The sequence below is a fragment of the Pantoea sp. C1E2 genome, assembly GCF_056491465.1.
The window spans coordinates 4,073,826-4,182,969 of the sequence record NZ_JBSZHT010000002.1 but is presented as its reverse complement, the minus strand read 5'-3'; the positions used below and the strand labels follow the sequence as shown (position 1 = coordinate 4,182,969).

123 protein-coding genes, 5 tRNA genes, 4 rRNA genes and 1 pseudogene (2 of these 133 only partly in view) are annotated in these 109,144 nt (G+C 52.5%); 95 read left to right on the top strand and 38 right to left on the bottom strand.

Annotation, left to right across the window (positions count from 1 at the left end; genetic code table 11):
• Together ACXI0A_RS19965 and crp are read right to left on the bottom strand one after the other, a co-directional pair.
• Window positions 1-1,993 carry the 5' portion of a YccS/YhfK family putative transporter gene (locus ACXI0A_RS19965; protein ID WP_476150799.1) on the bottom strand. Its footprint begins 83 nt before the window's first position, so only the first 1,993 of its 2,076 coding nucleotides appear in the window; it begins with the start codon at window positions 1,991-1,993; its stop codon lies off the left edge, out of view.
• Window positions 1,994-2,051: 58 nt separating this feature from the next.
• Window positions 2,052-2,684: a cAMP-activated global transcriptional regulator CRP gene (crp, locus tag ACXI0A_RS19960; RefSeq protein ID WP_003852956.1), complete on the bottom strand. Its 633-nt coding sequence runs from the start codon at window positions 2,682-2,684 to the stop codon at window positions 2,052-2,054.
• A gap of 303 nt (window positions 2,685-2,987) precedes the next feature.
• On the opposite strand from crp, the gene ACXI0A_RS19955 reads away from it, so the two are divergent.
• On the top strand, window positions 2,988-3,392 hold the full coding sequence (locus ACXI0A_RS19955) for an OsmC family protein (RefSeq protein ID WP_224934404.1): 405 nt from the start codon (window positions 2,988-2,990) through the stop codon (window positions 3,390-3,392).
• Between the two features lie 43 nt (window positions 3,393-3,435).
• Here ACXI0A_RS19955 and ACXI0A_RS19950 read toward each other — a convergent pair whose 3' ends face one another.
• The 3 genes from ACXI0A_RS19950 to ACXI0A_RS19940 all read right to left on the bottom strand — a co-directional run bounded on the left by ACXI0A_RS19950 (window position 3,436) and on the right by ACXI0A_RS19940 (window position 5,604).
• A complete protein-coding gene (locus ACXI0A_RS19950) occupies window positions 3,436-4,305 on the bottom strand; it encodes a phosphoribulokinase (RefSeq protein ID WP_100701775.1) in 870 nt (289 codons plus the stop codon).
• A gap of 61 nt (window positions 4,306-4,366) precedes the next feature.
• On the bottom strand, window positions 4,367-4,585 hold the full coding sequence (locus ACXI0A_RS19945) for a YheU family protein (protein WP_034820041.1): 219 nt from the start codon (window positions 4,583-4,585) through the stop codon (window positions 4,367-4,369).
• Between the two features lie 2 nt (window positions 4,586-4,587).
• Window positions 4,588-5,604 carry a hydrolase gene (locus tag ACXI0A_RS19940; protein WP_224934406.1) on the bottom strand — a complete coding sequence of 339 codons (1,017 nt, stop codon included), beginning with the start codon at window positions 5,602-5,604 and terminating at the stop codon, window positions 4,588-4,590.
• A gap of 60 nt (window positions 5,605-5,664) precedes the next feature.
• On the opposite strand from ACXI0A_RS19940, the gene ACXI0A_RS19935 reads away from it, so the two are divergent.
• A complete protein-coding gene (locus tag ACXI0A_RS19935) occupies window positions 5,665-6,267 on the top strand; it encodes a LysE family translocator (RefSeq protein ID WP_224934408.1) in 603 nt (200 codons plus the stop codon).
• A 1-nt stretch (window position 6,268) separates the two neighbouring features.
• Here ACXI0A_RS19935 and ACXI0A_RS19930 read toward each other — a convergent pair whose 3' ends face one another.
• Window positions 6,269-7,249 (bottom strand): substrate-binding domain-containing protein, encoded by a 981-nt coding sequence (locus ACXI0A_RS19930; RefSeq protein WP_476150800.1) that lies wholly within the window; start codon window positions 7,247-7,249, stop codon window positions 6,269-6,271.
• 233 nt (window positions 7,250-7,482) lie between these two features.
• Between ACXI0A_RS19930 and tauA the strand changes: the two genes are divergently transcribed.
• The 4 genes from tauA to tauD are packed head-to-tail and all read left to right on the top strand — an operon-like array spanning window position 7,483 to window position 10,901.
• Window positions 7,483-8,463: a taurine ABC transporter substrate-binding protein gene (gene tauA / locus ACXI0A_RS19925; RefSeq protein ID WP_476151204.1), complete on the top strand. Its 981-nt coding sequence runs from the start codon at window positions 7,483-7,485 to the stop codon at window positions 8,461-8,463.
• Window positions 8,464-8,473: 10 nt separating this feature from the next.
• The gene (gene tauB, locus ACXI0A_RS19920; RefSeq protein ID WP_476150801.1) at window positions 8,474-9,241 is read left to right on the top strand and encodes a taurine ABC transporter ATP-binding subunit; all 768 of its coding nucleotides are present in this window, start codon (window positions 8,474-8,476) and stop codon (window positions 9,239-9,241) included.
• The gene (tauC, locus tag ACXI0A_RS19915) at window positions 9,238-10,065 is read left to right on the top strand and encodes a taurine ABC transporter permease TauC (RefSeq protein ID WP_476150802.1); all 828 of its coding nucleotides are present in this window, start codon (window positions 9,238-9,240) and stop codon (window positions 10,063-10,065) included. Before tauB ends, tauC begins: the two co-directional genes overlap by 4 nt.
• Window positions 10,062-10,901 carry a taurine dioxygenase gene (gene tauD / locus ACXI0A_RS19910; protein ID WP_100701767.1) on the top strand — a complete coding sequence of 280 codons (840 nt, stop codon included), beginning with the start codon at window positions 10,062-10,064 and terminating at the stop codon, window positions 10,899-10,901. The genes tauC and tauD overlap by 4 nt, the downstream gene beginning before the upstream one ends.
• A gap of 115 nt (window positions 10,902-11,016) precedes the next feature.
• On the opposite strand, the gene ACXI0A_RS19905 is transcribed toward tauD, so the two are convergent.
• Complete coding sequence (locus tag ACXI0A_RS19905) at window positions 11,017-12,921, bottom strand: ABC transporter ATP-binding protein (protein WP_224934417.1); 1,905 nt, start codon at window positions 12,919-12,921, stop codon at window positions 11,017-11,019.
• Between the two features lie 115 nt (window positions 12,922-13,036).
• Here ACXI0A_RS19905 and kefG point away from each other — a divergent pair, with 115 nt between their 5' ends.
• The 4 genes from kefG to slyD all read left to right on the top strand — a co-directional run bounded on the left by kefG (window position 13,037) and on the right by slyD (window position 16,378).
• Window positions 13,037-13,588 (top strand): glutathione-regulated potassium-efflux system ancillary protein KefG, encoded by a 552-nt coding sequence (gene kefG, locus ACXI0A_RS19900; RefSeq protein WP_476150803.1) that lies wholly within the window; start codon window positions 13,037-13,039, stop codon window positions 13,586-13,588.
• Window positions 13,588-15,390, top strand: a complete 1,803-nt coding sequence (gene kefB / locus ACXI0A_RS19895) for a glutathione-regulated potassium-efflux system protein KefB (RefSeq protein ID WP_224934421.1) — start codon at window positions 13,588-13,590, stop codon at window positions 15,388-15,390. Before kefG ends, kefB begins: the two co-directional genes overlap by 1 nt.
• 46 nt (window positions 15,391-15,436) lie before the next feature.
• Window positions 15,437-15,631 carry a YheV family putative zinc ribbon protein gene (locus ACXI0A_RS19890; protein WP_034830784.1) on the top strand — a complete coding sequence of 65 codons (195 nt, stop codon included), beginning with the start codon at window positions 15,437-15,439 and terminating at the stop codon, window positions 15,629-15,631.
• 192 nt (window positions 15,632-15,823) lie between these two features.
• On the top strand, window positions 15,824-16,378 hold the full coding sequence (gene slyD / locus ACXI0A_RS19885) for a peptidylprolyl isomerase (RefSeq protein ID WP_100701764.1): 555 nt from the start codon (window positions 15,824-15,826) through the stop codon (window positions 16,376-16,378).
• Between the two features lie 47 nt (window positions 16,379-16,425).
• On the opposite strand, the gene ACXI0A_RS19880 is transcribed toward slyD, so the two are convergent.
• On the bottom strand, window positions 16,426-16,644 hold the full coding sequence (locus ACXI0A_RS19880) for a SlyX family protein (protein WP_224934449.1): 219 nt from the start codon (window positions 16,642-16,644) through the stop codon (window positions 16,426-16,428).
• A 279-nt stretch (window positions 16,645-16,923) separates the two neighbouring features.
• On the opposite strand from ACXI0A_RS19880, the gene fkpA reads away from it, so the two are divergent.
• The 42 genes and pseudogenes from fkpA to ACXI0A_RS19670 all read left to right on the top strand — a co-directional run.
• Window positions 16,924-17,754 carry an FKBP-type peptidyl-prolyl cis-trans isomerase gene (gene fkpA, locus ACXI0A_RS19875; RefSeq protein WP_224934423.1) on the top strand — a complete coding sequence of 277 codons (831 nt, stop codon included), beginning with the start codon at window positions 16,924-16,926 and terminating at the stop codon, window positions 17,752-17,754.
• A 258-nt stretch (window positions 17,755-18,012) separates the two neighbouring features.
• A complete protein-coding gene (locus tag ACXI0A_RS19870; RefSeq protein WP_224934425.1) occupies window positions 18,013-18,735 on the top strand; it encodes a helix-turn-helix transcriptional regulator in 723 nt (240 codons plus the stop codon).
• The gene (gene tusD / locus ACXI0A_RS19865; protein WP_476150804.1) at window positions 18,735-19,121 is read left to right on the top strand and encodes a sulfurtransferase complex subunit TusD; all 387 of its coding nucleotides are present in this window, start codon (window positions 18,735-18,737) and stop codon (window positions 19,119-19,121) included. The genes ACXI0A_RS19870 and tusD overlap by 1 nt, the downstream gene beginning before the upstream one ends.
• Window positions 19,121-19,480, top strand: a complete 360-nt coding sequence (gene tusC, locus ACXI0A_RS19860) for a sulfurtransferase complex subunit TusC (RefSeq protein ID WP_224934429.1) — start codon at window positions 19,121-19,123, stop codon at window positions 19,478-19,480. The genes tusD and tusC overlap by 1 nt, the downstream gene beginning before the upstream one ends.
• A gap of 9 nt (window positions 19,481-19,489) precedes the next feature.
• Window positions 19,490-19,777, top strand: a complete 288-nt coding sequence (gene tusB / locus ACXI0A_RS19855) for a sulfurtransferase complex subunit TusB (protein WP_476150805.1) — start codon at window positions 19,490-19,492, stop codon at window positions 19,775-19,777.
• A gap of 126 nt (window positions 19,778-19,903) precedes the next feature.
• Window positions 19,904-20,278 carry a 30S ribosomal protein S12 gene (gene rpsL / locus ACXI0A_RS19850; RefSeq protein WP_006120575.1) on the top strand — a complete coding sequence of 125 codons (375 nt, stop codon included), beginning with the start codon at window positions 19,904-19,906 and terminating at the stop codon, window positions 20,276-20,278.
• Window positions 20,279-20,374: 96 nt separating this feature from the next.
• Window positions 20,375-20,845 carry a 30S ribosomal protein S7 gene (gene rpsG, locus ACXI0A_RS19845; protein WP_007886246.1) on the top strand — a complete coding sequence of 157 codons (471 nt, stop codon included), beginning with the start codon at window positions 20,375-20,377 and terminating at the stop codon, window positions 20,843-20,845.
• Window positions 20,846-20,938: 93 nt separating this feature from the next.
• On the top strand, window positions 20,939-23,053 hold the full coding sequence (gene fusA / locus ACXI0A_RS19840) for an elongation factor G (RefSeq protein ID WP_224934433.1): 2,115 nt from the start codon (window positions 20,939-20,941) through the stop codon (window positions 23,051-23,053).
• Window positions 23,054-23,122: 69 nt separating this feature from the next.
• Window positions 23,123-24,307 carry an elongation factor Tu gene (gene tuf, locus ACXI0A_RS19835; RefSeq protein WP_476150504.1) on the top strand — a complete coding sequence of 395 codons (1,185 nt, stop codon included), beginning with the start codon at window positions 23,123-23,125 and terminating at the stop codon, window positions 24,305-24,307.
• Between the two features lie 178 nt (window positions 24,308-24,485).
• Window positions 24,486-24,680 (top strand): bacterioferritin-associated ferredoxin, encoded by a 195-nt coding sequence (gene bfd, locus ACXI0A_RS19830; protein WP_039330903.1) that lies wholly within the window; start codon window positions 24,486-24,488, stop codon window positions 24,678-24,680.
• 104 nt (window positions 24,681-24,784) lie between these two features.
• Window positions 24,785-25,267: a bacterioferritin gene (gene bfr, locus ACXI0A_RS19825; RefSeq protein WP_224935571.1), complete on the top strand. Its 483-nt coding sequence runs from the start codon at window positions 24,785-24,787 to the stop codon at window positions 25,265-25,267.
• Window positions 25,268-25,588: 321 nt separating this feature from the next.
• Complete coding sequence (gene rpsJ, locus ACXI0A_RS19820) at window positions 25,589-25,900, top strand: 30S ribosomal protein S10 (RefSeq protein ID WP_006120582.1); 312 nt, start codon at window positions 25,589-25,591, stop codon at window positions 25,898-25,900.
• A gap of 32 nt (window positions 25,901-25,932) precedes the next feature.
• Entirely contained in the window at window positions 25,933-26,559 is a 627-nt protein-coding gene (gene rplC / locus ACXI0A_RS19815; protein ID WP_224935573.1) for a 50S ribosomal protein L3, read from the top strand.
• Window positions 26,560-26,569: 10 nt separating this feature from the next.
• Window positions 26,570-27,175, top strand: a complete 606-nt coding sequence (gene rplD, locus ACXI0A_RS19810) for a 50S ribosomal protein L4 (RefSeq protein ID WP_084938334.1) — start codon at window positions 26,570-26,572, stop codon at window positions 27,173-27,175.
• Window positions 27,172-27,474, top strand: a complete 303-nt coding sequence (rplW, locus tag ACXI0A_RS19805; RefSeq protein ID WP_007891652.1) for a 50S ribosomal protein L23 — start codon at window positions 27,172-27,174, stop codon at window positions 27,472-27,474. The genes rplD and rplW overlap by 4 nt, the downstream gene beginning before the upstream one ends.
• A 17-nt stretch (window positions 27,475-27,491) precedes the next feature.
• Window positions 27,492-28,313, top strand: a complete 822-nt coding sequence (rplB, locus tag ACXI0A_RS19800; protein WP_100700418.1) for a 50S ribosomal protein L2 — start codon at window positions 27,492-27,494, stop codon at window positions 28,311-28,313.
• Between the two features lie 16 nt (window positions 28,314-28,329).
• The gene (gene rpsS / locus ACXI0A_RS19795; protein ID WP_001138115.1) at window positions 28,330-28,608 is read left to right on the top strand and encodes a 30S ribosomal protein S19; all 279 of its coding nucleotides are present in this window, start codon (window positions 28,330-28,332) and stop codon (window positions 28,606-28,608) included.
• A gap of 13 nt (window positions 28,609-28,621) precedes the next feature.
• Complete coding sequence (gene rplV, locus ACXI0A_RS19790) at window positions 28,622-28,954, top strand: 50S ribosomal protein L22 (RefSeq protein ID WP_007891659.1); 333 nt, start codon at window positions 28,622-28,624, stop codon at window positions 28,952-28,954.
• Window positions 28,955-28,971: 17 nt separating this feature from the next.
• Window positions 28,972-29,670, top strand: a complete 699-nt coding sequence (gene rpsC / locus ACXI0A_RS19785; RefSeq protein WP_034830744.1) for a 30S ribosomal protein S3 — start codon at window positions 28,972-28,974, stop codon at window positions 29,668-29,670.
• Window positions 29,671-29,682: 12 nt separating this feature from the next.
• Window positions 29,683-30,093, top strand: a complete 411-nt coding sequence (gene rplP / locus ACXI0A_RS19780) for a 50S ribosomal protein L16 (protein ID WP_002438716.1) — start codon at window positions 29,683-29,685, stop codon at window positions 30,091-30,093.
• Window positions 30,093-30,281 (top strand): 50S ribosomal protein L29, encoded by a 189-nt coding sequence (rpmC, locus tag ACXI0A_RS19775; protein WP_034830743.1) that lies wholly within the window; start codon window positions 30,093-30,095, stop codon window positions 30,279-30,281. Before rplP ends, rpmC begins: the two co-directional genes overlap by 1 nt.
• Entirely contained in the window at window positions 30,281-30,535 is a 255-nt protein-coding gene (gene rpsQ / locus ACXI0A_RS19770) for a 30S ribosomal protein S17 (RefSeq protein WP_008104738.1), read from the top strand. Before rpmC ends, rpsQ begins: the two co-directional genes overlap by 1 nt.
• Before the next feature lie 169 nt (window positions 30,536-30,704).
• A complete protein-coding gene (gene rplN / locus ACXI0A_RS19765) occupies window positions 30,705-31,076 on the top strand; it encodes a 50S ribosomal protein L14 (protein ID WP_084938328.1) in 372 nt (123 codons plus the stop codon).
• Window positions 31,077-31,086: 10 nt separating this feature from the next.
• Entirely contained in the window at window positions 31,087-31,401 is a 315-nt protein-coding gene (gene rplX, locus ACXI0A_RS19760) for a 50S ribosomal protein L24 (RefSeq protein ID WP_034830741.1), read from the top strand.
• A gap of 14 nt (window positions 31,402-31,415) precedes the next feature.
• On the top strand, window positions 31,416-31,955 hold the full coding sequence (rplE, locus tag ACXI0A_RS19755) for a 50S ribosomal protein L5 (protein ID WP_013510763.1): 540 nt from the start codon (window positions 31,416-31,418) through the stop codon (window positions 31,953-31,955).
• 14 nt (window positions 31,956-31,969) lie between these two features.
• The gene (gene rpsN / locus ACXI0A_RS19750) at window positions 31,970-32,275 is read left to right on the top strand and encodes a 30S ribosomal protein S14 (protein ID WP_007891666.1); all 306 of its coding nucleotides are present in this window, start codon (window positions 31,970-31,972) and stop codon (window positions 32,273-32,275) included.
• A 32-nt stretch (window positions 32,276-32,307) separates the two neighbouring features.
• Complete coding sequence (gene rpsH / locus ACXI0A_RS19745) at window positions 32,308-32,700, top strand: 30S ribosomal protein S8 (protein ID WP_100700416.1); 393 nt, start codon at window positions 32,308-32,310, stop codon at window positions 32,698-32,700.
• Between the two features lie 12 nt (window positions 32,701-32,712).
• Window positions 32,713-33,246 carry a 50S ribosomal protein L6 gene (rplF, locus tag ACXI0A_RS19740; RefSeq protein WP_100700415.1) on the top strand — a complete coding sequence of 178 codons (534 nt, stop codon included), beginning with the start codon at window positions 32,713-32,715 and terminating at the stop codon, window positions 33,244-33,246.
• A gap of 9 nt (window positions 33,247-33,255) precedes the next feature.
• Window positions 33,256-33,609 carry a 50S ribosomal protein L18 gene (rplR, locus tag ACXI0A_RS19735; RefSeq protein ID WP_008104733.1) on the top strand — a complete coding sequence of 118 codons (354 nt, stop codon included), beginning with the start codon at window positions 33,256-33,258 and terminating at the stop codon, window positions 33,607-33,609.
• 14 nt (window positions 33,610-33,623) lie between these two features.
• Complete coding sequence (rpsE, locus tag ACXI0A_RS19730) at window positions 33,624-34,124, top strand: 30S ribosomal protein S5 (RefSeq protein WP_007891679.1); 501 nt, start codon at window positions 33,624-33,626, stop codon at window positions 34,122-34,124.
• A gap of 5 nt (window positions 34,125-34,129) precedes the next feature.
• A complete protein-coding gene (gene rpmD, locus ACXI0A_RS19725) occupies window positions 34,130-34,309 on the top strand; it encodes a 50S ribosomal protein L30 (RefSeq protein WP_039380794.1) in 180 nt (59 codons plus the stop codon).
• A 3-nt stretch (window positions 34,310-34,312) separates the two neighbouring features.
• Window positions 34,313-34,747 carry a 50S ribosomal protein L15 gene (gene rplO / locus ACXI0A_RS19720; RefSeq protein ID WP_034830738.1) on the top strand — a complete coding sequence of 145 codons (435 nt, stop codon included), beginning with the start codon at window positions 34,313-34,315 and terminating at the stop codon, window positions 34,745-34,747.
• Between the two features lie 7 nt (window positions 34,748-34,754).
• Window positions 34,755-36,086 (top strand): preprotein translocase subunit SecY, encoded by a 1,332-nt coding sequence (gene secY / locus ACXI0A_RS19715; RefSeq protein WP_007891686.1) that lies wholly within the window; start codon window positions 34,755-34,757, stop codon window positions 36,084-36,086.
• 32 nt (window positions 36,087-36,118) lie between these two features.
• Entirely contained in the window at window positions 36,119-36,235 is a 117-nt protein-coding gene (gene rpmJ, locus ACXI0A_RS19710; RefSeq protein WP_004160566.1) for a 50S ribosomal protein L36, read from the top strand.
• 146 nt (window positions 36,236-36,381) lie between these two features.
• Entirely contained in the window at window positions 36,382-36,738 is a 357-nt protein-coding gene (rpsM, locus tag ACXI0A_RS19705; RefSeq protein WP_039330880.1) for a 30S ribosomal protein S13, read from the top strand.
• Between the two features lie 16 nt (window positions 36,739-36,754).
• Window positions 36,755-37,144 (top strand): 30S ribosomal protein S11, encoded by a 390-nt coding sequence (gene rpsK, locus ACXI0A_RS19700; RefSeq protein ID WP_004160563.1) that lies wholly within the window; start codon window positions 36,755-36,757, stop codon window positions 37,142-37,144.
• Between the two features lie 31 nt (window positions 37,145-37,175).
• A complete protein-coding gene (gene rpsD / locus ACXI0A_RS19695; RefSeq protein WP_007891687.1) occupies window positions 37,176-37,796 on the top strand; it encodes a 30S ribosomal protein S4 in 621 nt (206 codons plus the stop codon).
• Window positions 37,797-37,821: 25 nt separating this feature from the next.
• Window positions 37,822-38,811, top strand: coding sequence for a DNA-directed RNA polymerase subunit alpha (locus tag ACXI0A_RS19690; RefSeq protein WP_007891688.1), 990 nt, complete (start codon window positions 37,822-37,824; stop codon window positions 38,809-38,811).
• A gap of 40 nt (window positions 38,812-38,851) precedes the next feature.
• Complete coding sequence (rplQ, locus tag ACXI0A_RS19685) at window positions 38,852-39,238, top strand: 50S ribosomal protein L17 (protein ID WP_003850180.1); 387 nt, start codon at window positions 38,852-38,854, stop codon at window positions 39,236-39,238.
• Window positions 39,239-39,348: 110 nt separating this feature from the next.
• Window positions 39,349-39,720: a DnaJ family domain-containing protein gene (locus ACXI0A_RS19680; RefSeq protein ID WP_476150806.1), complete on the top strand. Its 372-nt coding sequence runs from the start codon at window positions 39,349-39,351 to the stop codon at window positions 39,718-39,720.
• A 1-nt stretch (window position 39,721) separates the two neighbouring features.
• The gene (zntR, locus tag ACXI0A_RS19675; RefSeq protein WP_476150807.1) at window positions 39,722-40,159 is read left to right on the top strand and encodes a Zn(2+)-responsive transcriptional regulator; all 438 of its coding nucleotides are present in this window, start codon (window positions 39,722-39,724) and stop codon (window positions 40,157-40,159) included.
• A gap of 50 nt (window positions 40,160-40,209) precedes the next feature.
• Window positions 40,210-40,407, top strand: a pseudogene (locus ACXI0A_RS19670) (alternative ribosome-rescue factor A); the annotation flags it as partial.
• Window positions 40,408-40,444: 37 nt separating this feature from the next.
• Here ACXI0A_RS19670 and mscL read toward each other — a convergent pair.
• The 5 genes from mscL to def form a co-directional block, all read right to left on the bottom strand.
• Complete coding sequence (mscL, locus tag ACXI0A_RS19665; protein WP_100700411.1) at window positions 40,445-40,858, bottom strand: large-conductance mechanosensitive channel protein MscL; 414 nt, start codon at window positions 40,856-40,858, stop codon at window positions 40,445-40,447.
• A 111-nt stretch (window positions 40,859-40,969) separates the two neighbouring features.
• Window positions 40,970-42,346 (bottom strand): Trk system potassium transporter TrkA, encoded by a 1,377-nt coding sequence (gene trkA / locus ACXI0A_RS19660; protein ID WP_476150808.1) that lies wholly within the window; start codon window positions 42,344-42,346, stop codon window positions 40,970-40,972.
• A gap of 31 nt (window positions 42,347-42,377) precedes the next feature.
• The gene (gene rsmB / locus ACXI0A_RS19655) at window positions 42,378-43,664 is read right to left on the bottom strand and encodes a 16S rRNA (cytosine(967)-C(5))-methyltransferase RsmB (protein ID WP_476150809.1); all 1,287 of its coding nucleotides are present in this window, start codon (window positions 43,662-43,664) and stop codon (window positions 42,378-42,380) included.
• 44 nt (window positions 43,665-43,708) lie between these two features.
• Window positions 43,709-44,653, bottom strand: coding sequence for a methionyl-tRNA formyltransferase (gene fmt, locus ACXI0A_RS19650; protein ID WP_476150810.1), 945 nt, complete (start codon window positions 44,651-44,653; stop codon window positions 43,709-43,711).
• A 21-nt stretch (window positions 44,654-44,674) separates the two neighbouring features.
• Window positions 44,675-45,187: a peptide deformylase gene (gene def, locus ACXI0A_RS19645; RefSeq protein WP_476150811.1), complete on the bottom strand. Its 513-nt coding sequence runs from the start codon at window positions 45,185-45,187 to the stop codon at window positions 44,675-44,677.
• Between the two features lie 112 nt (window positions 45,188-45,299).
• On the opposite strand from def, the gene dprA reads away from it, so the two are divergent.
• Genes dprA through ACXI0A_RS19615 form a run of 6 tightly spaced genes read left to right on the top strand, consistent with a single transcriptional unit; the run spans window position 45,300 to window position 49,087 of the window.
• The gene (dprA, locus tag ACXI0A_RS19640) at window positions 45,300-46,424 is read left to right on the top strand and encodes a DNA-protecting protein DprA (RefSeq protein WP_476150812.1); all 1,125 of its coding nucleotides are present in this window, start codon (window positions 45,300-45,302) and stop codon (window positions 46,422-46,424) included.
• Window positions 46,396-46,869, top strand: a complete 474-nt coding sequence (smg, locus tag ACXI0A_RS19635; protein WP_476150813.1) for a DUF494 family protein Smg — start codon at window positions 46,396-46,398, stop codon at window positions 46,867-46,869. Before dprA ends, smg begins: the two co-directional genes overlap by 29 nt.
• A 24-nt stretch (window positions 46,870-46,893) precedes the next feature.
• The gene (locus tag ACXI0A_RS19630; protein WP_224935591.1) at window positions 46,894-47,439 is read left to right on the top strand and encodes a DNA topoisomerase family protein; all 546 of its coding nucleotides are present in this window, start codon (window positions 46,894-46,896) and stop codon (window positions 47,437-47,439) included.
• 5 nt (window positions 47,440-47,444) lie between these two features.
• The gene (tsaC, locus tag ACXI0A_RS19625) at window positions 47,445-48,020 is read left to right on the top strand and encodes an L-threonylcarbamoyladenylate synthase type 1 TsaC (RefSeq protein WP_224935593.1); all 576 of its coding nucleotides are present in this window, start codon (window positions 47,445-47,447) and stop codon (window positions 48,018-48,020) included.
• A gap of 3 nt (window positions 48,021-48,023) precedes the next feature.
• A complete protein-coding gene (gene aroE / locus ACXI0A_RS19620) occupies window positions 48,024-48,842 on the top strand; it encodes a shikimate dehydrogenase (RefSeq protein WP_476150814.1) in 819 nt (272 codons plus the stop codon).
• Entirely contained in the window at window positions 48,839-49,087 is a 249-nt protein-coding gene (locus tag ACXI0A_RS19615) for a DUF1488 family protein (protein ID WP_476150815.1), read from the top strand. Before aroE ends, ACXI0A_RS19615 begins: the two co-directional genes overlap by 4 nt.
• On the opposite strand, the gene ACXI0A_RS19610 is transcribed toward ACXI0A_RS19615, so the two are convergent.
• Window positions 49,063-49,617: a DapH/DapD/GlmU-related protein gene (locus tag ACXI0A_RS19610; RefSeq protein WP_476150816.1), complete on the bottom strand. Its 555-nt coding sequence runs from the start codon at window positions 49,615-49,617 to the stop codon at window positions 49,063-49,065. The genes ACXI0A_RS19615 and ACXI0A_RS19610 overlap by 25 nt on opposite strands.
• 491 nt (window positions 49,618-50,108) lie before the next feature.
• Between ACXI0A_RS19610 and ACXI0A_RS19605 the strand changes: the two genes are divergently transcribed.
• The 7 genes from ACXI0A_RS19605 to rrf (ACXI0A_RS19575) all read left to right on the top strand — a co-directional run bounded on the left by ACXI0A_RS19605 (window position 50,109) and on the right by rrf (ACXI0A_RS19575) (window position 55,590).
• Window positions 50,109-51,650 (top strand): 16S ribosomal RNA (locus tag ACXI0A_RS19605).
• 74 nt (window positions 51,651-51,724) lie between these two features.
• Window positions 51,725-51,801, top strand: a tRNA-Ile gene (locus ACXI0A_RS19600).
• 142 nt (window positions 51,802-51,943) lie between these two features.
• Window positions 51,944-52,019, top strand: a tRNA-Ala gene (locus tag ACXI0A_RS19595).
• 202 nt (window positions 52,020-52,221) lie between these two features.
• Window positions 52,222-55,129: ribosomal RNA gene (locus tag ACXI0A_RS19590) — 23S ribosomal RNA — on the top strand.
• A gap of 102 nt (window positions 55,130-55,231) precedes the next feature.
• Window positions 55,232-55,347 (top strand): 5S ribosomal RNA (gene rrf, locus ACXI0A_RS19585).
• Window positions 55,348-55,362: 15 nt separating this feature from the next.
• A tRNA-Thr gene (locus ACXI0A_RS19580) sits at window positions 55,363-55,438 on the top strand.
• Window positions 55,439-55,474: 36 nt separating this feature from the next.
• A 5S ribosomal RNA gene (rrf, locus tag ACXI0A_RS19575) occupies window positions 55,475-55,590 on the top strand.
• Together the 16S, 23S and 5S rRNA genes with 3 tRNA genes alongside form the textbook arrangement of a ribosomal RNA operon.
• A gap of 170 nt (window positions 55,591-55,760) precedes the next feature.
• On the opposite strand, the gene ACXI0A_RS19570 is transcribed toward rrf (ACXI0A_RS19575), so the two are convergent.
• The 4 genes from ACXI0A_RS19570 to ACXI0A_RS19555 form a co-directional block, all read right to left on the bottom strand.
• The gene (locus ACXI0A_RS19570; RefSeq protein ID WP_084938030.1) at window positions 55,761-56,522 is read right to left on the bottom strand and encodes an amino acid ABC transporter ATP-binding protein; all 762 of its coding nucleotides are present in this window, start codon (window positions 56,520-56,522) and stop codon (window positions 55,761-55,763) included.
• A gap of 8 nt (window positions 56,523-56,530) precedes the next feature.
• A complete protein-coding gene (locus ACXI0A_RS19565) occupies window positions 56,531-57,631 on the bottom strand; it encodes an ABC transporter permease subunit (RefSeq protein WP_476150817.1) in 1,101 nt (366 codons plus the stop codon).
• Window positions 57,632-57,646: 15 nt separating this feature from the next.
• A complete protein-coding gene (locus ACXI0A_RS19560; RefSeq protein WP_224935628.1) occupies window positions 57,647-58,825 on the bottom strand; it encodes an amino acid ABC transporter permease in 1,179 nt (392 codons plus the stop codon).
• Between the two features lie 66 nt (window positions 58,826-58,891).
• Window positions 58,892-59,917 (bottom strand): amino acid ABC transporter substrate-binding protein, encoded by a 1,026-nt coding sequence (locus ACXI0A_RS19555; RefSeq protein WP_224935630.1) that lies wholly within the window; start codon window positions 59,915-59,917, stop codon window positions 58,892-58,894.
• A gap of 734 nt (window positions 59,918-60,651) precedes the next feature.
• On the opposite strand from ACXI0A_RS19555, the gene ACXI0A_RS19550 reads away from it, so the two are divergent.
• The 3 genes from ACXI0A_RS19550 (at window position 60,652) to ACXI0A_RS19540 (ending at window position 63,066) form a co-directional block, all read left to right on the top strand.
• Complete coding sequence (locus tag ACXI0A_RS19550; protein WP_479485289.1) at window positions 60,652-61,875, top strand: tyrosine-type recombinase/integrase; 1,224 nt, start codon at window positions 60,652-60,654, stop codon at window positions 61,873-61,875.
• Window positions 61,872-62,744: a DUF6387 family protein gene (locus ACXI0A_RS19545; protein ID WP_479485282.1), complete on the top strand. Its 873-nt coding sequence runs from the start codon at window positions 61,872-61,874 to the stop codon at window positions 62,742-62,744. Before ACXI0A_RS19550 ends, ACXI0A_RS19545 begins: the two co-directional genes overlap by 4 nt.
• A 112-nt stretch (window positions 62,745-62,856) precedes the next feature.
• Window positions 62,857-63,066 (top strand): helix-turn-helix transcriptional regulator, encoded by a 210-nt coding sequence (locus tag ACXI0A_RS19540; RefSeq protein WP_479485281.1) that lies wholly within the window; start codon window positions 62,857-62,859, stop codon window positions 63,064-63,066.
• A 131-nt stretch (window positions 63,067-63,197) separates the two neighbouring features.
• Here ACXI0A_RS19540 and ACXI0A_RS19535 read toward each other — a convergent pair whose 3' ends face one another.
• Window positions 63,198-63,371 (bottom strand): YlcI/YnfO family protein, encoded by a 174-nt coding sequence (locus ACXI0A_RS19535; protein WP_479485280.1) that lies wholly within the window; start codon window positions 63,369-63,371, stop codon window positions 63,198-63,200.
• Between ACXI0A_RS19535 and ACXI0A_RS19530 the strand changes: the two genes are divergently transcribed.
• From ACXI0A_RS19530 to ACXI0A_RS19485, 10 genes are all read left to right on the top strand, one after another.
• A complete protein-coding gene (locus ACXI0A_RS19530; RefSeq protein WP_479485279.1) occupies window positions 63,313-63,711 on the top strand; it encodes a host cell division inhibitor Icd-like protein in 399 nt (132 codons plus the stop codon). The two genes, ACXI0A_RS19535 and ACXI0A_RS19530, sit on opposite strands and share 59 nt — an antisense overlap.
• Window positions 63,704-63,922, top strand: coding sequence for a hypothetical protein (locus ACXI0A_RS19525; protein WP_479485278.1), 219 nt, complete (start codon window positions 63,704-63,706; stop codon window positions 63,920-63,922). The genes ACXI0A_RS19530 and ACXI0A_RS19525 overlap by 8 nt, the downstream gene beginning before the upstream one ends.
• Window positions 63,915-64,217 (top strand): hypothetical protein, encoded by a 303-nt coding sequence (locus ACXI0A_RS19520; protein ID WP_479485277.1) that lies wholly within the window; start codon window positions 63,915-63,917, stop codon window positions 64,215-64,217. The genes ACXI0A_RS19525 and ACXI0A_RS19520 overlap by 8 nt, the downstream gene beginning before the upstream one ends.
• The gene (locus ACXI0A_RS19515) at window positions 64,214-64,582 is read left to right on the top strand and encodes a hypothetical protein (protein ID WP_479485276.1); all 369 of its coding nucleotides are present in this window, start codon (window positions 64,214-64,216) and stop codon (window positions 64,580-64,582) included. Before ACXI0A_RS19520 ends, ACXI0A_RS19515 begins: the two co-directional genes overlap by 4 nt.
• Window positions 64,579-65,952 (top strand): helicase RepA family protein, encoded by a 1,374-nt coding sequence (locus ACXI0A_RS19510; protein WP_479485275.1) that lies wholly within the window; start codon window positions 64,579-64,581, stop codon window positions 65,950-65,952. The genes ACXI0A_RS19515 and ACXI0A_RS19510 overlap by 4 nt, the downstream gene beginning before the upstream one ends.
• A gap of 287 nt (window positions 65,953-66,239) precedes the next feature.
• Entirely contained in the window at window positions 66,240-66,422 is a 183-nt protein-coding gene (locus ACXI0A_RS19505; protein ID WP_479485274.1) for a hypothetical protein, read from the top strand.
• Window positions 66,409-66,582: a hypothetical protein gene (locus tag ACXI0A_RS19500; protein ID WP_479485273.1), complete on the top strand. Its 174-nt coding sequence runs from the start codon at window positions 66,409-66,411 to the stop codon at window positions 66,580-66,582. The genes ACXI0A_RS19505 and ACXI0A_RS19500 overlap by 14 nt, the downstream gene beginning before the upstream one ends.
• 218 nt (window positions 66,583-66,800) lie before the next feature.
• A complete protein-coding gene (locus tag ACXI0A_RS19495; RefSeq protein ID WP_479485272.1) occupies window positions 66,801-67,748 on the top strand; it encodes a phage major capsid protein in 948 nt (315 codons plus the stop codon).
• Between the two features lie 166 nt (window positions 67,749-67,914).
• Complete coding sequence (locus ACXI0A_RS19490; RefSeq protein WP_479485271.1) at window positions 67,915-70,212, top strand: phage tail tape measure protein; 2,298 nt, start codon at window positions 67,915-67,917, stop codon at window positions 70,210-70,212.
• Window positions 70,212-70,463 carry a hypothetical protein gene (locus ACXI0A_RS19485; protein WP_479485270.1) on the top strand — a complete coding sequence of 84 codons (252 nt, stop codon included), beginning with the start codon at window positions 70,212-70,214 and terminating at the stop codon, window positions 70,461-70,463. Before ACXI0A_RS19490 ends, ACXI0A_RS19485 begins: the two co-directional genes overlap by 1 nt.
• Before the next feature lie 121 nt (window positions 70,464-70,584).
• Here the strand turns inward: ACXI0A_RS19485 and fis are convergent, their stop codons facing one another.
• From fis to msrP, 10 genes are all read right to left on the bottom strand, one after another.
• Entirely contained in the window at window positions 70,585-70,881 is a 297-nt protein-coding gene (gene fis, locus ACXI0A_RS19480; protein ID WP_003855228.1) for a DNA-binding transcriptional regulator Fis, read from the bottom strand.
• 24 nt (window positions 70,882-70,905) lie between these two features.
• A complete protein-coding gene (dusB, locus tag ACXI0A_RS19475) occupies window positions 70,906-71,871 on the bottom strand; it encodes a tRNA dihydrouridine synthase DusB (RefSeq protein ID WP_200578678.1) in 966 nt (321 codons plus the stop codon).
• Between the two features lie 395 nt (window positions 71,872-72,266).
• Window positions 72,267-73,148, bottom strand: a complete 882-nt coding sequence (prmA, locus tag ACXI0A_RS19470) for a 50S ribosomal protein L11 methyltransferase (protein WP_476150818.1) — start codon at window positions 73,146-73,148, stop codon at window positions 72,267-72,269.
• 11 nt (window positions 73,149-73,159) lie between these two features.
• Window positions 73,160-74,605: a sodium/pantothenate symporter gene (panF, locus tag ACXI0A_RS19465; RefSeq protein ID WP_224935634.1), complete on the bottom strand. Its 1,446-nt coding sequence runs from the start codon at window positions 74,603-74,605 to the stop codon at window positions 73,160-73,162.
• Window positions 74,595-74,837, bottom strand: coding sequence for a DUF997 family protein (locus ACXI0A_RS19460; RefSeq protein ID WP_476150819.1), 243 nt, complete (start codon window positions 74,835-74,837; stop codon window positions 74,595-74,597). The genes panF and ACXI0A_RS19460 overlap by 11 nt, the downstream gene beginning before the upstream one ends.
• Before the next feature lie 70 nt (window positions 74,838-74,907).
• Entirely contained in the window at window positions 74,908-76,257 is a 1,350-nt protein-coding gene (gene accC, locus ACXI0A_RS19455) for an acetyl-CoA carboxylase biotin carboxylase subunit (RefSeq protein ID WP_476150820.1), read from the bottom strand.
• A gap of 11 nt (window positions 76,258-76,268) precedes the next feature.
• Window positions 76,269-76,736, bottom strand: a complete 468-nt coding sequence (gene accB, locus ACXI0A_RS19450; protein ID WP_476146899.1) for an acetyl-CoA carboxylase biotin carboxyl carrier protein — start codon at window positions 76,734-76,736, stop codon at window positions 76,269-76,271.
• A gap of 21 nt (window positions 76,737-76,757) precedes the next feature.
• On the bottom strand, window positions 76,758-77,210 hold the full coding sequence (gene aroQ, locus ACXI0A_RS19445; RefSeq protein WP_476150821.1) for a type II 3-dehydroquinate dehydratase: 453 nt from the start codon (window positions 77,208-77,210) through the stop codon (window positions 76,758-76,760).
• Between the two features lie 232 nt (window positions 77,211-77,442).
• Window positions 77,443-78,045, bottom strand: coding sequence for a protein-methionine-sulfoxide reductase heme-binding subunit MsrQ (gene msrQ, locus ACXI0A_RS19440; protein WP_224934016.1), 603 nt, complete (start codon window positions 78,043-78,045; stop codon window positions 77,443-77,445).
• Window positions 78,046-79,050, bottom strand: a complete 1,005-nt coding sequence (msrP, locus tag ACXI0A_RS19435; RefSeq protein ID WP_224934015.1) for a protein-methionine-sulfoxide reductase catalytic subunit MsrP — start codon at window positions 79,048-79,050, stop codon at window positions 78,046-78,048.
• A 324-nt stretch (window positions 79,051-79,374) separates the two neighbouring features.
• Here msrP and csrD point away from each other — a divergent pair, with 324 nt between their 5' ends.
• From csrD to tldD, 8 genes are all read left to right on the top strand, one after another.
• Entirely contained in the window at window positions 79,375-81,321 is a 1,947-nt protein-coding gene (csrD, locus tag ACXI0A_RS19430) for an RNase E specificity factor CsrD (protein WP_224934014.1), read from the top strand.
• Window positions 81,322-81,631: 310 nt separating this feature from the next.
• Complete coding sequence (gene mreB, locus ACXI0A_RS19425) at window positions 81,632-82,675, top strand: rod shape-determining protein MreB (protein WP_007891976.1); 1,044 nt, start codon at window positions 81,632-81,634, stop codon at window positions 82,673-82,675.
• Window positions 82,676-82,820: 145 nt separating this feature from the next.
• On the top strand, window positions 82,821-83,846 hold the full coding sequence (gene mreC / locus ACXI0A_RS19420; protein WP_100703248.1) for a rod shape-determining protein MreC: 1,026 nt from the start codon (window positions 82,821-82,823) through the stop codon (window positions 83,844-83,846).
• Window positions 83,843-84,331, top strand: a complete 489-nt coding sequence (gene mreD, locus ACXI0A_RS19415) for a rod shape-determining protein MreD (RefSeq protein ID WP_034830875.1) — start codon at window positions 83,843-83,845, stop codon at window positions 84,329-84,331. The genes mreC and mreD overlap by 4 nt, the downstream gene beginning before the upstream one ends.
• Before the next feature lie 8 nt (window positions 84,332-84,339).
• Window positions 84,340-84,933, top strand: a complete 594-nt coding sequence (locus ACXI0A_RS19410) for a Maf family protein (RefSeq protein WP_224934013.1) — start codon at window positions 84,340-84,342, stop codon at window positions 84,931-84,933.
• Complete coding sequence (rng, locus tag ACXI0A_RS19405; protein WP_097119476.1) at window positions 84,923-86,392, top strand: ribonuclease G; 1,470 nt, start codon at window positions 84,923-84,925, stop codon at window positions 86,390-86,392. Before ACXI0A_RS19410 ends, rng begins: the two co-directional genes overlap by 11 nt.
• 47 nt (window positions 86,393-86,439) lie before the next feature.
• Window positions 86,440-90,258 carry an AsmA2 domain-containing protein YhdP gene (gene yhdP, locus ACXI0A_RS19400; RefSeq protein ID WP_476150822.1) on the top strand — a complete coding sequence of 1,273 codons (3,819 nt, stop codon included), beginning with the start codon at window positions 86,440-86,442 and terminating at the stop codon, window positions 90,256-90,258.
• A gap of 64 nt (window positions 90,259-90,322) precedes the next feature.
• Window positions 90,323-91,768, top strand: a complete 1,446-nt coding sequence (gene tldD / locus ACXI0A_RS19395) for a metalloprotease TldD (RefSeq protein ID WP_224934010.1) — start codon at window positions 90,323-90,325, stop codon at window positions 91,766-91,768.
• A 234-nt stretch (window positions 91,769-92,002) separates the two neighbouring features.
• Here tldD and aaeR read toward each other — a convergent pair whose 3' ends face one another.
• Window positions 92,003-92,920 carry an HTH-type transcriptional activator AaeR gene (aaeR, locus tag ACXI0A_RS19390; RefSeq protein ID WP_224934009.1) on the bottom strand — a complete coding sequence of 306 codons (918 nt, stop codon included), beginning with the start codon at window positions 92,918-92,920 and terminating at the stop codon, window positions 92,003-92,005.
• Window positions 92,921-93,178: 258 nt separating this feature from the next.
• On the opposite strand from aaeR, the gene aaeX reads away from it, so the two are divergent.
• The 5 genes from aaeX to ACXI0A_RS19365 all read left to right on the top strand — a co-directional run bounded on the left by aaeX (window position 93,179) and on the right by ACXI0A_RS19365 (window position 98,151).
• Window positions 93,179-93,382 (top strand): p-hydroxybenzoic acid efflux pump operon protein AaeX, encoded by a 204-nt coding sequence (aaeX, locus tag ACXI0A_RS19385; RefSeq protein ID WP_021508145.1) that lies wholly within the window; start codon window positions 93,179-93,181, stop codon window positions 93,380-93,382.
• Between the two features lie 9 nt (window positions 93,383-93,391).
• Window positions 93,392-94,321, top strand: coding sequence for a p-hydroxybenzoic acid efflux pump subunit AaeA (gene aaeA / locus ACXI0A_RS19380; RefSeq protein ID WP_476150823.1), 930 nt, complete (start codon window positions 93,392-93,394; stop codon window positions 94,319-94,321).
• Between the two features lie 11 nt (window positions 94,322-94,332).
• Entirely contained in the window at window positions 94,333-96,285 is a 1,953-nt protein-coding gene (aaeB, locus tag ACXI0A_RS19375; protein WP_476150824.1) for a p-hydroxybenzoic acid efflux pump subunit AaeB, read from the top strand.
• 110 nt (window positions 96,286-96,395) lie between these two features.
• The gene (locus ACXI0A_RS19370) at window positions 96,396-97,850 is read left to right on the top strand and encodes a succinate-semialdehyde dehydrogenase (protein WP_476151206.1); all 1,455 of its coding nucleotides are present in this window, start codon (window positions 96,396-96,398) and stop codon (window positions 97,848-97,850) included.
• 31 nt (window positions 97,851-97,881) lie between these two features.
• Window positions 97,882-98,151 (top strand): barstar family protein, encoded by a 270-nt coding sequence (locus tag ACXI0A_RS19365; protein ID WP_224934005.1) that lies wholly within the window; start codon window positions 97,882-97,884, stop codon window positions 98,149-98,151.
• A 59-nt stretch (window positions 98,152-98,210) separates the two neighbouring features.
• Here ACXI0A_RS19365 and yhcN (ACXI0A_RS19360) read toward each other — a convergent pair whose 3' ends face one another.
• From yhcN (ACXI0A_RS19360) to argR, 4 genes are all read right to left on the bottom strand, one after another.
• Complete coding sequence (yhcN, locus tag ACXI0A_RS19360) at window positions 98,211-98,477, bottom strand: peroxide/acid stress response protein YhcN (RefSeq protein ID WP_224934004.1); 267 nt, start codon at window positions 98,475-98,477, stop codon at window positions 98,211-98,213.
• Window positions 98,478-98,582: 105 nt separating this feature from the next.
• Window positions 98,583-98,849, bottom strand: a complete 267-nt coding sequence (locus tag ACXI0A_RS19355) for a YdgH/BhsA/McbA-like domain containing protein (RefSeq protein WP_058959558.1) — start codon at window positions 98,847-98,849, stop codon at window positions 98,583-98,585.
• A gap of 90 nt (window positions 98,850-98,939) precedes the next feature.
• On the bottom strand, window positions 98,940-99,203 hold the full coding sequence (gene yhcN, locus ACXI0A_RS19350; protein ID WP_034831133.1) for a peroxide/acid stress response protein YhcN: 264 nt from the start codon (window positions 99,201-99,203) through the stop codon (window positions 98,940-98,942).
• Window positions 99,204-99,694: 491 nt separating this feature from the next.
• On the bottom strand, window positions 99,695-100,165 hold the full coding sequence (argR, locus tag ACXI0A_RS19345; protein WP_100703261.1) for a transcriptional regulator ArgR: 471 nt from the start codon (window positions 100,163-100,165) through the stop codon (window positions 99,695-99,697).
• Window positions 100,166-100,585: 420 nt separating this feature from the next.
• Between argR and mdh the strand changes: the two genes are divergently transcribed.
• Window positions 100,586-101,521 (top strand): malate dehydrogenase, encoded by a 936-nt coding sequence (mdh, locus tag ACXI0A_RS19340; RefSeq protein ID WP_224934003.1) that lies wholly within the window; start codon window positions 100,586-100,588, stop codon window positions 101,519-101,521.
• A gap of 46 nt (window positions 101,522-101,567) precedes the next feature.
• Here mdh and mscM read toward each other — a convergent pair whose 3' ends face one another.
• From mscM to rsgA, 3 genes are all read right to left on the bottom strand, one after another.
• The gene (mscM, locus tag ACXI0A_RS19335) at window positions 101,568-104,903 is read right to left on the bottom strand and encodes a miniconductance mechanosensitive channel MscM (protein ID WP_476150825.1); all 3,336 of its coding nucleotides are present in this window, start codon (window positions 104,901-104,903) and stop codon (window positions 101,568-101,570) included.
• Between the two features lie 14 nt (window positions 104,904-104,917).
• On the bottom strand, window positions 104,918-105,814 hold the full coding sequence (gene asd, locus ACXI0A_RS19330) for an archaetidylserine decarboxylase (RefSeq protein ID WP_224934001.1): 897 nt from the start codon (window positions 105,812-105,814) through the stop codon (window positions 104,918-104,920).
• A gap of 93 nt (window positions 105,815-105,907) precedes the next feature.
• Complete coding sequence (gene rsgA, locus ACXI0A_RS19325) at window positions 105,908-106,954, bottom strand: small ribosomal subunit biogenesis GTPase RsgA (protein WP_224934000.1); 1,047 nt, start codon at window positions 106,952-106,954, stop codon at window positions 105,908-105,910.
• Window positions 106,955-107,057: 103 nt separating this feature from the next.
• Here rsgA and orn point away from each other — a divergent pair, with 103 nt between their 5' ends.
• From orn to ACXI0A_RS19310, 3 genes are all read left to right on the top strand, one after another.
• Complete coding sequence (gene orn, locus ACXI0A_RS19320; RefSeq protein WP_224933999.1) at window positions 107,058-107,606, top strand: oligoribonuclease; 549 nt, start codon at window positions 107,058-107,060, stop codon at window positions 107,604-107,606.
• Window positions 107,607-107,895: 289 nt separating this feature from the next.
• Window positions 107,896-107,971 (top strand) — tRNA-Gly (locus ACXI0A_RS19315).
• 24 nt (window positions 107,972-107,995) lie between these two features.
• Window positions 107,996-108,071, top strand: a tRNA-Gly gene (locus ACXI0A_RS19310).
• 435 nt (window positions 108,072-108,506) lie between these two features.
• Here ACXI0A_RS19310 and queG read toward each other — a convergent pair.
• A protein-coding gene (gene queG / locus ACXI0A_RS19305) for a tRNA epoxyqueuosine(34) reductase QueG (protein WP_476150826.1) crosses the window boundary here: on the bottom strand, window positions 108,507-109,144 show its 3' portion. The gene runs 502 nt beyond the window's last position; 638 of the gene's 1,140 nt are visible here — the last part of the coding sequence; the start codon falls outside the window, past its right edge; the stop codon is at window positions 108,507-108,509.

The window sequence follows — 109,144 nt, the reverse complement described above, 5'->3', positions numbered from 1 at the left end:
CGTTCAGATGTTGCAGAATCCGCTTCACATGCTGTTCCACAATCGTCACCGGCCCCTCATTCAGATTCTCCGGCGCTTCCAGAATATTGCTGTCATTGCCTGGTCCGTCATAGGCTAGTCGCTGCTGACAGCGCTGCAGCGCAATTTCACAGGATTGCAGATAACGCTCCGCCAGTTTGGGCGTCAGCATGGTGTGCTCACGCGCCAGAATCGTCATTGCGTTGAGATGCTCAACGATAAACTGACTGTGCGTCACCCACATGCGCATATCTTTCAGGTACTGCGCATTAAAGCCCGGCTCGCTGGATGCCTGATTCAGGGAGTTAAACAGCGCATTGTGCGCCTGATTAACCTTCATGCGTTGATACGCCAGCTTTTCGGGGGATTGCTCCGGCCCCAGCAGCATTCTTAGCGCTTCCTGATAGGCATCCAGTGCATCATGTGCGTTGCTGCGCAGCAAGCCACTCTGCCACTGCGGCCATAGCCAAATCATGCCGGCAAAGGCGATCAGGCAGCCCATCAGTGTGTCCATCATGCGCGGTAACAGGAACTGCGCGCCGTTCAGCGACAGCAGCTGCAGCGAATACACTGCCGTCACGGTAAAGCCAATCATCGACCAGCCGTAATACTTGCGCGTCACCAGATAGCTGGCGAGGGTGATGGCCAGCATAAACAGCAAGGTGATCGATTCGGGCACCGCCAGCTGCAGCGAACCGGCCGCGATCAGCAATCCGGCAAAGGTGCCCAACGCACGGTGCTGAATGCGTACCCGTGTGGCGCTGTAGCCATTCTGGCTGACGAACATAATGGTCATCAGAATCCAGTAGGGCTTGGGAATATTGAAGAACAGCGCCAGCGCACTGCCAAACATCAGCATCACCGAGATACGCGCGGCGGTGCGCAATGCGGCGGATTTCAGCGACAGATAGCTGCGCAGCGCCGGAAACAGCGGCAAACGGCGCTGGCGATCGGCCATCAGGTCACGGGTGTACAACGGCTTCTGGGTGCGCAGCACGCGAGCGATACGGCTGAAGTGGTAATAGCAGAAGTTACCCACCGGATTATCGGGGTTTTGACGCGCAATCTTCTCCAGCGCACCGAGCTGCTTCTCCATGTGAAAACGATCGGGCAACTGATGATAGAGAATGGCATCGGCCAGCAGACGCAGGCGCGCAGAGATAGTTTTCGCATTCCAGCGGATCACCGCTTCGGCGTGACTCTGTTCCACCAGCTTCTGCACCTCTTCCGGCTGGTGCAGGCTCACCGAGATGTGTTCCTGCAAATCCAGCGCCACCTGGAACGCGCGCGTCAGGCGTTTGTGGCTGTTATCACGACTGGCCGACAGCATATGCATTTGCTGATAACAGGTGGTGATCAGATCAACGGCTTTTTGCTGGCGTGCCAGCAGCGGTGGTAATGCCTTTTCCGGATCGGTGAGCTGCGTCAGCAGGGTATATTTGGCATCGCAGTAATCCGCCAATTCCCGATACAGCAGGCTAAGGGTTTCACGCATCGGCTGCTCTTTCCACAGCCAGAACCAGAACCAGTTAAACAGGCCGTACCATAGCGTGCCACCGATATACAGTAGCGGCGGCACCCACATGGGCATGCGTCCAACCAGGCTGAGGCTAAAGATGGCGGCAATCAGTGTGGCGGGCAGCAAGCGACCGTGCAGTGGGCTGATTTCGCCGGTCACGCCTATCAGCAGCGGCAGCACGAATAGGATCAGCGGTAAAGGAATCGCGTCACTGGTGAGAAATTGGATCAAAAAGCTGGCGGTGGCAAACAGGGAGCCGCCGACAATCAGGCGTTTGAAGAAGCGTTTATGCGGGGTATCGAGACCCGCCATGTTGCAGCAGGCAGGCACTAAGGAGAACAGCAGGCCTTTTTGCAGATCGCCAAACAGCCAGCCAAGAGCCACAGGCAGGCACAGCACCAGCGTTTGCCGCAGTGCGTAGTTGACCTCAGGATGATAGATGATTCGGCGCCACATCAGCTCATCGCAAACAAAAACGGCGCGATGTTGCCATCACGCCGTGGGTGATAAGAAATTAGCGGGTGCCGTAGACGACGATGGTTTTACCGTGTGCGGAGATCAGGTTCTGATCTTCCAGCATTTTCAGGATACGACCCACGGTTTCGCGTGAGCAACCCACGATTTGACCAATCTCCTGACGGGTGATTTTGATTTGCATCCCGTCCGGGTGAGTCATCGCATCTGGTTGTTTAGCCAGATTAAGCAGCGTTTGCGCGATACGGCCCGTCACATCGAGGAAGGCAAGGTTGCCCACTTTTTCGGAGGTGACTTGCAGACGACGCGCCATTTGCGACGAGAGTCGCATTAAAATATCCGGGTTTACCTGAATCAGCTGACGGAATTTTTTGTAGGAAATTTCAGCCACTTCGCAGGCACTTTTCGCACGTACCCAGGCACTACGTTCCTGACCTTCTTCAAACAGGCCGAGTTCGCCGATGAAATCTCCCTGATTGAGGTAGGAGAGGATCATCTCTTTGCCTTCTTCATCTTTGATCAGTACCGCGACGGAACCTTTCACGATGTAGTACAGCGTTTCCGCTTTCTCACCCTGATGGATGAGTGTGCTTTTGGACGGATATTTGTGAATATGGCAATGGGACAGGAACCATTCGAGTGTAGGGTCTGTTTGCGGTTTGCCGAGAACCATTCGCTATTATCCTCTGTTGTAATCGTGCCCAAAATACAGGGGGCAGTTTTCCCTGTCAGGCGGTGTAATCGTAGAGCGCTTCCAGTAAAGGAAAATTATTTCCGGGTGATTCTTAAGCTACGCTTTTGATTCTTCCCGCCTTCGTCTGTTATGACGAAAATATTTTCAGCACTGTTTGTAGCACAGCTTTTGCAAGCTGTCTTCTGTTGTCTCGCTTCAGCAAAGGGCAGATGTGTCTGGATTGCTGTTTATCAAGTGAAAGCGTACTCTGGCGGCAAAACCGCCACTTCAGGAGAAAGAATAATGCAGGCACGAGTGAAATGGGTGGAAGGGCTGACCTTTCTCGGAGAATCCTCATCAGGCCATCAGGTATTAATGGACGGTAACTCGGGCGACAAAGCGCCGAGCCCGATGGAGATGGTTTTGATGGCAGCTGGCGGCTGTAGCGCGATTGACGTGGTGTCGATCCTGCAAAAGGGTCGAAATGACGTGGCTGACTGCGAGGTGAAACTCACCTCCGAGCGCCGTGAAGAAGCGCCACGTATTTTCACGCAAATCAACCTGCATTTTATCGTTAGCGGCAAGGCGCTAAGCGATAAAGCGGTCGCGCGGGCTGTCGATCTGTCGGCGGAGAAGTATTGCTCGGTGGCGATCATGCTCGGCAATAGTGTGAAAATGACGCACAGTTACGAAGTGATTGAGCGATAGCATCAGCGGGCGGCCAAACGGCCGCCGCTACAGAATTTCTGGATTATTCAATCCGTTTACCTTCAATCAGCCGCTGCACCAGTGGCGTCATGATTAACTCCATCGCCAGACCCATTTTACCGCCCGGCACCACCAACGTGTTCATATGTGAAATGAACGAGCCCTGGATCATCGCCAGCAGATAAGGGTAAGCAATGCCTTCCAGTCCACGGAAGTGAATCACCACAAAACTTTCATCGAGCGAAGGGATTTCACGTGCGGCAAACGGGTTGGAGGTGTCAACGGTCGGCACGCGCTGGAAGTTGATATGGGTGCGTGAGAACTGCGGCGTGATGAAGTTGATGTAATCCTCCATCGAACGCACCACCGAATCCATCACCGCTTCGCGCGAATGGCCTCGCTCGCCGGTGTCGCGCACCAGCTTTTGAATCCACTCCAGGTTGACGATCGGCACCACACCGACCAACAGATCGACATGCTCCGCCACGTTCTGCTGCTGCGTGACGACGCCGCCATGCAGTCCTTCATAGAACAACACATCGGTGTTTTCCGGCAACGGCTGCCAGGGCGTGAAGGTGCCGGGCACCTGATTCCAGGGCACAGCTTCATCATAGGTGTGCAGATATTTGCGCGATTCACCTAACCCGGTTTGTCCGTAATGCTTGAAGGTGTGTTCTAACAGACCGAAGTCGTTGGCTTCCGGGCCGAAATAGCTGATATGGCGGCCCAGATCGCGCGCTTTACGGATCGCCATGTCCATTTCGGGACGGGTATAGCGATGGAAGCTGTCACCTTCCAGCTCCGCAGCGTGCAAATCCAGCTGCTGAAATATTTTACGGAAGGCAACGCTGGTGGTGGTAGTACCGGCACCGCTTGAACCGGTCACGGCAATGATTGGATGCCTGGCTGACATAACAGAACTCCCTGTGAGGTCGGGCGATGAGCATTGTTACCACGAATTATCGTGCGGTGCATTAACCGCGAAATTCGCCTTTCGGCATAATGTTGACGGATTCATGCAGTTCCGACCACACCAGAACGACGTCCCCGCGTTCCAGCTGGCGGCGCACGTCGGCCACTTTCTGTTCCAGGCTGCGCTCCTGCTCACCGTAGTCGGTGCCTTCGCGCAGCACGAAGGTTTCAATCAGGTTTTCAAGCGTTGCGACTTCAAGTTCTTGCCAGGGAATAATCACGATCACACATCCAGATAAGTTGAGAGCCAGTCAGGCACACGTTGTTCCAGCCACATTTTTGGCTTCATTAACGTACCGCCGACAAAGCCAACGTGACCGCCTTTTTGCGTCAGCTGATATTCAATCGAAGGCGACAGTTGCTCCGGCTGCGGGATCACCGCATCAGTCATAAAGGGATCGTCTTTAGCATGGATGATCAGCAACGGTTTGCGCACGCCCGTGAGCAAGGGCATGGCGCTGGCACGTTGATAATAGTCGTTGGCATCCAGAAAACCGTGCGCGCGGGCGGTAATCGCATCATCAAACTCACGAATACGGCGGAATGCCCGCAGCTGGCTCAGTTCAACGGGCAACGTGCCGGGCCAGGCCAACAGTTTGCGCGTGGCATTCTGTTTCAGCTTGGTCAGCAAATAGTGCTGATAGAAACGAGAGAAGCCGGCATCGAGCTTTTCGCTGCAGGGTTCGAGCGCAAAGGGAGCCGAAATCGCGACGGCTGCATCCACAGGCACATCATTTCCCTGCATGCCCAATAAATAGGCCAGCATATTGCCACCGAGTGAAACGCCCACTGCTGCAGTAGGCACCGTGCCCCATTCGCGCTGTAGCCAGTGCAGGAAATAAGTCGCGTCTTCGGTTTCACCGGAATGATAGATGCGCTCCAGGCGATTCGGCTCGCCGCTGCAGCCACGAAAGTGCATCACCACCGCCAGCCATCCACGTGCCTGGCACGCTTGCATCAGGCCATGAGCATATGGGCTACGGAAGCTGCCTTCCAGGCCATGGAACATCACCATACGCGGCTTGTGGCGTGCCTGTGCCGGGTCTTCGCTCCACGCGAGATCGACAAAATCGCCGTCCGGCAGGTCAAGTCGCTGCCAGTGCGGGCGCAAGGTTACGCGCCGACGCAGTATGCGCGGCAGCAGTGTTTGCAGATGCGCGTTACTGAATCCGCGCAGCGGTGTAAATCGCTCGCCGTTCAGGCGATCAAAATAGCTTGGGTAAAGGCTTGTCTGATGCATAACTCGCTGATAGCTTCGATGGGTTGTCCGCTTTACTGGGTGAGGAGCACCCGAATATACATGGAACTGAGTCTTTTTTTATCAATGTTAGGTTTTCTTTGGGTCGCTGCCATCACGCCAGGGCCCAATAATATGTTACTTACCGCCTCAGGTGCTAATTTTGGCTTCCTGCGCACCATCCCGCTGCTCATTGGTATCATGATTGGTATGCAAGTCATGTTGCTGATGGTGGCATTTGGCATCGGCGGCTTGATCCTACTTTATCCTTCGCTGCATCTGGTGCTGAAGATTGCCGGTAGCCTCTACCTGCTGTGGCTGGCGTGGAAAATCGCCACCGCCGAGTACGAGAAGCTGGAAACCGAAGACGCGACGGTGAAACAGATGCCGTTCTGGCAGGGTGGCCTGTTACAGCTGATCAACCCGAAAGCCTGGTTGATGGCGTTGGGTGCGGTGGCCAGCTTTAGCCTTGCGGGTGACGCCTATCTGCATTCGGTGATTGCCATCAGTATCGGCATGGCGCTGGTCAACGTGGTCTCCGGTGTTATCTGGATGGGATTTGGTTCCATGATTGGCCGTTTTCTGCGCAGTCCGCGCGCGTGGAAAATCTTCAATCTGGCGATGGGTGCGCTGACGGCAGCCTGTGTACTGCTAATCTGGCGTTAAGTTAACTGGAGGCGCGTTCAACGCGCTTCCAGGGTAACACTTCACGCACCACTTCACTGTGCGGCTGGCGGATGCGGTTTAGTAACAGCTGAACACTGCGTGCGCCCAGCCGATTCATTGGTTGTTCGATGGTGGTCAGTGGCGGATTGAGGCTGCTGGTGAAAGGAATGCCATCGAATCCTACTACCGCCAAATCCTCTGGTACCCGTAATCCCGCTTCAAGCGCTGCATGGATCACGCCAACCGCCAGCACATCAGAAACGGCAAACACGGCGTCTGGTCGCTCCGGTAGCGCCAGCAGTACACGCAGTGCAGCACTGCCCGCTTCACACGAAATGTTTTCCGCGTAAGCCACGCCACCCCAACTCAGTTCCAGCTGCTCCAGCGCTTCGCGATAACCCCTTTCACGCTGATGCGAATAGAGATAGCGCATATCACAATTCACCAGCGCGATGCGGCGGCGGCCTTTGCTGGCCAGATAACGCACGGTTTCAAATGCGGCTTCTTTATTATCAATGGTGACGCTGGAGGCCGGGATCGATGGATCATATTCCGCACACTGCACCCAGGGCGCGTCGCCAATCATGGCTTTCAATTCCTGCAAACAGGCGGCGGCATCCATGGTGATGACGCCATCCACCACTTTGCCGCTCAGCAGCGCCAGATAGGCAGCTTCGCGTGGCAGTTGCGAAGCCGAATTGCACAACAGGATGTGATAACCCTGTGCTTCGGCTTCAGCTTCAATGCCTTGCACCACGCGTGAGCAGAAGGGATTAGTGATGTCTGAAATTAACACCAGCAACATATGACTCTGGGCAGTACGCAGCTGGCGGGCCAGCAGATTGGGCTGATAGTCACAGTGATTGATGGCAGCCAACACCTTTTCTCGCGTATCTGTACGCACGCCGGGATGCTGGTTCAACACCCGAGAAACCGTGGCTTTAGACACGCCAGCAAGACGGGCAACTTTCTCAATCGACATGGATTTCAGTACCGCCAGTAGAGGTGAAAAATCAGAAGCCTATCAATAGCACAGACGTTATGTGAGCGTGTGACATATTTCCGTCTTTACGCCTTCTTTGCATTTGCGCATTTCGCATAGCCTTGCCCGATGTTGATCTAAGAACGGATTTTCATTAGGGATAATTTTTAATTCCTTTATGAAATTACCGCCGCTGGAGAAACTGCCGTCACGACATAACATTGGGGTGAATGATGATGGCAGTGAAAAAAACAATAACAGCAGTGGCGGCAGCATTGGCCCTGATGGCTTTTCAGGCGCAGGCGGTGAATGTCACTGTGGCGTATCAAACCTCGGCGGAACCGGCCAAAGTGGCGCAGGCCGACAACACCTTTGCTAAAGAGAGCGGCGCGACTGTTGACTGGCGCAAGTTCGACAGTGGTGCCAGCGTACTGCGCGCGTTGGCTTCTGGCGATGTGCAGATCGGCAATATTGGTTCCAGCCCGCTGGCGGTCGCCGCGACCCAGCAACTGCCTATCGAGGCTTTCCTGCTGGCCTCACAGCTCGGAAATTCCGAAGCGCTGGTGGTGAAGAAATCCATCACCAACCCGAAAGATCTGATCGGCAAACGTATCGCAGTGCCTTTCATCTCCACCACCCATTACAGCCTGCTGTCTGCGCTCAAGCATTGGGGCATTAAGCCTTCGCAGGTTCAGTTAGTGAACCTGCAGCCGCCTGCCATTATCGCGGCGTGGAAACGCGGCGATATCGATGGGGCTTACGTCTGGTCACCGGCGGTTAACGAGCTGGAAAAAGATGGCACGGTGCTGACCGATTCTTCTCAGGTGGGCAAATGGGGTTCACCGACGCTGGATGTGTGGGTAGTGCGCAAAGATTTCGCCCAGCAGCATCCGGAGATCGTCACCGCCTTTGCCCGCAGCGCGATTGAGGCACAGCAGTCCTACATCACCAATCCAGAGCAGTGGCTCAAGCAGCCCGATAACCTTAGCAAGCTGTCGCGTTTGAGTGGCGTACCCGAAGCGGATGTACCGGTACTGGTGAAAGGGAACACCTACCTGACCGCACAGCAGCAGGTGGAACAACTGGGTAAACCGGTGAACAAAGCGATCGTTGATACCGCACACTTCCTGAAAGAGCAGGGCAAAGTGCCGGATGCCGCTAACGATTACAGCAGCTACGTCACCACGCGCTTTGTTGCGCCTTTAACGAAGTAACGGAGGCCGTATGCTCAGCATCACCAACCTGAATGCACGTTACGCCGGACAACCCGCGCTGCAGGATATCAACCTGCAGCTGGACCAACGCGACCTGCTGGTGGTGCTGGGACCGTCCGGCTGTGGCAAAACCACCTTACTGAATTTGATTGCCGGTTTCCTGCCGCTGGAGTCAGGCAGCATCACGCTGGATGGCAAAGCGGTGAAGGGACCGGGGGCGGAACGCGGCGTGGTGTTTCAGAACGAAGGGTTACTGCCGTGGCGTAACGTGATCGATAACGTGGCGTTTGGTTTGCAGCTGGCGGGAATGGAGAAGGCCGAACGCCACGCCATCGCCCGCCGCTTGATCCGCAAAGTCGGGCTGGAAGGGGCGGAAAAGCGTTTTATCTGGCAGCTCTCTGGGGGTCAACGTCAGCGCGTGGGGATTGCGCGTGCGCTGGCGGCTGATCCTCAGTTGCTGCTGTTAGATGAACCCTTTGGCGCGCTGGATGCCTTCACCCGTGAACAGATGCAAACCCTGCTGCTGACGCTATGGCGGGATACCGGCAAACAGATTTTGCTGATTACCCACGACATCGAAGAAGCGGTGTTTCTTGCCAGCGAGCTGGTGCTGCTATCGCCGGGACCAGGCCGCGTGGTGGAGCGCATCAAACTCGACTTTGGTCAGCGTTTTGCCGCCGGTGAGCCGTGCCGCAGCATCAAATCCGACCCGGCTTTTATCGAACGCCGTGCATACGTGTTGAACCAGGTCTTTTCCCAGCGGGAGGCGTTTATATGAGCGCGGTGATTGATGAGAAAACCCAGGCACGCCGACGCACGCTGCGCTGGCCCTTTTCCCCACAGTTTTCCCTGAGCTTGCTGAGTGTAGCCGTGCTGCTGCTGGTGTGGTGGGGCGTGACGGCACTGGGTTTGGTAGCGCCGCTGTTTCTGCCGCCGCCTCAGCAGGTGCTGAAAAAGTTACTGCTGATCGCCAGCCCGCAAGGCTTTATGGATGCGACCTTATGGCAGCATTTGGGTGCCAGCCTGGCACGCATGCTGGTGGCGCTGTTCTTCGCGGCGCTGATTGGCATCCCGGTGGGGATTGCGATGGGCCTGAGCCCGGCGATTCGTGGGCTGCTCGACCCGTTAATTGAACTCTATCGTCCGGTGCCGCCGCTGGCCTATTTGCCGCTGATGGTGATTTGGTTTGGTATCGGCGAAACCTCGAAAATCTTACTGATCTATCTGGCAATCTTCGCGCCTGTCACGCTCTCGACGCTGGCAGGGGTGAAAAATGCTCAGCAGGTACGGGTTCGCGCGGCACAGGCTCTAGGCGCTTCGCGCTGGCAACTGCTGCGCTTTGTCATCCTGCCGGGCGCGCTGCCGGAAATTCTCACCGGTTTACGTATTGGTCTTGGCGTGGGTTGGTCGACGCTGGTGGCCGCTGAACTGATCGCCGCCACGCGAGGTCTCGGCTTTATGGTGCAGTCGGCGGGTGAATTCCTTGCCACCGATGTGGTGCTGGCCGGTATCGCGGTGATTGCCTTGATTGCCTTTAGTTTAGAACTGGGTCTGCGCGCTTTGCAGCGACGCCTGACACCCTGGAATGGAGAACAGCAATGAACGAACGTGTCACCTTTACCGCGCTGGGCCCGTATATCGGTGCGCAGGTCAGCGACCTCGATCTCAGCCGCCCGTTAAGCGACGCGCAGTTTGAGCAGCTTTATCATGGTCTGCTGCGCCATCAGGTGCTGTTCCTGCGTAATCAGGTGATCACGCCGGAACAGCATCGTGCACTGGCGATTCGCTTCGGCGATCTGCACATCCATCCGGTGTATCCGCATGCTGAGGGCGTGGAAGAAATTATCGTGCTGGACACCCATCAGGATAATCCGCCAGATAATGATAACTGGCACACCGATGTCACTTTTATCGAGACGCCACCGGCGATTGCGATTTTAGCGTCGAAGCTGCTGCCGGAGAGCGGAGGCGATACGCTGTGGTCAACCGGCATTGCGGCCTATGAAGCGCTGTCAGAGCCGTTTAAGCAACTACTGAGCGGCTTGCAGGCGGAGCACGATTTTAAGAAGTCGTTCCAGGAATATAAGTACCGTAAGACGGAAGAAGAGCATCAGCGCTGGCAGCAGGCGGTAGCCAAACATCCCCCGGTGCAGCATCCGGTGATTCGTACCCATCCGGTGAGCGGGCGCAAGGCACTGTTCGTCAATGAAGGCTTCACCACGCGGTTACTGGGATTGAGCGAGAAGGAGAGTGAGGCGCTGCTGAATTTCCTGTTCTGGCACACGGCGAAGCCGGAGTTTCAGGTGCGCTGGCGCTGGCAGGAGAATGATGTGGCTATCTGGGATAACCGCGTGACGCAACATTATGCGAATGCCGATTATTATCCGGCGCGGCGAGTGATGCATCGGGCGACGGTGTTAGGGGATGTTCCGTTTTAACCCAGTATTGACGGAATAAGGAGATGTTCGGCAGGCACGTTTCGTAGCGGCGCGATTTATCGCGCGAGGTGTGACACGGCGCGCAATGAATTGTGCCGCTACGAATGTGCATTGTTCAACTCGCCAGCATCTGCTCCAGCTGTTCTTGCGCATCCAGCCATGCCATTTCAACATCTTCCAGCGCGGACTTGCTTTCGGCCTGACGTTGCAGTGCCGAGGTGAGATCCGCTTTACGGCTCTGGTCGTAAATCGCGCTGTCTGAAAGTTGTGCTTCCGCTTCGCTGAGCTGGCTTTGCCACTTCGCCATCTGCTTTTCCAGCTTCTCAATCTCTTTACGCAGTGGTTGCGTTTGCGAGCGCAACTCCGCATCACGGCGCTTCTGATCTTTACGTGACTGGGCGCTGTTAGCGTTATCCTGCTTTGGCGTTGCATCCTGCTGGGCCTGCTGCTTTTGCAGATCGCTCAGCCACTGCTGGTAATCATCCAGATCGCCTTCAAACACATCGACTTTGCGGTCGTGCACCAGATAGAGGTCATCGGTAGTTGAACGCAGTAAATGGCGGTCATGCGACACCACCACCAGTGCGCCTTCGAAATCAATCAACGCTTCGGTCAGTGCCTGGCGCATATCGAGATCGAGGTGGTTCGTCGGTTCATCCAGCAGCAGCAGGTTAGGGCGCTGCCATACGATCAGCGCCAGCACCAGTCGCGCTTTTTCACCGCCTGAGAAGCGCTCGGTGATTTCACTGACTTTGTCGCCCTGGAAGCCGAAGCCGCCCAGATAATCACGTAGCTGCTGTTCCAGCGTTTGCGGCGCGATGCGGGCCAGATGCTGCAGCGGCGATTCGTCAGCGCGCAGATATTCCAGCTGATGCTGGGCGAAGTAACCAAGCTTGATGCCTTTTGCCAGGCCGACTTTGCCATCCAGCGCTTCAATCTCACCGGCCAGCAATTTGATCAGCGTTGATTTACCCGCGCCGTTACGGCCGAGTAGACCGATGCGTGAACCCGGCACCAGATTGAGTTTGATGGCATCAAGAATGATACGCTCACCATAACCCGCCGTGACTTTCTCCATTTTCAGTAATGGATTCGGCAGGCTTTCTGGCGCGCGGAAGCTGAAACTAAACGGGTTATCGACATGAGCGGGCGCAATCAGCTCCATGCGCTCCAGCATCTTGATACGGCTCTGCGCCTGTTTGGCCTTAGTGGCCTGAGCGCGGAAGCGATCGATGTACTTTTGCAGGTGCTGTACTTTTTCCTGCTGGCTCTGGAACAGTGCCTGCTGTTGCGCCAGTTTGGCTACGCGCTGGCGTTCGAACGAGCTGTAGTTACCGGTGTATTCATACATCGTTTGCTGTTCGATATGGATAATCTTATCCACCACCGGATCGAGGAAGTCTCGGTCGTGCGAAATCAGGATCAGCGTGCCTTCATAGCTTTTCAGCCAGCGCTCCAGCCAAATCACCGCATCGAGATCTAAGTGGTTGGTGGGTTCATCCAGCAGCAGCAGATCAGAACGACACACCAGCGCCTGCGCAAGGTTAAGGCGCATACGCCAGCCACCGGAGAAATCGCTCACCGGCCGCATTAATTGTTCCTGGCTAAAGCCCAATCCGTGCAGCAGGCTGGAGGCGCGCGCATGTATGCTCCATGCCTGAATCGCATCCAGCTTGCCGTGCAGCAGCGCAATGGCGTTGCCGTCGTCTTTTTCGTTCGCTGCGGCTAATTCAGATTCGAGCTGACGATATTCGCGGTCGCCGTCGATAACATATTCCAGCGCGGCTTTACTGAGCGCCGGGGTTTCCTGATTCACCCACGCGAGTGCCCAGCTGCTGGGAAAGGTGAAGTTGCCTGCATCACTGCTGATTTCGCCCTTCAGCAGCGACAGCAGCGTGGATTTTCCACAGCCGTTTTTGCCCACCAGACCGACTTTTTGGCCGGGATTAATGGTGGCTGTTGCGTTATCCAGCAGCACGTTGGTGCCGCGGCGTATTTGTAATGCGGAAAATACAATCATAAGCGCCGTATCGTCAGAATATGTTAATTTATCGGCAACATAATTCAATAATGGTTAGTTGCGTCGAGCATGGTAGCGGAATTCCGCTGCGGTGACGACGCTTTGGAGGGGAACGATGTCGCAGCCACCCAAAATATTGCTGCTTTACGCCCATCCGGAAACTCAGGATTCGATTGCTAATCGGGTTTTGCTGCAGTCGGCTATGGAACTGGACCACGTCACGGTGCACGATTTATACGCCCACTATCCGGACTTTTTTATTGATATTCACTATGAGCAGCAGTTGCTGCTTGAACATCAGATCGTGGTTTTCCAGCATCCGCTTTACACCTACAGCTGCCCGGCGCTTCTGAAAGAGTGGCTGGATCGTGTGCTGTCGCGTGGATTCGCCAGTGGTGTGGATGGTAATGCGTTGGAAGGAAAGTACTGGCGCAGCGTCGTGACCACCGGAGAGCCGGAAACGGCTTATCACCACAGTGGCCTGAATCGCTATCCGATGAGCGATATCATGCGTCCGTTTGAGCTGACAGCGCAAATGTGTCGCATGCACTGGATGACGCCGATGGTGATCCATTGGGCACGTCGCCAAACGCCAGAAGTGATGCGTAATTATGCGCATGCTTACCGCGATTGGCTCTCTTCACCCTTGCCGCAGGGAGTGGTGTGATGGAAGGACAAACCTTACTGACGGCTGGCGTCATTTATTTGGTCGCTGCGGTGATCGTGGTGCCCATCGCCGCGCGCCTCGGCATTGGTGCAGTACTGGGTTATCTGCTGGCGGGTATTGCCATCGGCCCATGGGGTTTAGGCTTTATTAGCGACGTCGATGAGATTTTGCACTTCTCAGAACTCGGCGTGGTGTTCCTGATGTTTATCATCGGGCTGGAGTTGAATCCCGCCAAGCTCTGGGCTTTGAGACGTTCAATCTTTGGCGTGGGCGCTGCGCAGGTCTTGGTTTCTGCCGCCATTCTGGGCGTGCTGCTGTGGCTGACAAACTTTAGCTGGCAAGCGGCGGTGATCGGCGGGATTGGCCTGGCAATGTCCTCCACTGCCATGGCCCTGCAGTTGATGCGCGATAAGGGCATGAATCGCAGTGAAGCGGGTCAGCTCGGCTTCTCGGTGCTGCTGTTCCAGGATCTGGCCGTCATCCCCGCATTAGCATTAGTACCGTTATTGGCCGGTGGCGACAGTGGTCATGTTGACTGGCTGAAGGTTGGCATGAAGGTGTTGGCCTTCGCCGGTATGCTGGTGGGCGGTCGTTATCTGCTGCGTCCGATTTTCCGCTTCATCGCCGCTTCCGGTGTGCGTGAAGTATTCACTGCTGCCTCATTATTACTGGTGCTGGGCTCGGCGCTTTTTATGGATGCGTTGGGGCTGTCAATGGCGCTTGGCACCTTTATCGCCGGTATCCTGCTGGCAGAGAGTGAATATCGCCACGAGCTGGAAGTGGCCATCGAACCCTTCAAAGGTTTGCTGCTGGGGCTGTTCTTTATTTCCGTCGGCATGGCGCTGAATTTGGGTGTGCTTTATACCCATATCGTGGAGATCATCCTTGGTGTGGTGATTCTGGTGGCGGTGAAAACCCTGGTGCTCTATGTGTTGGGCCGTATTTATGGCTTACGCAGTTCCGAGCGCCTGCAATTTGCCAGCGTGCTCAGCCAGGGCGGTGAATTTGCCTTTGTGCTGTTCTCAGCGGCCTCGTCGGCCAAACTGTTTAGCGGCGATCAATTGCCACTGTTACTGGTGACAGTGACGCTATCGATGATGACCACACCGCTGCTGATGCAGGGCGTGGATAAAATTCTCGCGCGGCGTTTCAACGAGCCCGATGATGACAGTGAAAAGCCGTTTGTCGAAGACGATCAGCCGCAGGTGATTGTGGTGGGCTTTGGTCGTTTCGGTCAGGTTGTTGGCCGTTTACTGATGGCCAATAATAAACGTATTACCGTGCTGGAACGCGATATCTCCGCCGTAAGCCTGATGCGTAAGTATGGCTATAAGGTTTACTATGGGGATGCCACTGAGCTTGAGTTACTGCGTGCAGCTGGCGCGGAGAATGCGCAATCCATCGTGATCACCTGTAACGATCCTGAGGATTCGATGACCATTGTGCATCTCTGCCAGCAGCATTTTCCACAACTGGAAATTCTGGCGCGTGCGCGGGGACGTGTAGAAGCGCATGAGTTGTTGCAGGCTGGCGTGACGCTGTTCTCACGTGAAACCTTCTCCAGTGCGCTGGAATTAGGACGCAAGACGCTGATCTCATTGGGGATGCATCCGCATCAGGCACAGCGCGCGCAGCAGCATTTCCGTCGCCTCGATATGCGCATGCTGCGTGAACTGGTGCCCAGTCATGATGACAGTGCGCAGGTTTCACGCGTGCGTGAAGCGCGTCGCGAGCTGGAGGACATCTTCCAGCGCGAAATGCAGCATGAAAAACGCCAGATTGACGGTTGGGATGACGAGTAAGACTACACTTAACATATCCGTTGCTTAATAGCGGGCAGGAAAGAGTATGCGTAAACGTTTTATTGCTGGTGCGGTATGTCCGCAATGTCAGGAAAAAGACACGCTGGCGTTGTGGCGTGAGAATAATGTCGAAGTGGTGGAGTGCGTGCAGTGCGGCCATCAAATGCGCGAAGCGGATAAACAAGTTCGCGATAAGGTGCGCAGTAATGAGCAAGTGATCGGCATTTTTCATCCTGAGTAGCGGAATGGCGCAGCTTTTTTTAAGCTTAAACTTACAGCGGGATTGAATTCCGCTACAATCGGCGCCATTAACGCTGAGCAGTATGCAGCAACACATTTGTTGGCATTCTCAGTCTTGAACCTTTCTGGTTGGTTATTGCACGAAAATAGACCAATGAGACAGGATCTCAGTTCTCAACGGTTAGGAGATATCATGAAAGTAGCAAAAGACCTGGTGGTGAGCCTGGCGTATCAGGTTCGTACCGAAGACGGTGTGTTGGTTGACGAGTCACCGGTGAGTGCACCGTTGGACTATCTGCACGGTCATGGTTCCCTGATTTCTGGTCTGGAAAAAGCGCTGGAAAATCATGATGTAGGCGATAAGTTTGATGTGCATATCCCAGCAAACGACGCTTACGGTCAGTACGACGACAACCTGGTTCAGCGCGTTCCGAAAGATGTGTTCATGGGCGTGGACGAACTGCAGGTTGGTATGCGCTTCCTGGCTGAAACCGATCAGGGTCCAGTGCCGGTTGAAATCACCGAAGTGGAAGACGAGCACGTCGTGGTTGATGGTAACCACATGCTGGCGGGTCAGAACCTGAACTTTAACGTGGAAGTGGTGGCGATCCGTGAAGCAACGGAAGAAGAAATCGCACACGGCCATGTGCATGGCGCGGATGGTCATCATCATGACCACGATCACGACCATGGTCACGATCACGGCCAGGGTGGTTGTGGTACTGGCGGTTGCGGCTGCAGCCACTAAGTTCTGCGTTGAACAATAAAAGGCCACCTTCGGGTGGCCTTTTGGTTTTAATAGTGCGGTGGTGGCGTCTCTTCGGACTGCGAGGCAATCGGTGACGGTGTCGCCGCTTTTACTTTATCCACTAATAAACGCACTTGTTCGCGCATGCGACTCATCTCCAGTTCGTGTTGAGTCACGGTCAGATTGAGCTGATCGATAGTGTGCTCCTGAAAAGCCAGTTTGCTCTCCAGCGCCTCAAGGCGTTGTTCCCACTCTTCCTGTTGCATCATCTCTTCTCCGGTTACGGTGCTGCGCCTGGCGCGTATCGGGCGTGATTCTACGGTCTTTGGCGCCAGAATCACCCGATTTTTAACCTTTATGAGGCTTGATGGTTGAAAACGGCGCTAATGCCTTCATCTCTGGTGAAACTTCCTGATGCAAAAAAGGTCGGATGTTAAGCGGGTAATTACGTTGTGGGAGTGTTCGCCGCTGCCACGTAAAGTTATAGTGTGGGCCACTGTCCGCAATGATTCCCGAGGTTTAGATGCTTCGGTTTTGGAGAAAGGATGAAATCACTGTTTAAAGTCACATTGTTAGCTACCACCATGGCCATCGCGCTGAATGCACCGCTGGCAATGGCAGCAGAAACCACCGCCGCTCCAACTGACGCTGCTCAGGCTGCGCCGCAGGCTCCGAAGAATGCTGCCTTCAAAAACGAAGACCAGCAGTCAGCTTATGCGCTGGGTGCTTCTTTGGGTCGCTACATGGACAACTCTCTGAAGGAACAAGAGAAACTGGGCATCAAACTGGACAAAGATCAGCTGATCGCGGGTGTTCAGGATGCATTCGGTGGCAAGAGCAAGCTGTCTGATCAAGAGATCGAGCAGACCCTGCAAGCCTTCGAAGGCCGCGTGAAAGGCGCTGCACAGGCGAAGATGGAAAAAGACGCGAAAGAGAACTCTGACAAGGGTACCGCTTACGCTGACAAATTCGCCAAAGAAAAAGGCGTGAAGAAAACTGAATCTGGCTTGCTGTATCAGGTTGAGAAAGAAGGCACCGGTGACGCACCTAAAGATAGCGACACCGTAGTCGTGAACTATAAAGGTACGCTGATCGACGGTACCGAGTTCGACAACTCTTACACCCGTGGCGAGCCACTGTCATTCCGTCTCGACGGCGTGATCCCAGGCTGGACCGAAGGTCTGAAGCACGTGAAGAAAGGCGGCAAGATCAAGCTGGTGATCCCACCGAACCTGGCTTACGGCAAAAATGGCGTTCCGGGTATTCCGGCTAACTCAACACTGGTATTTGATGTTGAGCTGCTGGATATCAAGCCAGCACCAAAAGCGGATGAGAAAGCACAGGCTCCGGCCGCTGCTGATAAGAAAGCACAGTAATCTGCTTGCTTATCTGACGCCGCCTCCGGGCGGCGTTTTTATTTGTCAGTCAGACTGAGGCTGCGCTCGCAATCCTCACTCATGCTGAGGGCTGAGCTAACATGCTGTCTTTCAGCAAACCAAATTGTTTAGGGGAATGAGTAAAGCTCTGGCTAAACACCCCGACATTTGCCAGACTAGCGCCTGCACAACTATCACAATATGAGTCTGCCCCAAAGCTGTCGAGACAGGCTCCAGCCATTTAGGGTAATGTCTTCGATGTCTAATCCATTCAATCCCGGTGAACTGACTGACTTCGATTTACTGGAGCAACGTCCGTTCGAGCAAGCAGACTACGATATTCTCAAATCTTACGAAGCCGTCGTCGATGGTCTCGCGATGCTGATCGGTTCGCACTGCGAAATCGTGCTGCATTCGCTGGAAGATTTAAAATGCTCCGCCGTGCGCATCGCCAATGGTGAACATACCGGCCGCAAAGTAGGCTCGCCGATTACCGATTTGGCACTGCGCATGCTGCATGATATGCATGGCGCTGACAGCAATGTCTCCCGCGCTTACTTCACGCGCGCCAAAAGCGGCGTGCTGATGAAATCTGTCACCATCGCGATTCGCAATCGTCAGCAGCGGGTGATTGGCCTGCTGTGTATCAATATGAACCTCGATGTGCCGTTCTCGCAGATTATGTCGACCTTTATGCCGCCGGAAATGCAGCAGGTGGATTCTAATGTTAACTTTGCCAGCTCAGTTGAAGACCTGGTGATGCAAACGCTGGAATTTACCATTGAGGAAGTGAGCAACGACCGCAACGTGTCGAACAATGCGAAGAATCGTCAGATTGTGCTCAATATGTATGAGAAGGGCATCTTCGATATCAAAGACGCGATTAACCAGGTTGCCGATCGTCTCAATATCTCCAAGCACACGGTTTACCTCTATATCCGCCAGTTTAAGAGTGGTGACTTCCAGGGGCAGGATCGCTAATGCGCTATACCTTGCTGGTGACAGGGCCGGCATACGGTACGCAGCACGCCAGTAGCGCTTTGCTGTTTGCTCGTGCGCTGATTAAAGAAGGTCATCAGTTAGAGAGTGTCTTCTTTTATAGGGAAGGCGTGCTGAATGCCAACCAGCTGAGTGCTCCCGCCAGCGATGAAGTGGATGTGGTGCGCGCATGGCAGCAGCTACGTGAAGAGAGCGGTGCAGCGCTGAATATCTGCGTGGCTGCCGCATTACGCCGTGGCGTGACGGATATGCAGGAAGCCACGCGCTTGCAACTGGCAGGCAGTAATCTGCAACCCGGTTTTGAACTCAGTGGCTTAGGTGCGCTGGCAGAAGCCGCGCTGACCTGCGATCGCCTGGTGCAATTCTGATGAATCGCGTGGCATTTCTGTTCACTCAGGCACCCCACGGCAGCAGCGCGGGCAGGGAAGGGCTGGATGCAGTTCTGGCCACCGGCGCGCTCAGCGAGGATATTGCACTGTTCTTTATTGGCGATGGCGTCCTGCAACTTCATCGCGATCAGCGTCCAGAGCAGATTCTGGCTCGTAACTATATTGCGACTTTTGGTGTGCTGGATTTGTACGACATCGACCAGTGTTTCGTTTGCCGCGAATCACTTGAGGCGCGTGGGCAAAGTTTAACGGCTGAACGCGTGATGGCGGCTGAAGTCCTGGATGCCGATACACTGCGCCAGAAACTCGCCACTTATCATCGAATCCTTCGTTTCTGAGAATCCAACATGCTCTACACGTTACTGCAATCACCCTGGCAATGCGATATCGATAGCCTGTTACTGCTCATGCAGGAGGGCGACGATTTGCTGCTGATGCAGGATGGAGTAACGGCCGCGCTTGAGGGCAGCCGGATGTTAATCAAGCTACAAGCCTCTCCGGCCGCGCTTTGGGTCCTTCAGGAAGATGTGGACGCACGCGGGTTGTCTGAGCAAATTTCAACCAAAGTAGCACGTTTGGACTATACTGGTTTCGTTGCGATGACGGTGAAGCACCAACAACAAGTGGCCTGGTAAGAAGGAAAACCTGGTTATTTCTTGACACCCTTTTGACACAGCCCTAAAATTCTGCCTCCTCGTAGTAATACGAGGCGATTTATTACGTGTTTACGAAGCAAAAAGCTAAATCCCAGGAGCTATTTAATGGCAACAGTTAACCAGCTGGTTCGCAAACCACGCGTACGCAAAGTTGCAAAGAGCAACGTGCCTGCGCTGGAAGCTTGCCCGCAGAAACGTGGCGTATGTACTCGTGTGTACACCACTACCCCTAAAAAACCAAACTCAGCACTGCGTAAAGTTTGCCGTGTGCGTTTGACTAACGGTTTTGAAGTTACCTCCTACATCGGCGGTGAAGGTCATAACCTCCAGGAACACTCAGTGATCCTGATCCGTGGCGGTCGTGTTAAAGACTTGCCAGGTGTGCGTTACCACACCGTTCGCGGCGCGCTTGACTGCTCAGGTGTTAAAGACCGTAAGCAGTCACGCTCCAAGTACGGCGTGAAGAAGCCAAAGGCTTAATGGTTCTCCGTTAAGTAAGGCCAAACATTTTCACTTTAATGTCAAAATAAACTCGTAGAGTTTTGGACAATCCTGAATTAACAACGGAGTATTTCCATGCCACGTCGTCGCGTTATTGGTCAGCGTAAAATCCTGCCAGATCCTAAGTTCGGATCAGAATTGCTGGCTAAATTTGTAAACATTCTGATGGTTGATGGTAAAAAATCTACCGCAGAATCTATCGTCTACACCGCACTTGATACCCTGGCTCAACGTGCTGGTAAAGACGGTCTGGAAGCTTTCGAAGTTGCACTCGAAAACGTACGTCCGACTGTAGAAGTTAAGTCACGTCGCGTTGGTGGTTCAACCTACCAGGTTCCAGTTGAAGTCCGTCCGGTTCGTCGTAATGCTCTGGCAATGCGTTGGATCGTTGAAGCTGCTCGTAAACGCGGTGATAAATCAATGGCTCTTCGCCTGGCGAACGAACTTTCTGATGCTGCAGAGAACAAAGGTACTGCAGTTAAGAAACGTGAAGACGTTCACCGTATGGCTGAAGCCAACAAGGCGTTCGCACACTACCGCTGGTAACAGCCACGTAGTTGTTATTAACCCAGCGGGCGTCCCAGTGACTTACCTGCTGGGCTTTTTTAACTTAGAACGTCTCAGAATCAGAGGAATCAAATGGCTCGTAAAACACCCATTGAGCGCTATCGTAACATCGGTATTAGTGCGCACATCGACGCCGGTAAAACTACCACTACCGAACGTGTTCTGTTCTACACCGGTGTAAACCACAAAATCGGTGAAGTACATGACGGCGCGGCTACCATGGACTGGATGGAGCAGGAACAGGAACGTGGTATTACTATCACTTCCGCTGCGACCACCTGTTTCTGGTCTGGTATGGCTAAGCAGTTTGAGCCACACCACGTAAACATCATCGACACCCCAGGACACGTTGACTTCACCATCGAAGTTGAGCGTTCTATGCGTGTGCTTGATGGCGCAGTGATGGTTTACTGTGCGGTTGGTGGTGTTCAGCCACAGTCTGAAACCGTATGGCGCCAGGCTAACAAATATAAAGTTCCACGCATTGCGTTCGTTAACAAAATGGACCGCATGGGTGCTAACTTCCTTAAAGTTGTTGATCAGATGCAAGCGCGTCTGGGTGCAAACCCAGTTCCACTTCAGCTGGCTATCGGCGCAGAAGAAAAATTCACCGGTGTTGTTGACCTGGTGAAAATGAAAGCTATCAACTGGAACGATGCCGATCAGGGCGTCACCTTCGAATACGAAGAGATTCCAGCTGATATGCAGGAACTGGCTGAAGAGTGGCGCGCGAAGCTGGTTGAAGCCGCTGCTGAAGGTTCTGACGAGCTGATGGAGAAATTCTTCGGCGGTGAAGAGCTGACAGAAGAAGAGATCAAAACTTCTCTGCGTAAGCGCGTGCTGAATAACGAAATCATCCTGGTTACCTGTGGTTCTGCATTTAAGAACAAAGGTGTTCAGGCGATGCTGGATGCGGTAGTTGAATACCTGCCAGCACCGACTGACGTTACCGCGATCAACGGTATGCTGGACGACGGTAAAGACACGCCGGCTGAGCGTCATTCTGACGACAACGAGCCGTTTGCTGCTCTGGCGTTCAAAATCGCAACCGACCCGTTTGTTGGTAACCTGACCTTCTTCCGCGTTTACTCTGGTGTTGTTAACACTGGTGACACCGTGTTCAACCCGGTTAAGTCAAACCGTGAGCGTCTGGGCCGTATCGTTCAGATGCACGCTAACAAACGTGAAGAGATCAAAGAAGTTCGTGCGGGCGACATCGCAGCTGCGATCGGCCTGAAAGATGTGACCACTGGTGACACCCTGTGTGACCCAGACAACGTCATCATCCTTGAGCGCATGGAATTCCCTGAGCCAGTAATCTCTATCGCCGTTGAGCCGAAAACCAAAGCTGACCAGGAAAAAATGGGTCTGGCTCTGGGTCGTCTGGCGAAGGAAGATCCATCATTCCGCGTATGGACTGATGAAGAAACCAACCAGACCATCATCGCTGGTATGGGTGAGCTGCACCTCGACATCATCGTTGACCGCATGAAGCGTGAATTCAACGTTGAAGCGAACGTCGGTAAACCTCAGGTTGCTTACCGTGAAGCGATTCGCGCGAAAGTTACCGATATCGAAGGTAAACACGCCAAGCAGTCTGGTGGTCGTGGTCAGTACGGTCATGTTGTTATCGACATGTACCCACTGGAGCCGGGTGTTAACCCGAAAGGCTACGAATTTATCAACGACATCAAGGGCGGTACGATTCCAACTGAATACATCCCTGCGGTTGATAAAGGCCTTCAGGAGCAGTTGAAGTCAGGTCCTCTGGCCGGTTATCCGGTAGTTGACTTGGGTGTTCGTCTGCACTTCGGTTCATACCATGATGTCGACTCCTCAGAGCTGGCGTTTAAACTTGCTGCTTCTATCGCGTTCAAAGAAGGCTTTAAAAGAGCAACTCCAGTTCTGCTTGAGCCGATCATGAAGGTTGAAGTAGAGACTCCGGAAGAGAACACCGGTGACGTTATCGGTGACCTTAGCCGTCGTCGTGGTATGCTCAAAGGACAGGAATCTAACGCTACTGGCGTTCAGATCCATGCTGAAGTTCCACTGTCTGAAATGTTCGGATATGCAACTCAGCTGCGTTCTCTGACCAAAGGCCGTGCTTCTTACTCCATGGAGTTCCTGAAGTACGATGATGCGCCGAACAACGTCGCTCAGGCCGTTATTGAAGCTCGTAGCAAATAAGCTACGGTTTAAAAATTGTGAACTGATGCCTTCATGACTCATGAAGGCACAACGTAAGGAATTATCGCCATGGCGAAAGAGCAATTTCAGCGTAACAAACTGCACGTAAACGTCGGCACCATCGGTCACGTTGACCATGGTAAAACCACTCTGACTGCAGCAATCACCACCGTTCTGGCTAAAACCTACGGCGGCTCTGCTAAAGCGTTCGATCAGATCGATAACGCACCAGAAGAGAAAGCTCGTGGTATCACCATCAACACTTCACACGTTGAATATGAAACCCCGACTCGCCACTACGCGCACGTTGACTGCCCAGGCCACGCCGACTATGTGAAAAACATGATCACCGGTGCTGCGCAGATGGACGGCGCGATCCTGGTTGTTGCTGCGACTGATGGCCCAATGCCACAGACCCGTGAGCACATCCTGCTGGGTCGTCAGGTTGGCGTTCCTTACATCATCGTGTTCCTGAACAAGTGCGACATGGTTGATGATGAAGAGCTGCTGGAACTGGTAGAGATGGAAGTTCGCGATCTGCTGTCAGCTTACGACTTCCCGGGCGACGATACTCCAATCGTACGCGGTTCTGCTCTGCAGGCACTGAACGGTGTTGCTGAGTGGGAAGAGAAGATCATTGAGCTGGCTGGTCACCTGGATAACTACATCCCAGAGCCAGTACGTGCAATCGACCTGCCGTTCCTGCTGCCAATCGAAGACGTATTCTCAATCTCAGGCCGTGGTACTGTTGTAACCGGTCGTGTTGAGCGCGGTATCGTTAAAGTCGGCGACGAAGTTGAAATCGTTGGTATCAAGGCGACTGTTAAGTCTACCTGTACCGGTGTTGAAATGTTCCGTAAGCTGCTGGACCAGGGTCAGGCAGGCGAGAACTGTGGTGTTCTGCTGCGTGGTATCAAGCGTGAAGACATCCAGCGTGGCCAGGTACTGGCTAAGCCGGGTTCAATCAAGCCACATACCAAGTTCGTATCAGAAGTGTACGTTCTGTCTAAAGACGAAGGCGGCCGTCATACTCCGTTCTTCAAAGGCTACCGTCCACAGTTCTACTTCCGTACCACTGACGTGACCGGCAACGTTGAGCTGCCAGAAGGCGTTGAGATGGTAATGCCAGGCGACAACGTGAAAATGACCGTTGAGCTGATCCACCCAATCGCGATGGATCAGGGTCTGCGTTTCGCAATCCGTGAAGGCGGCCGTACTGTTGGTGCGGGCGTTGTTGCTGAAGTTATCGCTTAATTGCGTTAATGTCGGTGGCTGCTAAGGCGGTCACCGCAGCACGAAAGAGAGCACTTCGGTGCTCTTTTTTTTGTCTGCAATTTGCCCTTTCAATGTAAACCCACACAAAAGCTACGTTTGAAATAAAAACCATTCTCATTTACACTTTGATCAGAAATTGTACTGGAGTCCGCAGTAAATGTACGTCTGTCTGTGTAATGCCGTGAGTGACAAAACCCTCCGCGAAGTTGTGCGTCGCTATCAGCCCAAATCGATTCAGCATTTGCGACAACTGGTTCCTATCGGAAAACAGTGCGGTAAGTGTATCCGCGTCGCGCGTGAAATTATGGATGATGAGCTGCAGAAGGTGCCGCTGTACAAAGAGATAGCCTAACAGCCACCACGCTTTAGATGTAATACCCACAAAAACTGTCCAGTTTTTTTGACTTCTTTTTATCCGCATCTACGATCTATTTACCTGGAAGCGGAGGAAGCAAAATGAAGGGCGACGGTAAAATCATAACGCATCTCAACAAACTGCTGGGGAATGAACTGGTTGCGATTAATCAGTACTTCCTTCATGCGCGCATGTTCAAGAATTGGGGCTTAATTCGTCTCAACGATGTCGAATATCACGAGTCAATCGATGAAATGAAGCATGCTGACAAATACATTGAACGCATCCTGTTTCTCGAGGGCATTCCTAACCTGCAGGATTTAGGGCGACTGCGTATCGGTGAAGATGTGCCAGAAATGTTGCAGTCTGATCTGACACTGGAGCTGGAAGGGGCGAAGGATTTACGCGAAGCCATTGCGTATGCCGATAAAGTACATGACTACGTCAGCCGTGACATGATGATTCAAATTCTCAGTGAAGAAGAACATCACATTGACTGGCTGGAAACCGAACTCGACCTGGTACAAAAACTCGGTCTGCAAAACTATCTGCAGGCACAATTAAAAGAAGAGAGCGCGGGTTAACTTCGCGCCGAATGGGCAATGTCACTGAGCCTGCCTGGTAAAATTGCGACCATGGCAGGCTTTTTAGTCTTCAGAGCACAATTGATGTGGTTAAAAACGCATCATGGGTTGCTTCCTGAACTGATTTACGTATAATGCGCGGGCTTGCCGATATTGGTATAGCGCGATTCGAGCAGAATCGCAGGTGATAGCAAGCTATGTATCGCCTAACAATACTCCCGATTGGGGAGTTATATGCTGAACGATTACACTCCTCCATCAATCGTAATGGGTGTGGGTAGTAATTCTTTTCGTTTATAAAATGTTTGGAGCCTTGGTCTCATGTCGAACCAAAGAATCCGTATCCGTCTTAAAGCGTTTGATCATCGCCTGATCGATCAATCAACCGCGGAAATCGTTGAGACTGCCAAGCGCACTGGTGCGCAGGTACGTGGTCCGATCCCGCTGCCAACTCGCAAAGAGCGTTTCACCGTTCTGATCTCTCCGCACGTTAACAAAGACGCGCGTGATCAGTACGAGATCCGTACTCACAAGCGTCTGGTAGACATCGTTGAGCCAACTGAAAAAACCGTTGATGCACTGATGCGTCTGGATCTGGCTGCCGGTGTTGACGTGCAGATCAGCCTGGGTTAATCAGGTCATCGAGCGATTGAGAGGTTGATACAATGATTGGTTTAGTCGGTAAAAAAGTGGGCATGACTCGCGTCTTCACTGAAGATGGCGTTTCAATCCCAGTAACCGTAATCGAAGTTGAAGCAAACCGCGTTACTCAGGTCAAAGGCCTGGAAAACGACGGTTACCAAGCTATCCAGGTGACCACCGGTGCTAAAAAAGCAAACCGTGTGACTAAGCCGGAAGCAGGTCATTTTGCTAAAGCTGGCGTTGAAGCTGGCCGTGGTCTGTGGGAATTCCGCACCGAAGGTGAAGAGTACTCAGTAGGCCAGAGCATCAGTGTTGAAATTTTCGCTGAAGTTAAAAAAGTAGACGTTACCGGTACCTCTAAAGGTAAAGGTTTCGCAGGTACCGTTAAGCGCTGGAACTTCCGTACCCAGGACGCTACACACGGTAACTCCTTGTCTCACCGCGTTCCGGGTTCTATCGGTCAGAACCAGACTCCGGGCAAAGTGTTCAAAGGCAAGAAAATGGCTGGTCAGCTGGGTAATGAGCGCGTAACCGTTCAGAGCCTGGAAGTAGTACGTGTTGACGCTGAGCGCAACCTGCTGCTGGTCAAAGGTGCGGTCCCGGGTGCAACCGGCTGCGACCTGATTGTTAAACCAGCTGTGAAGGCGTAAGGGGATAGCAATGGAATTAGTACTGAAAGACGCGCAGAGCGCGCTGACTGTTTCCGAAACTACCTTCGGTCGTGATTTCAACGAAGCGCTGGTTCACCAGGTTGTTGTTGCTTATGCCGCTGGTGCTCGTCAGGGTACTCGTGCGCAGAAGACGCGTGCTGAAGTAACTGGTTCAGGCAAAAAGCCTTGGCGCCAGAAAGGTACCGGCCGTGCGCGTGCAGGTTCTGTAAAGAGCCCAATCTGGCGTTCAGGTGGTGTAACCTTCGCTGCGCGTCCACAGGACCACAGTCAAAAAGTTAACAAAAAGATGTACCGCGGCGCGCTGAAAAGCATCCTGTCCGAGCTGGTACGTCAGGACCGTCTGATCGTTGTCGAGACGTTCTCTGTAGAAGCGCCTAAAACTAAGCTGCTGGCACAGAAACTGAAAGACATGGCGCTGGAAGATGTGCTGATCATCACCGGTGAACTGGATGAGAATCTGTTCCTGGCTGCGCGTAACCTGTACAAGGTTGACGTGCGTGATGCAGCAGGTATCGACCCAGTTAGCCTGATCGCCTTCGACAAAGTCGTTATGACTGCGGAAGCAGTTAAGCAAGTTGAGGAGATGCTGGCATGATCCGTGAAGAACGTCTGCTGAAAGTAGTGCGTGCACCGCACGTATCTGAAAAAGCATCTACTGCGATGGAAAAAACCAATACCATCGTTCTCAAAGTTGCTAAAGACGCGACCAAAGCAGAGATCGTTGCTGCTGTTGAGAAACTGTTCGAAGTTGAAGTTAAAGACGTAAACACCCTGGTTGTAAAGGGTAAAGTTAAGCGTCACGGACAGCGTATCGGTCGTCGTAGCGACTGGAAAAAAGCTTACGTCACCCTGAAGGAAGGCCAGAATCTGGACTTCGTCGGCGGCGCTGAGTAAGTCGGAGGAGAAAGACAATGGCAGTTGTTAAATGTAAACCGACATCTCCGGGTCGTCGTCACGTAGTTAAAGTGGTGAACCCAGAGCTGCACAAGGGCAAACCTTTTGCTCCGCTGGTAGAAAAAAACAGCAAATCCGGTGGTCGTAACAACAATGGTCGTATCACTACCCGTCATATCGGTGGTGGTCACAAGCAGGCTTACCGTATTGTTGACTTCAAACGCAACAAAGATGGTATCCCGGCAATTGTTGAGCGTCTTGAGTACGATCCGAACCGTTCTGCGAACATCGCACTGGTTCTGTACAAAGATGGCGAGCGCCGTTACATCCTGGCCCCTAAAGGCCTGAAAGCTGGTGATCAGGTTCAATCTGGCGTTGATGCTGCGATTAAAGCAGGTAACACCCTGCCAATGCGTAACATCCCGGTGGGTTCTACCGTTCATAACGTAGAAATGAAACCAGGCAAAGGCGGTCAGATTGCTCGCTCAGCTGGTACTTACGTGCAGATCGTTGCGCGTGATGGTTCCTACGTAACCCTGCGTCTGCGTTCAGGCGAAATGCGTAAAGTCGAAATCGACTGCCGCGCAACCCTGGGCGAAGTCGGTAACGCTGAGCACATGCTGCGCGTTCTGGGTAAAGCTGGTGCAACCCGTTGGCGTGGTGTTCGTCCTACCGTTCGCGGTACTGCGATGAACCCAGTCGATCACCCGCACGGTGGTGGTGAAGGTCGTAACTTTGGTAAGCACCCGGTAACTCCGTGGGGCGTTCAGACCAAAGGTAAGAAGACCCGTAGCAACAAGCGTACTGATAAATTTATCGTACGTCGCCGTAGCAAATAATTTTAGAGGATAAGCCATGCCACGTTCTCTCAAGAAAGGTCCTTTTATTGACCTGCACTTGCTGAAGAAGGTAGAGAAAGCGGTGGAAAGCGGTGACAAGAAGCCCCTGCGCACTTGGTCCCGTCGTTCAACGATCTTCCCTAACATGATCGGTTTGACCATCGCTGTCCATAATGGTCGTCAGCACGTTCCTGTCTTTGTTTCCGACGAAATGGTCGGCCACAAACTGGGTGAATTTGCACCGACACGTACTTATCGCGGCCATGCTGCAGATAAGAAAGCCAAGAAGAAATAAGTAGGAGGAAGAGATGGAAACTATTGCTCAACATCGCCATGCTCGTTCTTCTGCTCAGAAGGTCCGCCTTGTTGCTGACCTGATTCGCGGTAAGAAAGTGTCGCAGGCTCTGGATATTCTGACTTATACCAACAAGAAAGCTGCAGTGTTGGTTAAGAAAGTACTGGAATCTGCCATTGCGAACGCCGAACACAACGATGGCGCTGATATCGACGATCTGAAAGTCGCGAAAATCTTCGTAGACGAAGGCCCAAGCATGAAGCGCATTATGCCGCGTGCGAAAGGTCGTGCAGATCGCATCCTGAAGCGCACCAGCCACATTACTGTGGTTGTGTCCGATCGCTGAGACTCTGGAGACTAGCAATGGGTCAGAAAGTACATCCTAATGGTATTCGCCTGGGTATTGTAAAACCATGGAACTCTACCTGGTTTGCGAACACCAAAGAATTCGCTGACAACCTGGACAGCGATTTTAAAGTACGTCAGTTCCTGACCAAGGAACTGGCTAAAGCGTCTGTATCTCGTATCGTTATCGAGCGTCCGGCTAAGAGCATCCGTGTGACCATTCACACCGCTCGCCCGGGTATCGTTATCGGTAAGAAAGGTGAAGACGTAGAAAAACTGCGCACGGTCGTAGCGAAAATCGCTGGCGTTCCTGCACAGATCAATATCGCCGAAGTCCGTAAACCGGAACTGGACGCTAAATTGGTTGCTGATAGCATCACTTCACAGCTGGAGCGTCGTGTGATGTTCCGTCGTGCTATGAAGCGTGCTGTTCAGAACGCAATGCGTCTGGGCGCTAAGGGTATTAAAGTTGAAGTCAGCGGCCGTTTGGGCGGAGCCGAGATCGCACGTACCGAATGGTACCGTGAAGGTCGCGTGCCACTGCACACTCTGCGTGCAGACATTGACTACAACACCTCTGAAGCGCACACCACTTATGGTGTAATCGGCGTTAAGGTATGGATCTTCAAAGGTGAGATCCTGGGTGGTATGGCTGCTGTTGAACAACCGGAACCGGCTGCTCAACCTAAAAAGCAGCAGCGTAAAGGCCGTAAGTAAGGAGAGTCGCTGATGTTACAACCAAAGCGTACGAAATTCCGTAAAGTGCACAAAGGCCGCAACCGTGGTCTGGCGCAAGGTACGGATGTCAGCTTCGGTACTTTCGGTCTGAAAGCTGTTGGCCGTGGTCGTCTGACTGCTCGTCAGATCGAAGCAGCACGTCGTGCTATGACCCGTGCAGTTAAGCGTCAAGGTAAGATCTGGATCCGTGTATTCCCGGACAAACCGATCACCGAGAAGCCGCTTGAAGTGCGTATGGGTAAAGGTAAGGGTAACGTAGAGTATTGGGTTGCCCTGATCCAACCGGGCAAAGTCCTGTATGAAATGGACGGTGTTCCGGAAGAGCTTGCCCGCGAAGCGTTCAAGCTGGCAGCAGCAAAACTGCCTATCAAAACCACCTTTGTTACTAAGACGGTGATGTAATGAAAGCAAATGAGCTGCGTGAAAAAAGCGTTGAAGAGCTGAACGCTGAGCTTCTTAACCTGCTGCGTGAGCAATTTAACCTGCGCATGCAGGCAGCATCCGGCCAGCTGCAGCAGACCCATCTGCTGAAGCAAGTGCGCCGTAATGTTGCACGTGTTAAGACTTTACTGACTGAGAAGGCGGCGTAATGACCGATAAAATCCGTACTCTGCAGGGTCGTGTAATTAGTGACAAAATGCAGAAGTCTGCAGTTGTTGCTATCGAACGTGTCGTGAAACACCCGATCTACGGTAAGTTCATCAAGCGTACGACTAAGCTGCACATCCATGACGAGAACAACGAATGTGGAATTGGTGACGTGGTAGAAATCCGCGAAACCCGTCCACTGTCTAAGACTAAGTCTTGGGCGTTGGTTCGCGTTGTAGAGAAAGCGGTTCTGTAATAGAATCCGTTTCCTCTAAAAAATAAAATGAACGGCTCGTCTGAGCCGTTCATTTTTTCTACCCATCTGCGAGAACCGGTGTTATAATGCCGCGCCCTCAATTATGGGGCTTTTTAACGACCTGAGGTTTGGGTCCCGAAGTAGTAGTTGACATTAGCGGAGCACTAAAATGATCCAAGAACAGACTATGCTGACCGTCGCCGACAACTCCGGTGCACGTCGCGTAATGTGTATCAAGGTTCTGGGTGGCTCGCACCGTCGCTACGCAGGCGTCGGCGACATCATTAAAGTTACCATCAAGGAAGCAATTCCACGTGGTAAAGTTAAGAAAGGTGATGTCCTGAAGGCGGTAGTGGTGCGCACCAGGAAGGGTGTTCGTCGCCCGGACGGTTCTGTCATTCGCTTCGATGGTAATGCATGCGTTATTTTAAACAATAACAGCGAGCAACCTATCGGTACGCGTATTTTTGGGCCGGTAACTCGTGAACTTCGTACTGAAAAGTTCATGAAAATTATCTCTCTGGCACCAGAAGTACTCTAAGGAGCGAGCAATGGCAGCGAAAATCCGTCGTAACGACGAAGTTATCGTGATTACCGGTAAAGACAAAGGTAAACGCGGTAAAGTAAAGAACGTCCTGACTTCTGGTAAAGTCATCGTTGAAGGTATCAACCTGGTTAAGAAACATCAGAAGCCTGTACCGGCTCTGAATCAACCAGGCGGCATCGTTGAAAAAGAAGCTGCTATTCAGGTTTCTAACGTTGCAATCTTCAATGCGGCAACCGGCAAGGCTGACCGTGTAGGCTTTAGATTCGAAGAAGGCAAAAAAGTCCGTTTCTTCAAGTCTAATAGCGAAACTATCAAGTAATTTGGAGTAGTACGATGGCGAAACTGCATGATTACTACAAAGACGAAGTAGTCCAGAAACTCATGACTGAGTTCGGCTACAATTCTGTCATGCAAGTCCCTCGGGTCGAGAAGATCACCCTGAACATGGGTGTTGGTGAAGCGATCGCTGACAAGAAACTGCTGGATAATGCAGCAGCAGACCTGGCAGCAATCTCCGGTCAAAAGCCGTTGATCACCAAAGCACGCAAATCAGTTGCAGGCTTCAAAATCCGTCAGGGCTATCCGATCGGCTGTAAAGTAACTCTGCGCGGCGAGCGCATGTGGGAGTTCTTTGAGCGCCTGATCACTATTGCTGTTCCACGTATTCGTGACTTCCGCGGCTTGTCTGCTAAGTCTTTCGATGGTCGTGGTAACTACAGCATGGGCGTTCGTGAGCAGATCATCTTCCCAGAAATCGATTATGACAAAGTCGATCGCGTTCGTGGTTTGGATATTACCATTACCACTACTGCGAAATCTGATGATGAAGGCCGTGCACTGCTGGCTGCCTTTGACTTCCCGTTCCGCAAGTAAGGTAGGGTTACTTAATGGCTAAGCAATCGATGAAAGCACGCGAAGTTAAGCGTGTGAAATTAGCAGACAAGTTCTTCGCCAAGCGCGTTGAACTGAAAGCGATCATTTCTGATGTGAACGCATCCGACGAAGATCGTTGGGATGCCGTTCTCAAGCTGCAGAGTCTGCCGCGTGATTCCAGCCCTTCCCGTCAGCGTAACCGCTGCCGTCAGACAGGTCGTCCGCACGGTTTCCTGCGGAAGTTTGGGTTGAGCCGTATCAAGGTCCGTGAAGCCGCAATGCGCGGTGAGATCCCGGGTCTGAAAAAGGCTAGCTGGTAATTGTCACCATTTGAATCACGGGAGTAACACAGATGAGCATGCAAGATCCGATCGCGGATATGCTGACCCGTATCCGTAACGGTCAAGCCGCGAACAAAGTTGCGGTCTCTATGCCTTCCTCCAAGCTGAAAGTGGCAATTGCCAACGTGCTGAAGGAAGAAGGCTACATTGAAGATTTTAAAATCGAAGGCGACATCAAGTCTGAGCTGGAAGTTACTTTAAAGTATTTCCAGGGCAAGGCTGTGGTAGAGAGCATTCAGCGAGTAAGCCGTCCAGGTCTGCGCATCTATAAGAAAAAAGATGAGCTGCCAAAAGTAATGGCTGGTCTGGGCATCGCTGTAATCTCTACCTCTAAAGGTGTCATGACTGATCGTTCAGCACGCCAGGCTGGTCTTGGTGGCGAAATTATCTGCTACGTAGCGTAATCGGAGGATAAAATGTCTCGTGTTGCAAAAGCACCTGTCGTTGTTCCTGCGGGCGTAGAGGTAAAACTCAACGGTCAGGAAGTTTCGATCAAAGGCAAAAACGGCGAGCTGACTCGTACTATCAACAGTGCTGTAGAAGTTAAGCATGCAGACAACGCCCTGACTTTCGCTCCACGCGAAGGTTATTCGGATGGTTGGGCACAAGCAGGTACTGCTCGTGCGCTGCTGAACGGCATGGTTATCGGTGTTACCGAAGGCTTCACCAAGAAGCTGCAACTGGTTGGTGTTGGTTATCGTGCAGCTGTTAAAGGCAACTCTGTGAGCTTGGCCCTGGGCTTCTCTCACCCTGTTGACCATGCACTGCCGGCCGGCATCACTGCTGAATGTCCAACTCAGACTGAGATCGTGCTGAAAGGCGCTGATAAACAGCTGATTGGTCAGGTTGCAGCGGATCTGCGCGCCTACCGTCGTCCTGAGCCTTACAAAGGCAAGGGTGTTCGTTACGCCGACGAAGTCGTGCGTACCAAAGAGGCTAAGAAGAAGTAAGGTAACACTATGGATAAGAAATCTGCTCGTATCCGTCGTGCGACCCGTGCACGTCGCAAGCTCAAAGAGCTGGGTGCTACTCGCCTGGTGGTACATCGTACCCCGCGTCATATTTACGCACAGGTGATCGCTCCGAACGGTTCCGAAGTTCTGGTTGCTGCTTCTACTGTAGAAAAAGCTATTGCCGAACAACTGAAGTACACCGGTAACAAAGACGCTGCTGCAGCCGTAGGTAAAGCTCTGGCTGAGCGCGCTGTCGAGAAAGGCATTACTAATGTTTCTTTCGACCGTTCCGGGTTCCAATATCATGGTCGTGTCCAGGCACTGGCAGATGCTGCCCGTGAAGCTGGCCTTCAGTTCTAAGGTAGAGGTCTAAGATGTCAAACATCGAGAAACAAGCTGGCGAACTGCAGGAAAAACTGATCGCGGTAAACCGTGTATCTAAAACTGTAAAAGGTGGTCGTATTTTCTCCTTCACCGCACTGACTGTAGTGGGTGATGGTAACGGCCGCGTTGGTTTTGGTTACGGTAAAGCGCGTGAAGTTCCAGCAGCGATCCAGAAAGCGATGGAGAAAGCCCGTCGCAACATGATTAACGTCGCGCTGACTCACGGCACCCTGCAGCACCCTGTTAAAGGTGCTCACACGGGTTCTCGTGTGTTCATGCAGCCAGCTTCTGAAGGTACCGGTATCATCGCCGGCGGTGCAATGCGCGCTGTTTTAGAAGTTGCTGGAGTACATAACGTTTTGGCTAAAGCGTATGGTTCTACTAACCCGATTAACGTGGTTCGTGCAACTATCGATGGCCTGGGCAATATGAATTCTCCGGAAATGGTCGCTGCCAAGCGTGGTAAATCCGTTGAAGAAATTCTGGGGTAATCACGATGGCTAAGACTATTAAAATTACACAAACCCGCAGTTCAATCGGCCGCCTGCCTAAGCACAAAGCCACTCTGATTGGCTTGGGTCTGCGCCGTATTGGTCATACCGTTGAGCGTGAAGACACGCCAGCAGTACGCGGTATGGTTAACGCGATTTCCTACATGCTGAAAGTGGAGGAGTAAGAGATGCGCTTAAACACTCTGTCTCCGGCCGAAGGGTCTAAACACGCTTCTAAGCGTCTGGGTCGTGGTATCGGTTCTGGTCTCGGTAAAACCGGTGGTCGTGGTCACAAAGGTCAGAACTCTCGTTCTGGCGGTGGCGTACGTCGCGGTTTCGAGGGTGGTCAGATGCCTCTGTATCGTCGTCTGCCGAAATTCGGTTTCACCTCTCGCAAAGCAATGGTCACTGCAGAAGTTCGTCTGTCTGACCTGGCGAAAGTTGAAGGCGGTATTGTTGACCTGAATACTCTGAAAGCAGCCAACATCATCGGTGTTCAGATCGAGTTCGCGAAAGTGATTCTGTCTGGTGAAGTTTCTGCACCGGTAACGATTCGTGGTCTGCGTGTCACTAAAGGTGCGCGTGCTGCAATCGAAGCTGCTGGCGGTAAAATCGAGGAATAAGTAGCAGATGGCAAAGCAACCGGGATTAGATTTTCAAAGTGCCAAAGGTGGCTTTGGTGAACTGAAGCGCAGACTTTTGTTTGTTATCGGTGCACTCATTGTCTTCCGTATTGGCTCTTTTATTCCAATCCCTGGTATCGATGCCACCGTACTTGCCAAATTGCTTGAGCAACAGCGTGGCACCATCATTGAAATGTTCAACATGTTCTCTGGTGGTGCTCTCAGTCGTGCCTCAATCTTCGCGCTGGGTATTATGCCGTATATTTCGGCCTCTATTATTATCCAGTTGTTAACGGTGGTTCATCCAGCGTTAGCCGAGATTAAGAAAGAGGGTGAAGCTGGTCGTCGTAAGATTAGCCAGTACACTCGCTATGGCACCCTGGTTCTGGCTGTATTCCAGTCGATCGGTATTGCTACCGGTCTGCCGAATATGCCTGGAATGCAAGGTCTGGTGATGAATCCAGGTTTCGCATTCTACTTTACCGCTGTTGTAAGTCTGGTTACCGGGACAATGTTCCTGATGTGGCTGGGCGAACAGATTACTGAACGAGGTATCGGTAACGGTATCTCGATCATTATCTTCGCGGGTATTGTTGCGGGTCTACCGCCGGCCATTGGCCATACCATCGAGCAAGCGCGGCAAGGTGACCTGCACTTCCTCCTGTTGCTGTTGGTTGCAGTTCTTGTATTTGCAGTGACGTTCTTTGTTATTTTCGTTGAGCGTGGCCAGCGCCGCATTGTGGTCAACTACGCTAAACGTCAGCAAGGCCGTCGTGTATATGCTGCACAGAGCACACATTTACCGTTGAAAGTGAATATGGCGGGTGTAATTCCGGCTATTTTTGCTTCCAGCATTATTCTGTTCCCAGCAACCATCGCGTCATGGTTCGGGGGCGGAACCGGTTGGAACTGGCTGACAACAATTTCGCTGTATTTGCAACCAGGACAGCCGCTTTATGTGCTACTCTATGCGACTGCAATCATCTTCTTCTGTTTCTTCTACACGGCGTTGGTTTTCAACCCACGTGAAACAGCTGATAACTTGAAGAAGTCTGGAGCATTCGTACCGGGAATTCGTCCGGGAGAGCAAACGGCGAAGTATATCGATAAAGTAATGACACGTCTGACCTTAATCGGCGCACTGTATATTACCTTTATCTGCCTGATCCCGGAGTTCATGCGTGATGCCATGAAGGTTCCCTTCTACTTTGGCGGCACATCGCTGCTTATCGTAGTGGTTGTCATCATGGACTTTATGGCTCAAGTGCAAACTCTGATGATGTCGAGTCAGTATGAGTCTGCATTGAAGAAAGCTAACCTGAAGGGCTACGGCCGTTAATTCAGGTGCTTGAGAAGTTACGGAGAGTAAAAATGAAAGTTCGTGCTTCCGTCAAGAAATTATGTCGTAACTGCAAAATCATTCGCCGCGACGGTGTCGTACGTGTGATCTGCAGCGCCGAGCCAAAGCATAAACAGCGCCAAGGCTGATATTGTCACATATTTTTCTTGCAAAGTCGGGTTGAGCTGGCTAGATTAGCCAGCCAATCTTTTGTATGTCGATGCGTTGCCATTTGAGTATCCTGAAAACGGGCTTTTCGGCATGGGACGCATTTATTAAATAATAGGAGTGCATAGTGGCCCGTATAGCAGGCATTAACATTCCTGATCAGAAACATACCGTAATCGCATTAACTTCGATTTTCGGAATTGGTAAGACTCGTTCTAAAGCCATCTGCGCTTCAACGGGTATTGCCGAAGATGTTAAGATCAGAGAGCTGTCTGAAGAACAAATTGAACAACTGCGTGAAGCGGTTGGTAAATTCGTTGTTGAAGGTGATCTGCGCCGTGAAATCACCCTGAGCATCAAGCGTCTTATGGACCTTGGTTGCTATCGTGGTTTACGCCATCGTCGTGGTCTGCCAGTTCGCGGTCAGCGTACTAAGACCAATGCACGTACCCGTAAGGGTCCGCGTAAACCGATCAAGAAATAATCGGGGTGAGTAAATAATGGCAAAGGCACCAGTTCGTGCACGCAAGCGTGTAAGAAAGCAAGTCTCAGATGGCGTGGCTCATGTCCATGCATCTTTTAACAACACCATCGTTACCATTACTGATCGTCAGGGTAACGCACTGGGTTGGGCAACCGCCGGTGGTTCCGGTTTCCGCGGTTCACGTAAATCTACTCCGTTTGCTGCTCAGGTAGCTGCAGAGCGCTGTGCAGAAGCAGTGAAAGATTACGGTATTAAGAATCTGGAAGTTATGGTTAAGGGTCCAGGTCCAGGCCGCGAATCAACAATTCGTGCTCTGAACGCTGCTGGTTTCCGCATCACTAATATTACTGATGTGACTCCAATCCCTCACAACGGTTGTCGTCCGCCGAAAAAACGTCGCGTTTAACGCCCGTTTTTAGGTTAGTTGGAGAAAGAAAATGGCAAGATATTTGGGTCCTAAGCTCAAGCTGAGCCGTCGTGAGGGCACCGACTTATTCCTTAAGTCTGGCGTTCGCGCGATCGATACCAAGTGCAAAATTGAACAACCACCTGGCCAGCACGGTGCGCGTAAACCGCGTCTGTCTGACTACGGCGGCCAGTTACGTGAGAAGCAAAAAGTTCGTCGTATGTACGGCGTGCTGGAGCGTCAGTTCCGTAACTACTATAAAGAAGCAGCACGTCTGAAAGGCAACACCGGTGAAAACCTGTTGGCTCTGCTGGAAGGTCGTCTGGATAACGTTGTTTACCGTATGGGCTTTGGCGCCACTCGTGCAGAAGCACGTCAGCTGGTTAGCCATAAATCTATCCTGGTAAACGGTCGCGTTGTTAACATCGCTTCTTATCAGGTATCTCCGAATGATGTCGTTAGCATCCGTGAGAAAGCCAAACAGCAATCTCGCGTGAAGGCCGCTCTGGAGCTGGCTGAGCAGCGTGAAAAGCCAACCTGGCTGGAAGTTGATGCGACCAAGATGGAAGGTGTGTTCAAGCGTATTCCTGAACGTACTGATCTGTCTGCGGACATTAACGAACACCTGATCGTCGAGCTTTACTCTAAGTAAAGCTTAGTACCAAAGAGAGGACACAATGCAGGGTTCTGTGACAGAGTTTCTAAAACCGCGCCTGGTAGATATCGAGCAAGTGAGTTCGACGCACGCCAAGGTGACCCTTGAGCCGTTAGAGCGTGGCTTTGGCCATACTCTTGGCAACGCACTGCGCCGTATTCTGCTTTCTTCCATGCCGGGTTGCGCGGTGACCGAGGTTGAGATCGATGGCGTGCTCCACGAGTACTCCACCAAAGAGGGCGTACAGGAAGATATCCTGGAAATCCTGCTCAATCTGAAAGGGCTGGCGGTAAGAGTTCAGGGTAAAGATGAAGTCATCCTTACTTTGAATAAATCTGGCATTGGCCCTGTGACTGCAGCCGATATCACCCACGACGGTGATGTCGAAATCGTCAAGCCGCAGCACGTGATCTGCCATCTGACCGATGAAAACGCATCTATTAGCATGCGTATCAAAGTTCAGCGTGGTCGTGGTTATGTGCCGGCTTCTGCCCGAATTCATTCGGAAGAAGATGAGCGCCCAATCGGCCGTCTGTTGGTTGACGCTTGCTACAGCCCTGTAGACCGTATCGCCTACAATGTTGAAGCAGCGCGTGTAGAACAGCGTACCGACCTGGACAAGCTGGTCATCGAAATGGAAACCAACGGCACAATCGATCCTGAAGAGGCGATTCGTCGTGCGGCAACCATCCTGGCAGAACAACTGGAAGCTTTCGTTGACTTACGTGATGTACGTCAGCCGGAAGTGAAAGAAGAGAAACCAGAATTCGATCCGATCCTGCTGCGCCCTGTTGACGATCTGGAATTGACTGTCCGCTCTGCTAACTGCCTTAAGGCAGAAGCTATCCACTACATCGGTGATCTGGTACAGCGTACCGAGGTTGAGCTGCTTAAAACGCCTAACCTTGGTAAAAAATCTCTTACTGAGATTAAAGATGTGCTCGCTTCACGTGGTTTGTCTCTGGGCATGCGCCTGGAAAACTGGCCACCTGCAAGCATTGCTGATGAATAATCAGATCACAGGTTAAGGTTTCACTGAGAAGGATAAGGTCATGCGCCATCGTAAGAGTGGTCGTCAACTGAACCGCAACAGCAGCCATCGTCAGGCTATGTTCCGCAACATGGCCGGTTCTCTGGTTCGTCACGAGATCATCAAAACGACTCTGCCGAAAGCCAAAGAACTGCGTCGCGTAGTTGAGCCGCTGATTACTCTTGCCAAGACCGACAGCGTAGCTAATCGTCGTCTGGCATTCGCCCGCACTCGTGATAACGAGATCGTGGCAAAACTGTTTAACGAGCTGGGCCCGCGTTTCGCGAGCCGTGCCGGTGGTTACACTCGTATTCTGAAGTGTGGCTTCCGTGCTGGTGACAACGCTCCGATGGCTTACATCGAGCTGGTTGATCGTCCAGAAGCTCAAGCAGAAGCTGCTGCAGAGTAATTTGCAGTAACGTAGAAAACCCGCTTCGGCGGGTTTTTTATTGCCTGTCATTCCCCATCGCACCCATCTTTCGCTATGCTGAACGCTGTTGTCCTTAGCAGAGGTTCATTATGTGGTTAATCGATCAACTGGTAGAGCAACAGATCCGCGCCGCGCAGGAAAAAGGTGAACTGAGTAATTTACCTGGTGAAGGTGCACCTTTGCAGCTCGAAGACGAAAGTGGCGTACCGCCAGAGTTACGCACGGCATATCGATTACTGAAAAACTCAGGCTTCTTACCTCCGGAGCTCGAAATGCGTCGTGAAGCGCTGCAACTCAATGATCTTCTGCACCAATTAGATCCCTCTGATCATCAAGCCAGCGAGATCAATAAAAGATTAGCCATGCTGGAGATGAAGCTACAGCAGGCCGGAATGAGCACGGATTTTTTACGTGGTGAATATGGCGATCCCGTTCGGCATCGTCTGCTTCAGGAGCAGTAACATGTATAAAATTGGTCAACTGGCTAAGCTTGCTGACGTCACACCTGACACCATACGTTTTTATGAAAAGCAGCAAATGATGGATCATGATATTCGAACTGCAGGCGGCTTCCGTCTTTATAGCGATGATGATCTTCAACGCTTGCGCTTCATCCGCTACGGACGCCAACTCGGGTTCAGTCTTGATTCGATCCGCGGTTTGTTATCGATCCGCATCGATCCCGAACATCATACCTGTCAGGAATCCAAAGCGATCGTTGCCAGACGTCTGGATGAGGTGAATGGCATGATTGCCGAGCTGCAAACGATTCAACGGTCACTTGAACGTCTAGCTGATACCTGCTGCGGGGATCTGCACAGCAGCGCCTGTTGTTCGATCCTTGAAGCATTGGAAACGGGCGAAGCGCCACATGCGGAAATTTGTTGTAGCAAGGATTGAATTTTACAGTGGAAAGCCTATAGTTTCGCCATTATTAACCGGAGGACACTATGAGTCGCTATCAGCATCGCAAAGGTAAGATTAACGATAACGCTTTGCAGGCACTGTTACATGACCCGCTGTTTCGTCAGCGAGTAGAACAGAATCAAAAAGGGAAAGGCAGCTACCGACGTAAAGATAAAAATGTGAAGGGTGGAAACTGGGAGGCCAGTGATAAGCAGAAAAGTTTATCACTGGCCTTCTGCTTTACAGACAAAAAAGCCGCCAGAGATGGCGGCTTTTTTATCACAATTTATCGCTGTTCTGCTGTTTTAACAGATCACGAATCTCAGTGAGCAACACTTCTTCATTCGAAGGTTTCGCGACAGGCTTTTCAACTTCTTTCTTCTGATACATTTTGTTCATCAGCTTGATGGCCATAAAGATGGCGAAAGCGACGATAACAAAATCAAAGATGGTTTGAATAAAGTTACCGTATTCCATTACAACAGCAGGAATATCACCTTCAGCAGGTTTTAAGACCCACTTAAACTGTTTAAAATCGACCCCACCAATCAGTAAACCCAGTGGTGGCATGATGATATTCGCGACCAGTGATGAAACAATCTTGCCGAAAGCGGCACCAATAATCACACCGACTGCCAGATCAACCACGTTCCCACGCATTGCAAAATCACGAAACTCTTTGAATAAACTCATTGTTATCTCCTTGCCTTGGCCAATGGCTAAAGTCTAACAAACCTTTGTGCAATTGCCATGATAACAGCGGATTAAGAAAAATTATCACGGCGGGCAAATGCCCGCAGCGATTCAGAGGAAGAAAGGACTTGGCTGGAAGAGGCGTTCGACGTCAGGGACAAATTTCTTATCTGTCAGGAACATAATGACATGATCACCCTGTTCGATACGTACGTTGTCGTTAGCAATGATAACCTCATCGCCACGGACGACAGCGCCAATAATCGTACCCGGCGGCAATTTGATATCTTCAATCAGGCGGCCCACTACGCGGGAAGTGGTCTCTTCACCGTGCGCAATAGCTTCAATGGCTTCGGCAATGCCGCGTCGCAGTGAGGAGACGCCAACAATATCTGCCTTGCGCACGTGACCAAGCAGTGCAGAAATCGTGGCCTGCTGAGGAGAGATGGCAATATCGATCACGCTACCCTGAACCAGATCCACGTAAGCGCGGCGCTGGATCAAGACCATGACCTTTTTCGCTCCCATCTTCTTAGCGAGCATGGCCGACATGATATTGGCTTCATCGTCATTGGTGACGGCAATAAAGAGATCCACCTGATCCACATGCTCTTCGGCGAGCAGTTCCTGATCCGATGCATCACCATAAAACACAACGGTGTCATGCAGTCGCTCAGCCAGTTCTGCCGCACGTTGTTGATTACGTTCAATCAACTTTACGCTGTACTGTTTTTCCAGTCGCTGGGCCAGACCAAAACCGATGTTGCCACCGCCGACCAGCATAATGCGCTTGTAAGGTTTCTCAAGACGCTGCATCTCGCTCATTACCGCGCGAATATGCTGGCTTGCCGCAATAAAGAAGACTTCATCGCCCGCTTCGACAATCGTTGAACCCTGAGGACGAATAGGGCGATCCTGACGAAAAATGGCTGCCACACGCGTATCTATATGCGGCATGTGATCTCGCAGAATCGACAATGGATTGCCCACCAGAGGTCCGCCGTAATAGGCTTTTACTACCGCAAGGCTCACTTTCCCTTCGGCAAAGTTGACGACCTGCAATGCGCCGGGATACTGAATCAAGCGATAGATGTTGTCGATCACCAACTGTTCCGGTGAAATCAAATGATCGATTGGTACGGCTTCTGGTACAAACAGCTTTTCGGCATCGCGTAAGTATTCCGCTGCGCGGATACGAGCAATCCTGTTCGGCGTATTGAAGAGCGAATAAGCAATCTGACAGGCGATCATGTTGGTTTCGTCGGAATTGGTCACGGCGACCAACATATCGGCATCTTCAGCGCCGGCTTCACGCAAAACGCGCGGATGTGAACCATGGCCGTGCACCACGCGCAGGTCAAATTTGTCCTGCAGCGCACGTAAACGAGTGGCATCCGTATCAACAACCGTGATGTCGTTATTTTCGCCCACCAGGTTTTCAGCAAGCGTGCCGCCAACCTGTCCGGCGCCGAGGATAATAATTTTCATCGATGAATCGCTCTTGTCAGATTGCGTTGCACTATTTTTTTATCAATTTAGCGTAAAAGAATCCGTCACCGCCATCAACGCTCGGGAAGACTTGCCACCCGTTGATTTGGCCTTCCGGCAACTGTTCCGCGACAGCGTCATCGTGTTCAGCCAGGAAAGCCGCGATTTGCTGATGGTTTTCTTCCGGCAGGATCGAGCAAGTCGCGTATACCATCGTGCCGCCGGACTTCAGGCGCGGCCAAACGGCATTGAGGATTTCGCGCTGCAGTGCAGCCAGCTCTGGGATATCGCGGTCACGACGCAACCATTTGATATCAGGATGACGGCGAATAACCCCTGTTGCAGAACAAGGTGCATCCAGCAGGATACGGTCGAATTGCTTGTCACCGCACCATTCTGCAGGCGTCCGGCCATCGCCCTGACGGACTTCGGCTTGCATGCCCAGGCGCTGAAGATTTTCATGCACGCGGGTCAAACGTTGCTGATCGATATCTACCGCCAGCACGTTTGCCTGAGGGGCGATTTCCAGAATATGCGTGGTCTTCCCGCCTGGTGCTGCACAGAGATCGAGAATGGTTTCATCGTTTTGTGGCTCAAGCAGCAGAGCGCAGCGCTGAGCAGACAAATCCTGCACAGTCACCCATCCTTGATCGAAGCCTGGTAACTGGCTGACAGGGGCAGGAGATTCAAGACGGAGAGCATCCGGCGCATCTGCAGGGAAGGCTGCTTTATCTTCAGCCTGTAACAGGTTCAGCCACGCATCACGGCTATGGTGCTGGCGATTGACGCGTAACCACATCGGCGGACGCTGATTATTGGCGTCGACGATCTGCTGCCATTGATCTGGCCAGGCTGCCTGCAAACGTTTAAGCAACCAACCCGGATGCCAGTAGCGCTGTGGACCTTGATCCACCGCAGCAACCAGTTCTTCTTGCTGACGCTGGAACTGACGTAATACACCGTTGATCAATCCCTTCAGCGTCGTACGCTTCAGGACTTCTGCACCGGCAACCGTTTCGGCCAGTGCGGCATGCGCTGGCACACGCGTATATAGCAACTGATATAACCCAACCATAATCAGGTAGTGCAGCACGCGCTGCTTTCCCGTTAACGTGCGCTCCATCAGTTTACCGATCAGCGCTTCCAGCTGCGGCAGAGTGCGCAGTACGCCAAAGCAGAGTTCCTGCAACAGCGCGCCATCTTTATCAGCCAATGTTTTTTGCGCGCCAGGCAGAATGGCACTGAGCGATTCGCCTTTATCTACCACGCGTTCAATCAGTTGCGCGGCGAGACTGCGCAGGTTAGTTGCTTTTTTCATATTCATTCATCAAACAAAAAGCCCGGTTAAAACCGGGCTGGAGATCAGGCCAGAAGGGTGCCAATGGCAAACCATTCACGACGCGAATTAAGCAGATCTTGCGCGGACATGGCTTTCTTGCCCGCAGGCTGCAGCGAAAGTAGATTGAGTACACCGTCAGCAGTGGCAATCTGAATGCCATTTTTATCGGCATGGATGATTTCGCCCGGCTGTTTGTTCTGATGGGGTAAAACGCCAGCCTGCCACACTTTGACGGGTTGATCCTCGATCAGGAAAAAGCTTACCGGCCAGGGATTAAAGGCGCGAATGCAGCGCTCAAGCTGTGCAGCGGAAAGTGACCAATCAAGACGCGCTTCTTCTTTACTCAACTTCTCAGCGTAAGAAACCTGCGCTTCATTCTGCACTTCAGGCTGTGCTTTGCCGCTGGCAAGCAGATCGAGTGTATCCAGCATACCTTGTGGCCCAAGCTCTGCCAGCTTGTCATACAGTGATGCGCTGGTATCTTCAGTCGTGATAGGACAGGAGAGCTTGTGCAGCATGTCACCCGTATCTAGTCCCACATCCATCTGCATGATGGTCACGCCGGTTTCGCTGTCGCCAGCCCAAAGCGCACGCTGAATAGGCGCCGCACCGCGCCAGCGTGGCAGCAGTGAACCATGGACATTGATGCAACCGAGTCGTGGCATATCAAGAACCGCCTTCGGCAGAATCAGACCATAAGCCACCACCACCATGATATCGGCTTGCAGTTCAGCAACCAGCTGCTGATTCTCTTCAGGTTTTAGCGATTTTGGCTGGAACACGGGAACATCATGTGCCTGTGCCAACACTTTGACAGGGCCTGGAGTGAGTTTATTACCGCGTCCTGATGGACGGTCGGGCTGAGTAAATACGCCAACTACCTGATGCTCAGAAGCAAGCAGCGCGTCGAGATGACGCGCTGCAAAGTCAGGTGTACCGGCAAAGATAATTTTTAGCGATGCAGACACAATTTAACCTTCTGTTAGTACTCAGGCTTCGCGTGCACTCATGCGGGCCAGCTTTTCCAGTTTCTGTTTAATGCGCTGACGCTTCAACGGCGACAGATAATCGATAAACAGCTTGCCATCCAGATGATCGATTTCATGCTGGATACAAATCGCCAGCAGACCATCCGTCTCCAGCTCGTAGCTCTTGCCGTCACGATCCTGCGCACGTACTTTGACCCATTCCGCACGCGGCACAAAAGCACGTTGTTCAGGGATGGAGAGGCAGCCCTCTTCAATACCGGTTTCACCGCTTTTTTCCAGCAGCTCCGGGTTAATCAACACCAGGCGTTCGTCTCGATTTTCAGAAACATCGATAACGATGATGCGTTGATGAATGTCGACCTGAGTGGCCGCTAAGCCAATGCCTTCTTCGGCGTACATGGTTTCAAACATGTCATCGACAATGCGCTGAACGTCTGCGTTTACGGTAGCCACCGACGCAGCGATTTTGCGAAGGCGATCATCAGGGAAATGTAATACCTGCAAAACTGACATAAATATCCAGATCTGTATGCGTTAAAGAAAAGATTACTACCTCATATTGTAGACTTTTTGTGGCCTGATTGACAGCATTGCACCGCATGAGAGCGGGCTTTAGGAAGGACGCATGGAGCGAGTGGAAGGGATACTCAGGCTGGCAAATGTTAAGGGCCTGCGCCGGCATCGCGTGGTGAATCTCGCGCGGAGTTTGCAAAGCGGTGCTGTCTTGGATGATGAATTACTGCACAGCCATGGTTTGAATGATATTCAGCGGCAGCAGTTTAACGATTACTGTCCACGGATGCTGGCGCGCACGCAACAGTGGCTGGATCAGCCCCATCATCATTTGGTCTCCTGTATTGATGCGGGTTATCCGGCGTCGCTAGCAGAAATCACCCAACGTCCCTCACTGCTCTATGTGGCGGGTCACCTCTCCGTTTTACAGACACCACAATTAGCTGTGGTGGGCAGTCGACACTGTTCACACTATGGCAAGGAGTGGGGCACATGGTTTACACAGCAGCTTGCGCTTAGTGGGCTAACCATTACCAGTGGACTCGCACGCGGTATTGATGGCGTTGCGCACCGTGCCGCTTTGGAAGCGCAGGGAAAAACCATCGCAGTGCTGGGCAGCGGTTTGCAACAGATCTATCCCAAAAGTCATCAGTCGCTGGCGCAGGCGATCATGGATAACGAGGGTGCTTTGATATCTGAATTTCCTCTTGATATGGCACCACATGCGGTTAATTTTCCGCGCCGCAATCGCATCATCAGTGGATTGAGTCAGGGAGTGCTGGTCGTTGAGGCTTCACTTAAAAGCGGTTCGCTGGTCACTGCCCGCTGCGCCCTGGAACAAAATCGCAATGTTTATGCGTTACCCGGAGCATTGGGTAATGATGGCAGTGAAGGCACGCATTGGTTGATTCAGCAGGGAGCGCTGCTGGTAGCCCATCCAAATAACATTCTTGAAGATTTGCATTCCACTCTTCAATGGTTGCCAGCAACCACTTCAGAAACAATATATTCACAAGACAGTGACGATGTTCCATTGCCATTTGCAAGCGTGTTGGCTAACGTAGGTGATGAGGTTACACCTGTTGACGTCGTCGCTGAACGTGCCGGCCAACCTGTGCCAGTTATCTCAGCCCAGTTGCTGGAGCTGGAGTTAGCAGGATGGATCGCAGCTGTACCCGGCGGCTATGTCCGATTGAGGAGGGCATGCCATGTTCGACGTACTTATGTACTTGTTTGAGACCTATATCCACAACGAAGCTGAAATGCGTGTTGATCAGGATAAATTGACCGATGATTTGGCCGATGCAGGTTTTCATCGTGAAGATATCTACAATGCGTTGAATTGGCTTGAACGTTTAGCGGACTATCAGGATGGTCTGGTCGCGCCAGTACAGTTGGCCGCCGATCCGCTCTCAATGCGAATTTATACGGACGAGGAATGCCAGCGTCTCGATGCCGATTGTCGCGGTTTTATTTTGTTCCTGGAACAGGTTCAGGTGCTGAATATGGAAACGCGCGAAATGGTTATCGAACGAGTCACGGCTCTTGATACTCAGGAATTCGATCTTGAAGATCTGAAATGGGTGGTGCTGATGGCGCTGTTTAACATCCCAGGATGTGAAAACGCTTATCAGCAGATGGAAGAACTGTTATTCGACGTCAATGAAGGTATGCTGCATTAATTTGCGATTAATGCATCCGGAAATATGAGTAAATCAGCACTATTCTCTGTGCGTAAACACGATCCCTGCCCCGCTTGCGGGGCAGATTTGGTGATACGCGGTGGTAAACATGGACCATTTCTTGGCTGTGTGAATTATCCAACCTGTGATTATGTTCGTCCCCTGAAAAATCAGGCCGATGGCCATATCGTTAAAGTGCTGGAAGGGCACGCGTGCCCACAGTGTGGCGCAGATAAAGTGCTGCGTCAGGGGCGGTTTGGGATGTTTGTTGGTTGTAGTCACTATCCTGAATGTGATTACACAGAAACCATCGATAAGCCTGACGAGACCGCAATTGCCTGTCCCCAATGTCAGAACGGAAAGCTGGTTCAGCGCCGTTCGCGCTATGGCAAGACCTTTCATTCCTGCGACCGTTACCCTGATTGCCAATTTGCGATCAACGCAACGCCGGTTGAAGGTATCTGCCCGCATTGCCAGTTCCCCCTATTAATAGAGAAGAAAACCGCACAAGGCATGAAGCGCTTATGCGCCAGCAAACGCTGTGGCAAGCTCATCGCCCAGGACGAATAACCATCATGAAGCAGAATCAGTACGCACCCGGAAGTCTCGAATTTTGCATCGAGCAACTACAGCAGCAGGCCGTTATTGCCTATCCAACAGAAGCGGTGTTTGGTTTAGGTTGCGATCCCGATAGCGAAAGTGCCGTCATGGCTTTACTGGCGCTCAAACAGCGTCCGGTTGAGAAAGGGCTTATCCTGATTGCAGCAGATTATGCGCAGCTGGAACCCTACATCGCCGATCGCGAACTCACGGTGCTGCAGCGTGAGCGCATGTTCGCGAGTTGGCCTGGGCCGGTGACTTATGTGGTGCCGGCAACACCGCATACGCCGCGCTGGTTAACAGGGCGTTTCGATTCGCTAGCTATCCGCGTTAGCGATCATCCGGATGTGCAGGCACTGTGTCGTGGCTTTGGCAAACCATTGGTATCTACCAGTGCGAATCTTTCCGGCGAATCGCCGTGCCGCAATGCTGAAGAAGTTGCCCAGCAATTCGGCTCTCATTTCCCCGTGTTGCATACTGCAACGGGCGGGCGACTGAATCCTTCTGAAATTCGCGATGTTATCAGCGGCGAACTTATTCGTCAGGGCTAATTTATGGAACACTTCGCCGTTTTTGGTCATCCTATTGCACACAGTAAGTCACCTGTTATTCATAGCCTTTTTGCTGAGCAGACAGGAATCGCGCACTCCTATGGTCGGGTTTGTGCACCGCTGGAGGGGTTCCCTCAGTCAATTAGCGACTTTTTTGCTTCCGGCGGAAAAGGTGCGAATGTCACTCTGCCGTTTAAACAGCAGGCGTGGGAATTGGCCGATGAACTCAGTGAGCGTGCAGCCTTATCTGGGGCGGTTAACACATTAAAGAAAAAGGCAGATGGCTCGGTCTTTGGTGACAACACCGATGGGATTGGTCTGCTAAGCGATCTGGAACGACTGAATTTGATTCGTTCTGGTGACCGCATTTTACTGGTGGGAGCCGGGGGCGCAGCACGTGGTGTGATCCTTCCTCTGCTTTCTTTTGGATGTTCATTGGTGGTGGTCAACCGAACGGTTGCACGCGCTGAAGAGCTGGCAAACATCTTCCAGCATAGTGGGGATATTCAGGCGAGCAGTTTTACTGAGCTCTCCGACCAGTCATTTGATCTTATTATCAACGCAACCTCCAGTGGCGTTGAAGGTAAAGTACCGCCGTTACCAGAGTCGTTGGTCACCTCTCAAACACGCTGCTACGACATGTTCTATCAGCAAGGGCTGACGCCTTTCTTGTTGTGGTGTCAGCAGCAGGGTGCGGATCAGCTAGCAGATGGATTGGGCATGCTGGTGGGACAGGCGGCACATGCTTTCCAACTGTGGCATGGCGTGATGCCGGAAATTACCCCCGTCATTGCTCAATTAAAGCAGGCAATAAAGGAGTGAATCAGGCGATCCATTTTCCCGATTGTGAAAGTTGGGACGAGGAGCGGGGTGCGATCGTCTTTCCGGTGTTGGTACAAGGAATGGGGTTAACCTGTGCCATCAAGCCTGATGCATTACAGGATCGATTCGGAACGGGTACAGCGATGGCGCTGTTTAGCGCGCATCGCTGGGATCTGGAAGAAGAAGCGGAAGAGCATATCCGGCAGGATGAGTTTGATGATCAAGGTTGGATCTGGCTCTCCTGAGCGAGGTATTCATCTTTCCAGCCAACATAATTGTTAGATGAATAGAGTAGACCTGCGATTTCCGTCTTACTCAGTGGGCGGATCTGTTTAACCGGGCTGCCTAAATAGAGGTAGCCGCTTTCCAGTCTTTTACCCGGGGGAACCAGACTACCCGCTCCGATCATGACATCCTCTTCAACAAACACGCCATCCAGCAAAATCGATCCCATTCCAACCAGCACGCGATCGCTAATATGACAGCCGTGCAGCATCGCTTTATGACCTACCGTCACGTCTTCACCAATAATTAAAGGATGCCCTTCCGGGTTGCTGGTGGATTTGTGCGTGACGTGTAAAATGCTGCCGTCCTGAATATTGCTTCTTTTACCTATCACAACTTTGTTCACATCACCGCGGATAGCAACCAGTGGCCAGATGCTGACATCGTCGGCGAGCTGTACTTCACCCACCACCACGCTACTGCTATCGATCATTACGCGATCGCCGATTTGTGGGAAATGATTCTTATAAGGTCGTAGGGCTACAGACATGATCTTTCTCCTTTTGCACTTTTACCCCTAGCCTGCGGCTTATCAGTCTGGCAAACAAGATGATTTTTGAGCGGATCGCTCGCGATCTCAGCGAAAAGATTGAAAACTCGCCAGTCGATTAAAAAGATCGAAAAAAGGGGTTGTGCAAAAAATCCGGATCCCTATAATGCGCATCCACTGAGACGGCAAAGCGGCAACGCAGGCGGCTCAGCAGGGAGTGAAGTGATTCATCCCGCCAGATAAAACGCTAAAAAAAGTGTTTGACTCTGAAGGAGGAAAGCGTAATATACGCCACCTCGCAACAGCAGCTTAAGGCGCTGATTGCACCGCTCTTTAACAATTTATCAGACAATCTGTGTGGGCACTCGCAGGATTGATATCAACGTCTCCGGACGTAAAAAATATCAAGTCTCACGAGTGAACACATAATGAAATTCATTATGACGTTTTACAGATGAGCATCGCTGAACTTGTTTCAGCAAATCAAACTTAAATTGAAGAGTTTGATCATGGCTCAGATTGAACGCTGGCGGCAGGCCTAACACATGCAAGTCGAACGGTAGCACAGAGGAGCTTGCTCCTTGGGTGACGAGTGGCGGACGGGTGAGTAATGTCTGGGAAACTGCCCGATGGAGGGGGATAACTACTGGAAACGGTAGCTAATACCGCATAACGTCTTCGGACCAAAGTGGGGGACCTTCGGGCCTCACACCATCGGATGTGCCCAGATGGGATTAGCTAGTAGGTGGGGTAATGGCTCACCTAGGCGACGATCCCTAGCTGGTCTGAGAGGATGACCAGCCACACTGGAACTGAGACACGGTCCAGACTCCTACGGGAGGCAGCAGTGGGGAATATTGCACAATGGGCGCAAGCCTGATGCAGCCATGCCGCGTGTATGAAGAAGGCCTTCGGGTTGTAAAGTACTTTCAGTGGGGAGGAAGGCGTTAAGGTTAATAGCCTTGACGATTGACGTTACCCGCAGAAGAAGCACCGGCTAACTCCGTGCCAGCAGCCGCGGTAATACGGAGGGTGCAAGCGTTAATCGGAATTACTGGGCGTAAAGCGCACGCAGGCGGTCTGTCAAGTCGGATGTGAAATCCCCGGGCTCAACCTGGGAACTGCATTCGAAACTGGCAGGCTAGAGTCTTGTAGAGGGGGGTAGAATTCCAGGTGTAGCGGTGAAATGCGTAGAGATCTGGAGGAATACCGGTGGCGAAGGCGGCCCCCTGGACAAAGACTGACGCTCAGGTGCGAAAGCGTGGGGAGCAAACAGGATTAGATACCCTGGTAGTCCACGCCGTAAACGATGTCGACTTGGAGGTTGTTCCCTTGAGGAGTGGCTTCCGGAGCTAACGCGTTAAGTCGACCGCCTGGGGAGTACGGCCGCAAGGTTAAAACTCAAATGAATTGACGGGGGCCCGCACAAGCGGTGGAGCATGTGGTTTAATTCGATGCAACGCGAAGAACCTTACCTACTCTTGACATCCAGAGAACTTAGCAGAGATGCTTTGGTGCCTTCGGGAACTCTGAGACAGGTGCTGCATGGCTGTCGTCAGCTCGTGTTGTGAAATGTTGGGTTAAGTCCCGCAACGAGCGCAACCCTTATCCTTTGTTGCCAGCGGTTCGGCCGGGAACTCAAAGGAGACTGCCAGTGATAAACTGGAGGAAGGTGGGGATGACGTCAAGTCATCATGGCCCTTACGAGTAGGGCTACACACGTGCTACAATGGCGCATACAAAGAGAAGCGACCTCGCGAGAGCAAGCGGACCTCATAAAGTGCGTCGTAGTCCGGATCGGAGTCTGCAACTCGACTCCGTGAAGTCGGAATCGCTAGTAATCGTAGATCAGAATGCTACGGTGAATACGTTCCCGGGCCTTGTACACACCGCCCGTCACACCATGGGAGTGGGTTGCAAAAGAAGTAGGTAGCTTAACCTTCGGGAGGGCGCTTACCACTTTGTGATTCATGACTGGGGTGAAGTCGTAACAAGGTAACCGTAGGGGAACCTGCGGTTGGATCACCTCCTTACCTGAAGATACTTTCCCGCGTAGTGCTCACACAGATTGTCTGATAGAAAAGTAACGAGCAGAAAAAACCTCTACAGGCTTGTAGCTCAGGTGGTTAGAGCGCACCCCTGATAAGGGTGAGGTCGGTGGTTCAAGTCCACTCAGGCCTACCAAATTTCGTCTCATGCTGCGTTAAAGCGCCGCTCGTATAGTGAACTATACGTCGCGACCCTTTGCCCTGCCTGAAAAGAAATGACCGTTTGAAAAAACGGGACTCCTGGTGAGTGGTAGTAGTGGTCTCTGCAGTAACTGTATGGGGCTATAGCTCAGCTGGGAGAGCGCCTGCCTTGCACGCAGGAGGTCAGCGGTTCGATCCCGCTTAGCTCCACCATTACAGTGACTCAAAACAATACTTCAGAGCAGACCGGCAACGGTAGGCTGCGAAGTATTATGCTCTTTAACAATCCGGAACAAGCTGAAAATTGAAACGACACGTCGCGTTCATTCTCCGTAATAAGAATGAATAAACGATGTGTTCGAGTCTCTCAAATGCTTGCAGTCTGCATGCGTTGTAAAACGCCTGTGGGTTGTGAGGTTAAGCGACTAAGCGTACACGGTGGATGCCCTGGCAGTCAGAGGCGATGAAGGACGTGCTAATCTGCGTAAAGCGTCGGTAAGGTGATATGAACCGCTACAGCCGACGATGTCCGAATGGGGAAACCCGGTGCACTCTGTGCATCATCGCAACATGAATACATAGTGTTGCGAGGCGAACCTGGGGAACTGAAACATCTAAGTACCCAGAGGAAAAGAAATCAACCGAGATTCCCCCAGTAGCGGCGAGCGAACGGGGAACAGCCCAGAACCTGAATCAGTTTGTGCATTAGTGGAAGCGTCTGGAAAGTCGCAGGGTACAGGGTGATACTCCCGTACACAAAAATGCACTTATTGTGAGTTCGAAGAGTAGGGCGGGACACGTGGTATCCTGTCTGAATATGGGGGGACCATCCTCCAAGGCTAAATACTCCTGACTGACCGATAGTGAACCAGTACCGTGAGGGAAAGGCGAAAAGAACCCCGGCGAGGGGAGTGAAACAGAACCTGAAACCGTGTACGTACAAGCAGTGGGAGCCTCTTTTATGGGGTGACTGCGTACCTTTTGTATAATGGGTCAGCGACTTATATTCTGTAGCAAGGTTAACCGTATAGGGGAGCCGCAGGGAAACCGAGTCTTAACTGGGCGTTAAGTTGCAGGGTATAGACCCGAAACCCGGTGATCTAGCCATGGGCAGGTTGAAGGTTGGGTAACACTAACTGGAGGACCGAACCGACTAATGTTGAAAAATTAGCGGATGACTTGTGGCTGGGGGTGAAAGGCCAATCAAACCGGGAGATAGCTGGTTCTCCCCGAAAGCTATTTAGGTAGCGCCTCGTGAACTCATCTTCGGGGGTAGAGCACTGTTTCGGCTAGGGGGCCATCCCGGCTTACCAACCCGATGCAAACTGCGAATACCGAAGAATGTTATCACGGGAGACACACGGCGGGTGCTAACGTCCGTCGTGAAGAGGGAAACAACCCAGACCGCCAGCTAAGGTCCCAAAGTCATGGTTAAGTGGGAAACGATGTGGGAAGGCACAGACAGCCAGGATGTTGGCTTAGAAGCAGCCATCATTTAAAGAAAGCGTAATAGCTCACTGGTCGAGTCGGCCTGCGCGGAAGATGTAACGGGGCTAAACCATGCACCGAAGCTGCGGCAGCGACGCGTATGCGTTGTTGGGTAGGGGAGCGTTCTGTAAGCCGTTGAAGGTGGCCTGTGAGGGTTGCTGGAGGTATCAGAAGTGCGAATGCTGACATAAGTAACGATAAAGCGGGTGAAAAGCCCGCTCGCCGGAAGACCAAGGGTTCCTGTTCAACGTTAATCGGAGCAGGGTGAGTCGACCCCTAAGGCGAGGCTGAAAAGCGTAGTCGATGGGAAGCAGGTTAATATTCCTGCACTTGGTGTTACTGCGAAGGGGGGACGGAGAAGGCTAGGTTATCCGGGCGACGGTTGTCCCGGTTTAAGCATGTAGGCGGAGAGTTTAGGTAAATCCGGACTCTTGTTAACGCTGAGGTGTGATGACGAGCCACTACGGTGGTGAAGTAACTGATGCCCTGCTTCCAGGAAAAGCCTCTAAGCTCCAGGTAACACGAAATCGTACCCCAAACCGACACAGGTGGTCAGGTAGAGAATACCAAGGCGCTTGAGAGAACTCGGGTGAAGGAACTAGGCAAAATGGTGCCGTAACTTCGGGAGAAGGCACGCTGGCGCGTAGGTGAAGGGACTTGCTCCCCGAGCTGAAGCCAGTCGAAGATACCAGCTGGCTGCAACTGTTTATTAAAAACACAGCACTGTGCAAACACGAAAGTGGACGTATACGGTGTGACGCCTGCCCGGTGCCGGAAGGTTAATTGATGGGGTTATCCGCAAGGAGAAGCTCTTGATCGAAGCCCCGGTAAACGGCGGCCGTAACTATAACGGTCCTAAGGTAGCGAAATTCCTTGTCGGGTAAGTTCCGACCTGCACGAATGGCGTAATGATGGCCAGGCTGTCTCCACCCGAGACTCAGTGAAATTGAAATCGCTGTGAAGATGCAGTGTACCCGCGGCAAGACGGAAAGACCCCGTGAACCTTTACTATAGCTTGACACTGAACATTGAGCCTTGATGTGTAGGATAGGTGGGAGGCTTTGAAGCGTGGACGCCAGTCTGCGTGGAGCCAACCTTGAAATACCACCCTTTAATGTTTGATGTTCTAACGTAGGCCCGTGATCCGGGCTGCGGACAGTGTCTGGTGGGTAGTTTGACTGGGGCGGTCTCCTCCTAAAGAGTAACGGAGGAGCACGAAGGTTGGCTAATCCTGGTCGGACATCAGGAGGTTAGTGCAATGGCATAAGCCAGCTTGACTGCGAGAGTGACGGCTCGAGCAGGTGCGAAAGCAGGTCATAGTGATCCGGTGGTTCTGAATGGAAGGGCCATCGCTCAACGGATAAAAGGTACTCCGGGGATAACAGGCTGATACCGCCCAAGAGTTCATATCGACGGCGGTGTTTGGCACCTCGATGTCGGCTCATCACATCCTGGGGCTGAAGTAGGTCCCAAGGGTACGGCTGTTCGCCGTTTAAAGTGGTACGCGAGCTGGGTTTAGAACGTCGTGAGACAGTTCGGTCCCTATCTGCCGTGGGCGCTGGAGAATTGAGGGGGGTTGCTCCTAGTACGAGAGGACCGGAGTGAACGCACCGCTGGTGTTCGGGTTGTCATGCCAATGGCATTGCCCGGTAGCTAAGTGCGGAAAAGATAAGTGCTGAAAGCATCTAAGCACGAAACTTGCCCCGAGATGAGTTCTCCCTGACTCCTTGAGAGTCCTGAAGGGACGTTGAAGACTACGACGTTGATAGGCCGGATGTGTAAGTGCAGCGATGCATTGAGCTAACCGGTACTAATGACCCGTGAGGCTTAACCTTACAACGCCAGAGGCGTTTTTGAGAGACGCAGTAGATTTTCAGCTTGTTCACGGACTGGTTCGCGTGGTTACGGAAGTAACGGCGCGGATGAAACAGAATTTGCCTGGCGGCTTTAGCGCGGTGGTCCCACCTGACCCCATGCCGAACTCAGAAGTGAAACGCCGTAGCGCCGATGGTAGTGTGGGGTCTCCCCATGCGAGAGTAGGGAACTGCCAGGCATCAAATTAAAGTGTGCTGATATGGCTCAGTTGGTAGAGCGCACCCTTGGTAAGGGTGAGGTCCCCAGTTCGACTCTGGGTATCAGCACCAGTTTTAAAGCGTGAGTTCGGTAAATAACAGAATTTGCCTGGCGGCTTTAGCGCGGTGGTCCCACCTGACCCCATGCCGAACTCAGAAGTGAAACGCCGTAGCGCCGATGGTAGTGTGGGGTCTCCCCATGCGAGAGTAGGGAACTGCCAGGCATCAAACACAGAAGCCCTGAACGAAAGTTCAGGGCTTTTTTGTATGTTTAAACTCGCCAAATGGCTCAAAAGTCGTAAAGTACATCGAAATAGGTTAACGTGAAATAACATTGCGGGCATGAAAAAAGCCTCTGCCAGAATGCGCAGAGGCTTATGCAACTAATTGAATATTAATGGATAACTTGAGAAAGGAAGGCGCGTGTACGCTCTGATTTAGGATTCGCGAAGAACTCTTGCGGCGGCGCTTCCTCAACAATCTCTCCGCGATCCATAAAGATCACTCGATCCGCGACAGTGCGCGCAAAGCCCATCTCATGTGTCACACACAACATGGTCATGCCATCTTCTGCCAGACCAATCATCGTATCGAGAACTTCTTTAACCATCTCTGGATCAAGTGCAGAAGTGGGTTCATCGAACAGCATAATTTTCGGTTTCATACACAGCGATCGAGCGATCGCCACGCGCTGCTGCTGCCCACCCGAAAGCTGGCCGGGAAACTTATGCGCATGCTCCGCAATCCTAACGCGCTGTAAGTAGTGCATCGCCAGTTCTTCCGCTTCTTTCTTTGGCAGCTTGCGTACCCACATCGGTGCCAGGGTGCAATTTTGCAAAACGCTCAGGTGAGGGAACAGATTGAAGTGCTGAAATACCATTCCGACTTCAGTGCGAACACGCTCAATATTGCGCACATCATCGTTTAAATGGATGCCATCTACCACAATGCGGCCCTGCTGATGTTCTTCCAGATGGTTGATGCAGCGAATGGTAGTCGATTTCCCAGAACCCGAAGGCCCGCAAAGCACGATGCGTTCGCGAGGTTTCACCTGCAAATTGATATCTTTCAAAACATGGAACTGTCCGTACCACTTATTCACGTTCTCAAGCGTAATCATCATGGTGTCAGCCGCATTTGTCATAATTTGTGTCATGTAAAACCTCAGTGCGATTTAAGCCCGGTGTGGAAACGCTTCTCCAGATACTGGCTATAGCGCGACATGCTAAAACAGAAAATCCAGTAAACCATGGCAGCAAACACATAACCTTCAGTCGACATGCCCAGCCAGGTGGGGTCAACGGTGGCCTGCTGCACGCTACTGAAGAGATCGAATAAGCCGATGATGATCACCAGGCTGGTATCTTTAAACAGTGCGATGATGGTATTCACTAAACCGGGAATGGTCAGCTTCAGTGCCTGCGGCAGAATAACCAGCATCTGCGTTTTCCAATACCCGAGCGCCAGCGATTCCGCCGCTTCTGTCTGGCCCTTTGGCAGCGCTTGCAAGCCGCCACGCACTACTTCCGCAACATAAGCCGACTGAAACAGAATGACGCCGACCAGAGCACGAACCAGCTTGTCGATGGTGGTGCCCTCCGCCATAAACAGCGGCAGCATCACCGATGACATGAACAGCACGGTGATCAGCGGAACTCCACGCCAAAACTCGATGAAGATCACCGATAACGTGCGAACTACCGGCATCTTGGAACGACGCGCCAGCGCCAGCAGAATACCCAGTGGCAGTGCACCAGCAATACCTACCGATGCAATGATCAGCGTGAGCGTTAAACCACCCCATTGGCGGGTTTCAACGCGCTCCAACCCGAGATAGCCACCGTACATCAGTAGCCAAACTACGATGGGATAGATCACTGCCCAGCAGGCAATGTAACGTCCACGGCGTGGCATCGACTTAATGAACATTGGAATGATGGAGAGCAACCCAATCACCAGCGCCAGATTAATACGCCAGCGTAGTTCGTGAGGGTACAGCCCATACATAAACTGACCAAAACGCGCATGGATAAACACCCAACACGCTCCCGCTTTGGTGCAGTCGGCACGGGTCTCTCCAATCCAGTTAGCCTGGAAAACCAGCCAGTCCAGCGCCGGCGGAATGACGCTCCACATAATCCAGAAGCTGAACAGCGTAAGCAGAGTGTTCAGCCAACTGGAAAAGAGGTTTTTACGTGACCAAAGCCAGGCTTTTGCCAACGGATTGCCCGGTACGGGCGGTGTTTCATGTGTGGTCACAGACATAGTAATCCCGTTCTCTTAACGCTCAACCAGCGCGATTTTGCGGTTATAGAGGTTCATCAGCAGCGAAATGATCAGACTGATAATCAGGTAGACCGCCATGGTAATCGCAATGGTCTCGATAGCCTGACCTGTCTGGTTCAGCACCGTACCGGCAAACAGCGACACCATATCTGGATAGCCGATGGCGGCTGCCAGTGATGAGTTTTTCACGATGTTGAGGTATTGGCTGGTCAGCGGTGGGATGATCACGCGCATCGCTTGCGGAATGATGACCTGACGCATCGTGACCGGATTAGGCAACCCCAGCGAACGGGCTGCTTCACTCTGACCGTGCGGCACAGACTGAATACCTGAGCGAATGACTTCCGCAATGAATGACGAAGTGTAGACGGACAGTGCAACCGTCAACGCCGCCAGTTCAGGGATCATCACAAAGCCGCCGCGGAAGTTGAATCCACGTAACTCAGGCACATCCCAATGTGTTGCTGCACCAAACAGCGTGTGAGCGATCAACGGTAGCAGCACAATTAAACCGGCAGCAGCGGGCCATGTGCGACGTAATTGACCGGTTTTGAGCTGATGCTTGCGATTGAAGCGGAACAACGACCAACTGGCGAGTAACGCTAAAGCGAGTGCAATCAGGAAAGGCCATGTTCCTGATGCATATTCAGGCCATGGGACGTATAAACCGCGGTTGCTAACAAAGGCCAGATCGAAGGCATTTAACGCCTGGCGGGGACCCGGCAGGTTACGCAGTACTGCAAAGTACCAGAAGAAGATCTGCAGCAGCGGTGGGATATTACGAAACGTCTCTATGTAGATGGTTGAGAGTTTACGTAGCAGCCAGTTTTCGGACAGGCGGGCGAGTCCAACGGCGAAGCCCAGGATGGAAGCAAATACAATGCAGAGTGCGGATACCAGTAGGGTATTGGTTAGCCCTACCAAAAACACGCGCGCGTAAGTATCGCCTTCGGTGTAATCAATCAGGTGTTGGACGATGCCAAAACCGGCATTGCGCTCAAGAAATCCGAAACCGGATGTAATGCCGCGATTGGCCAGGTTGATGACTGTGTTGTGGACCAGATATCCCACCACAGCAAGCACGGCCACAATCGCGATGATCTGGTAAAGCCAGGCGCGAACCGTAGGATTACCAAACGAAAAATCCCTCTTTACGGTTGGGCGTTGAGACATGTTGAAACCTCAGTGAAGAAAACGCTTGGGCACCGCAGGGTGCGGTGCCCGACTGGCAGGACAGACTTAGCGTACTGGTGGAGCGTACTGGATGCCGCCCTGGTTCCAGAGCGCGTTCTGGCCACGCGCAATTTTCAGTGCGCTGTCTTTGCCCACGTTGCGGTCAAACACTTCCTGGTAGTTACCGACCTGCTTGATGATGTTGTAAGCCCACTTGTTATCGAGTTTCAGATCTTTGCCGAAGTCACCTTCTGCACCCAACAGGTGAGCCATGTCAGGTGTGGTTGGTTTAGCCGCCATTTGATCCACGTTTTTAGAGCTCACGCCCATCTCTTCCGCATTCAGCATTGCGTAGAGTGACCATTTAACGATGGTGAACCAATCGTCATCACCACGGCGTACCACTGGGCCCAGTGGCTCTTTAGAGATCACTTCTGGCAGCACGATGAAATCATCTGGCTTGCCGAGTTTCACGCGCAGTGCATACAGCTGAGACTGGTCAGAAGAGAGGGTATCGCAGCGACCGCTGTCGAGTGCTTTCGCTGATTCATCAGAACGGTCGAAAGTAACCGGTGTGTACTGCATTTTGTTGGCTTTGAAGTAATCAGCCACGTTCAGCTCGGTATCGGTACCGGCCTGAATACAGACGGTGGCCCCATCCAGCTCTTTAGCGCTTTTCAGACCTGCTTTCTTATGGGTCAGGAAGCCGATGCCGTCATAGTAATTCACGCCCGCAAACAGGAACCCCATGCCACCATCACGTGAGGAGGTCCAGGTGGTGTTACGAGACAGGATATCCACTTCACCTGACTGGAGCGCAGTGAAACGCTCTTTAGCCGTCAGCGGGGTGTATTTCACCTTGCTGGCATCGCCAAATACCGCAGCCGCAGCGGCGCGACAAACATCCACGTCGATGCCGGTAAATTTGCCACTGGCGTCAGCGTAGGAGAAGCCTGGCAGGCCATCGCTGATACCGCACTGTACGAAACCTTTCTTCTTAATGGCATCCAGCGTGGTGCCTGCGTGCGCTTGTTGAGCTACGGCTAACAGTGAGGCTGCAGCGACCAGGGTGGAAAGCATCATCTTTTTCATAAAGCATCCTGTGTGACGTGATCGTGTGTTGTTATGTTTGCACGCACTTTTATGTGCGCTTTTTTCTGTCTGTGGCGGTTAGCCATCCACGACTCTGCAAAGGTAATGCCAGGTTTGCAGAATCCTGAATTCACTGGAAAGATCTTTTAATAAACGGACGCATCCAGAAATTTTGGCTACTATCGCGCACCAAAAGGCAGCATGACGAGACGACGCGATCACAAATAGTGCAAAAAGTTTCACTATGTGGAAGCAGTGTGAGCCATCACTCAGGATAGAATGTATACGTTTGCAGACTTACGGCTGAAACAGGGCAAGATCACAGGGAAAGCGGCGGGGCGGGCGTTATGACGTACGAAACAGGCGCTAAAATGGGGCAATGGACAGGCGCTGAGAGAGATGAAATATCACGGATGCAATTGCAACTATCGTTACCATATCCGCGACAATTGTTTCATGCGTTGTTAACGCAGGGAAACTATTGGCGCAATACAAACAAAAACGCCAACCCGAAGGTTGGCGTTATCGCAGCAATGAACGATTAGTTCATGCCGTATTATCCAAAGCGTTGTTTTTTATGGTTTAACCTCGTTCATTAATGACGTGTCAACTCACTGTAATAACTGAATAAATCTCTATTTATCGTTTAAACTTGTTCGTTAAAGTTTAGGGAGTAACATAGCGATGTGTAGTCAGTGGTGTAGTCAGTGCTGCGTATGAACTGAGGTATTTTGATGGCTGGTGGAACAAACAAACTAAGCGACACGGCATTACGTAAGATGGTCGGGAGGGAAAGCCCGGCAGAGAATTTCTATGCAGATGGCGATGGATTGAGCGTAAAGGTTTCAAAGGTGGGAATACTCACCTGGTATTTCACCTATCGCACTGGTGGCCGCACGGCTGCGCCTCAGCGTATCAAGCTGGGTAACTATCCTGAGTTATCACTCAAATCAGCAAGAGAGCAGCGTGAGCAGTGTCGTTCCTGGCTGGCAGAAGGAAAAAACCCAAAGCACCAGTTAGGGATCAGTAAACAGGAATCGCTCAAGCCGGTTACGGTGAAAGAGGCGCTTGAATACTGGATCACTGAATACGCCACCCACCGCCGCGCCAACGTCACAAAGCACACTGAGCAGCTAAAGCGCCATATCTACCCATATATTGGGGATTATCCGCTATCCATGTGTGAAACCCGACACTGGCTGGAGTGCTTCAAAAGAGTGCGCAGCCGTGCGCCGGTTGCTGCTGGCTATCTTCTGCAGATGTGTAAGCAGGCGCTTAAATTCTGCCGTGTACACCGCTATGCAACCAGTAACGCGCTTGATGACCTGACGATAGACGATGTGGGCAAGAAGCAGGATAAGCGCGACAGGGAGCACACACAGGCCGAATTAGCCGATATATGGCGTGAGTGTCACGGAAAGAAATTCCTGCCGTATTACGCCGCCCTGTTGCGCCTGCTGGTGGTATTTGGATGCAGGACGCAGGAATTAAGGCTCTCACGCCTCTCTGAGTGGGATTTAGTGGATTGGGTATGGACGGTTCCGCGTGAGAACAGTAAAGGCGGTGAGCGCATTGTGAGGCCGGTTCCCGTTGATGTCCGGGAATACATTACAGCGCTGGTGGATCAGAACAGAGAGAGCGGCCTTTTGCTGGGCGAGATTAAGAATCCGGAAGCGGTCAGCCAGTGGGGGAGGATGCTTAACAAAAAGCTTGGGCACTCTGAACCCTGGACGCTTCACGATTTGCGCCGGACGTTCGCCACCACGCTAAACAATATGGGGATTGCTCCGCACGTTGTTGAGCAGCTGCTCGGGCACACCTTGGGTGGCGTGATGGCAGTTTATAACCGCAGCCAGTACATGCCGGAAAAGCTGGACGCGCTGAACAAGTGGATGGACAGGTTAAACCTGCTGTCTGAAACCCCTCCTAATGTCATTTTGATGAAGGCTATAAAATGAGCTTGAGAATTAAAAGCAAGAGAGATTTGCCAAAAGAATTCGACCTATCAAAATATGAAGGCTTGGAGTTAATGTCCGATAAAAATCTGTTCAGGCAACTATATTGGCGTATGGACTGGAAAGAAGGTCTTTGGGATGGTGAGCTTTCAACCTATTTTTTAGAACACGGGAAAGATTTACCTCTCTTTGATCATGATCCTTTCGGGGAGATTAAAGTCGAAATATCCGAAGCATATTATGAACAAAACAAAGAATCTGAAGATTTCAGAAAAAGATATTATGACCACTTTAAAGACAAAGAAAGCCTATCAACTGGGTATGGGATAGGTGTTCTTTCTCGCATGGAAATCATGAACTTATCGCAAAGTTTCGACCATAAAGGACGGCGGGAGGGTAAGCCGTTCAGTATCCCTGATGAAGAAGCCAGGGATATGCTGAAGGATGATCCTGCTAATCATGGTCTGCTTATGTCCCATGCTGCAACGCCTGTTAATTTAGTTGTTGATGGGATTAACCTATATATATCTATTGATTTGACAGTTCCAGATGAAATTCTCATTGGTGATTTTAAAAAGCTTTTACCTAAATGGCGCGAAGAATTATCAATTGATGCGGAAGAAATAAAATTAACAAATTCATGGTCTGTGATTAGAAAGAAAATTATTGAATATAATGTGCTTCCTTACATAGATTTGCATACATGGGCGCGCTCTAATGGAGCGTCTATACCAGGTGGCGTGCTGGCTGTTTCCCTCTTTCCAGATGGTGATAAGGAGCAGTTTGCGATAGCTCAAACGATAAAACCTTTCATAGAAAGATTAATGACTGAAGAATCCTTAGAGAAAATTAAGAGGGAAATTTCTCTATAGAAAAAGCCAATGTAAAAAGACAAGTATAAACAATCTTAATTTTACACGGGTGTTACCTGTTTTTTAATAAATAAGAATGCTCCTGAACCATAATAAACGGGAGCATTACTTAATGAACATCCAATTATCCGAACGCACTATTCGTGAACCTGAGTGCCGTCAACTCACTGGCCTCTGCCGCACCACTCGTTACCTGATGGAAAAAAAAGGACAGTTCCCCGCTCGCCGTAAGATTGGCGCGCGTGCTGTGGGCTGGCTGTTATCTGAGGTAAACGCCTGGCAACTTGCGCAGGGCAAAGCTGATGTCGGTAAAGCGGGGTGAGGTATGCCGGATAAAACAAAGGCGACCTTGCAGGGTCGCCAGTGTCACAAACTAAATAAAACAGCGCCAGAACAGATTAACACGTTGATCGAAAGTTTCAACCGGCTCAATTTTGCGCCCATTGATTTTGTTCAGTTTTTTGAGTCCCTGCTGAGTTTTTCTCTACAGGCCTGCTTAACCCAAGAACTGAAATTACCCGATCCGGCCACGCTGTTAATCTCGGCAAGAAGGTCATCTTCAAAGCGGATGTTCTTTTTGGTGCTGTTGGACCGTTCAAATTTGAGTTTGGTATTTTTATCTTGCATTGGTACGTACCGCTGTATTAGGATTAACCGCAATGGTACGTACCACATCGGTTTTACGCAACCATTAAATGCAGCGAAGCCCGGAAGTGCGTCAACACTAACCGGGCCTCTTACCAAACCGTTATATGAGGTAACGATTATGGCTGAACAACAGCATACCCAAACTCACCCTAAATTTACATGGCGTTTTCTGGCGATTGATCGCGCAGATATGGCGGCTAAGCCGTGCCGCTTGTCAGTAGAAGCCGAAACAGAGCATGACGCACGCCGTGTACTGGCTCCGCAATTCATCCTTTCACTTGCCGCACGTCTTCCGTTAGCGGAGGTAACCCATGTCTAAAGTTCACACCATGGGATTAGAGACGCTAAAACTGCACTCAGGTATGCAAGGTCTGCACCAGATCTGCGCCCTTCTGATTGCCCTTGAACACGCAAGCCCGGAGATGGAAAACGACGATATAACCGCCGCTATTGCCGGGATAAATCACATTGTGCGCGACATCAGTGAGGATATGAATCACGCGATTTCGGAGGGTGCAAAAAATGGCTGACATCTACCACGCATTGGTTAAACACAGCCTAGCTGACTGCCCGACTGAATCCCTACAGGAATACAGCGATAACTGCTCCAGCGCTGCAATGGCTATTAACTCTGCCCTGACAGTGATCGGCAATATGACGTTCGAAGCCAGCCAGAGCGAAGACTACCCGGACGCAGACGCGAAGCGCGATTTATTCATGATCGGTTCTGTACTGAGAAACCTGCCACGCATTGCCCAGGCATTAAAACAAAACAGCGATTTAGCGGATTTAGAACAGAAACGCCGTAAGGAGCAGCAATCATGATCAGCAACGTCAAATTTAATGAGTTATCAGGTCGTGTTGAATTACTGCTTCAGCGCGTTGAAGAACTGGAATCATCAATTAAATCGCTGGTGGCCACACAGGGAGGTGAAATCCCTCCTGGTATGTCTCCAGTATCCACGCTGGCGGCTGAGTATGGCATTTCCACCAAGAAGGCTGAAGAACTGGCGCAAAACACTGGCGTTCTGATGGTGAAACACAAAGCTGGTGGCTATCTGGTTCACGATGAGCGTTTCAGAGAGGCTGCACGTTTAGTGCTGAGAGCGGCTAAGCGTAAGTATGGATCGGCGTACTGGTATCACCCGCTGATTGGCAAGTTCCAGATGAGCGGAGGTATCCCGAAATGACAGCAACACTAACGACCGTTGAAACGGCATCAGATGCTCTGTTCCGCTGTGCATATCGCTGGGCTCATGGGCGCTCTGTAGAGCGCGATGAAATTGAAAAGGCATTACAGGCACACAAAGACCCATCAACTCGTTACGGAAAGCTGGTGGCGCGTCTGCGCGGTGCTCTGCAAATGTCGTATGAGGATTTCTGCGATGCAGGTTATGCGCATACCGATAACGATCGCATGCTCGCTACCCGTAGAAACCTGCTGGTGGAGGAAATCGGCGAAACCGAAATGAATACCTGGTTGCGTGATGTGTCCCGTATCAGTCGTGTATTCCCTGATTCTGGACTGATCGCATCGCGCACTTCATTGCCGCTTTCCCGTGGCTCTGAAGGCTTCAACGTTAAACAGGATTACATCATCAAGCACTTTCTGCCGGCGCAGTCACTGTGCAGTATTTATGGGCCAAGCGGCTCTTACAAAAGCTTCCTCGCTGTCTCATGGGCGTGTCATATCGCAGCGGGTATGGAATGGTCAGGCCGCAAGGTCAATGCCGGAGCGGTTATGTACATCGTCGGTGAGGGTGGTGTCGGAGTACCTCGGCGTATCCGCGCATGGGAAAGTGCGCATGGAAAAAATATCGACAATCTGTGGCTTGTTAACAGGCCAGTGTTCCCGGTGCGCCGTGAGGAGGTCGACGAGGTGATCAAGGCATCACGCCAGATTGAGGCCGAGTCAGGTGCGCCTGTAAAACTTATTGTGATCGATACGCTGGCTCGCTGCTTTGGTGGTGATGATGAGAACAACGCACGCGATATGGGCGCATTCATTGAGGGCTGTGACAACATCAAGCGTTTAACTGGCGCTAGCGTGCTGGTGGTTCACCATTCAGGCAAAGATGAGGCTAAGGGAGCGCGTGGGTCTAGTTCTTTCAGGGCAGCGCTGGACGCAGAATTTAGTGTCAAACGAGAAGGTGAGGGAAAGGCTTTAGTGCTGACCTGTACCAAGATGAAAGACGCCGAAGAACCTGCCAAGAAGGCGTATGACCTGCGCACAGTCGAACTGTTCACCGACGATGATGGAGAGGACATCTGTTCGCTGGTGGTTCGTGATGTCGCTCGCACGGCAATTGAAATTGATCCTGCACTATCGGCGATATCAAACCTTACTGAAAATCATATATCTCTCTGGAACCTCATTCGCAGCCGCAAGGCGAACGGCGATGCCTGCACGAAATCTTTACTTCGTGACGACATGAAATCCATGGGGATCGATACCAGTAAAAACTTTAGCCGATGGCTGAGCAAGCTTGAGAGTAATGAGTTGATACAGCTGAATGGCGAAGAAGTAACAATTTTATCCAAAAGAGAAAGTGAGGGATAAAGTGAGGAGTGGTGAGGAGCCAGTCATCTAAATATGGTCTGCTCCTCACTTTTCATGTGTATATGCGGAAAAAGTGAGGAGCACCCGCAAAAGCCTTGTCAGTACTGGCCTGAGCGCGATTCTAATAAAAGAAGGTGAGGAGCAGGTGAGGAGTCGAGCAAAGTGAGGAGTGGTGAGGAGCTTCGGCTCCTTTTTTTGTATCTTCAGTATTTCACTTATTGCAATGACATTGCGAAGTATTGCGATAGGTGAAACAATTATGACTGTTGATTAAGGAGTGAGCACCGATGAATCCTAACTTCAAAAATATTCTGCTCACGACAGAGCAGGTTAAGCGACTGGAACAGATACAGGCATCAGAGCGCCAACGCTCCAGCATGGGCAGCGCTCCATCTGTTCACGCTATTGCACGCCATCTGATTGACCAGGCTTTAGGCAGCAAAGAGGTGAAAACTGATGGCACTAACTGATCGAGACACATCAATCCTGAAGGCCGTGAGCGAGGCTGTGAAGGAAACAATCACCGAGATTAATGCAAAGCATGCGTTAGAGCTTCAGGAGCGCGACACGCGCATTGAGAAGCTGGAGAGCGATGTTTCAGGGCTGATTAGCCTGCTGGGTGAGCAATGAGGGTGGGGGGAGTGGTCAAGATTTGTTGAGGTCTTGCTTCGAAACCTCGCCCCCTCTCACGCGCAGAAAATATCCCCTTTTGAGGGGGTGTTAACAACCAGCCTATAAACAATTTAATTACTAAATATCAATTGATTATCTGATTTAGCTGTTAACAGGGGTATTAACAATCACAGTAAACCTGTTAACAGGGAAAGTTAACCTTTACGGAGACGATTATGAAAGGTCTGGAATTTGTAAGAGCCGCACGTGTACTGGCTCGCTGTAATGGTCGCCTTAGTGAGGCGAAAGGTTCTTCTGAGAAAGATCAGAAACTGGAACAATATTTTTCGAAAGCCCTGGTTGCCGGAGCAACTACGACCGACAGCCCATTGATAACAACAGATGTTATTGCCAGAGAATTTGCAGAGTACGCATTCTCGCAATCTATACCGGGTCGCCTAATGGCAATGGCAATGCAATTCCCGTTTAAAACTAAAGTCGGCTCTGTCAGTGGCATCGGTGCGGGCTGGTTAAAAGAGGGGGCCGCCGTTCCTGTTCGCAAAGGCGCTGTGAATAATTCTGACACGCTGAAGCCTTTCAAAATGGCATCTCTGGTCGTCTTATCTGATGAGCTATTGCGCCTCACTAATCCCGGAACTGACTCAACTATCCGTAACATGATGGTTAGCGAGAGCGTCAGAGAAATTGACAGTAAATTCCTATCGGAAGATGCCGAGGTGCCTGAATTATCACCTGCTGGTGCTCTGATCAGCGCGCCAAGCGTAGCAGGATACTCTGATTTGATCGCGACACACGTAAGCAATGGCAACTCACTGAAGGGTTCTGCACTGGTGGTTCCTAATACCTATGTGCTTAGCCTTACCGAAAATCAGCTTCGTCAGTTCGAAATTCTGGGGATATCTGTTCTGCCAAGCCAGTACGCTACTGCCGTGTCGCTGATTGATCCTGCGAACATGATGATCAACGTCGAAGGCGCAGGGATGATCACCTCAACTGAGGGTACTGTAGAAATGTCTGACGCTCCTGAGAATAATTCTGCTGAGCCTGTCCAGGCTGAGAAGGTGAGCCTGTATCAGACTAACTCAGCTGCGATCATGACCACGATTTACTGTGGATGGGAGAACGTTGGAAAGCCGGTTACCAGCCTTTCAACTGGTTCCTAAATTTTGAAAGCGGATAAACCCTCCGCAAAAAGGGCGTAACCGCCAGCCAGCGGCGGTAGTACTGGCAAATTTGAATATTCATGGAACTTCCTGACCTGCCGGAAAGGTCGCTAAACACCGGCAATCCCTTCCTCTCATCCCACTAAATAAATCCACGGGGTTAAATATGCCTTCAAAATCTTTAGGAACACTCACAATCGATCTCATCGCCAAAGTTGGCGGCTTTACTTCTGGCATGGATAAGGCGGAGCGATCATCTGCAAAATGGCGTAAGCAGGTAGAAATTGATGCCAAAGCCGCAGGTGTCGCGATTGCCGGAATGGTTACCATTGCTGCTGCCGCTTCTGTGGCCGCGGCCAGTGCTGGTGTGGCCCTGTTAAAAACAACATCTGAGCAGATAACAGAAACTGACCGATGGGCTAAATCTCTCAAGATGAATACTCAGGATTTGCTGGCATGGCAATATGCGGCTGAGCAAGCTGGTTTATCGGGCGATAATATTGCCGACATTTTCAAAGATATTAACGACAAGGTTGGTGACGCAGTATTAAACAAGTCCGGCGAGGCAGCGCAAGCTCTGGATACGCTAGGCCTATCCGCGCAGAAACTTGCCGAGCAGTCACCTGATAAACAACTGCTGGCCATTGGCGCCGCACTTGAAAAAATACCCACTCAGGCCGGAAAGACAAATATCCTCGAAAGCCTGGGTAATGACCTGTCAAAAATGCTTCCGTTATTCGATAACAACAACGAGAAACTAAAGCAGTTTATCCAACTATCAAAAGATTTCGGGGTCGCGCCTCCTCAGGAAGATATTGACGACCTGGTGAAAGTAAATCAGTTCTTTAAAGACTTGGAGACACAGGCTAAAGGTCTGAGAATTGAGATAGCTTCAGGGCTGGCTAAAGTGGATTTATCTCCGCTGCAGGATGGCCTGGACGACATGAAGAAGGTATTCACCGATCCCGCAGTTCTGACTGGACTGACAAAGCTTGTCGGTGGGCTGGCAGAATTAGTTGGATGGATGGGCAAGCTAAGCTCTGAGTCGGCCAATTTCATCAGCCATTTATCCGAAGTACCAGACAGATTCAAAGCTGGTGGCTGGTATGAGTTTTCCAAGAACCAGAAATTAAAATCACTGGCCGATACGCTCCAGTCTGATTTGGGAGCTATAACCGCTCCATCATCACCTCAAGCGAACGTAAACAATAATTTGGGTGTGGGGGAAAGTAACCAAAAACAGACGAAAAAGCCTGATACTGAAGCTAAAAAGCTCGAAAGTGCTTATAAAGCCGTAGAAGAAAGCTATCTTCGTCAAATATCCCTTTCCGATAAACTTAACGGTAAAACCAAGGAAGCGACTGAGCTTGAAAAGTTACGTTTCGATATTACTACTGGCAAGTTAACAGGCGTAAATGAAGCGCAGCAGCAGAGGCTGGAAGGTCTTGCCACGGAGATAGACAAATTAAATGTTCTTAAAAAGTTCTCAGAAATGCAGGAAGACCTGCTTACACCTGAAGAAAAGCTTCTTGAGGTAACTAAAGATCGTGTGAAATTGCTCAATCAGGCACGTGATTTAGGCATGGCAGACCCGGAAAAATATAAGCAGGCGGCAGACGCAATATCTAAAAATTCATTTACTGATGCACCGAAGTTCTCTGGCATGGATGCGCTCTACGGTGGTCAGTCTGGTGAGTTGGCAAAAGTTGATGATGCCCAGAAAGAACTCGATAAATGGTACAAAACACAGCTTGATATGCTGGAAAAAAACCGCCAGTCACAGGCTGATTTAAACGATCAGTGGGATGCTCGCGAGCTGGAAATCAAAAAGAAACACCAGGATGAAATGAACAAACTGGATGATGCACGAAGCCAGTTAATGCTCAGCAGTGTTTCTGATGGTCTGGGATCGATGGTTGATCTGACGCGCACGGCGTTCGGCGAGCAATCGGGCATCTATAAAGCGGCATTTGTGGCTCAGAAGGCCGTAGCTATTGCTCAGTCAATGATTGCCATTCAGCAGGGTATTGCGATGGCCGCAGCCAACCCGTTCCCGTACAACCTTGCAGCAATGGCTACGGTGGCAGCATCAACTGCCGGAATCGTCACAAACATTGCCGCAATTGGTATGGCGCATGATGGTATCGACTCTGTTCCTGAAACAGGCACATGGCTCTTACAGAAAGGTGAGAGGGTGACCACTGCACAAACCAGCGCCAAACTAGATGCAACGCTTGAGCGTGTATCTCAGCAAAGCTCAGGCGGTGGCGGCAGTGGACCCACCTATATAACGATCCCTATTAACGGCAACCCATCAGACGCCACTATTGAGTTGGTGCGCAATGCGGCAAAAGAGGGAGCTAAACAGGGCCATGCTATGGTTTATGGCGAGCTGGCTAGCGGAACCGGAAAAGTACATAAGGCTTTAGTGGGTGGTTACACAGCTAAGAGGAGCGCCAGATAATGAGCTTTGAGAAACCAGAAATTACTCAGGAAATGATGGTAGAGATGGAAAATATCCTTATATCAGTCATGCCTGACAGTGCTGATGAGGATACTAAACAGGTTTTAGCCAGCATGATGATTGCTGAAACGGTAAAGGAAATCCGTGAGAAGTCAGTATCAACTGGCATACCTGAAGCGATCATCTTCAAGTACTCAATTCAGGCGCTGCTTATGTCACGCAATAAGCTTCCTGGCTCAACAATTCACTGAGACGCCACACATAGCAAAGAGGCATAAATTATCGGTGTAGTCAGTTGTGTAGTCAGTACATTAAAAAAGGCGCTGTGATTTCTCACTAGCGCCTTTTTTATCAATAGCTTATAAGAGCCTATCAGTTCATGCCGTATTTTTTCAGCTTCTTACGCAGAGTACCACGGTTGATACCCATCATCAGAGCTGCACGGGTCTGGTTGCCACGGGTGTACTGCATCACCATGTCCAACAGAGGCTGCTCAACTTCAGCCAGTACCAACTCATACAGATCACTTACATCCTGACCGTTCAGTTGAGCAAAATAGTTCTTCAGTGCCTGTTTAACCGAATCACGAAGTGGCTTTTGCGTCACCTGATCCTGTGAGTTAACGGTAGAAACGGTCAGTACATCAGAATTTACGCGTTGTTCGAACATAGTTCTTTCAGCTCTTTATTTCGTTTACGCAAGATTTTCGAAGTATGCCTCCAACGCCTCCAGCTGTTCGCTGGCATCCTCTATGGCGTTGAATGTGCGCCGAAACTGGTCATCAGGAGCACTTTCCTGCAAATACCAGGAAACGTGTTTACGAGCAATACGGTATCCCTTGCGCTGACCATAAAAGTCGTGCAGTTCCCGTATATGTCCAATCAGCATTTGCTTCACTTCAGCCAGCGGCTTCGGTGCCAGCAGCTCCCCTGTGTCCAGATAATGCTGGATTTCCCGGAAGATCCACGGTCTTCCCTGAGCAGCGCGACCAACCATCAGAGCATCGGCTCCGGTGTAGTCGAGCACCGCTCTGGCTTTATGCGGGTCAGTAATGTCGCCATTCGCGATAATCGGAATGGAAACGCTCTGCTTAACTGTCCGAATGCTGTCGTATTCAGCGTGTCCCTCAAACAAACAGGCGCGCGTGCGGCCATGAATGGTGAGAGCCTGAATGCCACAGCGTTCAGCCAATTGGGCAATCTCTACACAATTACGATTTTCTTTGTCCCAGCCGGTGCGAATCTTCAGCGTAACCGGTACATCAACTGCATTCACTACCGCACGGAGGATGGACTCCACCAGTGACGGATGCTGCAGCAGTGCTGAGCCAGCCATCTTACGATTCACTTTCTTAGCTGGGCAGCCCATGTTGATATCAATAACCTGCGCGCCAGACGCCACATTAATGCGCGCGGCGGCAGCCATCTCATCAGGATCGCAACCGGCAATTTGCACGGCACGGATTCCAGGCTCGTCACTATGCACCATACGCAAACGGGATTTGTCACTCGCCCAAACTTCTGGGTTTGATGACAGCATCTCGGAGACAGTCATACCTGCACCGTTCTCGTAACATAACGTGCGAAATGGCTTATCGGATACTCCGGCCATAGGCGCAGCAATGAGTCGATTACGTAGCTGATGGTGTCCAATGCGCATGAAAAAGAAGTGACCCTAACTGTTCGCAAGGCGGCGTATATTACGCATTTTTTAATGAAGATGAAAGGCCAAACTTTGAACAATTCACCGTTAAACTGCGAGGAAATCGGCCTTAACAGCAATGCTACAACTAATAATCTATATAATTCAGTATATTAAAAATTTATGCTGAAATTGTGAGCAAAAGTTTTTCTTAAAACATGCCCAAAATCACAACATAAAAACCGCCACATCCGGTAATTAGCCAGAGAAATGACGGCGATGTGATTATTAAATGTACTAATTTGATTGCTTTCAGGTAGCAGTTTTGCGGCCGATATGCAGAGAGTGAGTCGCTTTCACTGTCTCGATGGTGAGACTGAAAACCGGCCAGCGAAGCCAGCCGGTGATCATGCTTAGCGGCGCACACCAGTGATGCGGCACCATTCCTCTTTTTCAGCCACCGGATCGAGCGTGAAGCGCTCAATGTAAGCTTCACACACACCTTCAGCCTGGCTGGCCAGCACGCCTGATAATCCCAGATGTCCGCCAGCTTTAGGCAATACGCTAATCAGCGGCGCCAGTTCACGCAGCGGACCTGCAAGGATATTGGCGACAACCACATCAGCTTGCAGATTTTCCGGCTGTTGATGCGGCAGATAAAGTGACAAACGGTCAGAAACGCCATTGCGCTCCGCATTGTCACGGCTGGCCTGAATTGCTTGCGGATCGATATCAATACCGATGGCCTGTGCAGCGCCCAGTTTCAGTGCGGCAATGGCGAGAATGCCGGAGCCACAGCCAAAATCGATCACGGTTTTGCCTTGCAGATCGAGGCCGTCGAGCCAGGTCAGACACAGCGAAGTGGTGGGGTGGGTGCCGGTACCAAACGCCAGGCCTGGATCCAGCATCACATTGACGGCAGTAGGATCCGGCACGTCGCGCCAGCTTGGGCAGATCCACAGACGCTCGCCAAAACGCATTGGGTGGAAGTTATCCATCCATTCACGTTCCCAGTCTTTATCTTCGATCTGCTCGATCTTGTGGTGGAAATTTGATCCCAAAAGAGGATGCTGGCTCAACTCGGCCACCACATCGTCCATCTCGGTTTCAGCATCAAACAGGCCAATCACATCGGTGTCACCCCATAAGCGGGTTTCACCTGGCAGCGGTTCATAAACCGGGTTGTCGTGCGTATCCTGGAACGTCACTGACACGGCACCGACATCGATCAGTGCATCGCTAAGTGGCTCGGCATTTTCACCGGTACTGTTAATTTTGATTTGAATCCAAGGCATAGCGTTTCTCTTTATTCCACTGCAGCGTGACGCGCATCAGGCGTGCTGCCAAACAAGTTGCCCACCACGAAGGCCAGCAGGCTTAAGGTCAATGACGGAACGATAGGGTGGAAACCCCACAGTTCGATATTCAGGCTGGCGAGCAGGGTATAACATGCTGCGCCCACAATCATGCCGCTGATGGCACCAGTCGAGTTGGCGCGCTCCCAGTAGAGGCCCAGCACCAGCGGCCACAGAAACACCGCTTCCAGCCCGCCAAACGCCAGCAGATTGAGCCAGATAATCATATCCGGTGGATTCCACGCTGCCAGCAGCAGTAGCAAACCCAGCACAAAGGTGATGGTGCCCGATAGCATACGCAAACGTGCTTCATTCTCGCTGTGCTGCGGCGCAATACGCAGATACAGATCTTTGATCAGCGTAGCGGAGGATTGCAGCAGCTGCGCGTTAATCGTCGACATGATGGCCGCCATCGGTGCGGCGAGGAATATGCCCGCGGCCATCGGTGGCAATACGGTGATCATCAGCGTCGGGATCACCCGATCCGGGACGGTAAGATCCGGGATGATCGCACGACCTAAGGCGCCAGCCAGATGCATGCCCAACATCAGGATCACCACTACGATGGTACCGAGCACAATGCCACGGTGCATGGCTTTGCTGTCTTTATAGGAAATACAGCGCACCGCCGTGTGCGGTAAGCCAATAACGCCAAAGCACACTAATACGGCAAACGAGCTGAGGAAAGTGGGATTGATCACATTGCCCACACCCTCCGGTGATACCAGCTGTGGATCAATGGTGCGCAGCTTCGTCACGGCTGTTTCCAGTCCGCCAGCGTGATGTATGACTGCAAACAGCAGCAGGAAGGTGCCGATCAGCATCACCAGTCCTTGCATCGCATCATTAAGTACACTGGCGCGAAAGCCGCCGAAAGCCGTGTATAGAGCGATAGTGCCGCCAAAGATCAGCAGTCCGGTGTCATAGGGGATCCCCGCAGCCGTCTCCAGCAGACGCGCGCCACCAATGAACTGCACGGTCATAGCGCCGATGAAGGCCACTAACAGGCTAATACTGGAGAGCCAGATCAACAGTGTGCTGCCATAGCGGCCATACAGCATGTCATTCAGCGTTACCGCATTGTAGCGACGCGCCAGGATGGCAAATTTCTTCCCCAGGACGCTCAGGGATAGCCATATTGCCGGTACCTGAATCATCGCCAGTAAGACCCAGCCGAGACCGTATTTATAGGCTGCACCCGGTCCGCCAATAAACGAACTGGCGCTGATGTAAGTGCAGGTGATCGTCATGGCTAAGACAAAACCGCCCATGGAGCGGCTGCCAAGGAAGTATTCTGTGAGGAAATTGCCCTGTTGCTGTTTGCGCATGGCAAACACGGACAGTGCGGCAATGAGCACCAGATAAGCCAGCAGGGGAAGAATGATCTCAGAGTCCATCATTGTCCTCCAGTGACATATCACGGAACAGGATGCGCACCATCAGCCAGCACAACACAATAAACAGTAGCGGCGCAAAGACGCAGGAGAGTTCGAACCAGCGGGGCAGGCCCAAAATGCCAACCTCATCACCACCTAACCAGGCGGAGAATCCCCATACAGCGAGGTAAGCTAACGTGAGATAGAACGCCCAGCGCGCCTCTCTGTTCGCTTGCAAAAAACGCCAATCCATTATGCAACCTCAAAGGCAACAAAAATGAAAAAGGCCGGATTAACCGGCCTTTGTTTGCTCTGCGCTGCGATTACTTCTCGTGCAGGCCGAGTTTTTTCTCCAGATAGTGGATGTTGGTGCCACCCTGCTGGAAGTTTTCGTCGGACATGATTTTCATCTGCAGCTCGACGTTGGTCTTGATGCCGTCGATGATCAGTTCCGCCAGCGCATTTTTCATGCGCGCGATAGCCACTTCACGAGTGTCACCGTAGGTGATCAGCTTGCCGATCATCGAGTCGTAGTACGGTGGCACGGTGTAGCCGGCATAGATGTGCGATTCCCAGCGCACGCCAAAACCGCCTGGCGCGTGGAAACGGGTGATCTTGCCCGGGCTCGGCAGGAAGGTGTTCGGATCTTCGGCGTTGATACGACACTCTACCGCATGACCGCGTACCATCACGTCTTCCTGTTTGATCGACAGCGGCTGACCGGCAGCAATGCGCAGCTGCTCTTTGATCAGATCCACGCCGGTGATCATCTCGGTCACCGGATGCTCCACCTGAATACGGGTGTTCATCTCGATGAAGTAGAACTCACCGTTTTCGTACAGGAACTCGAACGTACCCGCACCGCGGTAGCCGATATCGATACAGGCTTTCGCGCAGCGTTCGCCGATAAAGCGACGCAGTTCCGGCGTGATGCCTGGCGCGGGTGCTTCTTCAACGACTTTCTGGTGGCGACGCTGCATTGAGCAGTCACGTTCCGCCAGATAGATCGCGTTGCCCTGGCCGTCGGCCATCACCTGAATCTCGATGTGACGCGGGTTCTCGAGGAATTTCTCCATGTAGACCATGTCGTTGTTGAAAGCCGCTTTGGCTTCCGCTTTCGTCATGCCGATGGACTGCTCAAGATCCTTTTCATTGCGCACCACACGCATACCACGACCGCCGCCGCCGCCGGAGGCTTTGATGATCACCGGATAACCGATGCGCTTGGCGATGGCACGGTTTTTATCCATGTCTTCAGTCAGCGAGCCATCAGAACCTGGCACGGTCGGTACGCCGGTTTTCTTCATGGCGGTGATCGCCGACACTTTGTCGCCCATCAGGCGGATGGTGTCAGCTTTCGGGCCGATGAAGATAAAACCAGAGCGCTCAACCTGCTCGGCAAAATCGGCGTTCTCGGAGAGGAAGCCGTAGCCCGGGTGGATCGCCACGGCGCCGGTGATTTCGGCGGCGGAGATCAGGGCCGGGATGTTCAGGTAGCTTTTGACCGACTGCGCCGGGCCGATACAGACGGTTTCGTCCGCCAGCAGCACGTGCTTCAGGTCGCGGTCCGCGGTGGAGTGAACGGCGACAGTCTTGATGCCCAGCTCTTTACAGGCACGCAGAATGCGCAGCGCGATCTCACCACGGTTAGCAATAACAATTTTATCCAGCATGCTTCGCCTCGTTATTCGATGACGACGAGCGGCTCGTCAAATTCAACCGGTTGGCCGCTTTCCACCAGGATCGCCTTCACAACGCCGGATTTGTCGGCTTCGATCTGGTTCATCATTTTCATCGCTTCAACGATGCACAGGGTGTCGCCGGCGTTCACTTTCTGGCCGACTTCGATAAAGGCTTTCGCGTCCGGGCTCGGGGTGCGATAGAAAGTTCCGACCATCGGAGAACGCACGATGTGGCCAGTGATTTCTGGCTTAGCCGCTTCAACCGGCGCCGCAGCAACAGGTGCGACCGCAGTCGCCAGGCCTGGCTGCTGCATCATTGGTGCAGCGTAAGCCTGCTGCATCATCGGGTAGCCGGCGTTTGCAGGTGAACGGCTGATACGAACTGACTCTTCGCCTTCAGAGATTTCCAGCTCGGAGATGCCGGACTCTTCAACCAGTTCGATCAGTTTCTTAATTTTACGAATATCCATGAGTGTGGTTCCGTACTCTGTTTAATTGGAATGTGACAGGCGTTTTACTGCCGTTTGTAAAGCCCATGAGTATCCATCAGCGCCCAGGCCACAGATGACGCCGGCAGATACATCAGAAAGATAGGAGTGATGTCGGAACGGCTCGCGCGCATGCACGTTCGAGAGATGCACCTCAATAAAAGGTATGCTGACCGCCAACAGGGCATCACGCAGTGCAACGCTGGTATGCGTGAATGCAGCCGGGTTGATGATGATGTAATCCACATTGCCTCGGGCTTCGTGGATGCGATCAATCAACTGAAACTCTGCATTCGATTGCAAATGACTCAATTTCACATGGTGCTGATCGGCCTGCTGGGTCAAATCGCTGACAATTTGCGCCAACGTAGTGTGACCATACTTATCCGGCTCGCGCGTTCCCAACAAATTCAGGTTGGGTCCGTTTAAAAGCAGTATGTGAAATTGGTGCGCCATCTTGCTGCTATCTCCTGCAATCAGTAAGGCATCGCGTAAAATACCGCGACATCTGCCGTTTGTCACTCCTGAGAGTGAAAAAGACGACTTCGCTTGCAATAAAGCCGGGCATTATATCCGTTTCGTCGCAATTAGCAGCAAAATACTGGTCTTATCTGCGAAGTTGATCGGATGCGGCCCTAAGGCCACACCTTTTATCAGATCTTGCAGCAGGAAAACAACCTTGCGGGGATTATCGATGCAGAAGTTTACGCAACTTATTGTAACGCCAGCCTAACAACACCAAGGCTAACAGCGCGTAGATCCAAGGTTGTGGGGAGAACACCTTCACTGACCAAAGATAGTGGATAGGCGCGAGGATCGCGACAAGATAGATGCCGTTATGTAGGGTTTGCCAGCGGCGGCCCAGTTTACGTTGTGCGCGCTGGAATGAGGTGATGGCTAAAGCAAACAGCACCAGCCAGCAGATCATACCCAGTAACAGATAAGGGCGCGAAATGATCTCACTCCCCAGTAACTGCAGATGGTTGTATCCCAGCTCCAGCAGGTAATAGCTGGTTAAATGCAGACATGCCCAGGCAAAACACCACACGCCGAGCAGGCGGCGGGTGCGAATCAGCAGCGGTTGTTTCAGGTAGCGCGTTAATGGCGTCACCAACAGCGTCGCCAGAAGCAACTTTAACGCCATTCTGCCGGTAAAATGCTGGATATCTTTCGCCGGATCGGCACTTAACCAACCCTGACTGGCGGCCATAAACAGATACACAAACGGCAGGAAAGCCGCGAGATGCAGCACCACTTTTAACAGGGTGATATGGCGTAACGTCAGTCGCACTCAGTAGTTCTCCCGTAAATCGAGCCCGCGATACAGTGATGCCACTTCTTTAGCGTAGCCGTTAAACAGCAGAGTGGGCTGGCGTTCGACATTGAGAATTCCGCCGGAACCAATAAAACGTTCGGTGGCCTGCGACCAGCGCGGATGATTCACATGGGGGTTCACGTTGGCATAAAAACCATATTCATTATTGGCGATTTGGTTCCAGGTTGTCGGGGGCTGATCGCGCGTCAGTGTGATCTTTACAATGGACTTGATCCCCTTGAAACCGTATTTCCACGGCACCGTCAAACGAATCGGGGCGCCATTCTGCGGCGGCAGCGCTTTGCCGTACACGCCGGTGCTCAACAGCGTGAGAGGGTGCATGGCTTCATCAAGACGCAATCCTTCCACATACGGATAATCCAGTCCACCGCCGATAAAGCGATCTTTCTGTCCCGGCATCTGGTCCGGAGCATATAAAGTCTGAAAGGCGACAAAGCGGGCATTGCTGGTGGGTTCAGCCAGTTTGAGTAACTTATTCAGCTCAAAGCCCACCCACGGGATCACCATCGACCATGCCTCAACACAGCGCATGCGATAAATACGTTGTTCCATGGCAAAACGTTTAAAGATGTCGTCCATATCCAGCGTGATCGGTTTCGCCACTTCACCTTCAATACGCAACTGCCAGGGTTCAGTTTTCAGCGTGCCGGCGTTGGCAGCAGGATCGGCTTTATCCAGACCAAACTCATAAAAGTTGTTATAGCCGGAAACCTTGTCAAACGGCGTCATGGGCAGATCGGCCTGCCACTGCGCGGGTTTGGTAAATTGCAGATCGCGTCCTGCGGGGGCCGGTGGGCGGTCATTGCCTTTGAACCAGCTCAGCACATCCGCCTGCGCTACGCCGGGCAAACTTGCCGCTGCTGCGCCTAATCCCAGCGCTTTCAGCACCTGACGACGGCGCATGTTAAAGATGCTCTCTGGCGTGACGTCGGATTCGGTAAGGTATTGCTTCAGCTTCATGACATTCTCCGGCGAAAAAATTGATGTATTCAGCATGATCAACTCGCGCTGGACATGCCACTTTGTCCGAAAAAATATGAAATTTCCTGGCGAGCGCGCTCTGTTGAGAATAGGACGAAAAAGCCCGTGTGAAACGCAAGCCATCACACTTTGCGGCTATACTCGCGCCGCATGGCCAATTAGCATGGCGCACCGCGTAATTTGATGCGCGTCTGGCGCTGATTCAGGCAATGTTTTGTGCTATTTTGCTCAGGTTTGCGCCAGTGAGCAGGTTGGCGCCGTCGGATGGCGACCGTTCAGAACCGCAGTGATACAGGCACAGGGATGCGATTAACAACTAAGTTTTCTGCGTTTATTACATTATTAAGCTTACTGGCAATGTTATTGATGCTGGTCGGCTGCGCTTTTAGTTTTATCTGGCTATCGCAACAGCGCGTGGAAACGCGGGTGAATACGCTGGCGACCGAAGTCGATAAAGCGCTGGCAACGCAATCACCACAAGATTTGACGCAGTGGCTGACGCGGATCATGCCAGTGATCAACGCCGAACAGATTGAGATGCATAACGGCAATACCGTGGTTTTCCAGCTTGCCAGGCATGAAAATCCCATGCTGGAAGATGAGCCGAATCGCTTTATTCAGTTCGACCTCCCGTTGGTGCACTCTCCCGGCCTTGAGCTGCGCGTAGTGGTGCTTGATCCCGCGAAAACCTGGTTCCGCTCCTTTACCGGCGCCTATACGCTGATTGTGCTGCTCAGCGTGGTGGCCATTATGTCGGCTTTATTAGTCATGACGCATCGCTGGATCAATCGCCGCTGGCAGCACATGGAACGTTTAGAAGCACGCTCTGAGCGTATTCTGGCCGGTGAGCGCGTGCCCTATGTCGGGCATTACGCCGAGTGGCCGCCAAAGGCCAGCCGCGCGATTGACACCTTACTTAACGATCTGCAGGAAGCGGGCGAGCAGCGTTTACGCATTGATACGCTCATCCGCACCTTTGCCGCTCAGGATTCACGCACCGGCCTGAACAACCGCCTGTTCTTCGATAACCAACTGGCGACGCTGCTGGAAGATCAGGAAGATGTGGGCACTCATGGCGTGGTGATGATGGTGCGCCTGCCCGATCTCGATACGCTGCATGAAACCCTGGGTCAAACGCTGGTGGATGAGTACCTGTTTGACCTGATCAACATGCTGTCGACTTTTGTTCTGCGCTATCCAGGCGCACTGCTGGCACGTTACTTCCGCAGTGATTTTGCCGTGTTGTTGCCGCATCGCACGCTCAAAGAGGCCAACAGTATCGCCGACCAGTTGATCAATGCGGTCGACTCATTGCCGCCGATGCGTATGGTGGATCGCGATGATTTAATCCACATTGGCATCAGCGCGTGGCGCAGCGGAGAAAGCGTGCCGCAGGTGATGGAAAATGTGGAGATGGCAACGCGTCGTGCGGCCTTGCAGGGTGGCAACAGTTGGTCAGTCGGTGAGGGCAATACCTTAGACATGGGACGTGGCAGTGTGCGCTGGCGAACACTGCTGGAAAACACCCTCAATCGTGGCGGACCGCGTCTTTACCAGAAACCAGCTGTGCTGCTGGATGGTAAAGTACACCACCGCGAAATGCTGGCGCGCGTGTTCGATGGTGACAAGGAAGTGGTGTCGGCCGAGTTTATGCCGCTGGTGCTGCAGCTGGGGTTGACCGATAGCTGGGATCGACAACTAGTCACGCGAATCGCGGCGCTCTCTGAAGTGTGGCCCGATGAAACGCTGGCGTTACCCGTGAATATCGACTCATTATTACAGCGCCCATTCCAGCGCTGGCTGCAAAAGCTTTTACTGCAATGTACAAAATCGCAAAGAAAGCGTTTTTTATTTGAACTTGCTGAGGCGGATGTTTGTCAACACATCAATCGCTTAGTGCCGGTTTTCCAGATGTTGACCGCGTTTGGTTGCCGCGTTGCGGTAGATCAGGCAGGAATGACCGTGGTGAGCAGTGCTTATATCAAGCAGTTCCCGATCGAAGTGATCAAACTTGATCCAGGCCTGGTGCGAAATATTGAACGTCGTACTGAAAACCAGTTATTTGTGCAAAGTTTACTGGAAGTGTGCAAATCCACCTCGACACAAGTTTTTGCTGCTGGCGTGCGCACGCGCGCAGAGTGGCAAACGCTGGCGAGTCTGGGGGTGGCAGGCGGGCAGGGCGATTTCTTTGCCCCATCACTGCCGGTAAACAGTAATGTGAAAAAGCATTCACAACGTTATCGAATCTGAGCCTTAAGCCTGTAAAGTGACGCGGAGGGTTCTTTTTCTGCCGTTTGGCGTATAACGTGCGCGTTTATGATGGCTGGAAATGTTAGATTTTATGTCGAAATTCATCCGGTAATTGAGGGTGAATTTACGTTCAATAGGGCGGCTTAGCGCTATTTTACGGTGGCCAGGGATAAGCGAATCGGCCCAAAAAATTATTCAGCGTATTTTTTCACCGAAGCAGAACGTTTTTGCGCCTTGTAGCGGCTTCGCGTGGTTGGTAAAGTAGGCGGATTTTATTTTCCGCCCCCAGCTTGCAGGATTATCCCTTAGTATGTTTAAAAAATTTCGTGGCATGTTTTCCAATGACTTGTCCATTGACCTGGGTACTGCGAATACCCTGATTTACGTAAAAGGACAAGGCATCGTGCTGAACGAGCCTTCCGTGGTTGCCATTCGTCAGGATCGTGCCGGTTCGCCAAAGAGCGTTGCGGCCGTGGGTCATGACGCGAAGCAGATGCTGGGCCGTACCCCAGGCAACATCGCGGCAATCCGTCCTATGAAGGATGGCGTTATCGCCGACTTCTTCGTGACTGAAAAAATGCTCCAGCACTTCATTAAACAAGTGCACAGCAACAGCTTTATGCGTCCAAGCCCACGTGTGCTGGTCTGCGTACCGGTTGGCGCCACTCAGGTTGAGCGTCGCGCTATCCGTGAATCTGCACAGGGTGCAGGCGCGCGCGAAGTGTTTCTGATTGAAGAGCCGATGGCCGCCGCAATTGGTGCGGGCCTGCCGGTCTCAGAAGCAACCGGTTCGATGGTAGTGGATATCGGTGGTGGTACCACTGAAGTCGCCGTTATCTCATTGAACGGCGTGGTCTACTCTTCTTCTGTACGTATCGGTGGTGACCGTTTCGATGAAGCTATCATTAATTATGTGCGCCGCAACTATGGTTCACTGATTGGTGAAGCCACTGCGGAACGTATCAAACACGGAATTGGTTCTGCCTATCCGGGTGATGAAGTACACGAAATTGAAGTGCGTGGTCGTAACCTGGCTGAAGGTGTACCGCGTGGCTTTACGCTGAACTCCAATGAAATCCTCGAAGCGCTGCAAGAGCCATTGACCGGTATCGTGAGTGCAGTGATGGTCGCGCTGGAACAGTGCCCGCCAGAACTGGCTTCTGACATCTCCGAGCGTGGCATGGTACTGACCGGCGGTGGCGCACTGCTGCGCAACCTGGATCGTCTGCTGATGGAAGAAACCGGTATTCCGGTGGTCGTCGCAGAAGATCCGCTGACCTGCGTCGCGCGCGGCGGTGGTAAAGCGTTGGAAATGATCGACATGCACGGCGGCGATTTGTTCAGCGAGGAGTAAATCCTCATCGGCTGAGACCGTGGTCAAATTGCGCAGGGAGTCGCGCCTATCGACGCTGCGCACGACGGCGAGATGCGTCCAGCCCTGGAGGCGTTAGTCACAAGACTGACGCTTCTTCCCTGATGTCGAGGAACACGCAGAATTTATGAAGCCGATTTTTAGCAGGGGGCCTTCCCTGCAGTTGCGTCTCTTTCTGGCAGTCATTGTGGCTATCGCGATTATCATCGCTGACAGTCGCGTGAGCTCCTTCTCCCAGATCCGCAACTACCTGGACACGTCGGTAAGTCCATTTTATTTTCTGGCCAATGGGCCGCGACAGCTTCTTGACGGCGTCTCAGAAACGCTGGCTTCACGCCAGCAGCTCGAGCTGGAAAACAAAGCGCTGCGCCGTGAGCTCTTCCTGAAAAACAGTGACCTGTTGATGCTGGGGCAATACAAGCAGGAAAACGCACGTCTGCGTGAGCTGCTCGGCTCACCGCTGCGTCAGGATGAGCACAAGATGGTGACCCAGGTGATTTCAACCGGCACCGATCCGTATACCGATCAGGTGGTTATCGATAAAGGCAGCGTGAACGGTGTTTACGAAGGCCAGCCGGTGATCAGTGATAAAGGTGTAGTGGGTCAGGTGGTGGCTGTCGGTCAGGTGACCAGCCGCGTACTGCTGATTTGTGATGCCTCGCATGCGTTGCCGATTCAGGTGTTACGTAACGATATTCGCGTGATTGCGGCGGGTAACGGCTGTAGCGAAGATCTGCAGCTGGAACATCTGCCGGGCAACACCGACATTCGTGTCGGCGATGTGCTGGTGACGTCTGGCCTTGGCGGACGTTTCCCTGAAGGCTATCCGGTTGGCGTGGTCTCTTCAGTGAAAGTCGACACCCAACGTGCTTATACCGTGATCCAGGCGCATCCGACCGCAGGCCTGCAGCGTCTGCGTTATCTGCTGCTGTTGTGGGGCTCGGATAAGAATGGCGACATGCCGATGGCACCGGATGAAGTTCACCGCGTGGCGAATGAGCGTCTGATGCAGATGATGCCGCAAGTCTTGCCGCCAGCAGGCGAAATGGGCCCACCGGCACCGGACGTGGCACCGCAGATGGGGCCGCCAGCACCCGCTAACAGCAGTCGTTCGCAAGGGATACCAGCGAACACACGCGGAGGCCAGCCTTGAGTCGATATCGCAGCCAGGGCCGATGGGTTATCTGGCTGTCCTTTCTGATTGCCCTCATTCTGCAAATCATGCCCTGGCCGGAACAAATCTACATGTTCCGGCCTTCATGGCTTTTGTTGATCCTGGTTTACTGGGTTCTGGCATTGCCGCACCGCGTTAATGTTGGCACGGGCTTCTTTTTAGGGGCCGTAATGGACCTGGTGGCCGGTTCCACGCTGGGTGTGCGCGCGCTGGCGTTCAGCATCATCGCGTATCTGGTGGCCTTCAAATTTCAGCTATTCCGAAATCTGGCGTTGTGGCAGCAGGCATTAATGGTTATGGTGCTGTCGCTCGCGGTGGATGTGATTGTTTTCTGGGCTGAATTCCTGGTGATCAACGTCTCATTCCGCCCGGAAATCTTCTGGAGCAGTGTGGTCGACGGCATTCTATGGCCCTGGCTATTCTTATTAATGAGAAAGATTCGCCGTCAGTTCGCTGTTCAGTAAGGAAGACTATGATAAGCCTGTATCTCGCATCCGGTTCACCGCGTCGACGTGAACTGCTCACGCAGCTTGGTCTGCAGTTTGAGCGTCTGATCACCGACGTCGAAGAGTTGCGCCAGCCTGAAGAAGCGGCGGAAGCCTATGTTCGCCGTCTTGCTGCGGACAAAGCGCGCGCAGGCGTGGCGGTCGCACCCCAGGATTTACCGGTGCTGGGTGCAGATACCATCGTGGTGCTTAACAACGAAGTGCTGGAAAAACCACGCGATGCGGCTCACGCGGCGCAGATGCTGAGTCAACTTTCCGGGCAAACGCATCAGGTGATGACCGCCGTCGCGCTGGCAGACAGTGCGCGCGAGCTGGATTGCCTTGTCACGACTGACGTGACATTCCGCAATATCACGGCAGAAGAAATCTCGCACTATATTGCCAGCGGCGAGCCGATGGACAAAGCCGGCGCGTACGGAATACAGGGTCTGGGCGGCAATTTTGTCCGCAAGATTAATGGAAGCTATCACGCCGTAGTGGGATTACCGCTGGTTGAAACCAATGAGTTGCTGAGCCATTTTCAGTCACTGCGTGCGTTAAGGGGACAAGATGACGGCTGAGCTGCTGGTTAACGTTACACCTTCTGAAACCCGTGTTGCCTATATTGATGGCGGCATTTTGCAGGAAATCCACATCGAGCGCGAAGCACGGCGCGGTATCGTGGGGAATATCTATAAAGGTCGCATTAGCCGCGTGTTGCCCGGTATGCAGGCCGCGTTTGTCGATATCGGCATGGATAAAGCCGCCTTCCTGCACGCTTCTGACATCATGCCGCACACCGAATGCGTGGCGGGTGATGAGAAGAAAAATTTTGTGGTGCGCGACATCAGCGAGCTGGTGCGTCCCGGCCAGGATTTGGTGGTACAGGTGGTGAAAGATCCACTCGGCACCAAAGGTGCACGACTCACCACTGATATTACGCTGCCTTCGCGTTATCTGGTGTTTATGCCAGGTGCATCGCACGTTGGCGTTTCACAGCGCATTGAAAGCGAAGCCGAGCGTGACCGTCTGAAAGCCGTCGTGGCGGCTTACTGTGACGATCTCGGTGGCTTTATTATTCGTACTGCTGCCGAAGGCATCTGCGAGGAAGACCTGGCGCAGGATGCTGCCTTCCTCAAGCGTCTGTGGACCAAAGTCAGCGAACGCAAGAAACGTAACCAGACGCGCTGCCTGTTGTACGGTGAGCTAGCATTAGCACAGCGTGTGCTGCGCGACTTTGCCGGCGCGGCGCTGGATCGCATTCGTGTTGATTCGCGTCTGACCTGCGATCTGCTGGTGGAGTTTACCGGCGAATATATCCCGGAAATGGCCAGCAAGCTGGAGCTGTACAGCGGTAAACAACCGATCTTCGATCTGTTTGATGTCGAGAACGAAATTCAACGCTCACTGGAGCGTAAAGTTGAACTCAAGTCGGGCGGCTACCTGATCATCGATCAAACCGAAGCGATGACCACCGTCGATATCAATACCGGCGCGTTCGTTGGGCATCGGAATCTCGACGAAACCATTTTCAACACTAATATTGAAGCCACGCAGGCGATTGCCCGTCAGCTACGGTTGCGCAATCTCGGCGGCATAATCATTATCGATTTCATCGACATGAGTAATGACGATCACCGTCGCCGCGTGCTGCATTCACTGGAAAGTGCGCTAAGCAAAGATCGGGTAAAAACCGGCATTAACGGATTCTCGGCGCTCGGTCTGGTGGAAATGACGCGCAAGCGCACGCGTGAAAGTATTGAACATGTGCTCTGTGCCGATTGTCCGGTGTGCAAAGGGCGCGGCACGTTGAAAACGGTGGAAACGGTCTGTTATGAAATCATGCGCGAAATCGTGCGTGTGCATCATGCTTATGATTCGGATCGCTTCCTCGTCTATGTTTCCCCGGCGGTGGGTGAGGCATTAAAAAGTGAAGAGTCACATGCGCTGGCTGAAGTGGAAATCTTTGTCGGTAAGCAGGTTAAAGTCCATGTTGAGCCGCTCTATACTCAGGAGCAGTTTGACGTCGTCATGATGTAAGTCGTGAGGTTGAACGCCGTTATCCAACGGGAAGCAAGGAGAGGTGTGTGAGGCGGTTGCCGAGGATTTTGTTACTGCTGCTCGCCGCAATCATCGTTATTGTGGCGCTGCTAGTCAGCGGGTTGCGCCTCGTGATGCCGCATCTCAACAGTTATCGCAGCGACATACTGCAGACGATTTCACGCGTCAGCGGTGTGACGGTGGACGCCAGCGAATTGCAGGGGAAATGGGAAAACTTTGGCCCAACCCTGCAGGTGCGCAATCTCAATATTTCGATGCCGGATGACGGCAAGCTCACTATCGGCCGCGTGAATCTGGCGCTCAACGTCTGGCAATCATTGCTGCACTGGCGCTGGCAGTTCCGCGATCTCACCTTCTGGCAGCTGCGTCTCGAAACTAATCATCCACTGTTTACCAGTGACCAGCAGAAAAACAGCTTTAAACCAGCGCATATTAACGATCTGTTTCTGCGACAGTTTGACCACTTTGACCTGCGTGACAGCAGCATCCGTTTTCTTACGCCCTCTGGTCAGCATGCCGAGCTGGCGATCCCACGGCTGACCTGGCTCAACGAAAGCACGCGTCATCGCGCGGAAGGGGAAGTCAATCTCTCCAGCTTTACTGGCCAGCACGGTGTGGTGCAGGTTCGTCTCGATCTCAATGACACCAACGGATTACTCAACGATGGCCGCATCTGGATGCAAGCGGATGACGTCGATGTGCGTCCGTGGATCGGTCCGTGGCTGCGCGACAATACCAGTTTGGAAAGTGCCCGCTTTAGCCTGGCCGCATGGGTCAATCTGCGTGATGGCGATGTCTATGCCGGTGACCTGCTACTGAGCAAAGGCGGTGCGCGCTGGCGCGGCGAGCAGGGCGACCATCAGCTGCAGGTGGATGGCTTAACCGCGCATCTGGCCCGTTTCCAGAATGGCTGGAGCCTGTCGGTGCCACAAACTCGTCTCAGCACCGATGGTGTGGCGTGGGCGCCGGGTCATTTCTCCCTGTTATGGAAGCCAGACGATCAACAGATGCTGGGCGCCAACAGCGGAGCAGAAGTGCGTGTCCGTGCCACACAGCTGGATCTGGAGCGTCTGGCTCCGCTAGTGCCGTTGCTCAAACCCCTATCACCTGCGTTACTGGACAACTGGCGTGCATTGCAGCCGCGCGGCAACATCGATGCGCTGGCGCTGGACATTCCGCTCAATCAGCCAGAACAAACCCGACTGCAAGCCAAATGGCACAACCTGGCGTGGCAGCATTGGGAGCTGTTGCCGGGCATCAGCAATTTAAACGGCACTGCCAGCGGCAGCGTGAATAACGGTCTGCTTGATGTGGCGATGGGACAAGCGGATGTGCCTTATGGCGATATGTTCCAGGCTCCACTACAAATCAAACAGATCACCGGCAAGCTGAACTGGCAGCGTGATGCCAGCGGCCTGACGCTGGACGGTCAGAATCTTGATGTTCAGGCACGTTCCCTGTGGGCGCGCGGTGATTTCCGTTATCAGCAAAATATCGGCAAAGCACCCCAGCTGGATATTCTGGCGGGTATTCGCGTCACCGATGCGGGTGATGCCTGGCGCTACTTCCCGGAACCGCTGATGGGCCACGATCTGACCCATTTCCTCAGCGAGTCGATTAAAGGCGGGAAAGTGGACAATGCCACGCTGTTGTTCGCCGGTAATCCCAGCCTGTTCCCGTTTAAGCACAATGACGGCATGTTCGAAGTCTGGGTGCCGCTGCGTCAATCCACTTTCCAGTTCCAGCCCGGTTGGCCAGCGCTGGAGAATCTCGATATCGACCTCGATTTCGTCAACAACGGTCTGTGGATGAAAGCCGAGAAAACGAAACTGGGCGAAGTGGATGCACGTAACGTCAGCGCAGTGATCCCGGACTATCTGAAAGAGAAGCTAATCATCAATGGCGGTCTCAGCGGTCAAGGCAAGCAAATCGCTGATTACTTTGAGCAAACGCCGCTGAAATCGACGCTAGGCGCAGCGCTGCAACAGCTGCAAATCGGCGGCAATGTGCTTGGTTCGCTGAATCTCGATATTCCGTTGGATGGGGAACTGGTGCACGCCAGCGGTAATGTAGTGATGAACAATAACAGCTTGCACATCAAGCCGTTAAACACCACGCTGGAAAACCTCACTGGACGTTTCCGTTACAACAACGGCAATCTCGAAAGTGAACAGATGCAGGCTAACTGGTTTGGTCAGCCTACCGGCGTCAGTTTTACCACCACCGAAAACCCTGACAACTTCGGCGTCAACGTGAAACTGCTGGGTGACTGGCAGCCGTCGAAACTGAAAGTGTTGCCGACCAGCGTCAGCAGTCAACTGAGCGGCAGTCTGCCATGGCAGGGCAATGTCGACATTACGCTGCCACACAAAGGTGGCGCGACCTATAAAGTCGATTTGCAGGGCGATGCAAAAACAGTAAGTAGTCACTTACCTGCGCCTTTGGATAAGCAGGCGGGTGAAGCGATGCCCATCGCCATTAACGCCACCGGTGACCTGAAAGGATTTACGCTGAGCGGTAGCGTGCGTGAACACAACCGCTTTAACAGCCGTTGGATTCTCGAACCTCAGCTGCGCGTGGATCGCGGCATCTGGCTCAACGATGCGAAAAGCACGCCGAAGCTGCCAGAAAAGCGCGGTATGGAACTCAATTTACCGCCGCTGGATGGTGAAGCCTGGATGGGACTGCTGGCAGGTGGAGGTGGTTCGCGCAATGCTCAGGGCGAAACGGAAGTGGGCGGTGCACTGCTGCCGGGTGATGTGACGCTGCGTACACCGGCACTCACACTCGGCGGTCAGCAGTGGCATGACGTCAATGCCACTGTCACGCAAGGGCCAACCGGCAATACGCAGCTTCAGCTGGAAAGTCGCGAAGCGCGTGGCAGTTTGCAAACCGCACAGCATGCGCCCTGGCAGATCGACCTCAGCTATCTTTACTACAATCCAGAATGGGCGAACAGCAGCGATAGCAGCACCTCGCCGTTGGGTGGCAACAGCAGCACTGTGGACTTCAGCAGCTGGCCAGCGCTGCAGCTTAACTGTGATGAGTGCTGGCTGCGCGGTCAGAAGTTTGGTCATATGCAGGCCAGATTGCAGCCGCAGGGAGATACGTTAGCGCTTACTAACGGTAGCGTGGATTCCGGAAGTGCGAAGCTCAATATTAACGGCGAATGGGTCAATAAACCGGGCAATCAGCGCACCTCATTAAAGGGCAGTCTGAGCGGGAAAAACATCAATGACGCCGTCAATTGGTTTGGGATGAATACCCCACTACGTGACGCGCCGTTTAACGTGGATTATGACCTGCACTGGCGTTCTGCCCCGTGGCAACCTTCAGCGGAAACGTTGAGCGGCACGCTGAAAACCCATTTTGGCAAAGGCCAGATTGCGGATGTGAATACCGGGCGTGCGGGGCAGCTGCTGCGCCTGATGAGCTTTGACGCCCTGCTGCGTAAGCTGCGCTTCGATTTTAGCGATACCTTCAGCGAAGGTTTCTATTTCGATTCGATTAACGGCACGGCGTGGATCGAAAACGGGGTAATGCACACGGATAACCTGTTGGTAGATGGCCTTGAAGCGGATATCGCCATGCAGGGCAAAATCGATTTGGCGAAGCGCCAGATTGATATGGAAGCGGTGGTCGCGCCTGAAATCTCTGCTTCGGTGGGTGTGGCGACGGCCTTTGTGGTCAATCCGGTGATTGGTGCCGCGGTGTTTGCCGCCAGTAAAGTATTGGGCCCGTTGTGGAATAAGATTTCGCTGCTGCGTTATCACATCAGCGGACCGCTGGATAAACCGGAAATCAATGAAGTGCTGCGCAAACCGCGCGAAGACGACAAGAAGTGAATTTGACGCCGTCGGGGAATTGCCGCAGGCTATGACTATCCGAGCACATAATGAGTGAGAAACGATGACTCTGAATCTGGTAAGTGAGCAGTTACTAGCTGCGAACAGCATTAATCAGCAGGACCTTTATTCCCTGTTAGGGCAGCTTTCAGAACGTCGTCTGGATTATGCCGATCTCTATTTCCAGTCCAGTTTCCATGAATCCTGGGTGCTGGAAGACAAAATCATTAAAGATGGCTCTTACCACATCGACCAGGGTGTCGGTGTGCGTGCAATCAGCGGTGAGAAAACCGGTTTCGCTTACGCAGACCAAATTTCCTTGAACGCCCTGCGCCAGTCTTCTGAAGCCGCGCGCAGCATCGTGCGTGAGCAAGGCAATGGCAAAGCGCATACGCTTTCTGCCGTGATTAACCGTTCGCTGTATGCGCCGATCAATCCGCTGGACAGCCTGACGCGTGAAGACAAAATTGCACTGTTGCATCGTGTTGATACCGTGGCTCGTGCTGCTGACCCGCGCGTGCAGGAAGTGAATGCCAGCCTGACCGGCGTCTACGAGCAGGTGCTGGTGGCGGCGACCGATGGCACACTGGCAGCGGATATCCGCCCACTGGTGCGTTTGTCGATCAGCGTGCAGGTGGAAGATCAGGGTAAACGTGAACGCGGCTCCAGCGGCGGCGGCGCGCGTACTGGCTATGAATTCTTCTATGCCGATGAAAACGGTGATGTGCGTGCCGATGCATGGGCGCGTGAAGCGGTGCGCCTGGCGCTGGTGAATCTTTCTGCCGTGGCCGCACCTGCGGGTACCCTGCCGGTCGTGTTAGGCGCTGGCTGGCCGGGTGTGCTGCTGCACGAAGCGGTAGGACATGGTCTGGAAGGCGATTTCAACCGCCGTGAAACTTCGGTCTTCAGCGGTAAGATGGGGCAACTGGTGGCCTCTGAACTCTGCACCGTGGTCGACGATGGCACCATCGAAGGCCTGCGCGGCTCACTGGCGGTGGATGACGAAGGCGTGCCGGGCCAGTACAACGTCTTGATCGAAAACGGCGTGCTCAAAGGCTACATGCAGGACAAGCTCAATGCGCGTCTGATGGGCGTGCCGCCAACCGGTAACGGGCGTCGTGAATCCTATGCGCATCTGCCGATGCCGCGTATGACCAACACCTATATGCTGGCGGGTAAATCTACACCGCAGGACATCATTTCCAGCGTTGAATACGGGATTTATGCGCCGAACTTTGGCGGCGGCCAGGTGGATATCACCTCGGGCAAGTTTGTGTTCTCCACCTCAGAAGCCTATCTGATTGAAAACGGCAAAGTCACCACGCCGGTGAAAGGCGCCACGCTGATCGGTTCCGGTATTGAAGCGATGCAGCAGATCTCGATGGTGGGTAACGATCTTGCGCTGGATAAAGGCGTTGGCGTGTGCGGTAAAGAGGGTCAGAGCGTGCCGGTCGGCGTCGGTCAGCCAACCCTGAAGCTGGATAAAATCACCGTCGGCGGTACCGCGTAATCATTCCTGGTGCGCATCAATGTGCACTCTCTAAATGACGGCACCGTCCTCTGTAGGGGCGCTATTTATGGCGTCCTCCAATGCCAGGAGCGCATGAATGCGCCCCCTACAAAAACCTCACCGAACCCGTAGGGGCGCCATTTATGGCGTCCTCCAATGCCAGGAGCGTATAAATGCGCCCCCTACAAAAACCTCACCGAACCCGTAGCGGCGCCATTTATGGCGCCCAGACCGTCAGCCTTTCCGATGCTGCTGATACTGCTGCGCCACCTGCTTAAAGTACTCGGTAAGATAATCGATACACACCTGCACCTTCAGCGGCATCTTGTCTTTCTCGGTATAGAGCGCATACACCGGACGCGGTTCTGAGTGATATTGCGGGAACAGAATGTCGATCTCTCCAGCGTTAATCTCATCAATCACCCACATCAGCGGCACATAGGCGATACCGCAACCGGCTTTCAGCCAGCGAATCAGCGTTTGTGAATCATTGGTAACGAAGCGTCCTTGCGGCGTCAGTCGCGTCACCAAACCTTCCGGCGCGACCAGTTCAAAGGTGTTATCCGGGCGAACGCTATATTCCAGCCATGAAAAATTATCGATCTCGCCCGGCTTTTCTGGCGTACCGTGTTGCGCCTGATAACTCTTAGCGGCGCACACGACCATCGGCATCGCGCCCAAACGGCGTGAAAACAAGTTGGAGTCTTGTAAAGCACCCACGCGAACCACGAGATCTAAGCCGTTGGCGATCAAATCCGGCGCGGGAATGCCGGTGACCAGATTGACACTCAGGCCAGGATATTCGCGCAGCATATCGCTGGTCATCGCGGACAACACATTTTGCGCCATGGTGGATGAGCAGCCAATACGCAGAATACCAATCGGGGTGTTATTGAAGGCATACAGCTGTTCATGCACCTGTGATGCCTCGGCCAGCATGCGGCGGCAGCCCTGATAATAGATCTTGCCTGCTTCGGTCAGGCCAATACTGCGGGTGCTGCGATTTAACAATTTGACCTGCAGCTCATCTTCCAGTTTGGCGACAATTTGGCTGATTGACGAAACGCTGAGATGAAGCTGACGTGCCGCGGCGGTAAAAGAACCTAATTCAACCACTTTGGCGAAAATGGACATGCCTTTAAGTCGTTCCATTGTTTACTCTGGCTAAAAAGTGATTTAGCTCACAATATGTAGAAAACGTATAGTCATGCGCGTTACTATACGCACGCTGGGTCTGTTCACCGCACCTTAACACGGCTGTGTTTACTCGATGATACGCTATCATTAGCTCAACGCGGCCTGAATGTTGCCATCAGTCTCTCAATCACCCCCTGATTCTCAACCCGACGTGCCACGCGGCATGAGGGCAGGTATCGGTGCAATCCGGCAAGGTCGAACTAAGGAACCGTAATGAGTGTGCTCCCGGTATTTGTCGTATTCGGGCTGAGCTTTCCGCCCATCTTCATTGAACTACTGGTTTCGCTGGCGCTGTTCTGGCTGGTGAAACGCGTGCTGACGCCCAGCGGAATTTATGACCTGGTGTGGCATCCGGCACTTTTTAACACAGCTTTGTATTGCTGCGTGTTTTACCTTGTATCCCGTCTATTCGTCTGAGGTTTTTAAGTGAAAGCGCTCATAAGAAAAATCGCGCGTTACGCGATTACAATCCTGCTGGTTATCATCGCAATCGTGATCATCTTCCGCGCCTGGGTGTTCTATACCGAATCGCCCTGGACGCGTGACGCCAAATTCTCCGCTGATGTCGTAGCGATCTCGCCAGACGTCACCGGCCTTATCACTGACGTGCCTGTGCACGACAACCAACTGGTGAAACAGGGCGACACGCTGTTTGTCGTGGATCGTCCGCGCTACCAGAAAGCACTGGATGAAGCTCAGGCGGATGTCGAATATTACCAGGCATTGGTCAACGAAAAACGCCGTGAAGCGGCGCGCCGTAATCAACTTGGCACCAGCGCCATGTCGCGTGAAGCCATCGATCAGGCTAACAACGATCTGCAAACCAGCGAACATCAGCTGGCGAAATCGGTGGCAACACGCGATTTGGCGGTGATCGACCTGGATCGCACCACCATCAAAGCGCCTTCAGATGGCTGGGTCACTAACCTCAACGTTTATCAGGGCGAGTTCATCACCCGTGGTTCCGTTGCCGTGGCATTGGTACAGCAACACTCATTCTATGTGCTGGCCTATATGGAAGAGACCAAGCTGGATGGCGTACGTCCTGGCTTCCGCGCTGAAATCACCCCGCTGGGCAGCAATGTCGTATTGCGTGGCACGGTGGACAGCATTGCTGCCGGCGTGACCAACAGCAGCAGCAGCGTGGACAGCAAAGGCATGGCAACCATCGACTCCAACCTTGAATGGGTGCGACTGGCGCAGCGCGTACCGGTGCGTATTCATCTTGACGATCAACCAGGCAACCGCTTCCCGGCGGGCACCACCGCCACGGTGGTGATCACCGGTGATAAAGATCGTCAAACCAAAGTCTCGCCGTTGACGCAGTTCTTTAACCGCCTGCGCGAGTTTGGTTAAGCGAGGCCGTTATGATTGAATTTTTGCGTTTCCCGGTGAAGCTGACATTTGCGCTGGTTGCGGCGCTGATGATTGGTTTTCACTTTAATCTGGAAACGCCGCGTTGGGCGGTCATGACTGCCGGCATTGTCGCCGGTGGTACCGCCTTTGCCGCAGGGGGCGACCCCTATTCTGGCGCACTGCGCTATCGCGGCATTCTGCGCATTATCGGTACCTTTATTGGCTGTATCGCCGCACTGACCATCATGATCGCCACGGTGCGGGCCCCAGTGGTGATGCTGCTGCTGTGCTGTTTATGGGCAGGCATGTGCGTCTGGCTCTCTTCGCTGATTAAAGTTGAGAACTCCTACGCGTTGGGTCTGGCGGGTTACACTGCACTGATTATCGTCATTACCGCCGATGCCAGTGGCGGTTTAACGCTGGCACCACAGTTTGCCGTTGAACGTTGCAGTGAAATTGTCATTGGTATTCTGTGTGCGATTCTCGCTGACATGCTGTTCTCGCCGCGCTCTATCAAAAAAGTGATCGAGGCAGAAGTCGATGCCCTGCTGGTGGCGCATTACAAGCTGCTGCAACTGTGTGTGGCACACGCAGATAAAGACGAAGTGGATAGAACCTGGAGCGCGTTAGTGCGCCGCACCACCGCGCTCAACGGCATGCGTAGCCAGTTGATGATGGAATCTTCGCGCTGGAAGAATTCCAGCCGCCGCCTGCAGATGCTGAATACGCTGTCGCTGACGTTGATTACACAAGCGGCCGAAACCTTTCTAATTCAGAACGCCCGTCCAGACTATATCCCGACGCAATATCGCCTGCTGATTGAGAAAGACGTTCATAACGTTGATGACGTGCATAAGCGTATGAAGGTGATGCGTCGTCTGATCAGCGTCAGCAACAAAAATGTGCCGATGACGGTGGCAAGTTGGGTCGGCGCTGCCACGGAATATCTGTTGCTGATTAACGGAGTGCGCAGCAACAGCCGTATCACCACGCTGGAAGAGAGTATCCTGCAGCGCGAAGTGGTGATTCAGGCACGTTCGGCGGAAACCCATCACGCGATGATTAACGGTGTGCGAACCTTTGTGGCGACCGCACTGGGTTCCCTGTTCTGGCTATACACCGGCTGGACATCCGGCAGTGGCTGTATGGTGATGCTGGCCGTTATCACCGCGCTGGCGATGCGTATGCCGAATCCCCTGATGATGGCGAAAGACTTCTTCTACGGTATGGCCTTCGCCGTGCCGCTCGGCATGCTCTATTTTGTCTATATCCTGCCGGCCACGCAGCAAAGCGCGTTGTTGTTGTGCATCGCGATTGGCGCATTGGGCTTTATCGGCGGTATCTTTGTTCAGCGGCGTCAGATTGGTACGTTAGGGGCGCTAATTGGCACCATCAACGTGCTGGTGCTGGATAACCCGATGAAATTTGAGTTCAACGTATTCCTCGATAATGCGTTGGGCCAGTGGATTGGCAGCTTTGTAGCGATGATGGTGATTCTGCTGATTCGCGATAAATCTAAAGCACGTACCGGTCGTAAGCTGCTGAACCGTTTTATGTATGCAGCTGTGGCTGCCCTGACCACTAATCAGGCACGCCGCCGGGAAAACCATCTGCCCGCGCTGTATCAGCAACTGTTCCTGCTGCTCAATCTGTTTCCCGGCGATATCGACAAATACCGCATTGCGCTGACGCTGATTATCGGCCATCAACGACTGCGTAATGCCGAAGTGCCGGTTAACGCAGAGCTATCGGCCTTTCACCGGCAGTTGCGCTACACCGCGGACCGTATTATTTCCGCATCCAGTGATGACAAACGGCGCTACTACTTCGAGCGATTGTTGCAGGAGCTGGAGGTGTATCAGGAAAAACTACACCACTATTCAGCGCCTGAAAGTGTCACCGAACCGGTTAAACGGCTTTCTCTGATGCTGGATAAGTACCAGAACACGCTCATCCAAATCTGAAATTGGCCGCTGCACCCTGCAGCGGCCTTTTGATCCCACGTTGACACAAAACCCTGCGATTTTGGCATCTATACTTTTCTGACAGGAAGCAAACTGACAGGAGAATAATGATGTCCACCTCTCTGCAACAACATCCGCTGTTTAAGACCGGTTATTTCTCTGCGGGACAATGGCATAAGGCCAGTACCACCTTTGATGTGACCAATCCGGCCACCGGTGACGTGCTGGCGAAAGTGGCGAAAGCCGGTAAGAGCGAAACGGAACAAGCCATTGCTGCAGCCCAGCAGGCTTTTCCCGCGTGGCGTGATAAAACCGCTAAGCAGCGCGCTGAGATCCTTAATCGCTGGTATCAACTGATCATCGAGAACAAAAGCTGGCTCGGGCAACTGATGACCGCCGAGCAGGGCAAACCCCTTAAAGAAGCAGAAGGTGAAGTCGAGTACGCCGCCAGCTTTATTCAATGGTTTGCTGAGCAGGCTAAGCGTGCCAATGGCGAAATCATCCCACCGGCGAAACCGGGTTCACGCATTCTGGCTACACGTGAGCCGATTGGTGTGGTGGCGGCTATCACGCCGTGGAATTTCCCGATGGCGATGCTGACACGCAAACTGGGCCCGGCGCTGGCAGCAGGCTGCACTGGCATCATCAAACCGGCCAATAACACCCCGCTGTGTGCCTTTGCGTTAGTCGCGCTGGCGCAGGAAGCGGGCGTACCCGACGGCGTATTGAATGCGGTGGCGGGTGATACGCATGCCATTAGCGACGCGATTATGGCCAGCAAGGCGGTGCGCAAAATCTCGTTTACCGGTTCAACCGCCGTGGGTAAAACGCTGATGCGCAACGCCGCAGACACCATGAAGAAAGTGTCGATGGAGCTGGGCGGCAATGCGCCTTACATCGTGTTTGAGGATGCGGATATTGATGCGGCGGTACAGGGCGCGATTGCTAACAAATTCCGCAACGCAGGACAGGTGTGCGTCAGCGTGAATCGCTTTTATGTGCACAACGCGGTTTACGATCGTTTCGTCAGTCAATTGACCGATGCGGTGGGCAAGCTGAAAGTGGGTAATGGCGTTGAAGAAGGCGTGATAGTCGGCCCGCTGATTGAGCACTCGGCGCTGGAAAAAGTGGAAGAGCACGTGAAAGATGCGCTGAGCAAAGGCGGTAAGTTACTTGTCGGAGGCGAACGTCATCCGCTGGGGGGCAATTTCTGGCAGCCCACGGTAATTGCCGAGGCGCATGAAGAGATGAAACTGGCTCAGGAAGAAACTTTTGGTCCGGTAGCCGCCTGTTTCCGCTTTGATGATGAAGCGGATGTGATTCAGCGTGCCAATAACACCGAATACGGTTTAGCTGCCTATTTTTACACCCAGAATCTGCAGCGGGTGTTCCGCGTCTCCGCAGCGCTGGAAGCCGGGATGATTGGCATTAATGAGTGTGCCGTGTCCACTGAACTGGCACCCTTTGGTGGTGTGAAAGAGTCCGGTTTAGGGCGTGAAGGATCGGTGCTGGGGATGGAAGAGTACCTGGAAGTGAAAGCGCTGCATATTGGTGGGCTGGCCTGATGGGCGGCCCTGCCTGAAAGAGGGAATCACGATGAGAACCGAGCGTTTTGATTTCGACGAAATCGTCGATCAAGCCCATTTCTATCGCCAGTTCAGCGATCGTTTTGCACTGACAGATCCCGGCATTGACGATCTGGACGATCTTTGGGCGGTGATCCAAGGTGATCAGTTGCCGTTGCCGCTGGAAATTGAGTTTGTGAATCTGGGAACAGGGCAGAAACGCCGGTATGGCGCATTAATCCTGCTATTTGATGAAGCAGAAGAGGAGCTGGAGGGTCAGCTCCGCTTTAATGTGAAGTGACAAGCCGAAAAAGGGCCCCGGCGAGCGGGGCCAAAGGGTTCGTCAGAATTGACGAGGAATTATTTGTACAGCTCAGCGGTCACGTGATAGCTGTCACCGGTATTGGCTTCAATCACTTTATAAGCACTGGCACCTTGTGCATCGGCTTTCTGTGAAAGCTCAGCACGGTAATCCATTGGCGAACCGCCGGTACCGCTGACGGTGATAGTGCTGCCGGTAGGTTGCAGATTTTGCGCCTGCTCATTCGTTACCAATTGGGCTGCTGAAGCACCGAAGGCAAACAGGGAAAGAAGGCTGGCGGCTGCGATGGTTGCTTTGATTTTCATAATTTTTCTCCTCGTTGTAATCAACAACCTGCGGCAAAAAGTGGGTGAGGCGGGTCGTCGATCAATTGTCTGGCGCCGTTCAGGCGCCCGACGTTCGATTTAGTCTTATTTGTACAGTTCAGCGGTCACGTGGAAGGTGTCACCGCGATTGTTTTCAATGATGCGATAGTGGCTGGCACCTTGCGCATCGGCTTTCTGCGACAGTTCCTGACGGACATTCGTCTGGTCACCGTCAACACCACTCACACTGACAGTTTGGTTCAGCGGTTGCAGCTGTGCGGCTTGTTCGTTAGAAACCAGGCTAGCGGCGCTGGCACCGAAAGACAGTACGGAAGCCAGACCGACAATGGCGATAGCTAATTTGGTTTTCATGATTCACTCTCCTGAAATTGGGTTTGGCAACCTGAGAGGCAAATGCGTCTCAAACGGGTCGCCGTTCACACTGCGTCTTGTTCAGTAAACTTATTTATAAAGTTCAGCGGTGGCGTGATAGCTGTCGCCGGTATTCGCTTCGATCACACGGTAGGCTTTAGCGCCTTCCTGATCGGCTTTGGCATTCAGCTGTTCATGGATATCCATCGGAGAACCGCCCACGCCGCTCACACTGATGGTGCCGGCAGGTTGCAGATTCGCTGCCTGTTGAGCATTGATAGAATCTGCTGCAAAAGCACCAAATGACAGGGCAGATAGAACACTCAGGGTTGCGATAGTAGTTTTAACGTTCATGGTATTTTTCCTCGTCTTCTGTTTTTATCTTTTTCTTTCGTGTGATTTGCATCACGAAAACAAGTATAGATCTAATCACCCATGAAATTAATATCTGGCTAATAATGTTTGGTTGTTATTCTTTATCCTTATGGCACCTTTTTAGAACTGGAAGTTATTAAAAACGCTGAATTCTTAACCATTGACCATTATTTATTCGTAAAAACAATGATCTGCATCAAATTATCTTTTCGTGCGAAAGATCATGGTTGATCCCGCTGGCTGATACGAAATAGGAAGCGATAACCACTGAGCACAATATGTAAAGCAGTGTAAAATAGCGCTAATGGTTAAGAAGGGGAAAAGGTCGTACCAATATTTTACCGGGTGCAGAACCGGCAGCTATATAGATAACTTATTATTAACAAAGGATTTTGTAACAAGCGTGGCGGGAAACGTGTCAGTAATGAAGGTTGTTACCGGCAGATGAACTGCCGGTTAAGAGCAGGGTTTTATAGTTCCTGTTCGAATAAAACCAGCACGGCATCGTGCAGCTGTTTAACGGAGAAATTGCGCGCGGGAGTGATAAAGATGGTGTCATCACCGGCGATGGTACCGAGAATACCTTCTGCTTTACCAAGCGAATCCAGCAGGCGGGCAATCAACTGCGCGGCACCGGGGCTGGTGTGAATCACCACTAAGGCATCGTTGTAATCGATATCCAGCACCAGATTCTTCAATGGGCTGGTGGTGGTCGGCACGCCAAGTTCAGCTGGCAAGCAATACACCATTTCCATTTTGGCATTGCGGGTGCGCACGGCACCAAACTTGGTCAGCATACGAGAAACTTTTGACTGGTTGATGTTCTCGAAGCCGTCTTCCTGCAGCGCCTGCACGATTTCGCCCTGAGAGCTGAATTTTTCTTCTTTTAATAACGCTTTGAACGCTTTGATCAAGTCGTCTTGTTTTGATGGGTTTCGCATAAGCTACCAATAAAAGAGGGGTGCAGCAGGCAACAGGCCAGCGGCAGATAAATTATTATGCATTTAGATGAATTTTTATGCAATAAGCGTAGTGAGAGAATCGCGCTAATCAACTGCGGAGCGGCATTATAGCAGAGTTTTGTGTTGCGCCAAAATCGCGGGCTGACGCGCAAAGCGAAGGTTGCAATGTTGTTATAGTATTGAAGTGGTAACAACTATATCGATGATCATTGCCGTCCATTGTTTTCTGGCTGCGATTGTATCATTCAGGCGACTTCTGAAGTGGAGATGTCTCGGGAGCCGATTGCGGCGTCATGTTATTGCGCGACAGGTTTGTCGCTATCGCCTGAGAAGTTGATTAAACTCGTAACCTGATGGATTTTCGGCATATCTCTGCCCCACCTTCATAAGGAGTTCAGGATGAAAGTTGCCGTTCTCGGTGCAGCCGGTGGTATCGGCCAGGCGCTCGCACTGCTGCTCAAGACTCAATTACCCGCAGGTTCCGCTCTCTCACTTTATGATATCGCTCCGGTCACGCCAGGTGTGGCGGTCGATCTCAGCCATATTCCCACCGCCGTGAAGGTAGAAGGGTTTAGCGGCGAAGATGCGACACCTGCGCTGCATGGGGCAGATATTGTGCTGATTTCTGCTGGTGTGGCACGTAAACCCGGCATGGATCGCGCCGACCTGTTTAACGTCAACGCGGGCATTGTGCGAAACCTCATCGAACAGGTTGCCAGCACCGCGCCGAAAGCGCTGATCGGCGTCATCACCAATCCGGTTAACACCACGGTGGCCATTGCGGCTGAAGTGCTGAAAAAAGCGGGTGTGTACGACAAGAACCGCCTGTTTGGTATTTCTACCCTCGACATCATCCGCGCCAATACTTTTGTCGCAGCGCTCAAAGGCAAACAGCCAACTGAGATCGAGGTTCCGGTGGTGGGCGGTCACTCAGGCGTGACGATTTTACCGCTGCTTTCGCAGGTTAAAGGCATCAGCTTCAGTGAACAGGAAGTGGCTGACCTCACCAAACGTATTCAAAACGCCGGCACGGAAGTAGTGGAAGCCAAAGCCGGTGGCGGATCGGCGACCTTGTCCATGGGGCAGGCTGCGGCGCGCTTTGGACTCTCACTGGTGCGTGCGTTACAGGGCGAAGCCAACGTCGTGGAATGCGCTTATGTTGAAGGCGATGGCGAATATGCGCGCTTCTTCTCACAGCCGCTGCTGATCGGCAAGAACGGTATCGTGGAACGTCGCCCGTTGGGGCCTTTGAGTGCGTTTGAACAGCAGGCGCTCAGCGGCATGCTGGAGACGCTGAAGAAAGATATCGCGCAGGGCGAAGAGTTTGTGAAGTAACGCCCAGCAGAAAAAACAACGCCCGGTGATTGCCGGGCGTTGTCGTTTATAAGCCGCCAGATTTGAAAGTCTGGCTGGACGGTGATCCATTGCCCGCCGGCGTTTTACGTCCCAGCGTTTCCATACGCACCTGGAACGGTGGGAACGGCATCTCAATACCGTGCTCTTCAAAGCCACGCAAAATCAACTGATGCAGCTCATGACGCAGTGGCATGCGGTGACCCATCTCGGCAGCGTGCACACGCAGTTCAAACAGCTGAATACCTTGCTGCAAATCTACCAGGAACACATCCGGTGCAGGCATATCCAGCACGTAGGTACAGCGCTCGGCAGCCTGTTTAAGAATGTTGGTGACTTCATCACTGTTAACGTGCGCCGGGGCCGGGATGGTCAGCACTACGCGCGTGACGGAATCTGACAGCGACCAGTTAACGAATTGCTCAGTGATAAAGGCCTTGTTCGGCACGATAATCTCTTTACGGTCCCAGTCGGTAATCGTCGTGGCGCGGGTATTGATGCGGGTTATGCTGCCGGTCAAATCGCGAATGGTCACGGTATCACCAATACGAATCGGCTTTTCGAACAGGATAATCAGACCAGAAATAAAGTTGGCGAAGATCTCCTGCATACCAAAGCCCAGTCCCAGACCTAATGCCGCCACCAGCCACTGCAGTTTCGCCCATTCAACGCCAATGATGGAGAAGCCGACTAACCCGCCAATCAACATCAGTACGTATTTGGTCAGGGTGGTAATAGCGTAACCGGTGCCGGGCGTCAGGCTGATGTGTTGCAGCAGTGCCAGTTCCAGCAGGGCAGGCATGTTGCGCACCAGCTGGGTGGTAATAATGAACACCAGGATGGCAATCAGCACCGCACCCAGCGTTATCGGCTGTACGCTTTTGACACCCTGCACCGTGGTGCTGGCATCCCACAGCGGGATATTGTCGAGGAAGCTAAAGGCCGAGTGAATTTCCGACCACAGCACAATCACCGACACCAGCGCAATCAACGTCAGAATGGAGCGCACCAAACGCAATGACTGCGCGCTGATCTCATCCAAATCCAGGCTTGGCTCTTCAATTTCGATGGTATCGGCGTTGGCGGGCGTTTGTTGATCTTTTTCTTCTTCACTGCGCGCACGGTTCGCCAGCATATCGGCACGGCGTTGACGGGCGCGGTCAAAGGCGATGCGGCGACGTTGGATCAGCATCCAGCGGCGAATAATGTGATAAATCACCAGCAGGAAGAACCAAATGCCCACCGATGTTTCCAGACGTGCCAGCAGAGCCTGAGCGGTCGCCAGATAGCCAATGCAGGAAGCGAGCGCCGCCACCAGCGGAATGGCAATCATCAGGTTCCATAAAATGCGGTTAATGAAGTTGTCGCCATTGCCCTCTTTATCCAGATACAGCGGAATCCCTGCACGTTTCAGGCTGACGGTGACAATACTTAACGCGCCGCAAATCAGGATAAAGCACAGGCGGCCGAGCGTGCCGGAGAACTGCGGATCGTCCAGATTGGCAAAGGCAATCAGCAGCATGATCAGCGGCACAATCAGGCCAACCGTGAGCGAGTAGTAACGCATGGCACGCGCCACGCGCGCTTGTGGCCAGCGGAAGTGCACCACAAACAGCCCATCATGACGCGCAAAGGCGGCGCTGATCATAAAGGCCCACAGCAGGGGCAGGGTGGCGGTGATGCCATCACCAATGGCAACGGCGAACGGATAAGGCCAGGCGTGCTGTAAGCCAAAGCCCAGCGCGGCCCACAGCACCGGCAGCGGCACGGCGACCAGGATAGACCAGAACACCGTGCGCAGCGTCAGGCTAAAGCGATCCTGAGTGACTTTCCCAACCTTGCTGGCGGAGCGTGCCATAAAGTCATTGAAATGACGACGCGAGCTGATACTGAAGCCTACCAGAAGCACCGCGCCAATAATCGGCACCACGGTTTCTTTGCTGGTAAACATCATCGCCAGCGCTTTACCGAGTTGCCCTAAGGTGTCCAGCGACAGCAGACGAGTTAAGTCACGCGCCACGTCAATCGGATACTTCAAATCGATGGCGCTGACATCCGCCGTCCAGAACAGATAACGGTGCGTAGCTTCTTTCACTTCGCCCAGCGCGTCCTGCAACTGCGTGTTCGACACCTTCAGCTTGGTGATTTCCAGAATCAGCGTATCGCAGCCGGAGATCAGTGAATTGAGCAGCTCGCGCTGGGTTTTCAGCTGGGCATCGAGAATACGGGTTTGCTCGCTGGTAAACGGCGTGCCATCGTCCTGCTTCTCCTTGCGAAGATCCTTTTGCCGCTCCAGTAAATCTTCATAATGCAGTCGCTGTACGCGCAGTTGGCCCATCTCACTGTCGATCTGCTGCGACTTCGGCATATCCGGCAGTCTGGCGACCTGGGCACGCAAAGCTTCACCCAACAGATTCGATGCGCCCAGCCATTGTGACTGCTCGCGTAGCGTGCTGAGCGCCTGACGCACTTGCAGCGTTTGATTGGTGGCCAGCCGTTGTTGCGAGGCGACCAAATCCATACGCTGAGCTTGCGCATTCAGGTCGGCTGATAGCTCACGGTTCACGCGGAATTGATCGCTGATCGAAGCCGGTAAATCGCCGCTGTTTTCCGCCAGCTGTTCGGTGCGCTCCAGCGCCAGTTCCGCTTCCCGCTGACGCTGATTATTAAGCTGATTGCGCAGCGATTGCAGGTAGTTATCCAGCTGCGTGGCTTTACGCTGATGCACTTCCGCCCGCATGCGCGCCAACTCCTGGCGATTATTGGCGGAGAGCTGTGCCAGTTCTAACTCATCGACGCGCGCTTTATTGGCGGCATTCTCTGCCAGGCGGGCATAAATCTGCGCCTGAGCCAGCGGCGTGGCGGCCGCTGAAAAGCCCTGAGCGCGGCGATCGCTCTCGGTCATCGCCCGACGTGCGTCAGTCTGCTGCTGTGGTAGCTGTGAAAGTGAATCGCTGATCTCTCGTGCGCGATCCTGCTCTTGCTGCGCCTGTCGGCCCTCTTCCAGCAGCTGGCTACTGATTTGCAGGATTTCCTGATCCAGCTCGGCGCTGCTCATGTTATTGCGCACCGTTTTGCTGCTGTCGGTCAGCGTGGCGATCTGCTGACGCAGTTCACGGGCCAGCCGCGGGAAATCATCAATCACCTGCTGATATTGTTTAGCACGCTCCAGCGATTCATCACGCTCAGAGAGGAAGTTGATCGCCGCTTCAATGGCCTGAACTTGCTCGGCTTGTGCAGGAGAGGCTTTGGCAGATTTGGCCGTCTCCAGCTCTTGCTTAAGCTGGCTTGCGGGAGGAACGGTGGCTGCCAATACAGAACTGCTGAGCACCAGGCTCAGCAGCAGAGAGAGAAAAACGCGCACGGGATAGGTTCCGGTTATTCAGCGAGCGGGGCGCTGTCGCCGGGCTGCGGCAGGGCAATCGCCAGCGGTTGGCCAAGACGGGTTTTGCTCTCAGCTTCGAGACTTTCCGCCAGCTTCACGCGGCCCGGTGCGAACAGGTTAATCACCGTTGAACCGAGTTTGAAACGTCCCATCTCCTGACCTTTCAGCAGCACAACGGCACCGTCATGATCGGCCGAAGGATATCGCCAGCGTTTGATCACGCCTTCGCGTGGTGGCGTAATGGTGCCCGCCCACACGGTTTCGATGCTGCCAACAATGGTCGCACCCACCAGAATCTGCACCATCGGGCCATGATCGGTATCGAAGACGCAGATCACACGCTCATTGCGTGCAAACAGGTTCGGGATGTTACGTGCTGTCAGCGGGTTGACGGAGTAAAGATCGCCCGGCACATAAATCATTTCGCGCAGAATGCCGTTACAAGGCATGTGTACGCGGTGGTAATCGCGCGGGGCAAGATAGGTGGTGATGAATTCACCATCGACAAATTTTTCCGCCAGATCGTCGTTACCGGCCAGCAAGGCTTGCAATGAATAGTAATGGCCTTTCGCCTGGAAGATCTGATCGCCTTCGATATGGCCTAACTGGCTCACTGCACCATCAGCAGGCAGCGCCAGCAGGGTCGCATCGGGATCAATTGGACGCGCACCCTCTTTTAAAGGACGTACGAAGAAGTCATTGAAAGTGCGATAGCTACCGGTATGGGGTTTGCTGGCTTCCGCCATATCCACTTTGTAGTACCAGACAAACATGTCGATGACCGCTTTGGTCAGCCAGCCACCGCGACGACTGGCGCCCCAGCCAGCAAGTTCGGTCAGCCCTTTTTTAGGCAGAATATGATTCAGGCCGAGTTTAAAACGATCAAACACCGTTGCCTCCTGGCTTAATTACGCTTGGTTTACACAAAAGGGGGCGGATTGTAGCAGCGCCCCGGTCAGTTGGCGAATGTGCCGTTGTACCCGTTAATCTTCGCTGGCGGAAAAGTTTTTACGCGTTTTTACCTGCGCCATACTCTCCAGAATCCGGTGGTAGTTATCGAAGCGCGAGCGATTAATCGTCCCTTCCTCTACCGCTTCGCGAATGGCACAGCCGGGATCGGTATCATGCTTGCAGTCGCGGAATCGGCAACCGCCGAGAAACTCACGGAATTCGACAAATCCACGGGTGATTTGTTCCGGCTCCAGATGCCATAAACCGAATTCACGTACGCCTGGAGAATCGATCACATCGCCGCCGTGCGGGAAGTGATAGAGGCGTGAAGCGGTGGTGGTGTGCTGGCCCAGACCGGAGTTATCAGACACATCATTAGTCAGAATCTCATCGCCTGCCAAATCCAGTCCCAACAGGTTGTTCAGCAAACTGGATTTACCCACGCCAGATTGACCGGCAAAAATGCTCACGCGATCGGTTAAGGCCTGCTCCAGCTCTGCCAGGCCATCTTTGGCGCGGCTTGAAACCATCAACACGCGATAGCCAATTTTGCGATAGATATCCATCTGCTTGTCGACAAATGCACGCGCCTCTTTGTCGAGCAGATCGGTTTTATTCAGCACCAGCAACGGTTCGACCCCGAGGGTCTCGCTGGCCACCAGATAACGATCGATAATATTCAGCGACAGCTCCGGCAGGATCGCCGATACAATAATGATCTGATCGATATTGGCAGCGATAGGTTTCACGCCGTCATAGAAATCCGGACGGGTCAGCACCGTTTTACGATCGTGAACCGCTTCCACGATACCTTTACCGCCGCCAATGGCCGCACGCCACAGCACACGGTCGCCGGTGACCAGCGAGCGAATGGTGCGGCGGATATTACATCGGTGCACTTCGCCCACGCCATCTTCCACGTCTGCGTGCATGCCGAAGCGACTGATCACTACGCCTTCGCTCACTTCTCCAAACAGGTTGTCATCCGGTTCCGGCTTTTCGTTCCGTTGCTGCAGACGACGCTGATGGTTAGCGCTTACGCGACGTTGTTGACCCTTCGACAGTTTATTTTTGCTCACGCATCCTCTCACGGCTTTCGCCAGGCTTCGCCCCGCTGGGCAAAACGTCTATGATACACCTGAAACGAGTGTAATGACGACTTTGGCAACAGGCGGGAAACGCATGACAGCTGGAAATGAAAATAATCTGATTTGGATCGACCTGGAAATGACCGGATTGGATCCGGAGCAGGATCGCATTATTGAGATCGCCACGATCGTCACCGATGCCAATCTTAACATCCTGGCAGAAGGCCCGGTGTTCGCTGTACATCAGTCTGATGATCAGCTGGCATTGATGGATGAGTGGAACGTACGCACGCACACGAATAGCGGTTTGGTGGAGCGCGTTAAGGCTAGCCAGTATGGCGATCGTGAAGCGGAGCTGGCGACGATTGAGTTCTTGAAACAGTGGGTACCTGCGAATACTTCGCCGATCTGCGGCAACAGCATTGGGCAGGATCGCCGTTTCTTATTCAAATACATGCCGGAGCTGGAAGCCTATTTCCATTACCGTTATCTGGATGTCAGCACGCTGAAAGAACTGGCGCGTCGCTGGAAACCCGATATCCTGCCAGGCTTCAAAAAAGCGGGGAGCCACCAGGCGCTGGATGATATCCGCGAGTCCGTTGCCGAGTTGGCGTACTATCGCGAACACTTCTTGCAGCTTTAATCGGCTAAGGGTGCGCAGGAAATCATCAGGTTGCTGATTAAAGCAGCAAACGCACTGAAAGCGCAAAATTTTGCTTTTAGACTCTTGCGACTGAAAGGATTTCTCGTATAATGCGCACCCCGTACCGGTGAAGAATTTACAACGGTGCGCAGCAGTAACACGAAGTTCCAGAATCAAGTATTTCGGTTTGCGGCAAGGCAGCAACTGAACGAATCACAGAGAGTTTACGTTAGTAAGTGACCTGTGTGAGTGAAGCTAACGCAGCAGCAAATTGAAAGACGAAGATTATGCGGGAATAGCTCAGTTGGTAGAGCACGACCTTGCCAAGGTCGGGGTCGCGAGTTCGAGTCTCGTTTCCCGCTCCAAACTTCGTTAGCAGTAACCTCTTTGCGGGAATAGCTCAGTTGGTAGAGCACGACCTTGCCAAGGTCGGGGTCGCGAGTTCGAGTCTCGTTTCCCGCTCCAGATTTTCATATTCACTAATGTTATTTGCCCTCGGGCGTAATCAGACTTAAAACTGCTGCAGTCTTAATCGATCTCATGCGGCCTGGTTTTCTTTCTGTTAATTTTGCGTTCCTTGTTAGCACCAATGATGCCTGTAGTCTGTTGCAGTTATCTTACAGGTTATCCACAATGCGCCTGCAACGTGCTGACGGCGTTTTACCCTATCTGCAAAACTGTTTTGAACAGAGTTATCCACAAGCTCTGGACAAGCCCCTGCGCGCTATATTCTACTTAAATGTTTACAGTAATCACTTAACTCATTGATTTTTAATGCCTTAAAGGTATTTCAGTCTGTGAATAGTCTTGCTAGACGATATAATGATCCCCGTCACTATTCGGCTCTATAATTTTATTCACAGCATGTGGAAAAGGATTTTATCCTGCGCGATTGGTTAATCACGCATCACGTGCCAGGCCTTTCTCGACGGCGCGCACTAATCGCTGTTTCTTCGCGGGCTGAACATCCACGCCCTGTGCCGCACGCCTCTGTAATTGCTGCGCAATGGCCCAATCAATATGCTCATCCAGCATGGCGTGTTCACCGCTGCGCATTTGCAACGCCACCAGATTTTCTTCTGCCCAGGGCGCATTGCCTAATGCCACCGCGATATTCCTCAGCCAGCGCAGGTGACCGATGCGTCGAATCGCAGAGCCTTCAGTGACGCGCAAGAACTTCGCTTCGTCCCACTTAAAAAGATCCACTAACGGCGGAGCATGCAGCACCGCACGCGGCGAGAAATCATCTTCATCTGTTAACTGACCATAACGATTCCACGGGCAGATAAGCTGGCAATCGTCACAGCCGTAGATGCGATTGCCAATCAGCGGACGGAACTCTTCAGGGATCGCGCCTTCCAGCTCGATGGTGAGATAGGAAATACAGCGCCGCGCATCGACCACATAGGGTTCGACAATGGCGGAGGTGGGGCAAATGGTAATGCAAGCGACGCAGCGGCCGCACTGTTCCTCTTGCGGCTGATCGACCGGTAGCGGTAAATCAATCAACAGCTCGCCAAGAAAGAACCAGGAACCCG

What these genes read in the sequence shown, in the direction of transcription:
- crp (WP_003852956.1), bottom strand. Translation starts at nt 2,684, where the DNA reads ATGGTTCTCGGCAAACCGCAAACAGACCCTACACTCGAATGGTTCCTG.
- ACXI0A_RS19955 (WP_224934404.1), top strand. Translation starts at nt 2,988, where the DNA reads ATGCAGGCACGAGTGAAATGGGTGGAAGGGCTGACCTTTCTCGGAGAA.
- ACXI0A_RS19950 (WP_100701775.1), bottom strand. Translation starts at nt 4,305, where the DNA reads ATGTCAGCCAGGCATCCAATCATTGCCGTGACCGGTTCAAGCGGTGCC.
- ACXI0A_RS19940 (WP_224934406.1), bottom strand. Translation starts at nt 5,604, where the DNA reads ATGCATCAGACAAGCCTTTACCCAAGCTATTTTGATCGCCTGAACGGC.
- ACXI0A_RS19935 (WP_224934408.1), top strand. Translation starts at nt 5,665, where the DNA reads ATGGAACTGAGTCTTTTTTTATCAATGTTAGGTTTTCTTTGGGTCGCT.
- ACXI0A_RS19930 (WP_476150800.1), bottom strand. Translation starts at nt 7,249, where the DNA reads ATGTCGATTGAGAAAGTTGCCCGTCTTGCTGGCGTGTCTAAAGCCACG.
- tauA (WP_476151204.1), top strand. Translation starts at nt 7,483, where the DNA reads ATGATGGCAGTGAAAAAAACAATAACAGCAGTGGCGGCAGCATTGGCC.
- tauB (WP_476150801.1), top strand. Translation starts at nt 8,474, where the DNA reads ATGCTCAGCATCACCAACCTGAATGCACGTTACGCCGGACAACCCGCG.
- tauC (WP_476150802.1), top strand. Translation starts at nt 9,238, where the DNA reads ATGAGCGCGGTGATTGATGAGAAAACCCAGGCACGCCGACGCACGCTG.
- tauD (WP_100701767.1), top strand. Translation starts at nt 10,062, where the DNA reads ATGAACGAACGTGTCACCTTTACCGCGCTGGGCCCGTATATCGGTGCG.
- ACXI0A_RS19905 (WP_224934417.1), bottom strand. Translation starts at nt 12,921, where the DNA reads ATGATTGTATTTTCCGCATTACAAATACGCCGCGGCACCAACGTGCTG.
- kefG (WP_476150803.1), top strand. Translation starts at nt 13,037, where the DNA reads ATGTCGCAGCCACCCAAAATATTGCTGCTTTACGCCCATCCGGAAACT.
- kefB (WP_224934421.1), top strand. Translation starts at nt 13,588, where the DNA reads ATGGAAGGACAAACCTTACTGACGGCTGGCGTCATTTATTTGGTCGCT.
- ACXI0A_RS19890 (WP_034830784.1), top strand. Translation starts at nt 15,437, where the DNA reads ATGCGTAAACGTTTTATTGCTGGTGCGGTATGTCCGCAATGTCAGGAA.
- slyD (WP_100701764.1), top strand. Translation starts at nt 15,824, where the DNA reads ATGAAAGTAGCAAAAGACCTGGTGGTGAGCCTGGCGTATCAGGTTCGT.
- ACXI0A_RS19880 (WP_224934449.1), bottom strand. Translation starts at nt 16,644, where the DNA reads ATGCAACAGGAAGAGTGGGAACAACGCCTTGAGGCGCTGGAGAGCAAA.
- fkpA (WP_224934423.1), top strand. Translation starts at nt 16,924, where the DNA reads ATGAAATCACTGTTTAAAGTCACATTGTTAGCTACCACCATGGCCATC.
- ACXI0A_RS19870 (WP_224934425.1), top strand. Translation starts at nt 18,013, where the DNA reads ATGTCTAATCCATTCAATCCCGGTGAACTGACTGACTTCGATTTACTG.
- tusD (WP_476150804.1), top strand. Translation starts at nt 18,735, where the DNA reads ATGCGCTATACCTTGCTGGTGACAGGGCCGGCATACGGTACGCAGCAC.
- tusC (WP_224934429.1), top strand. Translation starts at nt 19,121, where the DNA reads ATGAATCGCGTGGCATTTCTGTTCACTCAGGCACCCCACGGCAGCAGC.
- tusB (WP_476150805.1), top strand. Translation starts at nt 19,490, where the DNA reads ATGCTCTACACGTTACTGCAATCACCCTGGCAATGCGATATCGATAGC.
- rpsL (WP_006120575.1), top strand. Translation starts at nt 19,904, where the DNA reads ATGGCAACAGTTAACCAGCTGGTTCGCAAACCACGCGTACGCAAAGTT.
- rpsG (WP_007886246.1), top strand. Translation starts at nt 20,375, where the DNA reads ATGCCACGTCGTCGCGTTATTGGTCAGCGTAAAATCCTGCCAGATCCT.
- fusA (WP_224934433.1), top strand. Translation starts at nt 20,939, where the DNA reads ATGGCTCGTAAAACACCCATTGAGCGCTATCGTAACATCGGTATTAGT.
- tuf (WP_476150504.1), top strand. Translation starts at nt 23,123, where the DNA reads ATGGCGAAAGAGCAATTTCAGCGTAACAAACTGCACGTAAACGTCGGC.
- bfd (WP_039330903.1), top strand. Translation starts at nt 24,486, where the DNA reads ATGTACGTCTGTCTGTGTAATGCCGTGAGTGACAAAACCCTCCGCGAA.
- bfr (WP_224935571.1), top strand. Translation starts at nt 24,785, where the DNA reads ATGAAGGGCGACGGTAAAATCATAACGCATCTCAACAAACTGCTGGGG.
- rpsJ (WP_006120582.1), top strand. Translation starts at nt 25,589, where the DNA reads ATGTCGAACCAAAGAATCCGTATCCGTCTTAAAGCGTTTGATCATCGC.
- rplC (WP_224935573.1), top strand. Translation starts at nt 25,933, where the DNA reads ATGATTGGTTTAGTCGGTAAAAAAGTGGGCATGACTCGCGTCTTCACT.
- rplD (WP_084938334.1), top strand. Translation starts at nt 26,570, where the DNA reads ATGGAATTAGTACTGAAAGACGCGCAGAGCGCGCTGACTGTTTCCGAA.
- rplW (WP_007891652.1), top strand. Translation starts at nt 27,172, where the DNA reads ATGATCCGTGAAGAACGTCTGCTGAAAGTAGTGCGTGCACCGCACGTA.
- rplB (WP_100700418.1), top strand. Translation starts at nt 27,492, where the DNA reads ATGGCAGTTGTTAAATGTAAACCGACATCTCCGGGTCGTCGTCACGTA.
- rpsS (WP_001138115.1), top strand. Translation starts at nt 28,330, where the DNA reads ATGCCACGTTCTCTCAAGAAAGGTCCTTTTATTGACCTGCACTTGCTG.
- rplV (WP_007891659.1), top strand. Translation starts at nt 28,622, where the DNA reads ATGGAAACTATTGCTCAACATCGCCATGCTCGTTCTTCTGCTCAGAAG.
- rpsC (WP_034830744.1), top strand. Translation starts at nt 28,972, where the DNA reads ATGGGTCAGAAAGTACATCCTAATGGTATTCGCCTGGGTATTGTAAAA.
- rplP (WP_002438716.1), top strand. Translation starts at nt 29,683, where the DNA reads ATGTTACAACCAAAGCGTACGAAATTCCGTAAAGTGCACAAAGGCCGC.
- rpmC (WP_034830743.1), top strand. Translation starts at nt 30,093, where the DNA reads ATGAAAGCAAATGAGCTGCGTGAAAAAAGCGTTGAAGAGCTGAACGCT.
- rpsQ (WP_008104738.1), top strand. Translation starts at nt 30,281, where the DNA reads ATGACCGATAAAATCCGTACTCTGCAGGGTCGTGTAATTAGTGACAAA.
- rplN (WP_084938328.1), top strand. Translation starts at nt 30,705, where the DNA reads ATGATCCAAGAACAGACTATGCTGACCGTCGCCGACAACTCCGGTGCA.
- rplX (WP_034830741.1), top strand. Translation starts at nt 31,087, where the DNA reads ATGGCAGCGAAAATCCGTCGTAACGACGAAGTTATCGTGATTACCGGT.
- rplE (WP_013510763.1), top strand. Translation starts at nt 31,416, where the DNA reads ATGGCGAAACTGCATGATTACTACAAAGACGAAGTAGTCCAGAAACTC.
- rpsN (WP_007891666.1), top strand. Translation starts at nt 31,970, where the DNA reads ATGGCTAAGCAATCGATGAAAGCACGCGAAGTTAAGCGTGTGAAATTA.
- rpsH (WP_100700416.1), top strand. Translation starts at nt 32,308, where the DNA reads ATGAGCATGCAAGATCCGATCGCGGATATGCTGACCCGTATCCGTAAC.
- rplF (WP_100700415.1), top strand. Translation starts at nt 32,713, where the DNA reads ATGTCTCGTGTTGCAAAAGCACCTGTCGTTGTTCCTGCGGGCGTAGAG.
- rplR (WP_008104733.1), top strand. Translation starts at nt 33,256, where the DNA reads ATGGATAAGAAATCTGCTCGTATCCGTCGTGCGACCCGTGCACGTCGC.
- rpsE (WP_007891679.1), top strand. Translation starts at nt 33,624, where the DNA reads ATGTCAAACATCGAGAAACAAGCTGGCGAACTGCAGGAAAAACTGATC.
- rpmD (WP_039380794.1), top strand. Translation starts at nt 34,130, where the DNA reads ATGGCTAAGACTATTAAAATTACACAAACCCGCAGTTCAATCGGCCGC.
- rplO (WP_034830738.1), top strand. Translation starts at nt 34,313, where the DNA reads ATGCGCTTAAACACTCTGTCTCCGGCCGAAGGGTCTAAACACGCTTCT.
- secY (WP_007891686.1), top strand. Translation starts at nt 34,755, where the DNA reads ATGGCAAAGCAACCGGGATTAGATTTTCAAAGTGCCAAAGGTGGCTTT.
- rpmJ (WP_004160566.1), top strand. Translation starts at nt 36,119, where the DNA reads ATGAAAGTTCGTGCTTCCGTCAAGAAATTATGTCGTAACTGCAAAATC.
- rpsK (WP_004160563.1), top strand. Translation starts at nt 36,755, where the DNA reads ATGGCAAAGGCACCAGTTCGTGCACGCAAGCGTGTAAGAAAGCAAGTC.
- rpsD (WP_007891687.1), top strand. Translation starts at nt 37,176, where the DNA reads ATGGCAAGATATTTGGGTCCTAAGCTCAAGCTGAGCCGTCGTGAGGGC.
- ACXI0A_RS19690 (WP_007891688.1), top strand. Translation starts at nt 37,822, where the DNA reads ATGCAGGGTTCTGTGACAGAGTTTCTAAAACCGCGCCTGGTAGATATC.
- rplQ (WP_003850180.1), top strand. Translation starts at nt 38,852, where the DNA reads ATGCGCCATCGTAAGAGTGGTCGTCAACTGAACCGCAACAGCAGCCAT.
- ACXI0A_RS19680 (WP_476150806.1), top strand. Translation starts at nt 39,349, where the DNA reads ATGTGGTTAATCGATCAACTGGTAGAGCAACAGATCCGCGCCGCGCAG.
- zntR (WP_476150807.1), top strand. Translation starts at nt 39,722, where the DNA reads ATGTATAAAATTGGTCAACTGGCTAAGCTTGCTGACGTCACACCTGAC.
- mscL (WP_100700411.1), bottom strand. Translation starts at nt 40,858, where the DNA reads ATGAGTTTATTCAAAGAGTTTCGTGATTTTGCAATGCGTGGGAACGTG.
- trkA (WP_476150808.1), bottom strand. Translation starts at nt 42,346, where the DNA reads ATGAAAATTATTATCCTCGGCGCCGGACAGGTTGGCGGCACGCTTGCT.
- rsmB (WP_476150809.1), bottom strand. Translation starts at nt 43,664, where the DNA reads ATGAAAAAAGCAACTAACCTGCGCAGTCTCGCCGCGCAACTGATTGAA.
- def (WP_476150811.1), bottom strand. Translation starts at nt 45,187, where the DNA reads ATGTCAGTTTTGCAGGTATTACATTTCCCTGATGATCGCCTTCGCAAA.
- dprA (WP_476150812.1), top strand. Translation starts at nt 45,300, where the DNA reads ATGGAGCGAGTGGAAGGGATACTCAGGCTGGCAAATGTTAAGGGCCTG.
- smg (WP_476150813.1), top strand. Translation starts at nt 46,396, where the DNA reads ATGTTCGACGTACTTATGTACTTGTTTGAGACCTATATCCACAACGAA.
- ACXI0A_RS19630 (WP_224935591.1), top strand. Translation starts at nt 46,894, where the DNA reads ATGAGTAAATCAGCACTATTCTCTGTGCGTAAACACGATCCCTGCCCC.
- tsaC (WP_224935593.1), top strand. Translation starts at nt 47,445, where the DNA reads ATGAAGCAGAATCAGTACGCACCCGGAAGTCTCGAATTTTGCATCGAG.
- aroE (WP_476150814.1), top strand. Translation starts at nt 48,024, where the DNA reads ATGGAACACTTCGCCGTTTTTGGTCATCCTATTGCACACAGTAAGTCA.
- ACXI0A_RS19610 (WP_476150816.1), bottom strand. Translation starts at nt 49,617, where the DNA reads ATGTCTGTAGCCCTACGACCTTATAAGAATCATTTCCCACAAATCGGC.
- ACXI0A_RS19570 (WP_084938030.1), bottom strand. Translation starts at nt 56,522, where the DNA reads ATGACACAAATTATGACAAATGCGGCTGACACCATGATGATTACGCTT.
- ACXI0A_RS19565 (WP_476150817.1), bottom strand. Translation starts at nt 57,631, where the DNA reads ATGTCTGTGACCACACATGAAACACCGCCCGTACCGGGCAATCCGTTG.
- ACXI0A_RS19560 (WP_224935628.1), bottom strand. Translation starts at nt 58,825, where the DNA reads ATGTCTCAACGCCCAACCGTAAAGAGGGATTTTTCGTTTGGTAATCCT.
- ACXI0A_RS19555 (WP_224935630.1), bottom strand. Translation starts at nt 59,917, where the DNA reads ATGAAAAAGATGATGCTTTCCACCCTGGTCGCTGCAGCCTCACTGTTA.
- ACXI0A_RS19550 (WP_479485289.1), top strand. Translation starts at nt 60,652, where the DNA reads ATGGCTGGTGGAACAAACAAACTAAGCGACACGGCATTACGTAAGATG.
- ACXI0A_RS19545 (WP_479485282.1), top strand. Translation starts at nt 61,872, where the DNA reads ATGAGCTTGAGAATTAAAAGCAAGAGAGATTTGCCAAAAGAATTCGAC.
- ACXI0A_RS19540 (WP_479485281.1), top strand. Translation starts at nt 62,857, where the DNA reads ATGAACATCCAATTATCCGAACGCACTATTCGTGAACCTGAGTGCCGT.
- ACXI0A_RS19530 (WP_479485279.1), top strand. Translation starts at nt 63,313, where the DNA reads ATGTTCTTTTTGGTGCTGTTGGACCGTTCAAATTTGAGTTTGGTATTT.
- ACXI0A_RS19535 (WP_479485280.1), bottom strand. Translation starts at nt 63,371, where the DNA reads ATGCAAGATAAAAATACCAAACTCAAATTTGAACGGTCCAACAGCACC.
- ACXI0A_RS19525 (WP_479485278.1), top strand. Translation starts at nt 63,704, where the DNA reads ATGTCTAAAGTTCACACCATGGGATTAGAGACGCTAAAACTGCACTCA.
- ACXI0A_RS19520 (WP_479485277.1), top strand. Translation starts at nt 63,915, where the DNA reads ATGGCTGACATCTACCACGCATTGGTTAAACACAGCCTAGCTGACTGC.
- ACXI0A_RS19515 (WP_479485276.1), top strand. Translation starts at nt 64,214, where the DNA reads ATGATCAGCAACGTCAAATTTAATGAGTTATCAGGTCGTGTTGAATTA.
- ACXI0A_RS19510 (WP_479485275.1), top strand. Translation starts at nt 64,579, where the DNA reads ATGACAGCAACACTAACGACCGTTGAAACGGCATCAGATGCTCTGTTC.
- ACXI0A_RS19505 (WP_479485274.1), top strand. Translation starts at nt 66,240, where the DNA reads ATGAATCCTAACTTCAAAAATATTCTGCTCACGACAGAGCAGGTTAAG.
- ACXI0A_RS19500 (WP_479485273.1), top strand. Translation starts at nt 66,409, where the DNA reads ATGGCACTAACTGATCGAGACACATCAATCCTGAAGGCCGTGAGCGAG.
- ACXI0A_RS19495 (WP_479485272.1), top strand. Translation starts at nt 66,801, where the DNA reads ATGAAAGGTCTGGAATTTGTAAGAGCCGCACGTGTACTGGCTCGCTGT.
- ACXI0A_RS19490 (WP_479485271.1), top strand. Translation starts at nt 67,915, where the DNA reads ATGCCTTCAAAATCTTTAGGAACACTCACAATCGATCTCATCGCCAAA.
- ACXI0A_RS19485 (WP_479485270.1), top strand. Translation starts at nt 70,212, where the DNA reads ATGAGCTTTGAGAAACCAGAAATTACTCAGGAAATGATGGTAGAGATG.
- fis (WP_003855228.1), bottom strand. Translation starts at nt 70,881, where the DNA reads ATGTTCGAACAACGCGTAAATTCTGATGTACTGACCGTTTCTACCGTT.
- dusB (WP_200578678.1), bottom strand. Translation starts at nt 71,871, where the DNA reads ATGCGCATTGGACACCATCAGCTACGTAATCGACTCATTGCTGCGCCT.
- prmA (WP_476150818.1), bottom strand. Translation starts at nt 73,148, where the DNA reads ATGCCTTGGATTCAAATCAAAATTAACAGTACCGGTGAAAATGCCGAG.
- panF (WP_224935634.1), bottom strand. Translation starts at nt 74,605, where the DNA reads ATGGACTCTGAGATCATTCTTCCCCTGCTGGCTTATCTGGTGCTCATT.
- ACXI0A_RS19460 (WP_476150819.1), bottom strand. Translation starts at nt 74,837, where the DNA reads ATGGATTGGCGTTTTTTGCAAGCGAACAGAGAGGCGCGCTGGGCGTTC.
- accC (WP_476150820.1), bottom strand. Translation starts at nt 76,257, where the DNA reads ATGCTGGATAAAATTGTTATTGCTAACCGTGGTGAGATCGCGCTGCGC.
- accB (WP_476146899.1), bottom strand. Translation starts at nt 76,736, where the DNA reads ATGGATATTCGTAAAATTAAGAAACTGATCGAACTGGTTGAAGAGTCC.
- aroQ (WP_476150821.1), bottom strand. Translation starts at nt 77,210, where the DNA reads ATGGCGCACCAATTTCACATACTGCTTTTAAACGGACCCAACCTGAAT.
- msrP (WP_224934015.1), bottom strand. Translation starts at nt 79,050, where the DNA reads ATGAAGCTGAAGCAATACCTTACCGAATCCGACGTCACGCCAGAGAGC.
- csrD (WP_224934014.1), top strand. Translation starts at nt 79,375, where the DNA reads ATGCGATTAACAACTAAGTTTTCTGCGTTTATTACATTATTAAGCTTA.
- mreB (WP_007891976.1), top strand. Translation starts at nt 81,632, where the DNA reads ATGTTTAAAAAATTTCGTGGCATGTTTTCCAATGACTTGTCCATTGAC.
- mreC (WP_100703248.1), top strand. Translation starts at nt 82,821, where the DNA reads ATGAAGCCGATTTTTAGCAGGGGGCCTTCCCTGCAGTTGCGTCTCTTT.
- ACXI0A_RS19410 (WP_224934013.1), top strand. Translation starts at nt 84,340, where the DNA reads ATGATAAGCCTGTATCTCGCATCCGGTTCACCGCGTCGACGTGAACTG.
- rng (WP_097119476.1), top strand. Translation starts at nt 84,923, where the DNA reads ATGACGGCTGAGCTGCTGGTTAACGTTACACCTTCTGAAACCCGTGTT.
- tldD (WP_224934010.1), top strand. Translation starts at nt 90,323, where the DNA reads ATGACTCTGAATCTGGTAAGTGAGCAGTTACTAGCTGCGAACAGCATT.
- aaeR (WP_224934009.1), bottom strand. Translation starts at nt 92,920, where the DNA reads ATGGAACGACTTAAAGGCATGTCCATTTTCGCCAAAGTGGTTGAATTA.
- aaeX (WP_021508145.1), top strand. Translation starts at nt 93,179, where the DNA reads ATGAGTGTGCTCCCGGTATTTGTCGTATTCGGGCTGAGCTTTCCGCCC.
- aaeB (WP_476150824.1), top strand. Translation starts at nt 94,333, where the DNA reads ATGATTGAATTTTTGCGTTTCCCGGTGAAGCTGACATTTGCGCTGGTT.
- ACXI0A_RS19370 (WP_476151206.1), top strand. Translation starts at nt 96,396, where the DNA reads ATGTCCACCTCTCTGCAACAACATCCGCTGTTTAAGACCGGTTATTTC.
- ACXI0A_RS19365 (WP_224934005.1), top strand. Translation starts at nt 97,882, where the DNA reads ATGAGAACCGAGCGTTTTGATTTCGACGAAATCGTCGATCAAGCCCAT.
- yhcN (WP_224934004.1), bottom strand. Translation starts at nt 98,477, where the DNA reads ATGAAAATCAAAGCAACCATCGCAGCCGCCAGCCTTCTTTCCCTGTTT.
- ACXI0A_RS19355 (WP_058959558.1), bottom strand. Translation starts at nt 98,849, where the DNA reads ATGAAAACCAAATTAGCTATCGCCATTGTCGGTCTGGCTTCCGTACTG.
- yhcN (WP_034831133.1), bottom strand. Translation starts at nt 99,203, where the DNA reads ATGAACGTTAAAACTACTATCGCAACCCTGAGTGTTCTATCTGCCCTG.
- argR (WP_100703261.1), bottom strand. Translation starts at nt 100,165, where the DNA reads ATGCGAAACCCATCAAAACAAGACGACTTGATCAAAGCGTTCAAAGCG.
- mdh (WP_224934003.1), top strand. Translation starts at nt 100,586, where the DNA reads ATGAAAGTTGCCGTTCTCGGTGCAGCCGGTGGTATCGGCCAGGCGCTC.
- orn (WP_224933999.1), top strand. Translation starts at nt 107,058, where the DNA reads ATGACAGCTGGAAATGAAAATAATCTGATTTGGATCGACCTGGAAATG.